Source organism: Arthrobacter sp. StoSoilB13, from assembly GCF_019977255.1.
In the GTDB taxonomy this organism is placed as follows: domain Bacteria; phylum Actinomycetota; class Actinomycetes; order Actinomycetales; family Micrococcaceae; genus Arthrobacter.
The window spans coordinates 801,570-915,661 of the sequence record NZ_AP024649.1; the positions used below are offsets into that span (position 1 = coordinate 801,570).

Below are 114,092 nucleotides of genomic sequence, written 5' to 3' on the forward strand. Positions count from 1 at the left end.
GGATCCCTCGAAGTTGCCGGTCAAGGGCTGTACGGGGCCCCAACATGGAGTGCTGTTTGCGGAGTCGCAGAGGGACTTGGATCCGGTGGCGACCCACCGGTGGAAGCCCAGAGTCGGGCTTGTGCCGCCCTGCGAGAGGTCGTACTTGATCAGGACGTCACCAGCGGTCCGGACCGGAGTCACACCATTGGCCGAAACAGCGGTGCTCTTGTTGAACTCGAAGTCCATGTTGGTGGTGCCCGTAGGCTCCTGGACCCGTTCCCATGCCAAGTAGGCGTAGTCCTTGCCGTTGGACTCGGTCTTCAAATAGGCGTAGAAGCGGAGCAGATCGCTCTTGTTATTCGGGATGGAGCCGGTGACCACAGCCGGGACTTCTGTGTCCTCCTTGGTGCCCTGGCCGAACGAATTATCGTTCTGGCCCGTCGCCAGGTCGATTCCGCAACCTGAGATAGGAGCAACGCAACTGATGGGGGCCGTGGCCCAATCCTGTGTTTCGTCGTTGAGGACCAGGTTTCCGTCAGCCGCGTCAAAGGGGCTTCCGGTGAGGTTGGCTTGGGCAGCTGTTGCTGAGAGGACCAAAGCCAGACAGGCTGCGGCTGCGCCAATCGAGGTGAGTTTCTTGTTTCTCATTAGGGTGCCTGATTTCTAGTGAAACCGTACGGCCCGGACGGGGTTATCCGGCGCCGCGACATTCCCCCGGGTTTTGGGCAGCCCGTTTGCTTAAGCTGCCTTCTGGGATGAGTTACCGCCCCGAGACCGTGGAGCGATGGCGCTGCCGGGCATGCGTCGCCGGCTGCGAAGATGCGTGATGCATGCGGGTGGTAGTGATGGTTCAGGACGAATCGCCCTTTGTGGGCGTTCACGTTTTCGGCCCCAAACGCCGAAAATTTCGTCCCGGCTGAGCTTCGGGGCGCGCGTTACTGCAGTCCCCCATCCTTCCCAGCCATTTGATACTAGGCCCGGTGAGGGGCAAAGGCAACGACTTTTCGTGCCGCCTGTCAGGCTCGTGGTCGTTCCACAACGATCGACGCCGGTGCCGAGCCGCCCACCGAATCCGGGTTGGCGACGTACAGGACACCCTCGCTAATGCGGGCCTCAACCCCTGCCCCGTTAAGCCTTTGCATCAGTGGTTCCAGATCGCCGTCGTATTCAAAAGCGAGATCGCCGGACTCTGCCGCCGGACCGTGGATCACGCGCAGGATCCCGCCGTTTTTGGCGGTGAACGTCGCCGATTCGTCATCCGACGTCCGCGGGCGGCCGCCGATGTTGCGGAGCTCCTGCGCGGAGTCGTCGACGCCGGGACTCACCCAGGTGGCTACCACGGCAAGGGCCGGGTCGGCTTTGTCCGACGTCGCCCAGGTGCCATCCCCGGCGCGCGGGGCGGGGTCCGCCAGGAACGAGAAGCCATCCCGGGCAGTGATCTGCACGGTCTGCCCATGCGAGGCCTCGGTGACTTCTGCGATGGTCCCGTCCTCCTGTGTGCGCCGGGCGAACTCTTCCAGCACTCCAACCTCGACGCCAAAGATCGTGACGCCGTCCTGCGGTGTGCCGCTCATCGCCTGCGTGTGTTCCACGCGGTGCAGCGCCAGCCGACCCGAGCCGGCATCGAACTCCAACCAGTCGCCATCCTTGACCGTGTTGACCATGCCCAGTGCTTCCAGCAGTTCAGTCCACTGATGCGGGCGGGAGGTGAAGTGGATGGGGCGGGCTCGCAACATGGGTCCTCCTGGGCTGGCTTCACTGGCACTCCGGGTTCTGCTGGCACTCCGGCTTCTGGCCTCCAGCCTATGCCGCCCGGTTTGCCGCAGAATGAATCCATGCCCATTGAGCTCGAAGAATTGATCGTCAAGGACGCGGCCACATGGCGGGCGTGGCTTGAAGAACACGCTGCCGACAGTCCTGGCGTGTGGCTGGTCCTTCACAAGAAGGGTGGGAACGTCACGGAGTTGGACTACGACGCCGCGTTGGACGAGGCGCTGTGTTTCGGCTGGATCGACGGCCAATCGAAAAGCCGCGACGCCGAAAGCTACTTCCAGCGCATGACACCCCGGGGCCGCCGGAGCATCTGGTCAGCGCGCAACGTCGGGCACATTACGCGCTTGGACCAGGAAGGAAGGATGACAGCAGCCGGGTGGGCCGCCGTCGACGCCGCCAAAGCCGATGGGCGCTGGGAAGCTGCGTATGCCGGACCCGCCGATTCTGTGGTTCCTGATGATCTCGCAGCTGCCATCGCTGCTGTTCCGGAGGCGCAGGCCATGTTCGACGTCCTGACGTCCCAGAACCGTTTCGCCCTCATCCACCGGACCAACCTTGTCAAAAGGGCAGACACGCGGGAGAGGAAAATCGCCGGTTTTGTGGAGATGCTTGCCCGGCACGAGGCCCCGTACCCGCAGAAGAAGCGCCCCGCTTCCGAGCCCAGGTAGTCAGGCTTCGGGCGCGAACGCCACGCCTTCGCCCACGACGCGAAGGCTGAGCTCCGTGCCGGGCTTGGTGATGGACGCGTTCCAGTGCCGGATGGTGATGATCTCGCCGCCGCCGGGGTAGCGGTGGCCATTTCCGGATAGGACGCCGTCCGCCGCGGTGTAAGCGGCGAGCCTTATTCGGACGGTCGTTTCGGGACCGAAGTAGTCCGTATCCACAACGACGCCCCGGATCGGGGCCGTCGGGTGCGATGCGTATTTGCTCCGGGCGGAGCATGAGCTGCACTTTGCCCTGTGCCGGTGGCCGGCGGACAGGAATCCCGCCCAGGGAACACGTGGCCAGGGACCCTTCCATCCACGCGTCCAGGATCACGGCGTCGCCGAGGAATTCGGCCGTGGCGCGGTCTGCTGGGCGGGTGTAGACCACAAAGGGGTTGCCAATTTGTGCCAGCTTGCCTCCACGCATGATGGCTACCTGGTCGGCAAAGGAAAGGGCTTCGGCTTGGTCGTGGGTTACGAGGATGGTTGTAACGCCGGCCGCGTTGAGCACGTTGGCCACTGCCCGCCGGGTGGCTACCCGGAGTCCGGCGTCGAGTGCGGAGAACGGCTCGTCCAACAACATGAGCTCGGGTTCGCGGGCCAGGGCACGCGCCAGGGCGACGCGCTGTTGCTGCCCGCCGGACAACTGGTGCGGCCGCCGCTTTGCCATGGACGCATCCAGCGACACCATTTCGAGCAGCTCCTGGACGCGGGACGCTACAGCCCGCCGTCCGCCGTCGAGCTTTCCCGAATCCAGTCCAAAAGCGACGTTCTGTCCCACGGTCAAATGCGGGAAAAGAGCCCCATCCTGGGCGACGTATCCCACCTGCCGTTTGTGCGCGGGGAACCACACGCCATCGCCCGCAACCGTTGAGCCGTTCAGCGAAATAGTGCCGGTGTCTGGGTGCTCGAAACCTGCAATCAGGCGAAGCAGCGTAGTTTTGCCGGAGCCGGAAGGGCCAACGATGGCGGTCGTTCCGCCCTTGGCAACGGAAAGGTTGACGCCCTTCAACACAGCCTGGGAACCGAAATTCTTTGTGACCTCAGCGATGTCCAAGTGCGTGTTGGTGGTGGGCACAATGGATGGCGCCACGCGCGGTGACGGGAGCCTGGGGGGAGATTGTTCGGTCACTGTCCGGCAACTTTCTTGGACTGTTGGAAAAGAAGGTAGGTCATCGGGGCGGAAAGCACGATCATCAACAGCGCATAGGGCGCAGCGCCTGCGTAGTCGATCTCGCTGCTCTTGCTCCAGAACTCCGTTGCCAGGGTGCGGGTTCCATTGGGCGAGAGAAGGAGGGTGGCCGTGAGTTCGTTGACGATGGCCAGGAAGACCAGTGCAGCACCACCTGCCGCAGCCGGGGCCGTGAGCCGCAAGGTCACCCTGAAAAAGGACACCAGCGGAGCTTTGCCAAGGGATTGAGCGGCTTCATCGAGCTCTTTGGGTGCCTGGGCCAGCCCGGAGCGGATGTTGACCAGCGCCCGGGGAAGGAAGAGCAGGACATAGGCGGCCACCAGCACTCCGGCACTTTGGTAGATGCCGGGAACTGCGCGGATGCTGACGGTGACGAACGCGAGGCCCACAACGATTCCGGGCAGGGAGCTGGTCACGTAGTTGGACAGTTCAAGCATCTTGCTGAACCAGCTTGGATGCCGCACTGCCAGGTAGGCCATGGGAAAAGCCACGATCGTGGTAACTGCGGCACCGGCAGCCCCGTACAGGAGGGTCTGCAGCAACGCGGGCAGGAATTCGTCGGCCGCCCAAACCTCGGCGCCTCCGGCAGAAAGCCAGCGCAGGACGAACCAGACAGGAAGCCCAAACGCCAGCCCTGTCAGGGCCAGCAAAGCGAGCTGCGCCGGAGCTTGGTATCCGCCCAGGGGCGCCCGCGTTGCTTTCGCTTGGGCGCCTGAACCAATCCGCGCGTAGCGGGCTGTGCCACGGCTCTTGACCTCGGCAAGGAGAAGAAGGAGGCAGAGGAAGACCAGGACACTGGCCAGCATGTTTCCGGCGGCACCGTTGAACGTCGACTGGAACTGGACCATGATCGCCGTCGTGAAGGTATCAAAGCGGATCATCGCGAAAGCGCCATACTCCGCAAGGAGGTGCAACGCCACCAGCAACCCACCGCCGGTCATTGCGATACGAAGCTGCGGGAGCACTACCCGGAAGAACACGGCCCAGGACCCCAGGCCAAGCGACGCGGCGGATTGTTCGATCGCCGGATCCAACCGCCCCAGCGTCGCGGCTGCGGGAATGTAGACCAAAGGGAAATAGGACAGGGTGGCTATCAGCACGCCGGACCAGATGCCCTGCAGGGAAGGTACGGCCGATACCCATGCGTAGCTGTTCACGAAGGCGGGAATGGCGAGCGGAGCAGCCAGTGCCACGGCCCACCAGCGGCTTCCCCGTAGCTTGGTGCGCTCAACCAGCCAAGCGCCGCCCACCCCAAGAATGAGGCACAACGGCACGGTCAGGACCGTCAACATGATGGTGTTCAACAGCAGTTCGCCAACCCGTGGGCGAACAATGAGTTCGACGGCGGTGTCCCAGCCTGTCGCTGCCGTCATGAAGATGACGTAACCCAGCGGCATCAGGGAAAACAGTGCAATCAACACTGCCAGCAACGACACCGTGGAAACGCCGAATGGCGGGCGAGGGCGCTTGCCCTTGCCCGCCGTCGTCGTGCTCCCTGCCGACTGGGGAATGTCGGGAGCCGATAGATCAGTGGTCACAGAATTACAGGAGTCCTGCCTTGGTCATCAGATCGGTGACCTTGGTGGAGTTCAGCTTGGCCGGGTCAACGGTGGGCGCCTGCAGGTCCTTGATCGGGACAAGCTTGTCATTGGCATCCACCTGCGAGGCGATGGCGTACTCGAACGAGGTACCGGTCTTGAGGACTTCCTGGCCCTTCTTGCCCGTGATGAACTTCAGGAAGGCCTGGGCATCTGCTGCCTTTTTGGACGACTTCAGGACACCGCCGCCGGAGACCGAGAGGAACGCGCCCGGATCCTGGTTCTTGAAGAAGTACGGCGTGACGTTCTTGGAGTTCTCGCCGGTCTTGGCCTGGTCGCCATAGTAGTAATAGTGGTAGATCAGTGCGGCGTCCACTTCACCGGCGTTCACGGCCTTCATGGCCGTGCTGTTGCCCTTGTAGGCCTTGAAGTTTTCCTTCATGCCCTTGAGCCATTCTTCCGTGGCGGCTTCACCCTTGAGCTCAAGCAGTGCTGCGACGATCGCCTGGAAGTCAGCACCCGACGGTGAAGCGGCCCACTTGCCCTTCCACTCAGGGTTCGCCAAGTCCAGCATGGACTTGGGCAGCTTGTCTTCGCTGATCTTGTTCTTGTCGTAGACCAGGACGGTGGAGCGGGCGGCGATGCCGGTCCACTTGCCCGTGGAAGGCCGGAATTCGGCGGGAACCTGGTCCAACGTGGCCTTGTCGACGTCGGCAAAGAGTCCGGCGTTCTCCACCTGCGCCATTGCGGGGGAGTTCTCCGTCAGGAAGACGTCTGCCGGAGAAGCAGCACCCTCCTGGACGATCTGGTTGGACAGCTCGGTATCCGAGCCCTGCCGCATGGTGACCTTGATGCCTGTTTCCTTGGTGAAGGCATCCACCCATTCCTTGGTCAGGCTCTCATGCTGCGCGTTGTACACCGTGATGCCTTCGCCGGAAGCAGCAGCATCTGACGACGGCGAACCGGAGGCGGCGGGGGTGCCGGCGTTGGAACCGCAGGCGGTGAGGCCAAGGGCGGCGGAGGCGAGCAGGGCGATTCCCGCCAGCGCGTTTTTCGAGAGCTTCATGAGGGCTTCTTTCTGCGAACAAAGACACGGAGTGCCAAGTTTTGGGGCTTGGTCCGTACGAGCGGGAAGGTTTGGGGGAGCCCGCTGAGAAAAGCGTAGGTTAGGCAAACCTATGCTTCCAAAGCCGAGAGGGGTTATGTGATAAGGATCACAACAATTACGGAACTATTGCGTGCCGTAATTACCGCGCTACGGTTCCAGCGTGGCCGCAGCCTCAAGCGCCATCCACGCCTGCAGTTGGGTGGAAAGCTCGACGGCGGTCCCCGCCGGATACGTTTCACTCGCCGGGCGCAAGGGGCTGGGGGAGAAGGTGAGGTCCGGACTTTTGGGATCATCGCCGGACTCCCGGCGGCCATCCCAGAAGGCCCCGGCTGTGCTGAGAACGAGGACCCCGGCTGTTTCGCGGGTTGCTTCCGGCAGGCGCTGATCCCTGGCCGCGAGAGCCAGGTACCGGATCAGGATGCCGGTAAAGAGGCCCCCATCCCCGGTTCCATCGCCGTGGATTACCTGCGTCCCGGGAACGGTGAGCTCCCTCGCAACGGCTTCCACCAAGTGGGCGGCGCGGTCCAGGTTCTCCTGTCCGCCCAGTTCCAGAAGTGCCCCAAGGATTGGGCCTTGGTTGTAGGTGTAGACTGCGTCCTCAAGGACGATCTCCCCATTCCGTATGCGAAGTCCATCCAAATACAGGGCGCGTTGCGGGTGCAGGAGCTTGCTGTTCAGCCAGTTCACCAGGGCTTGAGCCCGCTCGCGGCGATCTGTTCTTGCGAAGTAGAGTGCCACGGGCGCCGTTGCGGGCGTGTTCTTGAAATCCCGCTTGGTACTCCAGAACGTTCCGCCGCCCAGGTCGTCCGTGGAAGCCGAATCGAATTGCAGCGTTAGCTTCCTGCGGACGTACGCATTTCGGCGGCGTCCTGGCTTCCGCGTCTCCTCGGCCAGTTGTTCCAATCGAAGGGTGGATAGTGCCAGCCAGGCCATGTCGTCGTAGTAATTGTTGACGAACCTGAAGAAGTTCCGGAGCCGGATGGTGGTGACCAGCCGGGAAGCGAGTCGTCCCGCGCTCGGGCGGGAGTCGCCGTCGAACCTTGTTTTGGTGGCCAGTTCGCGGCGTCCGGTGTCCACCAGGCAATCCACGTAGTGCGCCTGCCACCAGTAATGCCACGGGTTGAAAACGCTGCGGAAGCGCCGCGGGGGGATGCTGACGGCGCCGATGTGCGTACCCGGAAGGAAGAGCAGCCGTCGGCCGAAAGCGTGGGTCACGGACCGTGCGGCCTCGTCTGCGCGAATCGCCCACACTGCTGCCTCCGCTGTGGGTGGTTGCTGGCCGGTGGGGTTGCTTTCGGTGGGCATGGGAACAGCCTATCCGGGGCCCAGGGTGCGCTCGATCACAATTCCAGTTAACATGCATTAACGGATTTGAGTCTGCATCAAGGAGGATGGATGGACATCAAGGGCACGGTCGCGCTGGTCACCGGCGGGGCGTCAGGCTTGGGCGCGGCAACCGCCAAACGCTTGTTCGACGGCGGAGCGTCGGTGGTGCTGGTGGACTTGCCAAACTCTGCCGGGGAAGATTATGCGGCGGAGTTGAACGCCATTGGCTCGGCGGTTGGCCCGAATGCGGTAGGTTCCGCCAGCGGCGATGCGGGTCCGCGGGCCGTCTTCGCCCCCGCCGACGTAACCAACGAAGCCCAGGTCCAGGCCGCCGTCGACGCCGCTGCTTCACTGGGAACCCTGCGAATAGTCGTTAACTGCGCCGGCATCGCGACGCCGGGCAAGGTCCTGGGCCGCGAGGGTGTTCTGCCGCTCGAGACATTTAACAAAGTCATCCAGATCAACCTCGTCGGAACCTTCAACGTCATCCGTTTGGCAGCTGCGGCCATGGTGGAAAGCGAGCCGGTTTCCACTGAATTGGGCGGCCCCGAACGCGGAGTCATTATCAACACGGCGTCCGTCGCCGCTTTCGAAGGGCAGATCGGCCAGCCTGCCTATGCCGCGTCCAAAGGTGCGGTTGCGGCGATGACATTGCCCTTGGCGCGCGAGTTCGCCCGCTCGCTGATCCGGGTTGCCACTATTGCCCCCGGCATCTTCGAGACCCCAATGATGGCCGGATTGCCGCAGGCTGCCCAGGAGTCACTCGGCCAGCAGGTACCTCACCCTGCACGGCTTGGCCGCGCGGCCGAATACGCCAATCTAGCCGCACACATCGTCGAGAATGCGATGCTGAACGGCGAGACGATCCGGCTGGACGGCGCCATCCGCATGGGTCTGAAATGATGGGCGACTACAGCGGTGGGCCGACTACTGCGGCTTTGGTGGGTCAGGTACCAGCATCTGTGGCGGACCTGCCTACGGCTGACTTCTTCGACTTTGAATCTCTCCTAAGCGTCCAGGAACAGCGGAAACTCAACGAGCTCCGTTCCTTCCTTGCCTCCGAGATCGCCCCCTACGCAGGGCAGTGGTGGGACAAGGCCGAGTTCCCCGAACAGATCCTGCCCAAGCTCGCGGCCCTTCGCCTCAGTGCTCCGGCCCAGCGCGGTTACACACATTTGTTCGCCGGGCTGGTCATAGCCGAGATGACGCGCGTGGACACCTCCATCGCGACGTTCTTCATGGTCCACCACGATCTCTTCGTTGAGTCGCTCTACGACTTTGGCAGCGACGCCCAACAGGACAAATACCTCGACGACGCCTCGAACCTCCGCACTACAGGCGCCTTCGCGCTCACCGAACCAGAGCATGGGTCCGACGTCGCGGGCGGCATGCAGACCACAGCCCGGCGTGTGGAAAGAGCGGCGTCGGACGGCGGCGATTACTGGGTGATCAACGGCGCCAAGCGCTGGATCGGCAATGGGACGTTCTGCGACTACATGCTGGTGTGGGCCAAGGACGAAAGCGACGGCGCCGTTCGGGCATTCATCGTGGACGCCTCCTTGCCAGGCATCACCCGGAGCCGGATCGAGAACAAGATCGCGCTCCGAACTGTGCAGAACGCCGACATTCTCTTCGACGACGTCCACGTCGCGGAATCAGACCGTTTCGCCGGAATCAGCAGTTTCTCGGATACGAACCACCTCTTGCGCGGTTCACGGATCATGGTTGCCTGGCAGGCGGTCGGCCAGCAGTTGGCAGCCTTCGATGTCGCGCGGCAATATGCGGTGGAACGGCTGCAGTTCGGTAAACCCCTTGCCAGGTTCCAGCTGATCCAGCAGCACCTGGTGGATATGCTGGGCAACGCCGTGGCGAGCATGGGGATGATGGTGCGGATCGCCCAACTACAGGAGGGTATTTCCCGGGACGCGCAGGGTGTCCGGCACGGCGGTGCCGACATGGCCCAGGTGGCTCTGGCAAAGGCATACTGCAGTGCACGGATGCGTGAAAGCGTTGCCTTGGGCCGCTCCATCCTGGGCGGAAACGGCATCGTCACCGACTACAAAATCGCGAAGATCTTTGCCGACGCCGAGGCCATCTTCACCTATGAGGGCTCATACGAGATCAACTCGTTGATCGTGGGCCGTGCCGTAACGGGCGTCTCCGCCATCGTGTAGCCTCTTTCGCTGTCCGGGCGCCCCGCGCTTTACTCCTGAGGGATCTTTTCGCCAGCCTCAACGCGGACATCGATGGAATTTCCGCGGACCGGCATGGGGCAGGTGCCGTAAGGGGTAAAAGCGCTGGGGTAGTTGATGGCGCGGTTGAAATCGATCACCACGGATCCATCCGGGCGTGGGCGGGGGATGAAAACCTTCCGCCATTCATCCGTGGTGTCGCCGTTGGTCTCATCGTGGAACGTCACGTTCAAGGCACCGAGTTTCTCTTCCTCGGCGTGGAGGCGAACTTCATGAGCAACGCCGGGAACCCGGAACACCACTTCCCCGACCGAGCGATGGACGCCATCCACCAAGGGGTTGGCCGTTCCGATGGGTACATCCACCGGCTGGTCATAGGGTTCGAACCGGCCCTGAATCACCCAGTCCGGGCTGTAGTCGTAGGTGGGAACCCCAGCGAAGTCCGTAAAAACGGGCGAGCCCGCGTCCCTGGTCCGGATGGCGTACTTGTCCGCCCGCATCGCAAGCTCCACCACCACCTGCTTCCCGTCCTCGCCGCCGTACTGCACCCACATGAGGGACTCTTCATCCTGCAGGGTCGCCGTCACTGTGCCATCGACGCTTTCCCCGCTCTCAACGAGGGTCAGGCCATCCCCTCTGGTGGCCGTGAGGGTTGCAGTCGTGCCGTCCGTTGACCACAGCCCAGGAGCAAACTCGACTTCCGAGGGCTCCGGCTCGAGCCACTGAAACGAGGTCAGCGTCAGCCAGCCGTGATCGGAGGCCAGTGCTGCATTCCGAGACGCTCGGAACCGCTCCCAACGGGCAAGCTGGGCGTCTGTTGCAGTGGTGGGCGAGTTCATGGTTCTCCTCGGCAGATGTGAGCCACGGTTGGCGGCTTTGCAATCTCCTCAACTATGCGCCGCCGGTGTGCATTCCCGGAAGCGGGCATTCCCGGAGGGCACCGATGGGCCGTGCACCCAATGCACGGCCCATCGGTCGGTTGGTCAGTGCTGTCGACTTGCCGAACGCCGGGCGCCCAGGAAAGCGAGCAGCGATCCCAAGGCCAACAGCGCGGCGGCTGCGAAGATGAACGCCGTGCTTTGAGCGCCAGTCGAAGCAAGGGGTTCTGGCGCCGTAACTTCTGCGGGCTGAGTGGGCTCGTCGGTCGCTACAGGCACCGCGGTGCTTGTGCTTGGCCTGGGTGTTGCCGTGGCGCTGGGTGTGGCGCTGGGTGTGGGTGTTGCTGTGCTGGGTGTGGATGCAGGTGTTGTTGTGCTGGGGCTCGGCGTGGGTGTTGCGGTGGCGCTGGGTGTGGGTGTTGCTGTGCTGGTGGTCGGCGTCGGCGTGGGTGCTGCTGTGCTGGTGGTCGGGCTCGGTGACGGGGTTGCCGTCGGCGTGGGTGTTGCGGTGGCGCTGGGTGTGGGTGTTGCTGTGCTGGTGGTCGGCGTCGGCGTGGGTGCTGCTGTGCTGGTGGTCGGGCTCGGTGACGGGGTTGCCGTCGGCGTGGGTGTTGCGGTGGCGCTGGGTGTGGGTGTTGCTGTGCTGGTGGTCGGCGTCGGCGTCGGCGTGGGCGTTCCGGTGCTGGGGCTCGGCGTCGGTGTGGGTGTTGCCGTGGGGCTTGCCGTTCCGTCGCCTGTTCCGTCAGCGTGGGTCCGCCGCGTTTCGGCGCCGACAGGGGTTTCTTCACCAGCAATGGTTACGGTTCCGCTGTTGGTGTACACGTTGAGCTTCCTGTCCGTCACTTTGGTGACGACGAACAGCTCCACCCGTTCACCCTTTGGCAGGCCCGTCCATCGCACCGTTGCTTCGTGGGGAGTGCACTCAACAGTTGCGGGGTATCGTTCGTTGTCCATTGGCTCGGTGATGTTTCCGGAGCTGCTGACAACTCTGCCGACGCGCGGAGTGATGTGGTCGCAATCGATTTCCATGCCAGCGGCGGGCGTGTCCGTCACAACGACGTCGTTTGATTCTGAAGGCATTGGAGGCATGTAAAAGATGGATTCAAGTTCAGTTTGCGGAGCGTCGGCCCCACCACATCGACTTGCCCGCCGAAGTAGGGGGAGCGGGATCGCAGTCCTTGGTGCATGGACCGTCGACACGGACAGGCACGCGTACCACTGTTGATCCCACGGCGAAGTTCAGTTCGGTCGTTTCGCCGGTGCCCGGCTGCACAGCATATTGCGTGCTGAAATTACACGTCCCACCCACATTGTTGGGATGTTCCGCCACGAAGTCGGTCAACGTGAAGACCACTTGTCCGGCATCGTTGGCTGCCGCCTTGGCGACTGTTTCGCCGTCGGCGTTGTCAAGATCAAATGACGCGGCACCAAACCAGCGAAGTTCTGGTGGCAGCTGCAGGTTGAAGGTATCGCCCGGTTGCGAGTTGTCAGGGACGGACCACTGACAGGTCAGGTTTACTTGGTCCCATTGGCTCGTAACTACTGAATCCGTGCTGATGGTGACCGCTGCACCCGGGATCACGGCAGCATTGGCTGGCCCTGCCGACCAGGCGAGCCCGAAGGCTGTCATTACGACGGCCAGTAGTGCGGCCACCAGAGAGGCGGACTTTAGATGGAGCTGATTCTTCATGTGTTGGATAGTCCTTCGAATGCGGAAGCGTGTCTCGTCGCATGTGAGTGGCGGCTCGACGCTGTTCGTGACGGCACCAACAGGCTTCACTCACATTGCTTCGGGAAGGTAATCCTGGGGCGCTGGTTCTGAAGGGGAATTTGCCAACGGGAAGAACTGCATGCGCGCGGGGCGGAGGGCTCCTTCACCCAGGCTTTCCATGGCAGTCCTGCACTCCATGAGTTGCCCAAGGTTGCCTGCTGAGAGGGGCAACAGCACGTGGACAGCAGAGTTCTTATACATGGCCGTAGCGCCTGTCCCGTGCAGCTGCCGTTGAACAGTTTCTCCGAGCCGCGCCAGAAGCGTCCAGCAATGGCCGCGGCTCTCAAGAGGTTGGGGCAGTGACAGGACCGCTAGAGCGTAAGGGTGGGAACATGCCACCCCAAAAGTGGAGAGTTCGTGGATACGTCGCTGGAAATGGGCTTGCGTGGCCAGCCCCGTCTGAACGTCCGTGCACGAAATCGGCGGTGCCGATTCGGCGGCCTCTGCCCATCCTTCAGCCAAGGATTGGAGAGCCTCGATGTCCATGTTCCGGTCTGCTGCAAGGAAGAGGGCGCGGAAATCCGTCATGGTTTCACTGATACCAACGCCGTTCCGGGCTCGCGCCGCGCCCAAGGATCTTGCTGTAGGAGGTGGAACACTGGCCCGTGTAGCCAGCGACGTCACCACCGAGCGGACCTCGGGCAGGAACCAGTCTGCGGGGAACCGCCAACCATGCTGATAACTGGTGGTCTGCCATCTGCGCATCAACAGGTGTCGGGAAAATGTACATTCAGCGAATGATTTTGTCCGGAACGATGTCATATCCGACTAGTGCATCCGAGTTGGGATTCATGACGAAAACGGGCAGGAGGTTCTCTTTAATAAACGTTCTGTACAAATTCGCGTCATGACTTGCAAGGGATGCCCACTCCGTCTATATGGGCACGATTTTTCATGTTGTGGGGGTGCCTTAAATGGCATCCGGGACAGGTACCGACAACGCTTCCAGCGCAGGAGTTGAGAGCGATGGTCATCTTATCGGGTTGGTGCGCGGCGGTGACATGTCCGCATTCGATGAACTGTATGAACGCCATGTGTCTGTCGCGTCCACAGTGGCCCGGCGAAACGTGGACAATCCAAGTGATGCCGAGGATGTTGTGGCCGAGGCTTTCCAAGCCGTATTGCAGAGCCTCGTTGCGGGACGGGGGCCGGACAACTTCTTCAGGGCCTATCTGCTGTCCACTGTCACCCGCCTGTCACATCATCGGAACCGGAAGGCCGGGCGGTCGCTGCCCAGTAGCGACGACGCCATTCTTGACCGTACGATGCCGGAACCCGATGCCGTAGTCAAAGCCTTCGAATCCCATACGGTTGCAAAGGCATTTCGCGCCCTTCCAGAGCGGTGGCAGGCGGTGCTTTGGTATCTGGACGTGGAAAGAATGAAGCCAGCGGCGGTGGCACCACTCCTGGGTCTGTCCGCGAATGCCGTGTCAGCACTGGCGCTCCGGGCACGGGAAGGCCTGAGGCGGCAATACCTGCAAGCCCACGTGGCGGAAGCACTGGACAGTGACTGCGCTGGATTCGCATCGAAACTCGGTACATTCATTCGAGGAGGACTGTCAAGGATTGCTGAACGCAAGATGCGTCAACACCTTAATGGTTGCTCGAAATGCACCCTTGCCCTCTCGGAACTAAAGGACGTTCAGGGAACCATGAGGGCTGTGCTTATCCCGCTCGTGACCGGCATACCTCTCGCCACCTTGGCAGCTAAGGGTGCCGGACTGGGTGTCTTGGGAGGGCTGGTCCCCATCAAGGCGGCGATAGTGGTGCCGGCTATTGGGCAACCAGCGGTAATGGCCATGGTTGCGGTGGCAGGATTGGGCCTGGCTCTAGGCGCGGTGGGAATCGTTGGTCGCTTGACGCCGGATGTCCCCATGGAGCAGTTGGCCGTTGAAACGAGTTCCTCCCGTCAGGAATCTTTCATCGGGACCCCGGCTCCGGTACCCACGTCGAATCCAAGCCCGGCGTTGCCCGGTTCGCCAGGTGCCGTTGAGCCGTCACCGTCGAACGTCGCGTCTGAACCGTCCGCCGCCGCGCCCGAACCCTTGGCCGTTGGCCCGGTCCCTTCCGGCTCGGAGTCCCAGCCGTCGCCGCAACACCTTGAACCCTCGCCGGCCCCCCACCCCACCAGCTGCAAGAGCCCTGCCCGCGTCACTTGGGGCGGTGACAGCGTCGGTGCGGATACCCAAGGACCGTGGTTCCGGCATGACGGCCATGGAGGTGGATTTTGGTATCGGCGGCTCACAGTCCCTGGGACCGGCCAAAGCCGTGTTCTCAGTAGAAATGGATGCACGGATCCAGGAGAGTTCACTGCTTGCTCCGGAAGGGTGGTCCTGCTCCATGGAGGGGCGGACAGCCGTCACCTGCATTACAGCTTCGGCACGGCGGAGCGATCTCCATTTTCAGGTTTCCGCCGAATCCAAGCGTAAAAAGGGCGCCGGTGTCCTGACATATTCCTTGAGTGGGAGTGGCCTCGCAGCGGGCGAATTTGTGCACAAATACTGACAGTAAATCACTGCCGGATGCAGCGTCACGAACCTATTCCGCCGGCCACTAACTGAGAGGCAATGCCCCGAGAGGGCAGCCGCTCTTTTGTCTGTGCAATTTAGGGGAAATATGAAAGCAACGTTGTTGGCCGTTGCAGGCTTGCTGGGCACGTTGGCGGCGGTTTGGGCTTTGGCCCCGATCGGTCAAAACTGGTTCGTCCGCAGGTTCAGCTCGCCGCATGGCCTCCGATGGGCCATGGCAAGTTTGGGCGCCCTGTTGCTGCTGTCACTGGTGGGATGCGCAATGGAGCCGGCGCACCGCCCGTGGCTTGAGATCATAGTCCTTCTCGCAGGAGCCGGGTTGATTGTGGGCTTTCTTGTCGCGCCCGCCTTCAGGATTCATCATGGTGTGGCCTCGCAGCCCCGAAGGGTGCTGGCCATAGGAGCCCACCCTGACGATCTGGAATTGGCTTGCGGTGCCACCCTCGCCAAATTGGCCGATGCCGGCCATGAAGTCCGAACCATGGTGATGAGCTCGGGGGGAAAGGGTGGAGACAGTGCCATCCGTTTGACCGAAGCCGCGTCAGGCTCGGATTTCATGGGCGCCTCCAAAGTCCATGTCCACGACTTTACGGACACCAGCCTCGCCGAACACGGGGATGAAATGGTCCAGGCGATTGAGGTCGTGATGGGCGATTTTCGCCCCGACGTTGTGATTACCCATTCCCGTAACGATTACCACCAGGACCATCAGGCCGTACACAGTGCGACTATGCGGGCGGCCCGCCAGCACTCCTCCATCCTGTGCTTCGAGAGTCCTTCATCCACACGTCAGTTCGATCCCAGCGTCTTCGTGGATATCGCGGGGTATGTGGACGTAAAGATTCACGCCGTTGCCATGCACCGGAACCAAAAGGGCAAGCCTTACATGAGTGCAGAAAGAGTACGGAGCCTCGCAGCGTTCAGGGGCTCGCAAGTAAAGACGACATACGCAGAGGGTTTCGAACCTGTTCGGCTGCTTGGCTCTGCCGTAGGGGAGTTCTGATGGTTCGGGTACTCGTAACAGGCGTCGGAGGACCAGCTGGCTCCTCCTTGGCGCGCCAGCTAAGAGAACTGGGACATTGGGTCCTGGGCGTTGATATGCAAGCAGTGAACGGTTCCGCGGCTCACATGGTCTCCTTGGTATCGCCCTCCAGCTCTCCCGACTATCTCTGGGAACTGCGGGGACTCGCGGGCGTCCATGCCATCGATCTTGTGGTGCCCACCGTCAGCGATGAACTCGTCCTGGTTTCCGAAGCCAGGCAAGGCTTCGCTCCTAATGTCGAGGTCCTTATTGCGGACCCCGCACCCGTTCGAACCGCGAATGACAAATTCCTCACCATGGGATGCCTTGCAAATGCAGGCGTCGCTGTCCCGGATTTCGGGCTGCCCGGCGATTTCGCCTCTGTCAATCAGGCGATGGCGCGGCTAGGGGGATCCCTGGTGGTCAAGCCTCGGATTTCGCGCGGCGGACGCGGGGTGCAGGTACTGGAAAAGGCTGCCGACGGCGGCCGGAACGCCGCCCACGTCTGGTCCTCCTTGGACGATTCCTGGATTGTGCAACGATTCGCGCCTGGAACGGAGTACGCGCCCGTGGTCCTCCACCACAGGCCTGAGCCGGGTCAGGACGATCTTGTGGTGGTGCTGGAGAAGACAGAACTCAAAGAGGGACGCGTGGGCAACGCCGTGTCCGTCAGGAGGATCGAGGGAGCCGGGAGTGCCGACGTTGCTCAATTGGCTGATTCAGCCGTGACCGCGCTCGGGTTGACAGGGCCCATCGACGTGGACGTGCGCCGCCTGCAGGACGGAAGCCCGGTGGTACTGGAGATCAACGCGAGGTTCGGTGCAAACAGTGCGTTCGCCCCCGAACTCCTGGAGAACGTCCTGGGCCGATATGTTGCCGGTCGATTGACCGGAAGGCGTGCGTGACACCTCTTGATGCTGCCCTGGCGTTTGTCCAGGTTGGAGGCGTGCTGATTCTCAGTTTCGGTGTGGTCAAAATCGTCTACGTTCCATTGGCCTTGTATTTCAACCGGCTTTACCGTTCCAACTCCGCCAGGCATCGCTATTCCGTCATCACTGACCGGCCCTTGGTCTCTGTGATCGTGCCCGGCTATAACGAGGCCGTGGTGATCACCAGTTGCGTCGAGTCGATACTTGCCAGCCGCTATTTACGCCTGGAAGTGATTCTGGTGGACGACGGTTCCACTGATTCCACCGCCAGCATCATGGCAGGGCTTGCAGATCAATATGATCGGGTCCGGTTTCTCTCCCAAACGAACGCAGGGAAGGGGGCTGCGCTCAACTATGGCATCGCCAAGGCCAAGGGAGACATCCTGATGTTTGTCGACGCCGACGGGATTTTTGCCCCCGACACCCTGATGCGCATGCTCGAGGGTTTTGATCACACCAAGGTAGGAGCGGTATGCGGCGACGACCGGCCGGTTAACCTGAATCGCGTTCAAACGATGATGCTTGCCGTCCTAAGCCACGTCGGGACAGGCCTGGTCCGCAGGGCCTTGTCCTTGCTGCATTGCCTGCCGATCGTCTCCGGGAACATAGGTGCCTTCCGCCGTGACGTAGTCCAGCTGGTAGGCGGTTTTCACGAGGACACGCTCGGTGAGGATCTTGAGCTCACTTGGCGTGTCTACAAGGCCGGCTACCGGGTGAGGTTCCAGCCCTCAGCCCTGGTCTATGCCGAGTCGCCGTCAACGATGGGCGGATTGTGGCGGCAGCGCGTGCGGTGGTCGCGGGGCTTGCTTCAGACGCTCCGGATGCATATCGGTATGCTGGGCCGGCGGCGTTACGGGCTGTTTGGCATGTTTCTTTTGTTCAACGCCATCACCATGGTGGTGATCCCTGTGCTGCAACTTGCCATCTTGGCTGTGCTGCCGTTCCTGTACCTCGCTGGTTCTGGTCCGGTACCCGGTGAAGTCCTCGCCATTCTTGGCTGGTTGGGACTGTTTGTGTCCCTGGCGCTAATTGTCTTCTCCATTGGCCTCAACCGTTCATGGAAGGACCTTCGTTTTCTATGGACGCTGCCCCTGTGGCCCCTGTATTCGGTATTCGTTGGCCTGGCTTTAGCCAGCGCAATCATCAAGGAGATCCGCGGCAGCCCTGCCGTCTGGAACAAGTTGCAACGGACGGGCGTCATTTCCATAACTGCCACAGAATCCGGCCCCCGCTACGAGGCAGGGGTATGAAGGCTTTCGGATCCAGGATGCTGTTTGCCAGGCTAAGTGCTGCCCTGGTGGGCTCCGTTCTCCTTGGCGTTGCATTGACGGGTGTCGCCGCGTGTGGAGCAGAAACGGAGGTTCGTCCGATGGACCGCATGGTGAATCTTGGGTTTGAGGACGTCGTCAACGAGGACCGTTTACCCCTTGTGGACCTGGCGGAACGATTGGAAGCCGTGGACGCCACCGCCGTATCGATCTCCGTGGGACGCACAGATTGGACGGCCTTTCCCTGGTCCGGCCAAGCCGGCTCGGCCTCTTATGAGGTTTCCCGCACTGGACGGGACTTCGTGGGGGAGGCGATCTCAGCATTGGCGAAAAGTGGGAAGGAACGGGATGTGATCCTCACGATCGATGTCCTGTTGGACCGTGCGCTGAGTGAGGACCCCTCCCTGGCCGGTCGGAATATCGCTGGTGAGCCATCCAAAGCCTTCGCCAGTGTGTCGTCCCTGCGGCACGGCAAGGCCGGCGCCCGCTTGGCTTCCTTGTCTGCCGCCGTCGCGAAGAAGTACCGGCCCACAGCGGTGAATCTCACGGAATTGATGTTCGATGATTTCACCTTTGGCAGTGATGACTTCGATGACTTCAAAGCCACCACCGGAGAAGATGACTGGCCCAGAAACCATGAAGGCGGGATCGACCAGTCGGATGCCCGGATCAGCACTTGGCGGAGCGAAGCCATGGCTGACATCGTGCGCAGGGTGGCAGCCGCCGTCGAACCCTATGGCGTCCGGCTGGAGATGGACGTGCGCTCGCCGCGGGAATCACCGTCGGCGGACCGCTCCGACAGCGGCCACGATTACGACCTCTTGCTAAAGCAGCTCGACCGGCTCCACGTTTGGGAGTACGTAGGACTTAATGCCGAGCGCTCGCCGCGGACGAAGGACCTCGCAGAAGCCCTGACCCGCCGCGCGGGCTCCCGCATGTCATTGTCTATCGGGCTCTGGTCCGATGACGGCACGATCTCCCCGGAAAGGTTCGAAACGGCTTTGCGTGAGGCTTCCCGGGGCGGGGCCACCTCGGTGTCCGTGACACCCGTAAGCCTCATGACCGACGCGCATTGGGAGGTCTTGCGGAAGGCTTGGGTCCGGTAATTACGGGCTGTCCGGCGCTCATCCCGGGGCGTACCCTGAGCGCATGGGCATGGAATCCGTGATGACGGCAGTAGTAAGCCCTGCACTGATTGTCGGGTCGGTTTGGGCTGGCACACGGCTGGTGCAGAAGGGTGTTTCCGCGAAGGGGGCAACGGGCACACTCGGGAGTGTCCTATCCATGATCGAGCCGGCCACTGGTGCGCCGACCAAAATGGAGGCCGCGGCAGCCCGCGAGGAAATGCGGCAGCGAAGGCACGAGAAATTGGTAGCCGGTCCGGGCACCGCAGAGGTCGGGCTATTCGCCGGGAAGGTGGTCCTGCCGCCGTCGGCCGACATGATAGGCAGGCAGCAATCCGGTGAGGCCAAAATCTGAGACGTATTCCCGAGGTCGAGTCTGGTGCGGGTAAGATCCCGTAGGAAACATTAGTAACCCGGCTCACAGTATCCAGCGCAGTGTACGAGCCAAAACCAGCCGAAGGTAAGTATTTATGGTTCACACTGCCCATCAAGACACCGATCTCGCTGCAGAACTGCGGGCTGATGTACGCCGGGTTTCCACCCTGTTGGGTGAGTCCCTGGTGCGACAACACGGCCCGGAATTGCTGCAGCTCGTGGAGCAGGTCCGCTTGCTGACCAAGGAATCCAAAGAGGCCGCGCGGGGCGGGGCGGACGCGACCGGTCCATGGAGCGCGCACGACGTCGTAGCCCAGGTCCGCGAGTTGCTCGCGTCCTTGCCTCTGGACCAGGCGACGGATCTGGTTCGCGCCTTCGCGTTCTATTTCCACCTCAGCAATGCGGCAGAGCAGGTCCACCGCGTCCGCGGGCTAAGGACCCGACAGGAGAAGGACGGCTGGCTTGCGAAGGCCGTTACGGAAATTGCCGGCCAGGCTGGGCCTCAGGTCCTTCAGGACGTTGTTAATGAGCTTGACGTGCGGCCCATTTTCACGGCACACCCCACGGAGGCTTCGCGACGCTCAGTGCTGGACAAGGTCCGCAAACTCTCCGACGTCCTGGCCCAGCCCACGGAAGAGGGAACCACTGCCCGACGCCGCCAGGATCGCCAGCTCTCGGAAATCATCGACCAAATGTGGCAGACCGATGAGCTTCGCCAGGTCCGGCCAACGCCTGTGGATGAAGCCCGTAACGCGATCTACTACCTGAACAGCATCCTCACCGATGCCATGCCGGAGATGCTGACAGACCTTTCCGAACTCCTTGCCGAGCACGGGGTGGTCCTGCCCGCCGCAAGCGCGCCGCTGCGTTTCGGTTCATGGATCGGTGGCGACCGCGATGGAAACCCCAACGTTACCGCGGCTGTTACGCGCGAGATCCTGCAGTTGCAGAACCAGAATGCGGTCCGGATCAGTATTGCGCTGATCGACGAGCTGATCTCGGTGCTGTCCAACTCCACCGCCCTGTTCGGGGGCCGACCAGGAGTTGCTGGATTCGATCGAGGTGGACCTCAAGAACCTCCCCGGTCTGGATAAGCGCATCCTGGAGCTCAATGCCCAGGAGCCTTATCGACTCAAGCTCACGTGTATCAAGGCCAAGCTCATCAATACGGGCCGCCGCGTTTCCGCCTCGACTTATCATGAGCCCGGCCGGGACTACGCCACTACGAGTGAGCTGTTGGCCGAGTTCGGCCTGCTTGAGGCGTCGCTCCGGAACCACGCTGCGGGCCTTGTTGCCGATGGCGCCTTGGCACGTGTTCGCCGTGCGATCGCAGCCTTCGGCCTTCACCTGGCAACCTTGGACATCCGCGAACATGCCGATTACCACCACGATGCAGTCGGACAGCTCGTGGACCGTCTTGGTACCGAGAAGCCGTACGCCTCTCTGACCCGCGAGGAACGTTTCGAATTCCTCGGTGCCGAGCTGGCCTCACGCCGTCCGCTCTCCGGCCACCCGATCAAACTCGAAGGCACTGCGGACGGCACCTACGACGTCTTCCGGAGCATCCGCCAGGCCCTGCACACGTACGGTCCGGACGTCGTGGAAACATACATTATTTCCATGACCCGGGGCGCCGATGACGTCCTGGCGGCAGCTGTGCTGGCACGCGAGGCTGGTTTGATTGACCTCTTCGGGGCAAAGCCGCACGCCAAGATCGGCTTTGCTCCGCTGCTGGAAACCGTCGAGGAGCTCCGCGCGTCCGCTGAGATTGTGGATCAGTTGCTCTCCGATCCGTCCTACCGTGAACTGGTCCGGCTCCGCGGCGACGTCCAGGAAATCATGCTCGGATACTCCGATTCCAACAAGGAATCCGGTGTCATGACCAGCCAGTGGGAGATCCACAAGACCCAGCGGAAGCTGCGCGATGTGGCTGCCAAGCACGGTGTGAGGGTCCGCTTGTTCCACGGCCGTGGTGGTTCCGTAGGCCGTGGTGGTGGTCCGACGTACGACGCCATCATGGCCCAGCCCAACGGTGTCCTCGAGGGCGAAATTAAGTTCACGGAGCAGGGCGAGGTCATCTCGGACAAGTACTCACTTCCCGAGCTTGCCCGCGAGAACCTTGAGCTATCCCTGGCAGCAGTCATGCAGGGTTCTGCCTTGCACCGGACTCCGCGTACCTCCGAAGACGAGCGCGTGCGCTACGCGAACGTCATGGAAACAATTTCCGATGCTGCCTTTGCACGCTACCGGGCATTGATCGACGACGCCGATCTTCCGGCCTATTTCCTGGCCTCCACACCTGTGGAGCAGTTGGGTTCCTTGAACATCGGATCACGCCCTTCCAAGCGGCCCGATTCCGGAGCAGGCCTGGGTGGCCTCCGTGCGATCCCGTGGGTGTTCGGTTGGACGCAGTCCCGTCAGATCGTTCCCGGCTGGTTTGGCGTGGGCTCCGGCCTGAAGGCGGCACGGGAAGCCGGTGACGCTGATCAGCTGATGGAAATGATGGACCGCTGGCACTTCTTCCGTTCGGTGATTTCCAACGTCGAAATGACCTTGGCCAAGACCGACATGGAAATCGCGGGACACTACGTTTCCTCGTTGGTCCCGGAGGAATTGCACCGCCTGTTCCACATGATCCGGGACGAGTACGAGCTCACCGTGGCCGAAATCGAACGCCTCACTGGAGAGATTGAACTTCTGGACGCCCAGCCCACGCTGAAGCGGTCCCTGGAAATCCGTGACCAGTATCTGGATCCCATCAGTTACCTCCAAGTGGAGCTGCTGCGACGCGTCCGCGAGGAATCGGTGTCCGGCGCGGAAATTGATGAACGTCTCCAGCGCGCCATGCTGATCACCGTCAACGGAGTGGCAGCCGGCCTGCGTAACACCGGCTAGACGTTCTCTCACATCCTGCCGGTTTTTCAGGATCGCTCTCTCACATCCTGCCGGTTTTTCCGGATCGCTCTCTCCCCCTTCGAAATGTCGATGGGGCGGGGGAGCGTTCCGGCTTAAAGCACCTGTGCCTGAGCGTTAGGGTTGTTGGATGCCGTCGTTCCAGACCAAGTTGAAGATCACTGGCCTTAAGCCTGGCAACCCTCCCGAATCAGTCATGGCAGCGGCCATCGAAGCTTTGGAAACCCGCCATCATGTCGAATCGAACCAGCTCGATATCGTGGGAGGAGTCCCGCAGCTCAGCCTCCGCTTCATGGTTGACGCCCGCGATTACACGGGTGAGAACGACGAAGCCCTAACCTCGGCTGCCATGATGCGCGACGCCGTCGAACGGGTTGCGTTGACCGGGAGCCTTTACGTGCTGCGTCGTAGCCGCGGACGCTGGGCGCCGATTTAGGCTGGCGTCACTCGGGCTGTGGCAGGTCGCCGTCGAACGGTTCATCCACTGGGGAACGGCTCCCGCGCCGCCGCGTCACGATCAACCCGACCACCACACCGATGACCAAGCCGACGCCCACCCCAATCAGTGAGCTGGCCCAGAACGGCAGTTTGGTTGCAGAGCCTGTGAAATAGCCCAGGCCCACCTGCCAGACCGCCCACAGCACTGCGCCCAACCCCGCGCAGAGACTGAAGCCGCGGGCCGAGACGTTGGCGATTCCAGCTGCGGACGAGGTTGCGAGCCTGCCGCCAGGGACGAACCGGGCGCCAATAATGGCGCCGTAGGTGGAGGATCGGCCTGCCTTGGCGATAGCCTCGTGGATTCCACGGTGGACTTTCCGGCCCCATCCCCAGCGATCAAGTACATGGCTCACCCGCCGCTTGAACAGCACGTAGACTGCCATGTCTCCGAGCCAGGACGCGAAGGCTGCGAGTAGGAGGATGAGCCAGAAATTGGCGTGGCCGTCGGCCGCCAGCGCACCGCCGGTGATGACCACCATTTCGGACGGGATCGGTGGGAAGATGGCGTCGCCCAGCACGATGGGAACGATCCACAAGTAAATTGCGGATCCCCACGTCTCGGGGGCGATGAAGTCCATTGGCACAAGGTACCGCACTTGCCGCCATGGCCGCTCGGCGGGAGACTGGCGCAATGCAGATCGAAATCATGCACGGGGACATCACCACGCGCGATGTAGATGCGATCGTCAACGCCGCCAACTCTTCACTGCTCGGTGGAGGGGGAGTGGACGGTGCGATACATCGGGCCGCCGGGCCGGAACTGCTGGAGGCCTGCCGCGAGGTCCGTCGCACCAAAGTGCCGGACGGTCTGGCTGTTGGCGCCGCCGTCGTGACTCCCGGATTCAGGCTCCCGGCGCGCTGGGTGATTCATACCGTGGGTCCCAACCGGCGTGCCGGCCAAACCGATCCTGCTCTGCTCGCCTCTTGCTTCCGGGAAAGCCTGAATGCGGCCGTGGAGTTGGGTGCACGGTCTATCGCTTTTCCCGCGATCAGCGCTGGAATCTTTGGTTGGGATGCCCGGGAGGTCGCGGAAGTAGCGTTCGACGCCGTGAGTTCGTTTTCATCTGCGTCTGCAGTTGATGCCGGGACGGCCAGCGGCCTTGAGTTGGTGGAGTTCGTCCTGTTTTCGGAGGATACGACGGCGGTCTTCCGGTCCGTGTTCAGCTAGTTGGGCGCGCGTCGAGTAATCAGGTGGGCGCGCATGCGGTGCAGTTGGGGCATGAGGCCGTAGATGACGATCGGGACAGCGATGGTGGCCAGGATGAAGGTGCGCAACACAGGAGCCAGGGTTCCAAGCCATTCGCCGAGCACCGCATTGATCGCTACGAGGGTCGGGAATACAGCGAGCCAGATCATTAGCGCAAGTTGGTGCTTGTTTGGCGGCGGGACCTTTACGGGTGTGGTGGGGGCTGCAGGCTTTGTCATTGGTGCTCCTTAATTCTGTTGAGGAGGTTTGCCGGGTCAAAGACCCAGGTTGAAGGTTCGGACGGCGTTTCGGATGTCCTCATCTACGAGGTCGGCGTTGATGGCTATGGCCGAGGCGGAGCCTTCACCGGCAGCGGTAATGACCTGGGCTCGGGGGTTTGCAACATTGCCGGCGACCCATACGCCGGGAATGGTTGTTTGTCCGTGAACGTCCGTGACAGGCCAGCCGTTCTCGTCGATTTCGCAGCCGAGGCGAACGGAAAGCTCGTTGTTTGGGGCAAAGCTGGGCGGCACGAACAGTGCCTTGCGGGGGACAACGCGGCCGTCATCCATTTGGATTCCGGAGAGCTGGCCGTTCTCGACCAGGACGCGCTCCACTTTGCCTTCGACGATGCCGATGGATCTGGCGACCAGTTGGGAGCGCTGATCGACCGAAAGAGTGTCAGCGGGCGTGAACAGCACTACGTCTTCACTCCATTGGCGGATGATCTGTGCGTAGCGGACTGTGTCCTGAGAGCCACCCAGGACGCCCAACGCTTGGTCACGTACCTCGTAGCCGTGGCAGTACGGGCAGTGCAAAACGTCGCGGGCCCATCGCTCCCGAAGTCCCGGTATGTCCGGCAGCTCATCAGTGAGGCCCCGTTGCGATCAGCAGGCGTCGGGCGGTAATCCGTTGGCCGTGTGCCAGCAGGACCGAGAACGCGGACTTTCCGCATTGCACGATCTCGCTCACCATGGCGTTCAGGATCTCGCCCCCATATCCCTTGACCTCGTTCCGTCCTGCTGCCAGAAACTCTCCAGGGGGCATGCCGTCACGGGACAGGAACCCTTGCATGTGGGCAGCGGGAGCGTTGCGCGGCTCCCCGGAGTCCACCACGAGAACGTTCCGGCGTGCCCGTGACAACACCAGTGCCGCGGACAGGCCGGCAGATCCGCCGCCGATAATGATTACGTCATAGTCGCTCATGTCTTCAAGGCTCCTCGGACTTCCCTAGTTCGACAACAAACGTTGCTGTTTTCGGGAATCTGACGTTGGATGGGGCCATGGATGACACAGCAACAGTGATCGCATCGGCGCTTGATCAGGTCGGCCCCAGACTCAAACGATTGCGTAACCAGCGCAATGTGACCCTGACCAGCCTCGCTGCTACGACCGGCATTTCGAAAAGCACATTGTCCCGGCTGGAGACGGGGCAGCGACGCCCCAGCTTGGAACTGCTCCTTCCGCTGGCGCACGCCTACCATGTGCCCCTGGATGATCTGGTCGGCGCTCCGGACGTTGGAGACCCCCGGATACGCCTCAAACCACGGCAGGCAAACGGGCGGACAGTAGTTCCGCTGACGAGGCACCCCGGGGGAGTCCAAGCCTGGAAGATCGTCATCCCCAACTCGAAGATCGAGCCGGAACTCAAGACCCATGAGGGATACGAGTGGCTCTATGTTCTCTCCGGCCGTATGCGGCTCGTTCTGGGTGACCATGACTTAACACTTGGGGCCCGGTGAGGTGGCTGAGTTCGACACCCGGGTGCCGCACTGGTTCGGCAGTACGGGCGACCAGTCTGCGGAAGTGCTGAGCCTCTTCGGGCAGCAGGGGGAACGGATGCATGTCCGTGCCAAGTCCAGCCGGGAGCAAGGGCGCTAGCCCAGGCGCAGATCAGATTGGGATGGTGCCCGGAGGCGGGGGGACTCAGTCGAGTGCTTCGCTGAGCTCCAGCCGGCTACGGTATTCCACGGGCTTGTTGGTGATCGGATCCACGAAGGTGATGCCGCGGGCCAACAACTGAAGTGGCTTGCTGTAATCGTCCGGGGCTTTGTCCAGCAGGTCCGGGTAGAAGGCGTCGTTGACAATGCCCAGACCCAGCGAGGCCATATGCACGCGGAGCTGGTGCGTCTTACCGGTGTGCGGCTCCAGTCGGTACAGCGCGCGCTGGTGAGTACCGGCGTCGAACGTTCTTGTCTGTTCGATGCGCGTTTCCGCGTTCGGCAGGCCATCGATAACTTCGGCGAGCAGATAGCTGCGGGACTTGGTCATGCGGTTGCGGACCACTGTGGGGAACTCGACGGCGGGATAGCCTGCGGCGGGCGTCGCGGCGGACACGCACTCGTATTCCTTTTGGACTTGTCGCTTCTCGAAGAGGACTTGGTATTTTCCGCGCGTCTCCGGGTTGGTGGAGAGCAGCAGGATGCCGGCGGTCATCCGGTCGAGGCGGTGCATGGGGATGAGGTCCGGAAGATTCAGGAGGTTCCGGAGCCGGACCAGCGCGGATTCCTGTATGTACGTTCCGCCTGGAGTGGTGGGGAGGAAGTGTGGCTTGTCCACCACGAGGATGTGCTCGTCCTGGTGGAGGATGTTGATTTCCACGGGCAGCCGCGTTTCGGGCGGGAGCGTGCGGTAGTACCAAATGAAGGTGTGGTCTTCGAGTTTTGTCCCGCGGTCCAGGGGTACGCCGCCCTCGCCCACGATTTCGCCGGCATCGAACCGGTCCTCGATGCCCTGCGGATCAATGTGTCCCCAGCGATGCATCATGTAGTCCATCGCGGTGTCCCACGGCCCGTCATCCGGGAGGCGCAGGCGGGTCGCGTTTACGCCGTCGCGCACGGGAAGGGGGGATTGCATCACCGGACAATTCTACTGTGGCCCGACATCGCAGTCGCAAACCGACGATAAAAAAGTTCTTGACAATAAAATTTGTCGGTAGGCATACTGGAAGCATGTTGGACATCGAAGTAATTGAGGACGCGGCCGCGGCAGAGGCGTCGTTGGATCCGATCCGCACGCGCATTCTGCAGGAGCTCGCCGAGCCTGGGTCGGCCACTCAACTGGCCGCCAAGGTAGGGCTACCCCGGCAAAAGGTCAACTATCACCTCAAAGCCCTCGAGCGGCATGGCTTGGTGGAGCTTGTGGAAGAGCGCCGGAAAGGCAACGTCACCGAGCGCGTCCTCCAGGCGACGGCGGCCTCGTACCTGATCTCGCCCGTCGCGTTGGCTTCGGTAGCCCCGGATCCGCAGCGTTTCGCCGACAGGTTCTCCGCCTTCTGGCTCCTGGCGCTCGCCTCCCGCACTGTCCAGGAAATGGGCAAGCTCATTTCGGGTGCGGCCGCGGCCAAGAAGAAGCTCGCGAGCTTCGCGATCGACGGCGAAATTACTTTCCGATCAGCTGCGGACCGCGCCGCTTTCGCTGAGGAACTCGGCGTAGCGGTCACGCGCCTCGTCGATAAGTACCACGACGGCGGTGCTACCGCAGTGGCGGGCGGCGCACGAAAGCACCGGCTCGTCGTCGTACTTCATCCCACCCTCAAGACCTCGTCAACGGAAAAATCAGCAGAAAAGGAACAAGGCAATGACTGACCACCGGAAATTCGAGATCGTGGCGGACACCGAACTGCCGGGCACTCCTGAGCGGGTGTGGCAGGCGGTCACCAAGGACACGGCGGCCTGGATGTTTCCCACGGACCAGTGGCCCGATGTGAAGACCGTAGAGGAATTCCCCAACCATCTTGTGTCGCGGATGGAGGGTCCCAACGGTTGGTTCAACCAATTGGAGCATGTCCTGGAGCCGGTGGAGGGTGGCCGGGCAAAGCTCCACTATGTCCACAGCGGCATCTTTGACGACAACTGGGACGAACAGTACGACGGCGCCAGCAAGCACACGGAGTTCTACCTCCACACCCTGGGCCAGTATCTGCAGTACTTCGATGGGCAGCCCGTGGTCTTCACGGATATCCAGGCGCCTACTTCGTCGCAGACTCCCGACGGATTTGTGCAACTGAAAAAGGCCTTGGGCGTGGACGGCGTGGAAGCCGGTACGCCATTTGAGGTGGACGTCGACGGCGTAGGCCGGCTGAGTGGCGAGGTGGACTTCTCCAACGAGAACTTCCTGGGCTTGCGCACCGCAGATACGCTCTTCCGATTCTTCGGTAGGAACGCTTTTGGTGCACCGGTAGGAATGACCGTGCATGAATTCGGTGGCTCGGGGGACTCCGAACTGACGGCGAAGGCGTGGGGTGCGTTTCTGGAGAAGGTTTACGCGTAGGGGTTTCCCGCCCAACTGACTGGCAGTAGTTGTTGTTCCCAGCGCTGGGAACAACAACTACTGCCAGTCACTTTGCGTTTACGGGGCCCACGCGCGGGCGACACCGTCCAATGCTGCCTCGTAGATTCCCGCCCAATCCGTGCCATGGTTGTCCACTTGCGCCAGCTCCAGGCTGACCAAGCCGTGAACTTGCCCCCAAATCGACATGGCCACGGTAGCGGGGTCGTCTTGTCGGAGCCCTCCCGCTTGCTGCGCCTTGGTGACCGCCTCCACCAGGGGAAGCATGGAGGCTGAGGCGACCTCCGGCGTCGGGCTGCAATCAACATAGGCCGCCAGTGCGCCGCCGAACATCAGCCGGTAAAGGGCTGGATGCTGCAAGGCCCACTCGCGGTATGCGCTGCCCAGGCCGCGGAGTCCGTCTTTTGCCGCAGCCTGCTGGGACTCCCCAAAGGAGCGAAAACCGTCGTCGACGGCGGCCGTCAGGAGTTGCGCTTTCCCACCGAAGAGCGAGTAGATCGCAGAGGTGGACGTGTCTGCGGCTGTGGCAACATCGCGGAGAGTGACACGCGCGGGGCCTTCACGGTCCACAAGTTCGGCGGTCACTTCAAGGAGCCGTTGCTGGACGTGCTGATCGTGAACTATGGGTCTTGCCATACGTCCAAGTGTTTCATAACATTGTTTCATAACAACGTTATGAAACCGGGAATCCCGAATTCCCCACCAAAGGAGTGACATGGCACAGGAGATCTTTCCCGGCCGTTTTACGGCGGACATCGGGCGCGAAACAGTGACCGTCTTCCTGATCGGGATGCGCGCCAACCGGTGGTGGAAGATGGGCAAGGTGGGGCGGGTGGCATCAGCCATGCCTACGATGATGCGACATCTGGCCGCCAATCCCGAGGCAGGGTTGCTCGGCAGCGAGCAGTGGTTTGGGCGCACCACCATCCTGCTCAGTTATTGGGAAAGTCCTGAGCATCTGAGGCGCTTTGCCGCGGACCGCGATTCGCCACACCTGGGGCCATGGCGGAAGTTCATGAAGGAAATTGCCGGCAGTGGCGACATCGGGGTCTGGCACGAGACGTACCAGGTACCGGCGTCGGGCATTGAAGTGGTGTACAACGGGATGCCGCTTTTTGGCCTGGCCAAGGCAACTTCCCATGTTCCCGTCGGCCCGGGCAGCAACACGGCGAAGCAGCGCATGGGCTCAGCTGCCCGGACCTCAACGGCGGGCGCCTAGGCGATTGCGACGGCGGCCGGCCGCTCGGTCTTCAGGGTCCGGCGGAGTTGGGGCGAGGCGTCGAGCTTCTGCTGGGCGGCATGCAGTCCACTGACGGCGAATTCGAGTTGCGCGGGCGGCAGGGTGTAGGGGACGCGCAGGTAATGCTCGAAAGCTCCGCCGACTCCGAAGCGTGGTCCGGCCGCCAACCGTAGCCCGAAATCCGGCGCCAGCACAGTGAGGGCGGTGCTGCAGGCGCTGGGCAGGCGGCACCAAACCGTGAGCCCGCCGCGGGGCCGTTCCACTTCCCATTCCGGCAGGTGTTCTGCAAGCAAGGCCAGCAGCGATTCCCGATTGTGCCGCAACTGGTCCAGGCGGGCGTCGAGCGGTTCCGCGAAGGACCTGACCAATCGTGTGGCGGCCAACTGCTCAACCACTGGTCCGCCCAGGTCCATGGTGGTCCGCGTCGCCACGAACCGGGTGATCATCTCCTCCTCCGCCCGGATCCAGCCCGTTCTGAGTCCCGCCCAATGGGATTTGCTGAGCGAACCGATCGAAACCACGCTGGGATTGAAGGCGGACATCGGCGAGGTCCGGACGCCGTCGAGGTTCAACCCCCGCAACGTCTCGTCCACCACCAGAACCGTTCCGGCGGCAGCGGCCGCCCGGGCCAAGCGGCGGCGCTGCAGGTCCGACATGATGCGCCCGGTCGGGTTGTGGAAATCGGGCACAAGGTAGGCCATTGCGGGGCGCTGATGGTTCATTGTGGAGACCATCGCATCAACGTCCCAAGCAGGTGAGGCGTGGGGCGGTAACGCCACGGGCAGCACTTTGCAGCCGGCTGCCCGGATGGCGTCCAAGGCATTGGGATACGTGGGGTGTTCCACCAGAACCCTGTCCTGCTTTCCCACCAGCGTATGGAGAACGATGTTGAGGGCGTGCTGTGCGCCGGACGTCACCAGGATCTGATCCGGGGTGGTGGGCACTCCTTCCGAGGAGTATTTCCCAGCGATCGCCTGACGCAACGCCTGAACTCCAAGGGCGTCGTACCCGAAGCCGGGGAGCAACGCAGGCAGTTCGGTGAGGGCGTCAGCGAATGCCCGGTGGACAACTTCGCCGGCGGCCGGAAGTGATGCGTAGGCCAGGTCCAGGAGTCCCTCGGGCGCGGCAAGGCCCGGAATGCTCACAGGTGCGGCGCGGTGAGGGATGCTCGTCCTGCCACGGCTGCCTTGGCCCGAGGTGAGAAAACCTTGCTCGCGCAGGCTCGCATAGGCCGCGGTGACAGTGGTGCGGCTTAGGCCGAGGGTCTGCGCCAGCGCCCGCTCGCTGGGGAGCGCGACGTCAAGCGGGATGCGCCCATCCATGACCAGCAAGCGCACGACGTCGGCCAGCTCCCGGTAGGCGGGCAGGGCGCCGTTGTTCCAAGAGCCCAGGAGACGGACGAGTGCGGTGGGATTCAGTGAGCCGGGCATAGGACCAGTATTCCAAACTGGCTATGGAATGCAAGGCCAGTTTTCCACGACCATGGTTACATGATGACCCGAAGAATCACACAACTCCTGATCGGCCTCGCGATGTACGGCATCTCCTTGGCCATGTTTATCCGCGCCGGGCTTGGCCTGGATCCCTGGGACGTCTTCCACCAGGGCCTATCGGAAAAGACTGGCTTCAGCATTGGTGTTGTGGTGATCGCCGTCAGCTTCCTCGTCCTCCTCCTCTGGATCCCGCTGCGGCAAATGCCCGGGATCGGAACGCTGGCGAACGCGGTGCTGGTGGGTGTCTTCGCCGATCTGGGTTTGTGGCTCATCCCGGAGTTCTCACATCTGGGCGGGCAAATTGCCATGCTGGCCGGCGCCGTGATCCTCAACGGAATCGCCTCGGCTTGCTACATCGGAGCACGCCTCGGCCCGGGAGCCCGCGATGGCCTGATGACGGGTCTGGTTCGCCGAACAGGGTGGTCCGTCCGCCTGGTCCGGACGGGAATTGAAGTAGTAGTCCTCGCCGTTGGCTTCCTGCTGGGTGGCTCCGTTGGTGTGGGTACGGTGGTTTACGCGCTGGCAATCGGCCCGATCGTGCAGATTCTCCTGCCGAAGTTCATGGTGCCGGAGCCAGCTAAGACCTTGGAACCGGCCAAGGTCCCGGAAACGGCAAACATCCCGGAAACGGCCAACGCGACCACCCACGCGGAAGCCGTGGAGGCCGCGCCGGCGGCGCCAGCTGCCTGACGAAAGGCCAGCAGCTTGGTCGTTTGGAATCCGTCAGTCCTTGATGGCTCCAAGCGAGAGACCCGATTGCCAATAGCGCTGGAGGCTGAGGAAGGCCGCGATAAGTGGAACGATCATCAGTAGTGAGCCGGTAATAACCAAATTCTGGATGAGCTCGCCATTCCCCGCCGTGGAGCCCAGCTTGTTCCACTGGTTGATTCCGATCGTCAGCGGGTACCAGGCTGGGTCCTTAAGCATGATGAGCGGCAGGAAGTAGTTGTTCCAGATTGAGACGAACGAGAAAAGCAGCACGGTGACAGTTGCGGGCGCAAGCAGGGGAAAAGCGATCTGCAGGAAGATGCGCAGTTCCCCGGCGCCGTCGATCCGCGCTGCCTCGATCAATCCGTTGGGCACGGCCTGATCGGAAAATACCCACATAAGATACAGGCCAAAGGGGTTGATGAAGGAAGGGATCAGGACGGCCCACGGCGTGTTGGTTATTCCGAGCTGGGCAAAGAGCAGGAATTGCGGAATGGCAAGTGCTATGCCGGGAACAGAAATGGAACCGAGCACGATGAGAAGGAATACGCGTCTGCCCACGAAGTCGTGCTTCGCGAGCGCATAGCCTCCCAAGGCGGCAAGGAACGTCGACACCAGTGCGCCGGCTACAACGTAAAGAATGGTATTCAGCAGCCAACGCGAAAAGATGCCGTCCTGGAAGGTGAACACCTGGACGATGTTGTCCCACAAGGCGAACCGTTCGCCGAAGCCCAGCCCGAATGATGAAACGAAATCTCCCTGCGACTTGGTGGCATTTATCACGAGCCAAGCCATGGGAATGAGACAGTAAAGCGCGAACAGCCCGGTCACAAGGGTCAGGGACGTGCTCTTCCTCGGGTTGGCCAGCGTGTACAAAGTCTTCTGGCGCCGCACGGGAGCTTGGGGCGTAGGTGTCGCCCGGTCGGTCACTGGTGCAATGGGGCTACTTGTTGAGGACATTTTTCATTCCCTTGATTTGAACCACGTACGCGATGGCAATGGTGAAGATTGCCATGACCAGGGCAAGTGCCGCGGCGTATCCCTGCTGTGAGCCGGTGAAAGCGAGGCTGTACGCGTACATGTTCGGTGTGTAGTAGGAGGTTATGCCGCTGTTGGACACGAGCGTTGCGAGAATATTTGGTTCGTTGAACAGCTGGAAGGTGCCAATAATCGAAAAAATGATCGTCACGATTAGTGAACTCCGCAGCGCCGGCAGCTTGATGTGCCGGATGATCTGGAACTCGTTTGCTCCATCGATTGCCGCGGCCTCGTAGAGCTCGCGGGGGACTGCCCGGAGAGCAGCATAGAAGATCAGCATGTTGTAGCCGGTGAATCCCCACGTCACCATGACACCAATTGAAACCATCGTCGTTTCGGGAGCGAATGGATTGAAGGATGTGCCTGCAGCCTTGTTGAGGCTTCCTATAAGTCCATACCGGATGCCGAGCATAAAGCCCCACATAAGAGTTGAGACGATGGCGGGGATGGCATAGGGCAGGAACACTACGATGCGGAAGAACCGCGAACCGTGAAGCCGCAGGGAATCGATGGCAAGCGCCAGGGCGATGGCACTGAACAGCATGATGGGGACTTGGATGGCGGTAAAAAGAACGACTCGAATTACGCCGTCATAGAACTGGCTGTCCTGAAAAAGCTTTACGTAATTGTCGAACCAAATGAAGACTCTTCCTCCGATCAGCTTGTTCTGGAACAGGCTGATGTAGGCGGAATAACAGATCGGGACGATGAAGACGAAGAGGAACAGCACACTGAAGGGCGCAATGAAGAGCAGGCCCACCTTGCGGCGTTTAGGCTGTCTGAGGGATTGGCGAACGGGTACGTTGTCTGAAACCTTTATGCGGTTCGTGAGCGTTTGCCTGCTCATGGAGGAGTCCTTCTTTCATGTTTCATCTGCAGTAACGGCCGGTGGGTGCCGCGTGAAGGCTCACGCGGCACCGCACGCCGCTAACGGACAGAGAATCCTTGTTCGTTGCCGTACTCGATGCTGCGCTTCTTCCAGGTCTCCAGGACCTCCGCAAGAGTGCCTTGACGGCTGTCGTACAAGGGGGCGGCAACGTCCTCGTAGCTTGAGCGCGCCCATCCGAAGAACGGCGGATACTGCCAGCCGGTGGCCACGTTCTTGGATGCGTCTGCGAGGACCTGGTTGTATTTCTGGTCTCCGAAGAAGGGGTTTGTCTTGCTCAGGAAAGCCTCACTGTTGAGGTTTGAGAGGTTGGGAACGAACGCTCCTGCGTCGATGCGCGGCTGGAGTCCGTCACCGTGGGTGAAGTACTCGAGGAATGCGTAGGCCGCTTCCTTGTTTTGCGCTGCCGCTGGAATGGCCATGGCGCTTCCGCCGTTTTCCCCGCCGGATTTTTCGCCGGCCTCCCACTGGGGGAGTGGGGCGACCCGGAAGTTTCCAGCTGCGTCGGGTGCGCGCTCAGGGAGGGTGGAGGTGAACCAGCCGCCGATGAGCTGCGTTGCAAGGGTGCCCTCGTTCAGTCCCCGGTTCCAGTCATCGGACCAGTTGGTTACCTTTGTGTTGACGAGGTCTTCATCGAGGAGCTTCTGCCAGAAGGCCACGGCGCGGCTGCTGCCCGCGTCATTGAAGTCAATGGTCACCTCCGTCCCGTTCACTTTGAATGGGTGGCCGCCACCCTCCCACATCAGGGACATCAGCAGGAAGATGTCGGCAGAGTCATTGGTGATGTAGTGGTCCCCGCCGAGTGCCCGGACCTTCTTGGCGGCCTGATAGAACTCGTCCCAGGTTGTGGGAGGTGCAGGGACGCCTGCTTGTGCGAGGACTGATTGGTTGTAGAACATCGCAGCCGGGCCATAGTCAGACGGAAGAGCGTAGGGCTTGCCGTCGATGGTCACGTTGCCCCAGGCGGCATCGACATAGTCAGAAGCGAGGTCCTGGGCGCCATACGGCGATAGATCAGTGAGCTTGCCGGGGATAGCGAAGAGGGGGAGCGAAAAGTACTCGAACATTGCAATGTCCGGCACCCCTGATCCGGCCTGAATAGCGTTGTCCAATGCTGTGTACTCATCGGTGGATGAACCGGCATTGACCACATTGACAGTGATGTTCGGATGGAGCTTTTCGAACCCTGTCACGGCTTCCTTGACAGTACCGTCCCAGCTCCAGACGGTGAGGGTGATGGCTTTGTCGGTAGGAACTCCGCTCTTGGCCGAAGCGTTTCCTCCGTCCGAGCAGCCGCTTAAGGCTACGACAGAGGCAATTATCGCCGCTGCCGCAAGAATCTTCTTTGGCATTTACATACTCCTTCGTATCGATGATTTTTGCCCGGGGAGCTCCGCCATGGGCCGGGGTGAACGTGTTGGGTACAACGTTGTACCTTAGATGCAAAAGCATCCATGGCACGTGTAGTTCGTGTGGTGTTCCACAGGCTCGGAGCTGTTCAGGGCTCAGTGCTCATGTGTCTTGCGGGTCGCGCAGAGGAGGTGAGCGTCTGTAGGTACAACGTTGAACCTCATGGTAGGTGGATGCTGCGAGAGCGTCAAGGAAAATCCGGAAGATTGCGTGAAGCTATGATCTAGGCATTGCCCTCGCAGGAGATGCTGCAGGGTAGGAAGGGCACTGAATGAACGCGAATCCGACTATTCATGATGTGGCCCGGGCAGCCGGAGTTTCGATCAAGACAGTATCGAATGTCCTCAACGACAACCCAAAGGTCGGCCCGGCCACCAGACTTAGGGTGCGGCAAATTGTGGATGAGATGGGCTATCGGCCCAATCTTTCGGCACGTGGTCTGCGTTCGGGAAAGACCGGAGTTATCGGCCTCGCGGTTCCCTCCCTTCGTGAGACCTATTTCGCCGAGTTGGCGGATTCTGTCATTCGTGCTGCTGCCAAGCGACGGCTGCGTGTCCTCATAGAGCAAACCAACGGGGATCGTGAGCTGGAGATTTCGATCCTCTCCGGCGGACAGATGCGTTTCACCGACGGATTGCTTTTTAGTCCCGCGGCAATCGGACAGCAGGACGTGGATGTCCTCACCACGGGCGATCCACTCGTCCTCCTCGGCGAACGTATTTTCGGAGGGCCGACCGACCACGTAACAATGCACAATACGTCGTCCGCCCGGGCTGCGGTGGAACACTTATTGGACATCGGGCGAACCAGAATCGCGCTCATCGGGGCTCCAGAGGCCATAGCCGATGACGCGAGTTCGGCGAGTCTGCGCGAGCGGGGCTACCGTCAAGCTTTGGAATCTGCAGGCATCCAGTATGACCCCCAACTCGTAGTGAGAGGTGGGACCTGGGTCCGGGAAACGGGCGTGGCCGCCATACGGCGTCTGATTGCCGACGGCACCGGATTCGACGCGATATTCGCCCTCAACGACACCCTTGCGCTCGGTGCCCTCCGCGCTCTTGCCCAGGCCGGCCTCCACGTACCCGACGATGTTGCCCTGATCGGATTCGATAACCTCGATGAGGGCAGGTTCTCCCTGCCCTCGCTCAGCAGCGTTGACCCTGGCAGGCTTGAGATCGCAGAGACGGCAGTGGATCTCTTGGTGAACCGAATCCAGGAAAGGGACGGGAAATCACCCCCCAAGACGGTCAAGGCAGACTTCAAAATCGTCAAACGGGAATCAACAGGATTTAGGGGCGACGACAACCTCGTGGGCGGTGGGTAGCAACACGCCTACGGAAGTGGTTGGCATCTGGGACAGAAGTAGATGTCCCGCTCTTCAGTTCCATCCGGCGCTGCGAGGACGTCGCGACGAACAGGTGTTCCGCAGCGCCTGCATGGCTGCCGGGCCCTGCCGTAAACCCAGTAGCCGGGCCTCATCGCCCGCGGCCCCAAGGTGGTCCGCAGGCCTGGACCCAGGTTCTCGCCCAGGAGCCGCTTCGCATCGTTGACTGTCTTGGCGAGGTCCGGCACTGAGCCCACAGGCAACGCGGGGTGGATTCCGGAAAGGAAGCATGCTTCGCAGCGATAGATGTTGCCGATCCCGGCCAGCTTCCGCTGATCGAGCAGGGCGTAGCCGATGGGGACGTCGGGTTCAGCCTGGAGCCGGCGGAGGGCTTCTTCTTCGTCCCAGTCAGGGCCGAGCAGATCAGGCCCCAGATGTCCGACGATCCGATCTTCCTCGCTGGTTGGGACCACCTCGAGAATGCCCAATGAGAACCCGACTGCGTCAACGGAAGCCGTTCGCAGCACGCAACGCGCAGTGTGGCCTGGCTTCGTCCAGCGGCCTCCCGGTGGGTAGACCATCCAACTGCCTTCCATCTTGAGATGGGAATGGATGGTCAGCTCACGCGGTTTCCTGCTCGCTCCGAGTTCCTCGTCCTCCGGTCCGGCCAAGCGCATGAGTAGGTGTTTGCCCCGGGGGACCACCTCGGTCAGTGTCCAACCCGCTAGGTTCAGGGTGGCGAAACGCGGTACCCGGAAGTCTGAAGCTGTTATGACCTGCCCGGCCAAGGCCGCGTTGAGGCGTGAAGCTGCACGCCAAATGGAATCTCCCTCAGGCACGGATCCGCAGCCCCTTCGGGGTTGAGTAGGCTCCGGCAGCCGCAAGGGCAGCAGCAATCGGCGTGTCCAGGAGGTCGTGACCGTTGACCTTTTCCATGAAAAGCTTGTCCACTGCTCCGCGTCGCACCACGTCCACCAAAGCTTGGGCAGCCACCGCAAGGACGGCGTCGTCGTGGCTGAAGGTGAGAAGAGTCTTACCGCCGCGCTCAACATAAAGGACCAACGCGCCGTCGACCATCACCACCAGCGCGCCGGCCCTTCCGTCCGGGGCGGTGTCCGGAACCGGCGTCGACGGACAGCGCCGGCCACGGCAAGGCGGCACCGTAAGGGTTGGCCGGGTCCGTGGCTGCAAGTGCCAGTGCCGTGGGTTCTGCCTTGGTGATGCGCGCATCTTCGGTGAAGGAACGGAGCCTGTCCACCGTCGCTGGGACGGCGAATTGGGCCGCTCCCAGGTGCTCGATGAAGTAGCCGCGGCGGCAACGCCCGGCTTCCTCGAGACGGGCCAGAACTTTGTACATGAGGCCGAAACCGCCGATGATGTTCTCGGCCATGACCGAGCCCCGGGTGACGACGCCATAGCGGTCCAGCAGAAGCTCGGCGGTACCGCGAGCGTGGATGGTCGGGTCGAGTTCGGGGGAGGGGAGCGCGGACCAGCGTCCTACGGCCGATGGCGGGGCGGGAGCGGTGCCGGAGACGGAACCATAGCGCCCACCCGTAAGCCCGGGGGAGCCCAGTAGGCCCGTACCGTGGGAGCGCCCCAACCTGCTCATTCTCGGGGCACGGGCGCGAGGTGCCTTGGCCACCTGCCGGTGTGCTGTGCGCCCACCGGCGATCATGGCCCGCACGGGAGCAAAGGTGTCGCCCGTGACGCGGCCGGCCCACACCAGATCCCAGAGCGCCGAGACCACGGCATCATCGCTCAGCACAGAGTCCATTCCGCCTGCCACCTCGGTGAGTTGGCGGAAGAAGTAACCGCCACCTGCACCCAGGTAGTCAAGGAGCCGCTGTTGGGCGTCGCCGGGCTCGAAATCCGGGGCGGGATTGAGCGTCAGCTCGGCGGAGTCAGCCACATGGAGACTGATCCAACCGTCGTTACCCGGCAAGGCGCCAGCCCCGGACCACAACAACTCACCGGCCGCCATGAGCTCGTCCAACATGGCTGGTTTGTAGTCCGCCACGCGGCTCGCGAGCACCAATGGCTCCCATGCGGAAGCGGGAATGGGAACGCCTGAGAGTTGATCAACTGCCGTAATGATGCCATCGAGTCCGCGCAATGCCTGGCTTCGGGACTTCCCAGGTGCGGTCACGTTCTGCCATGCCGGCAGGAACCGCCCATAGGCGGCAGTGTCAACGGGCTCAACCTCTGCGCGCAAGGCGGCCAGAGAACGACGCCGGAGCTTCCGCAGGACCTCGGCATCACACCATTCGCTGGACGGCGGTGCCTCGGCGGACATGAGCTCGGAGTCCAGAGGCTCTAGTGGGGTGCTCTCCGTCGCCACGGCATGTGGCCGGAACTCGCCCTCCACGACACGGCCATCGGCAGCGAGCCGCTTCAGTGCGGTATTGACGACGGCGACGCCAAGTCCCAGCCTGGATGCGGCCTCGGCTGCTGTGAATGGTCCGTGCGTGCGCGCATACCGTGAGACGAGGTCGCCCAGGGGATCGTGGACGGGCTCAATGAAGGCGAGCGGCACGCCCATGGGCAGGGGGACACCAATGGCGTCGCGCAGCCGGGCGGCATCTTCCACTGCCGCGAAACGCTCGACGCCGCCGATCGTTACTTTTAGCGCCCGGTTGGCTTTCTGGAGTGCGGCAAGGTGTGAGCCGGCGTCCGGCCCTTCCTCAAGGCGCTCCGCCACTTCCTCAACACTGAGCGGACCAAGCAACCGGAGGAGGTCAGCAACGCCTTCCATTCCCCGCACGCGACGGTCCGGCACCAGCCGCTGCAGCTCGCGTTCCGTGGCATCAATGACCGCGGCGTCAAGAAGCTCGCGCAGTTCCACCCTGCCCAACAGCTCATTGAGCAGCGTGGAATCCAATGCGAGGGCTGCCGCCCGACGCTCCGCCAAGGGGGAGTCGCCCTCGTAAAGGAACTGTGCCACATAGCCAAACAGCAGGGACTTCGCGAAGGGTGATGGTTGCTGGGTGGTGGTCTCCACAATGCGCAGTTCGCGGCGTTCGACCGATGCCGCGATGTCCTTCAGGGCGGGCAGATCGTAAACATCCTGCAAGCATTCGCGGACGGTTTCGAGCACGATAGGGAAGGACGGGTACTTTCGGGCGACGTCCAGCAATTGGGCCGAGCGTTGACGCTGCTGCCAAAGGGGTTGGCGCTTGGCCGGGTTTTGACGGGGGAGCAGCAGGGCGCGGGCGGCGCACTCACGGAACCGCGAGGCGAACAACGCACTCCCGCCAACCTCGGCGGTGACGATCTGTTCGAGTTCCTCGGGATCGAACAGGAACAGTTCAGCACCGGGTGGCTCGTCCTCCATCATGGGCACGCGAAGAACGATGCCGTCATCGGCGGCCATGGCTGAACCATCCAAGCCGTACCGCTGCTGAAGGCGTTGTCCAACGGCCAAAGCCCACGGCGCGTGAACAGGCATTCCGAACGGGCTGTGGAGAACAACACGCCAGTCCCCGAGTTCGTCATGGAAACGTTCCACAACCAATGTTCGATCGCTGGGAACGATGTTTGTGGCCTGCTTCTGTTCTTCCAGATACTGCAGCAGATTGCCGGCCGCGAAGGCATCGAGCCCACTTGCCTGGCAGCGCTCCATGGCTGGTGCGGGGTCGGCCGCGGAAAGCTCGCGGATGAAGGCTCCCAAAGCGCGGCCGAGATCCACCGGACGGCCCAGCGAACCGCCCTTCCAGAAGGGGAGCTTTCCAGGCTGGCCGAAAGCAGGGGAAACCAATACGCGGTCGTGGGTGATGTCTTCGATTTTCCAGCTGGTGGCTCCGAGGGCAAAGATATCGCCTACCCGCGACTCGTAAACCATTTCTTCGTCGAGTTCGCCAACGCGGCGCCCACCTTTCGCGGCACGGGCGGAGGCGCTGGGGCCTTCACCATCGGCGTTGGCCGGGGATGAGGATCCTTCAACTTCCGTGCCGATGATGTACACGCCGAAAAGGCCTCTGTCAGGAATGGTGCCGCCCGAGGTGACCGCAAGTCGCTGTGCCCCCGGCCTGCCCTCAATGGTGCCTGCATGCCGGTCCCAGATAATGCGTGGCCGAAGTTCTGCAAATTCGTCGGACGGATACCGTCCGGCCAGGAGATCCAGCGTGGCCTCGAACGCGGACCGGGGCAGGCTGGCAAACGGCGCCGATCGGCGCACGGTGCTGAACCATTCCTCGACGTCGATGCTGCCCAGGGCCGTGGCGGCGACGGTTTGCTGGGCCAGGATGTCCAAGGGATTGGTGGGGATGCTGAGGCGCTCGATTTGGCCACTCAGCATCCGTTCCACTGTGACGGTGGTGTGAAGGAGGTCAGCCCGGTGCTTGGGGAACAACACGCCCTCGGAGATCTCGCCCACTTGGTGGCCGGCACGCCCTACTCGCTGTAGGCCGCTGGCTACCGAGGGCGGTGACTCGACCTGGATGACAAGGTCCACGGCTCCCATATCGATGCCAAGTTCCAGTGACGATGTGGCAACGACGCAGCGCAGCCTGCCCGACTTCAGGTCATCCTCGATCATTGCCCTCTGGTCCTTGGAAACCGAGCCGTGGTGGGCGCGTGCCAAGACAGGATCTGCTCCGCTGGTGCTGCCGGCCTGGGCCATCATATGCGCCGGCGTCGCAGTGGACACGGGAGCGGCCCCCGCGGACTGGGTGGCCGGCCCGGTGCCCCAGCTTCCCGAATCCTCAGCCTTGCCGGCAGCACCCCACTCACCGCCGGCCGCGGCCAACATTTGCCGCTCGGCATGGATCTCGTTCAATCTGGCGGTCAGCCGTTCGGCCAGGCGGCGTGAGTTGGCGAAGACGATGGTGGACTGCTTGGAAAGGACAAGATCGACAATCTGTTCCTCAACATGGGGCCAGATGGATGCCTGCGGCTGAAGCCCGGAAGCAGGGCCGGAGTCAAATGCGCCCGCGGCCCCTTGCAGGTCCGACATGTCCTCCACAGGCACAGTGACTGTGAGGTTCCAGTTCTTCTTGGACGGCGGAGCCACAATTTCCACAGGTGCCTGGCCGGCCAGGAACTGGGCCACGAGCTCACGCGGCTGCACCGTAGCAGAGAGGCCGATCCGCTGGGCAGGCTTCGGTAGAAGGGCATCCAGCCTTTCCAAGGACACCGCAAGATGGGCGCCCCGCTTGGTTCCAGCTACAGCATGCACTTCGTCGATGATGATGGTGTCTACTTCGCTCAACGTTTCCCGGGCACGGGACGTCAGCATCAAGAAAAGGGACTCCGGCGTAGTGATCAGGATGTCCGGCGGGTTCGATAACAGGGAGCGCCGATCTGCCGCCGTCGTATCTCCGGAGCGGACTCCGACTGTCACAAGAGGTGCCGGCAGTCCCAATCGTTTGGCGGTTTGCGTTATCCCGATGAGCGGTGAGCGAAGGTTCCGTTCCACGTCCACGCCCAGTGCTTTGAGTGGCGAAATGTAAAGGACGCGGGTCTTTGTTTTAGGACGTTTGGCGCGCCCCTTCCCGTCGGGGACGGATTCCAACCCCGGCAACGTGTCCGACGGCGTGGAATGCAACCTGTCCAAGGCCCAAAGGAAGGCGGCAAGAGTCTTGCCGGAACCAGTGGGGGCCACCACCAGGGCATGCGAGCCCGAAGAGATAGCGTTCCAGGCGCCATCCTGAGCGGGGGTGGGCGCGGAAAAAGCGCCAAGGAACCATTCCCTGGTTGCCTGGCTGAAACGGCCGATGGCGCCCGTGGACGCCTGCTGCTCCTGCATTCCTCCATCATGCCCCACGGCTCAGACAGAATAAGCCCGAGCCGTGGGTTGATGGTTAGACGGCCTGGAAGGCAGTGATGGTCAGTAGTTTGATGCCGGTGTTGCTGCAGGCATCGTGCTGCTCGGCAACGAACAGTGACGCGGTGTCATTTGGCGGGTAGATGCGGTAACCGGCAGCAGGCACCTTGGTGCAGTCGCCGTAGTTTCCAGCCTGGGTGTAGCGCAGTTCAGCCCACGCCGATTTGCCCGGGGCAAGCTCAATCTTGGTGACCGGCGTGGTGGTTTCGCGGGTAGCAGGCTCGCCGATAGGGGCACCGTTGGCGTCGGCCGTCAAAGAAACGCCTGCGAAACCCTCAAGGGTACAAGGCGTGGTTCCGGAGTTCGTCAGGATCAGTTTTTCGTAGATGCTTCCGGCAGCGCCGCCGCCAGTGGAATCAGTGGCGGCAGTCAGGGAATCGGCCTTGCATTGACCTTCGGCGGCGGGTGCTTCGGAGCTGACCGTTCCCGACGGTGAAGGCGAGTTGCTCGCGCTGGGGGAAGCCGACGTCGGAGATGCCGAAGATGAGGTGGGCGGGGCACTGCTGCTTCCTGCGGGGCTTGGGCTTGGCCCGCAAGCAGCAAGGAGCAGCAGCGAGGCTGCCGCCGTCGTTGTCACAAGTCCGGTTTTGATGCGCTGAGTCCACATGCGCACCAGCCTTGCGCCGGGTGTGACGCGAGTCAATTGAGCCACGGCACGGAAAGAGGATTGGCGTCCGGATCGTGATCTTTCCGGACGCCAATCCGCTAAAGGTTCGCCCTGTTACTTTGCGTCGACCTTGGCCGCTGCTGTCTTCGCTGACCGGCCGCGGAAGAACGCGGCGCCGCCCAGGCCCAAACCAGCGATACCGGCAACAAGGCCCGCCCAGCTGCGTGCCTGTGATCCGTCGTCGGTCACCGATGACGCCTGCTCCGTTGACACCGTGCCTGCTGCGTGGTGGTCACCTTCGGCTTCGGCCGGTGTGATGGTTACGGCCGGGGCCGGGGCCTTGAGCTCGTGCTCGTCCTGTCCCTCCTTCGGGATCTCCGACCAGTCAGTCTGGCCCTGCTCGCAGGTCTGCAGAGTGGGGAAATAGAGCGTCTTGCCAGCGGCGTCGGGCAGCTTGACCGAGAGAACCAAAGCATCACGAAGATGCGGGTCCAGCGGAGCCTTGGCTGTGTACACGATCTGGCTGGTCCGCTTCGTGATGGTGGTGCCATTGTCCAGCTTCTTCGGCTCCGCCAACGTCTCCGTAACTTTCTCGACGGTCCAGTTTGGGTTGACTGTGGGCTGGGCATCGGTCAGTTCCTCGGGCAACGAGATAGCGACTTTTGTTGTGCCGAACGTGTCGCAGCCGTGGGGGATACCGAACGTCAACAGGGCGTACGAGTTTGCGGCAGTCTTGTTCGGATCCGCCGATACGTGTGCGGATGCTCCGGCCAGGCCGGCCATCATCAAGGCAGCGGTTCCGCCGGCGGCAGCGGTCGCGGACAGGGTACGGCGGAGGGTGGACTTCTTCATGGGATTGCCTTTCAAGGGCGCCGGAGTTGGCGCCGGGTACGGGTTTATGGCCCGTCACCAAAGGCGTCTGCTTGGTGCGTTGCGCTGGTGCCGGGCGGAATCAGGGAAGAACGACGGCGGCGGGCGGGGCCGCGGCGGCTGTCTTGCCTCAGGTTCCGCCAGGGGCGGGGCAGGAAAACGTCAGGTGCGCCGACGGCGATAGGGGAGGCGCCGGCGTCGGGCCTGAACAGCAGCGTGGGCAGCGCAACCAATGGACGCAGCCACGCCGCCAGCTGCCACAGTGCGTCCTCGCCCTTGGCCAGGATCACGGCAGAGCCGATCGTGGCCAGGATGTGGCCAGCCAACATCACGGCGCCCAGAGTTGAGTCCAGCTCATGGAGGTGGGGCGCCGCTGTGTAGAGCAAAGGATTCAGGGACTCGGCCGCGGCGTGGTGCGCATTTCCTTGGGCTGTTGCCGTCACTGGACTCAAAGCTGTGAAGGCTTCGTGGAGTACGAACTGGCTGGTTCCAAGCAAGGCTGTCATGGAGGCGACGTTGAGTTTGAAGCGCGTGGCCAGCGTCGCGGCCAATGCCGTCAAGGCGACAAGTGCCAACAGGACCGGGACAACGGGAAGTTCGCCGCCGCCGATCACATGGGCTCCGGCAGCAAGAAACACGATAACGAGCGAGATCGCGCCGGACCGCAAGGCATGGAAGGGTGCCCGGGGCTGCGATAAGCGCACGGAGTCCTCCCTAAATTGCCTGCCTGGATGCTGCTGTTGTCAGCGTCCTGATTCTATCGGGAGTTCGGAGTTGGACTGGCCTCGGATGGGTGCCTATGTGGATACTTTGACGCTTTGTGGCGATGCCGGCGCCTTAGGTGCGGACAAAGGTTGGTCGGGGTGGCTCCGGGATACGGCTGAGGTCCGCACCAGGACGACGACGGCGGAGCTCAAGTTTCAGGCTTTCCTCGCCACGCGCCATGGCCCAGTGGTGGTTGGCCGAGAATGCAGGCTTCAGGAGCCAGCTCAGCCTGCGCAGGAGTGGCTTGGCGGCGCTGACCCGCCAGTCGTAGGTGATGACGACTTCAGGGCCGTCGGTTTCGAAAGTCCAGCGGCCAGTGCCGTTGAGGTCTCCCTCGGCTTTGAGTGCAAAGCCGTGCAGGGTAACGGGTTCGGTAACTGTGAGCCGCCAACGCAAGGTGTAAGGAAGCCAGCCCTTGGTGTGGAGGTCGAAGGATTTACCGGTGCCATCCGGGTTGCCCTCGTTTACCGGGGTGACTTGGAGATAGACGGCAGGCCACCACTGCTTGAGGGTACCGGCGTTGCCGAGGACATCCACCACTTCCTCACGTGTTCCGGGCACACGCCACACGGTGACGAACTCGTAGTCGGTGCTTTTGCTCGTCTTATTGGTCAACCCGGCCATTGCTGCCTCCGCAGTGGGTGTGGCTCCGAGGGTGTCTTGTGGCATCCGTGATTAATGTACTGCTGACACGGCGGCTGTTCCTACGAAAAGTCGCTGCTGGGCGGACCTGTATGGGTAGGACTCGGCAGGAAATAGCTGGACTGAAGTTCAGGTCAGGGCAAGCACCAACATCAATAAGATACTTAGTATCAAGCAAATTAGGTCTTGACCTTTAAGCACTAAGAAGATAAAAATGACGAAGTGCCAATAATCTTCACCACGTTCGGCACCTCGCCAGCCCCGCACTTGGGCCACGTTTGACGGCGAATTTGCATCTGTTGTTGGTAATTGAGAAGTCGCATGAGGGAGCCTCCAATGACGGAGGGCCTATCTCTCGCCGTGGTTTGTCCAGCCGCCGATAACCGGTGATGCCCCAGCTTCGAAACTGGATTCGAAGCCCTCCCTACCTTAAGGATGTCCAATGGACACGACGAGCGAATTCAAGAAACAGGAAGAGGCAAAGCCGAAATGGTGGGTTCTGTTTCTTACATGCGCGGCTGTAGTGCTCGATGGCTATGACACGGTCGCGCTGGGTGTGTCCATACCTACGATTGCCAAGGACTGGGGGGTTCAGCCCTCGTTCTTCACTCCTGCCCTCTCGCTGACCAGCGCCGGAGTGGCTCTGGGATATCTCGCTGTGGGACGCCTCGTGGCCAGGCTGGGCACCCGGAACGTCATCCTTTCTGCAGTTGTGGTCTTCACTGTTGGTTCGCTGCTGACAGCGTGGTCGACTTCGATTGTGGAACTCACGATTCTGCGGTTCATAACGGGTCTGGGATTGGGTGCCGTTCTTCCAGCCGCTGTATCGCATGCAACCGCAGTCAATCCCGCACGCTTGCGTCAATCCATTGCAGTGGTCGTGATGACGGGCATCTCCTTCGGGGCACTCATTGCGGGTCTCACCGGCAGTGGCATTGTGGGCGCATTTGGGTGGGAATGGGTGTTCATTTTGGGTGCTATCGCCTCTGGCGTTCTCCTGCCATTCCTGTGGTTCGGGTTGTCAGGCAGCCAAGCGTCAGACCCGCTCCACGAAGCGCCCGAGGCCAAGCACCATGCGTCGGTTGCCCGCCTGTTCGATGCCTCTGTTCGAAGCAGGACGCTGCTCCTGTGGGCCTTTTCCTTCCTCATATTCGCCGTGTTCTACGTGTTCTCGTCGTGGTTGCCGACCCTGCTCACCAGTTACGGCTTCAGTGCCGGGCTAGCACCCTTGGGGTCAGCAGCTCTGGGCATCGGAAGCATCGTGGGTGCTGGCGTGCTGATTGTCGGATCGCGTCGATTCCGCATGACGTCCGTGCTGGCTGGAACCTCGGCCGTCGCCATTACGTTCCTTGTTGTTTCTGCGTTTCTCGGCCCCGACAAAACTCTGCTGCTGCTGGTCTTCGGTGGAGTCGGCCTGGGACTCCAGGCCGGAATGATCGGCGCTACGGCGCTGGCGGTCACACTGTATCCGCAAGCAACCGTGACGGCCGGCGTCGGATGGGCTGCTTCGCTGGGCCGACTCGGATCCGTGGTTGGGCCGATCTTCGGCGGGGTCCTCATTGGATTCGGCGTGGATACCAGCTTCATTGTTCTTTCAGTCTGCGTGCCTGTGATCATTGCTCTTGCCTTGGTGTTGGTTGTAGGGCGTATCACCGCATCAAGAGCCTCTACTCCGACACCAGCACACCAGGAGAAATCGTCCCTGGCTTCGCCCCGTACGTAGAGCACGCTGTCCCTTATGGCTAGCCGCCGTCTATCCGCCTGCAGACAGAGCCGATGACACGGATCTGCATCATGTTTGGGGGAGTGCGGCCACGTAATTAGTAGTCGGTGCTTTTGCTGGTTCGTTGTGCTGAATCCTACCGGGAGGTTGGCCTCGCCGCCTTAGCTTTCCGGGAGCGCCCCGATCTCGCTCGTGGTGACTATCAGGGCGACTCGCGGTGGCGGGTTAAGAATGCCGATGCCGTTGTTGCCGACACTAGGCTTGACGATTGTGTACATAGGTCATTTCGCCGCAGCTGCGGTCATTCTCGCAGTGGCGCCTGAAACGCCCGCCTTACCCATCGCCGTGGCAGTCGCGTGGCCAGACATTGTTTGGCCTGGATTGGTTTTCGCTGGCAAAGAGTCGGTCAAAGTGGACCGCAACAATCCGCTGCAATCCTGCGTCAAATTCACCTCCTACCCGTACTCGCATTCGCTGGTCCTCGGTGGTGCGCTCAGTATTGTGCCCGCAGCGCTGGCCGGGCTGATCTACCAGAGTGTTCTTGTAGGTGTTCTTTTTTGGGTCGGCGTCCTGTCTCACTGGCTTCTGGATGCGGTGGTCCACCTCCGGGACCTTCCAGTACTTGGCTGGGGACGGAATGATCGCCGCGTCGGCTTTGGCCTGTGGGCCCGGCCCCGACTGGCGTTCGTGCTGGAGTATGTGTTCTTTGCCGCGAGCGTCCTTTTGGTGGCGCCACCCTCGATGTTTGTAGGGCTGCTTGGCGGAGGGTTGCTGCTTCATTTGTTCAATATCAACTCGTTCTTCGGCTTTACCAAGAAGAACCCAGTGGGCACGCCCAAACGCTTCGCTTTGCTGGCACTGGTTGGCTACGTCATCGCGATCATCTGGTTCACGATGTCATGGCAGTAGCAGTTGCCTCGCGCGGGAAAGAGTTCCGTTCAAGCTGATGTGGGACTGCATCGAGGATTAGTCTTCTGGAATGGAATCCTGGCACTGTAACCGGCTAAGCGTGAGCCAGGCCGAACTTGTAGAAAGCTGGTTGCCAGGTGTTCGTCTCCTCAAGGATCTCTCCTGGAATCTCGTAGATACCGCAGTCCTTGAAGTAGCGAACAGGCACCATAAGTACATAGTCAAAGCTGCTGGGTCTTTGAATCACCACATAGGACGTGAGATAGAAGCCCACGAGACCTCGGTGAATGTGTGGGCCCGGCAGACCCGCGCGCCTAAGCTGCTTCAATCGGATCGTTCCATGAACATCTTGATGACCGAATATCTGGAGGGTTCCCTCGTGGAGGGAACCGAAGCTGAATATGAGGCTGAAACCTATCTGCAAGCCGGGTGCCTGCTGCGTGCGTTTCACGGGCAAGCGTCGCGGACTGACCCGGACTACGAGTCGGCAGCCACTTCCAAAGCGTTGTCGTGGCTGAGGACGCCCCACCGCATCGAAAGAGCTTTCGCTGAGAAAGTCCAGGCCATTCTCGGCGCATATCAGCCGAACCCTGTGGTGCTCGTCCCGACTCACGGTGACTGGCAACCACGCAACTGGCTGATGGACGGCACCGAGCTTAGGATCATCGACTTTGGCCGCTACGGATTCAGGCCAGCTGCAACTGACTTCTGTCGTCTGGCTGTGCAGCAGTGGCGGTCTCATCCTCATTTGGAGGCTGCCTTTTTTGAGGGGTACGGATCAGATCCCAGAGATCGTGAGCAGTGGGATGTTGCGCTCCTGCGCGAGGCTGTGGCTACCTCTGCATGGGCATACCAAGTTGGGGACGAAGGGTTTGAGCGACAGGGCCACAGGATGCTGAGTGACGCGCTGGCCAACTTTTAGATGTCCTCACTGCCTCGCTGCACCCGGCCAAAAAGGTCCCTCCTCCCTCATAAACAAAGGAAAGCAGGGCCTTTCTACGCGGCGGTGACGGTGGGATTTGAACCCATATGGACAGCCACGACACCGGGCCGAACACGGCCGGAATCCCCGGGGACTTAGCGGTGATCGGGTACATCCGCTCACATCTTCAAACACCCGTTCGCAGAGATTCCGTTACTGCTGCGTTACCGCTACGCCTGTTTTGCCCTGGTCAGAGTTTGTTCCTTTCCATGCGCGACGCCGGCGTGGAATCGCAACAGTGAATATTGCGGCGGCTATTGCAGGCCGAGTACCCTCGCGGCAAGAGCGTGTCGCTGGGGTGCGCTAGGAATTGGGGGGGGGGCTACCGTGCGCCGTCTGGTCATGATCCTTTCTGCTGTAGTTGCCATGACGCTTACCCAGCCCGCGGTGGCTGCTCCTGCCCGCGCAGATGACTCCTGGCACAACTTCATTCAGCTGTGGTGGGACTGGGGTGTAGTTTATTCCGATCTGGTCACCATCACTGACGAGGGCCACGTAATCGTGTATGAGGGTAAGCCCGGTTGGGAAGGGCAGGGTCTGGGCCCCGGAAACACTGTCGTTTTGGACGCGGACGCCTTGGTTACGCCGGGGGACTGGGATGGAAACGCCCAAGCCGACTGGATGTTCCGCAGCAGCGACGGCGGCTTGTACTTACGCACCGGCATTGGCGGGGGCCGACGCGGAACAAGTCGGTTGGGGCTGGGACGTGATGACAGCAATGGTTTCACCTGGAGATTGGAACGGTGACGGCGCCTCCGACGTTCTGGCCCGCGACGACGCGGGTGCGCTCTGGATGTATAGGGGCGACGGCTCTGGTGGATGGCTGCCCGGGCGCACCCAAGTCGGGTCGGGGTGGAACATCATGGCTTCCATCTTCAGTGGACGTGACTTCAATGCGGACGGGAAGCCGGACGTTCTCGCTGTGGATACGGGTGGTGCGATGTGGCTGTATCCGGGAAACGGGGCTGGCGGGTGGATGAGCCGCGTACAGGTTGGGTGGGGCTGGCAGAAGATGGATCTGATTGCCGCCCCCGGGGATTTTGACTATGACGGACATGCCGACGTCATCGCCCGCGATATCGCGGGTTCCATGTGGCTCTATCCTGGCAACGGGGCAGGCAGCTTTACGTGGACACGGCGGCTCCTGAACATCCCAACACCGGCACTCTTCGGCTGAACTGCGCGCCAGCCCGGTGGCGAGGGTTCTTCGCCCACTCGAACGAGCAGCTATCCTCCTGAGACGCCGGTCTTCATGCACGCCCCATGAGTCCATCATTGAGGCCATGCTGCCGGCTGAGGGGCGTAACGGGGCACCATCGGGACACTTGGACGCACCAGGTCGGTCATCCAAACGGCATGCCTCTGTCTAAATTTAGCTCGAAGCGCTGAAAAGCGTCGGGGGCGTCGTGGCTAGTACCAATACCGGCGCCCAGCCAAGATGGGGCGATTGAGCGCGCCGAGAATAAGCAGTATGAGGCCGATGGCCAGCACAATCCAGCCGATGGTGACGAGGATGCCGATATTGAGTAGCCAGCCGACGATCAGCAGAACAAGTCCCAGGATGATCATTTCTTTCCTTTCGCGTTGTCGAACAAACTAGTCATAAACTAAGCGCCCTTACTAAATCAAGATTACCCGCACCGGAAGGAAATGGGGATGCTGCTAAACCTGGCCGTGCCAACGAATCGCCATGACGTGCCGGGCAATGTGAACGGGGCAAGGGCCAGAACCAATGCACGCTGTGTCCATAGATGCAGAAAGGCCCCGCATCCCTCATAAACAAAGGGAAGCAGGGCCTTTCTACGTGGCGGTGACGGTGGGATTTGAACCCACGTTGGCTTTTACACCAAACAACATTTCGAGTGTTGCACCTTCGGCCGCTCGGACACGTCACCAACTGAAATAGGGTACCGGAGTTGGGGCCCGTTCCCCAAAACGAGCCCGAAGCGAGCCCTGGGACACGCGCCCGGGAAACGCCGGGAAGTGAACTCAACTTCCGCACGCACCGCCCCAGCGATAGATTCATAAGCATCATGACTATCTCGCGCGAACAAGAACACGAGGCCCAGGCATACTGGGTCACTGAGTCGGGACACGGTGAGTTGCGCCCGGAAGCCATACCAACTCCGGGTCCCAAAGAAGCCCTCGTCAGGACCCTGTACTCGGGCGTCAGCCGCGGCACGGAGCGCGTGGTGCATGAAGGGCGCGTTCCGGAGCGCGTTGCTGATCTGATGCACGCCCCTCATCAGGAGGGCGACTTCCCAGGGCCGGTCAAGTACGGCTACCTGTCCGTCGGCGTCGTAGAACAAGGCCCGGACAACTGGACCGGCAAAACCGTCTTCAGCCTGCACCCGCACCAGGATTTCTACGTGGTCCCCACGAGCCAGCTCACAGCCATCCCGGAAGGGGTGCCTGCCCGCCGTGCCGTGCTTACGGGCATCGTGGAAGTGGCCATCAATGCCCTTTGGGAAGCCGGGCCGAGGCTGGGAGACCGTGTCGCCGTCGTCGGGGGTGGCCTGGTGGGCGGTGTCCTGGCGACCATCCTCCGGAAGTATCCGCTGGGCCGCCTGCAACTCGTGGATGCAGATGCGGACAAGAGAAATCTCGCCGAAAAACTCAACATTGACTTCGCGCTCCCGGACGAGGCAGAGAACGATTGCGACATCGTTTTCCACTGTTCCGCATCCAACGAGGGTCTCAAACTGAGCCTTCAACTTGCCGGCGATGATTCCGACGTGATCGAGCTGTCGTGGTTCGCTGACAAGGAAGTCACCCTGCCGTTGGGCGAGGATTTTCACGCGCGCAGGCTCACCATCCGCTCCAGCCAGGTTGGGGCAGTGGCGCTGCCCAGGAGGCACAGGAGAACCAACGCCCAGCGCCTCCAACTCGCGGCGGCAACCCTGAAAGATCCGCTGTTCGATGCATTCCTCAGCAGCGAGTGTCAATTTCAGAATCTGCCCATCACCCTCGTTAAGTTGTTTGAACAGCCCGGCGGCTTTTGCCACGTGGTCGCCTATCCAAAGCCGGAGGAATAAGACATGTTCAGCCTGACCGTCCGACGCCACTTCATGATTGCCCACAGCCTTCCCCGCGAAGCGTTCGGCCCAGCGCAGGGCCTCCACGGTGCTACGTTCGTCGCCGAGGTGACCTTCCGCCGCCCCGATCTCAACGAGGACGCGATCGTCCTGGATATCGGTGCTGCAGGCGGCATTCTCGAGGAAATTCTTGACGACCTGAACTACAAGAACCTCGACGAACACCCCGCGTTCAAGGGCAAGTTGTCCACCACGGAGGCGTTGGCCAAGCACATCGCCGACGCAGTTGCCGCGCGCATCACGGACACCCCGGATGGACCAGCCCTCAACGGTATCGACGTCCTCCTTCGCGAGAATCCGGATGCGTGGGCAGGATATTCACTGGAGCTCCCGGCTAAGTAATGCACATCCGCTTCCTGGTGCCGGGAAACGTCCGGCACGGCTCCGGCGGGAACAAGTACAACGCCAAGCTCGCCGAGCAATTGACAGCCCTGGGCGTCGGGATAGAGACAGTCATCGTCGACGGCGATTGGCCGGTTGGGAGCGCGGCGGACCGGCAGCGGTTTGCCGGAATGCTCGACGGCGGCACCACAGTGATTGCCGATGGCTTGGTCGCCAGTGGGGCACCGGACGAAGTGGCGGGCGCGGTGAGCGCCGGAACCAAGGTGTGGATCCTGTCCCACATGGCGCTCGCAGACTACCCGGACCTTGAGTCCAGGGCCATGACCGCGGCCACGGGAGTGATATGCCCGAGCGCCCATGCTGCTGCCGCACTGGAAAAAACCCATGGCCTCAAAAACGTGGTGGTTGCCCATCCCGGAGTTGCAGCGGCTGAAACAGCAAAGGGCTCGGAACCGCCGCACATCATTGCCCTCGCTGCGTTGCTACCCAACAAGAGCCAAAGAGAACTGGTGGAAGCACTCGCCACGCTAAAGGACCTCCCCTGGACGGCCGCCCTGATCGGCACAGACCAGCCTGACCCGGCGTACGCGGCAGAGGTCAGGGCCGCCGTCGAACGTTACAAACTCCAAAACCGCATCATGATGACTGGGGAGTTAACCGGCAAACCGTTGGAGAACCAATGGAGCACAGCCGATCTCAGCATCCTCATCTCGAAGTCCGAGTCGTTCGGGCTGGTAGTGACGGAGTCCCTGGCCCATGGCGTTCCGGTTGTTGTCCGGCAGGGGACCGGTGCTGTGGAAGCTCTCGGGAACACGGGAGCGGGGATGGCGCTTGACCTCACACAGCCCAACAACCTTGCCAGCACCCTCCGGAGATGGCTCAGCGACCAAGAGCTCCAACAGCGCTGGCGCACGGCAGCACTCCGGGCGCGGTCCGACCTTCCCGGGTGGGACACCACAGCAGCAACCGTTCTGAAAGCCCTCGGCAGCGGCGAGGGTGCAGAATAGGGCCATGACGCCCAAGGTCCAGACCATACCTGCCGCAACAACCCTCACCCCGGAGCGTCTCCGGGCCTGGGGCCTGGCACAAACAAGGACTCGACGGGTCACTCGCAGGAAAGACATCCGAGGAAGTCCTGGACCACGCCGGCTGGGCACGCTCCGTGGGCGGCGCCAATCCGTATCTGACGCTGTTTGCGCGGGCCGGGATCTGCCGCGAACAGGTGGACCGCGACGTCAAAGAACTGCGGATCCACGAACTGCCCACTGCCCGCGCCTGCACCTACGTCCTGGGCCAGGCCGACTTTGCCTGGGGCCTGCAGGTAGGCCGGGACGCCGCCATCGCCCCGTTCAAAGTGCTGGCCAGGATGGGTGTCGAACGCGGCGAGATCACGTTGTTGGAAGACGAGATTGAGGATGCCCTCAAAGAATCCAGTGATCCCCTGGACCCCAGACAGCTGAAGGACCAACTGGGCGATTCCGTCCGAAGCCTCGGGGAGGAAGGCAAGAAGAAGGGCGCCGCCACCACACTGCCCACGGCCCTGGGCCTGCTCCAAGCCGACGGCCGCATCCGCCGGGTCCCCATCAACGGCCGCCTCGACCAGCAGCGCTACGCCTACACCAGCTGGGGCCTGCCGCCCAGCAAACTCGACGACGACGCCGCCCGCCGCCTCCTGCTCGAACGGTACTTGCGCTGGACTGGCGGAGCGACCCTGAAGCAGAGCCAGTGGTTCACCGCGTTCACCGTAGCCCAGACCAAAGCGGCGCTCGCCGGCGTCGGGGCAGTAGAAGTGCCCACGGCAAACGGTGACGTGCTGTGGATGCTGCCGGACGACGTCGAACGCTTGGCCGACTTCCAAGAGCCCGGAGACGAACAGATCCAGTTGCTTGCAGGCACGGATTCACTGGTCCTCCACAGGCGGAATTCGGCTGACATGTTCGCTGAGGAAGACAAAGGAAAGAAGGTCCTGGACACCACCCTTGCGCTTCAGGCCGACCTCCCGGATCACCCGGTTCTGGACCGGGGAAGGATCATCGGCCTGTGGCAGTACGATCCCGGCAAGGAACGCATCGCGGCCTGGACCTTCGCCAAGCCCACTGCCGTAGTCAGTAAGCGGATCGCCGAAATTGAAGCATGGATCCGCGAGGAACTTGGCGACTTCAGATCGTTCAGCCTGGACTCACCAGCGTCCCGCCAGTTGCGGATCGACGCACTCAACGAGGCCGCTGGCCTGTAACGCGCTCAGCCCGAAGAGGCATTCAGCCCGAACCATACGGCCGGGTGATTGCTTCGAGGAAGTGCCCGTCCGGGTCGCAGAAGTAGATCCCGCGGCCGCCGTCGTTGTGGTTGATCTGTTGCGCACGGGACCGTGCAGGGTCTGCCCAATAGGGAATGTGTTCGGCGGTGATCCGCAGAAAGATCGAATCGAACTCCTGCTCGCTGACCAGGAAGGCATAGTGCTGCGGCGCGATGGTTCCCGGGGCTTCGAGGAAGTCCAGTGTGACGCCGTTCTCCAGGGAAACAGTGACAAAGGACCACATAGGCTGTGGGGTGGGAAGCCCAAGGATGCGGGCCAGAAACGCAGCGGACGCCTGCTTGTCCTTGGCGTAGACGATGGTGTGGTTGAAAGCGATTGTCATGATTGGCTCCTCAGCATAGAGCTCAAGCGGGCGATCGGTGCTCCGCCGCCGGTACGCGGTGCGTAGCGAAGAAGTCCCGAAGGAGCGTGGCGCATTCTTCCTCACGCACGCCTGCGTAGACCTCCACCCAATGGTTGAGCCGGCGCTCGCGGAGGATATCGAACACGGAACCTGCGGCCCCGGCTTTCTCATCCCACGCGCCAAACACGACGCGGGGAATCCGTGCCAGGACAATTGCCCCGGCGCACATTGCACACGGTTCGAGGGTTACCACCAAGGTGCAGTCCTCCAGGCGCCATCCATCGCCCCCTTCGCCCAATTCGAGGGCGTGGCGTTGCAGGGCAGCCGCGGCTTCACGGATGGCGACGATCTCTGCGTGGGCGGTTGGGTCCCCGTGCGCTTCCCGTTCGTTGCGTCCGGAACCCAGCACACCGCCGTCGGGTCCTAAGACAACCGCGCCGATCGGCACGTCGTCCGTCTCCAGCGCCAGCCGGGCTTCGTCCAAGGCAAGGCCCATCCAAGCCATGTGTTCTGCGTGATACGGCTCGTTGGCGCTCATATCTCAATGATAGTTTTGGACGATGCGCACACTCGTCGTGGACCACCCGCTGGTCGCTCACAAGCTCACCGTTCTGCGGGATAAGAACACCCCTTCCCCGGTCTTCCGGCAGCTCACTGAAGAACTCGTCACCCTTCTGGCCTATGAGGCCACCCGGGAGGTCAAGACACAGCCAGTCGAAATCGAGACCCCTGTCACGAAGACCATTGGCACGGCGTTCACCAAGCCGACTCCACTGGTGGTTCCCATCCTGCGCGCAGGCCTGGGCATGCTGGAAGGCATGACCAAGCTGGTTCCCACCGCCGAGGTCGGCTTCCTGGGTATGGCCCGCGACGAAGAAACGCTGGACATCATCACCTACGCTGAGCGCCTCCCCGAGAACCTCACCGGACGTCAGATCTTTGTGCTGGACCCCATGCTTGCCACCGGTGGCACCCTGCGCGAGGCCATTAAGTTCCTTTTCAAGCGCGGCGCCTCGGACGTCACTTGCATCTGCCTGTTGGCAGCCCCTGAGGGCTTGGCCAAGCTGGAAGAGGAACTCAAGGATGCCAACGTGAAGGTAGTCCTCGCTTCGATCGACGAGAAGCTCAACGATAAGTCGTACATCGTTCCGGGCTTGGGCGACGCCGGCGACCGCCTCTACGGCGTGGCTGGCTGATCCGCACGCCCCCCCGAAGAATCATGTCAAGATGCCCGTCTGGGTTGATTCGTGGAATCATTTGGTTTTGCCCGGAGGGTTGGTTGGGGTTTGGCTGCGCGTTTGGCGGTGGTCAGGGTCAGGAGGTCGGCGCTGAGGGCCTGGATCTGGCGCTGGATGGCGGCCGGATTCAAGGGCTTGTTTTCACGACGCAGCCTTGTTTTCACGTCCCGTGAGACAGTGCCGGTATCGGCCAGGACACGTTGGTAGGGCGTCGCGGGCGCGTCGTAGGTTTTGGTGATCTTCGCCCCGGTCCGGACCTTCGCGAGGAGTTTCTGTTGCGGTCCGAAATGGTTCGTCAGCAGCCGCTGCAGCGCCCAGATCAGGTTCAAGAGTTCCAGTTCGGCGGCGGTGTCGTAGCGGTGGTAGCCGACGGTCTGGCGGACGATGTGCCAGTTCTTCTGTTCCACGTGCGCCCCGTCGTTCTTGTTCCCGGAGCGGGATCGGGTGAACGTTAGGCTCTCCTGTTCGCACCAGGCCAGCAGCTCCCAGTTGATGAACTCCGTGCCGTTATCGGAATCGATGCCAAGGATGGGGAACGGGAACGCGGCGGTCGCGTCTTTGATGGGCCGCAAAGCCTTCCGGGCATGGTCCCGGTGCCAGCCCGTCGTCGCGCACAACTCGTTCAGAACCTGTTTCTTCGCCGCCCGGTCCGAGCGGGCATAACGGGTGGCAATCGCCTTGGTGACAGCCCTGCGTTCACTCATCGAAAGCTCCATGGCTCACACTGCCGAAGCGGCGGACACCAGCCCCGGCGGACACGCCGCTACGCGGGCATTCTCAAATGATTCCTCGAATACCGCTACGCGGGCATCTTTGATGAGTCAACGCGGCCCCTACCGCTTTCCGGCGTGCCCGGTTAGCCTGTGGCGCATGGACTGGAAACTTGAACTGGTGTTTGTCCCTGTGTCCGACGTGGATCGCGCGAAGGACTTCTACGTCAACAAAGTTGGTTTCAACGCCGATTTCGATGAGCGTCCCATGGACGGCATCCGCTTTGTGCAGTTGACTCCGCCGGGTTCGGCTTGTTCCATCGCCATCGGCGAAGGGCTCAGCGATGCCCCTCCGGGAACAGCGCCATCCCTGCAAATGGTGGTGAGCGATATCAACAAAGCGCACGAGCACCTCAAGGCCAATGGCGTCGAAGTCAGCGATATCGATGTCCAGGACTGGGGACACTTCGTCCACTTTGCGGACCCGGACGGCAATAAGTGGGCTGTGCAGTACATTCCGCACCGGCCCAACGGCTAGGTCACAGTTCGACGCCACCCCTGCATGGTGCGGCAGGATGGAGCCATGAGCCATCCTGCCGAACCAACCTCGCCTTCCGCACAAGCCGAACGATCGCCAACCCTGACCGTCCGTGCTGTCCTGTTCGACATGGACGGAACACTGGTTGACTCCACAGCGATCGTCGAGCAGGTGTGGCTGGAATTCGCGGAACGATACGGCCTGGATTACAACGAGATCCTGCGGACGTCCCACGGCGTGCAAGCAGGCGATACTGTGCGCCGGTATGCTCCAGCAGGAGCCGATCTTGAAGCCTTGACTGCCGAGCTCGGCCAGATGGAACGAACGCGGACCGACGGCGTGATTGCCCTCCCTGGCGCCGAAGCGCTGCTCGCTGCCTTGCCGGACGACGCCATTGCGCTCGTCACATCCGCGGACCGCATCCTTGCCGATATCCGGATGAAGGCCGCTGGCCTTTCCATGCCAACTACTGCGGTCACCGCCGAAGGCGTTACGCGCGGCAAGCCGCACCCGGAGGGGTACCTCAAAGCCGCAGCATTGCTGGGCGCGGAACCAGCCGACGTCGTGGTTTTTGAGGACGCCCCGGCAGGTATCGCAGCCGCCCGGGCCGCCGGGATGCGAACCGTGGTGGTCGGCGACGCCGGTGGCGAGCTTGAGCCGGGCATGTGGCGTATCCCCGACTACTCCGCAGTCACCGTCACTGCCGTGAAGGACGACGACGGCGGTCACCTCATCAGCTTCACGCTTTAGTCTGTTCGCCTCCGCTGTTCCAACCAGTGAAGCGGGAGTAGGCTGTGCGCATGTCTGCGTTGCCGGAGGCGTACGGTGCTGCACTGGAGCGGGCCATGGCGCACGCTACGGATTGGCTTGCATCGGTGCCCGGCCGTTCTGTCCGGCCCACGTCCGACGCCGACCAAGTCGCTTCGAGCCTTCTTTCGAGACTTCCCGATGAAGCAACGGACGCGGCTGACGTAGTAGATGAGCTCGCCGCATTGGCTGAGCCCGGGTTGATGGCAATCCAGTCCGGACGCTTCTACGGCTGGGTCATGGGCGGGACGTTGCCCGCTGCCATGGCTGCAGATTGGCTTGTCTCGGCATGGGACCAAAATGCCGGGCTCAGGTTTGCGACCCCGGCCGCCGCCGCGATCGAGGAATCCGCAGCGGCGTGGCTCCTGGAGTTATTGGATCTTCCGCGAGGGTCCGACGTCGGATTCACCACTGGCGCTACCACCGCCAACTTCGCCGGGCTGGCTGCCGGGCGTCAATACCTGATGGACGAGGCAGGGTGGGACCTCGCGGACCTGGGCCTGACCGGGGCGCCCCGGATCACCACGTTTGCAGGCCGCGAACGGCACGCCGCCGTGGACCTCGCCCTGCGGTACCTGGGGCTGGGAGCCTGCGTTCCCGTGGACACTGACGATCAAGGCAGGATCCTGCCGGAGGCACTCGCGGATGCCATGGATGAACAACCCGGCCCTTCCCTCGTGTGCCTGCAGGCAGGCAATCTGCATTCCGGAGCGTTCGATCCGATGTCCGAAGCCATTGCTGTAGCCCATGACCGCGAGGCCTGGGTGCATGTGGATGGCGCATTTGGATTGTGGGCTGCGGTCAGCCCACAACTGCGCGGGCGGCTGGCCGGAGTAGAGGCAGCCGATTCGTGGGCCACCGATGCCCACAAAACATTGAACGTCCCGTACGACTGTGGCTTGGCCATCGTCTCCCGGCCGGAAGCGCTGAGACGCGCCTTCAGCGTCCACACGAGCTACCTCATTGCAACGGAGACCGGACTGGGCGATCCGTTCGACAAAGTTCCGGAACTGTCCCGTAGGGCCCGGGGCATCCCGGTATGGGCTGCCCTCCGTCAGTTGGGCCGGTCCGGAGTCATTGCCATGGTGGACAGGCTTGCAGCAAACGCCCGCGCGTTGGCGGAAGGCCTCGCTGGTATCCCGGGCGTGGAAATTCTCAACGATGTCGTTTTCACGCAAGTATCGGTCGTCTTCGGAAGTGATGACCGCACACGCCGCGTTACTCAGCGGCTCATGGCCGAAGGCATTGTGTGGATGTCCGGTTCCTCGTGGCGCGGACGCGATATCCTGCGAATTTCGGTGAGTAACTGGTCCACGGACGCAGGTGACGTAGCTGCCTCCATCGCAGCCGTTCGAGGTGCGGCAGAGGCCGAACCGGAAGCATAGAGGCGTCCTGTTACAAGGCCGAGCGCGCCTTCTCCAGGTATGCCATCAACCCGCCCAGCTGCTCAGCGGTCCACGGCAGTCCCGCGCTGATGGCCTGGCTGTTTTCCTGCCAGGTTGCACGTGCTGCGGCTTTGGTGTCCTCACTGGAGTGGAACATGGAACCTATGCCGTCCCATGAGCGCACCCATTCCTGGACTGAGGGGTCCGTGACGGGCCTGTCGGCTTGGACGTGCGCCAGTCCTTCTTCCACAAGGGCAGCCCACTGCTTCTTGGCAGCTTCGACTTTTTCTGCGCCGAGTTCTTCCCGCTTGTCCGCGAGTTGCTGGCGTTGTTCGGCTGTGAAGTTGTTTTCGAGCACGGTAATCATCTCCAACGTTGACATGAATTGTTCAGGGGTGGGCATGGCGTGTCCGTCCATGCGTGACAACAGCTCGCCCAAACGGTTTTGGAGCGCTTGGAGTTGCCGGGCGTGCTCCTGCACATGGACCAGCTGCTGTTGGAGGAGGCCCCGAAGGGACTCCAGATCATCCTCGGGCGCTTGCAGCGCCTTGCCGATGGCCGCGAGCGGAAGCCCCAGCATCTGAAGCGATCTGATCCGGTATAGCCGGCGTAGGTCGCCCTCCGAATACCTGCGATGACCGGACGATGTCCTTTGGCTTGCGGACAGCAGCCCGATCTCGTCGTAGTGGTGGAGCGTCCGCACGCTGACACCACATGCTGTGGCCAGCTCACCGATGCTCCACGGCCCGGATCCTGTTGTTCCCGTCATGGGCACAACGCTAAGTCCTGACGCAACGTCAGGTGCAAGTGGGTGTGAAACCCGGAAGGCACATTTAACGCGAAAACCGCCCCGCCTCCCGCCCGGGCGCATCAGTACTGCTGCGAACGGCGGAAAGCGGGGCGGCAATCGGGCCCTGCATGGTTTGAGCCCGCTGGGGTGGGCTCAAGCCTGCTTATTGAGTCGGCTTAGTACCAGTTGTTGGCCAAGTGGAAGGCAAGGGCCGCCGAGGGGGAGCCGTAGCGTTCCTTGATGTAGTTCAGGCCCCACTTGATCTGGGTCTGGTAGTTGGTCAGCCAGTCATCGCCTGCGGTTGCCATCTTCGAAGCGGGCAATGACTGCACGATTCCGTAGGCACCACTGGAGGTGTTGGTCGCGGTGGTCCGCCAGTTGGATTCCTTCTCCCACAGTGTGTTCAGGGCAGTCATTTCACCCGGACCCCAGCCGTAGTTGGCGAGGATGCTGGCGGCGTATGCCTTGGCAGCGGCGGGATCGTCCACGGCCTTGGGAGTGGCGGCTGCGGCTGCGGCTGCAGCAGCGGCGGCATCGGCAGCCTGCTTGGCGGCTGCATCAGCGGCAGCCTTTTCGGCGGCGGCCTGTGCGGCAGCTGCCTGGTCGGCGGCGGCTTTCTCGGCCGCAGCCTTTTCGGCGGCGGCTTGTGCCGCAGCTGCCTGGTCTGCAGCGGCCCTGTCTGCAGCGCCCTTCTTGGCAGCAGCATCCAAGGACGCTGAGATTTCAGCTGTTTTGTTGCTGGCCTGGGCGGTAGCCTGCGTCTCGGACGCCCGGCTCGTTTCGGGGAGATTGAATGCGGCGTTTGCGGCCTGGCCAAGCGATGCGACGCCCAATGCTGCGGCAACGACTCCTGCAACAACGGACATTCGTTGCCCGGTCTTGCCGCGGCGTGCAGCGTTCTTCAGAACGGTTTGCGACTTCGTCAGGGGAGCGTTGTGATCGTCACGGTGACGCGCGGAAGGGCGCGTCTGATCGTTGAATTCAGACATGTGTGATTACCTCTCAGCGCCTGCGGAGTTAGCTGTCGGGTTCGGATGAGGTCATCCGGCCGCGCGCGTAGCTGCGGCTTCACCCCAAGGGCAAGGAAAGTACTGTGCCCGGAGACTCTGGGTCCCCCGTCTCTGCCTCGAATGAGAACGGAACTCCGGGAAGTGGCAGAGCTCGGCGCATCCCGGGTGTGGGCCAGTTAGGGGCGACCCACCCTTTCGAAGGTACAGGAGGTTTCGGCTTAAGTCACATTTGGGTAACAGAGATCACGTTCACGGCGAGTCATGTTGCCTGATTCGTTATATGCGTTCGTTCAAAGCTGCGGGGAGTCGGAGAGTGAACTCCGTGCGTCCCGGCTGGGACGTTACTTCCACACTGCCGCCATGCGCCTGGACGATGGATTCGACGATTGACAAGCCCAATCCGGAGGTCCCTTCCGACCCCGATCTCGCCGCGTCAGCCCGGGCAAAACGCGAGAAGATTCGCCCCTGGAAAGCAGTCGGAATACCAGGCCCGTTGTCCGTGACGGTGACCACCGCGCTACCGTCGGCGGAAAGCATGACGCCTGCGACCACCGTGGTACCTGGATCGGTGTGCTTGCGGGCGTTGGACAGCAGATTGGCCAGCACCTGATGCAGCTGGGTTGCGTCCCCGCGCACCGTAATGGGCTCGTCAGGGAGTTGTAGCTTCCAGATGTGGTCCGGTGCCATCACCTTTTCGTCGCTGACTGTCTCGATCACCAGCTGCGTCAGGTCCACATCCGTGACCTTCAACGGCTGGCCTTCATCCAGGCGCGCCAACAACAACAGGTCCTCCACAAGCGTGGTCATCCGTTCCGACTGGCTCTGGACCCGCGCCAGCGACTTCCTGCCGTCCTCCGTGAAGTTCTCCGTCATACGAAGCAGCTCGGTGTATCCACGGATGGCGGTCAGCGGTGTCCGAAGTTCGTGGGAGGCATCGGCAACGAACTGCCGGACCTTGGTTTCGCTCTCCTGACGGGCTTCCAGGGCCCTGGAAACGTTGTTGAGCATTTGGTTCAAAGCGTGGCCCACGCTGCCAACTTCAGTTCCAGGATGAGCGGCCGACGGCGGTACGCGCACCGCGAGTGCCACCTCACCGGCGTCGAGGGGAAGGCGCGATACTTTCGTTGCAACCTCCGAGAGTTGCTCCAGTGGCCGCATGGTCCGGCGGATGATGACGGTGCCGGCGAGGCCGATCAGCACCAGGCCGCCAAGTGAAACAAACACCATGGTCCATACCAGCGAGGCCTCGGCATTTTGCTTGTCAGCCAACGGCAGGCCTGTCGCAATCACATCGCCGTAGTTGGTCTCAACTGCCACCAGCCGATAGTCGCCGTTGGACAATGAACGGTCTACGGGCCGGTTGTCGCGGGGGAGCGATAGCAGGATCTGCTTGTCTTCTGCCGAGAGTGCGACGCGGCGACCGTTTGCGTTGAGGAAGCCCGAGTTGATGACCGTGGAACCATCGATCCTCGCGTTAAGTGTCCCGGCGCCTTGGCCACGGGCCTCCAGCGGATCCGGCCGACCGCTGGAGGGAAAGTTCGACGGCGGCCCTGCCGAAGTCATTCGCGCGGCCTGATGCCTGCTCCAACTGCTTGTCGAGCTGTTTGTTGAAGTACATGTCCATGGAGGCGTAACTAACCACTCCAACTGCACCGCAAATCGCCACCAGCAATGCCATCGCCACCAGGACCAACCGCGTGCGCAGATGCCAGGTGGAGGGATTGAGCCAGTTCCGCTGGGTCTTGCGGGCTACTCCGGAAGAGGTGGACAAGATTCAGTCCGCAGGCTTGATGACGTAGCCAGCGCCACGGATGGTGTGGATCATTGGCGGGTGGTTGGCTTCGATTTTCTTGCGCAGGTAGGAAATGTACAGTTCCACGATGTTGGCCTGCCCGCCGAAGTCATAGTCCCAGACGCGGTCAAGGATCTGTGACTTGCTGACCACCCGCTTGGGGTTCTCCATGAGATAACGAAGAAGCTCAAACTGCGTTGCCGTGAGCTGGATGTCCTCGCCGGCGCGCGAAACCTCCCGTGTGTCCACGTTGAGGGTGAGATCACCCACTACCAGTTCCGCGGTATCCATGGCCGCAACGCCCGAGCGTTGTACGAGACGGTGCAGGCGCAGGAGAACCTCCTCCATGCTGAAGGGCTTGGTGACGTAGTCGTCCCCGCCGGCGGCCAGGCCAACGATGCGGTCCTGGACAGCGTCCTTGGCCGTGAGGAACAGTGCGGGCACTTCCGGCGCGAAGGCGCGGATCCGGTTGAGGACCTCGACGCCGTCGAATCCTGGAAGCATCACGTCCAGCACCAGCACGTCGGGGCGGAAGTCCTTGGCAAGCTTCACAGCTTCCGGTCCATCGGCTGCCACCGCTACGGACCAGCCTGCCATGCGAAGGCCCATGCTCATGAGCTCAGCGAGACTCGGTTCGTCGTCCACCACCAAGGCTCGGATGGGGGAGCCGTCCGGGTGGGAAAGCTGGGGAAGGTTGTTCGTCATGGAGTGCGGGGATGCCATGTGACAACTCTCCATTCTGCTGGTTTGTCGAAGCTTTGCCGGTCCTGTGAGGATGCTGTGAGGTCAACACTAGCCACGTGGGAGTTCAATGGCAGGCGTTGCGGGAGTGCTGCAGTGAATACTCGCCTTCTACGGCTTGTAGCAGATTTTGAGGGAAAAATTCGAGCTTGGAGCAGGTTGCGATTGGACAGCAAGTGTTTCAGATCTTGAGATTCCGTCCTTTTGCCCCTCATGGGAATCAGGGAGGTCATCATGCACTATCTGCCGAAGAAAATTCACGATAAGCCGAATATTTCTCATCGAGACCGAATGAAATGACGTTCATTTTCGGTGGGGGAAGAATTGTGATCTGCGGCACAATAGACCCTCTTGTCTCAAAATGTGGACGGTTTCACGCTTTGTTACTTGCGTGTTGCCATTGTTACGTTGCACACTTCCAATGTGAACAAGAACTCAACAGCACCTGCAGCCGCAGCAATCTGGTCCAGCACACCCGCTGGCGACGAGACCCGCTGTTGTCGAATGCAAGCCTAACTTTCCACCCCGAAGAAGTTTCAGGCATTCGCCCCCTAGCCCAGCGTTGGGCGCCCTTCCCCAAACTCATTGCGGGGACAACCAGCATTCGAAGCCGCGATGACGGCTATTCACTTTTGAGGTAATCACTCCATGTCAGTTGCATCCGGTTACGTCCACATCTCCGTCCGAAACGCCAACAAGGCCGCTTCCAACGCAGGCCTCCGCCCCGGCTTCGGCAACCGCCCCGGCTACGCCCCCGCCACCCAAGGCAACGGCCAGCAGGCTCCCGGCTACGTGCCCCAGGGCTACAACCCCAACTCCTACGGCCAGTTGCGGGCAGTTCCCACCAATGAGCCAGCACCCATGACGGCGCCTACTCCCGTCATTGCGCAGTCTGACCGCCTCCGTCCCGTTGCCAACGACAACGTGGCCCGCGGCTTCGTGCTCTACATGGGCATTGACGAAGAAACTGCAGCAGCGGCTGGCACCTCCATTGCCAAGCTCGCCCAGGAAATCCGGGCCTACGCCCAGTCCCTGGTCACCGGCGCTGAGAGCTACGCTGCAGTCGCCGTCGCACCCGCCGGGGCACCCGGCTCCGCGCTCGACGTCGTACGTTCCACCTTCGGTGACCCCACGGTCGCCGCCCGCCAGCGCACCGAGGCTTCACGCCCGGCACCGCAGCAGGAAGCCCGCCCCTCCGGCGTGTTGATCGACCTCGCCCGCCGCGAAGTCCACCTCGACGGTGAGTCGCTGAACCTGACGTTCAAGGAATTTGAGCTCCTCAACTACCTCGTCGAAAACGGCACCCGCACGGTTGGCCGCGACGAACTGCTTGAGGGGCCTGTGGCGCAACGCCGAAGAAGTGCCCAACGAGCGCACCATCGACGTCCACATCCGCCGCCTCCGCTCCAAGCTGGGCCGCCTCGCCAACACCGTACGCACCGTGCGTGGCCAGGGCTACCGCTTCTACGAGCACCCTGAGGTCATCGTCTGGGCCGCTCCGGAATACTCGATCTAGCTATTGCTTCCGCGAAAGCGCCTGTCCTGTAAAGGGCGGGCGCTTTCGCTTTCGCGGGACGATCCCTCGGCGCCTGCTCGTACCTCACGCAACAACGGCGCTTTCGGGATGCCCCGCTGCGCTGCAGCGCCCCCGCTGCGCTGCAGCGCCCTCTCTTCGGTGGGACGCTTTCGAGCTTTCGGGGCCAGTGAGCATGTGCCTTCGCGGCGCTAAGGTTGTGGAATGAGTGACCATCACATCAGGCGCCTTGTGATCATGCGCCACGCCAAGGCGGATTGGCCCATGGGGGTCCAGGACCATGAACGTCCCCTCGAGGAACGCGGACACCGTGAAGCTCCGCTGGCTGGGCGATGGTTGCTCAAGCATGGGGTAGTTCCAGACTTCATTCTGTGCTCGTCTGCGCTGAGGACCCGCCAAACCTGCACGTGGGTGTGCGATGAGTTGGGGGACAAAGCCCCGACGCCCAAGCTCGAGGACGGCTTGTATGCCGCCTCGGCAAACCGGATGTTGACCGTGATCAACCATGTTCCGGACACTGTCACCACCTTGATGGTGATCTCGCACATGCCCGGCGTGCAGGACCTGGCCATGCACCTTGCTTCGCGCGACTCGGAGCATGATGCCTACATGGATGTCGCCACACGGTTCCCAACCAGTGCTTTGACCGTGATGGAGACTGAGAAGCCATGGGCGGAGCTGGATGGGCAGGACGCCCGTCTGACGCACTTCAAGGTGCCGCGGCGCTGACTTTCCCGCCAGGCTGTGTGATCCCCCGGCGTCCTTAGGCCGCCAGATCCGCCACCTTTTGGGCGTCACTTATGTGGGCTTCCGAAAGTGAGCGGGCAGACGCTACGTCTCCGTCCGCAATTGCCCGGGCAATTTCTACGTGTTGTTCGGCGGCCTTGTGCGCCCAGTCATCCTTGCCGAGATTCGCTGCTGTGGAAACCGCAAGCCTGGCTATGGCCCGGCGATGCGCATCGGCCAGGAATTCGTTACCACTGGCTTCGACGATCAGGTCGTGGAACTGCCTGTTGATTCGCGTTGACTCCCGTACGTCACCGCTTTCAATGGCTTTCGCGAACCCCGTTGCTGCGTCGTTCAGCCGCGCGAACCAGGCAGGAGCGATCTGTCCATCGCGGGGCCCGCGCGGCTGTCAGTTCGGCTGCGAATCCTTCAAGATTGCGTCGCAGATCAAACAGGCGGCGTTTGGCGTCGTGGTCCAAACCTGCAACTACTACGCCGCGGGCTGCGGGCGTGAGCAGGCCTTCGGCAAGCATGCGGCTCAGCGCTTCCCTTACGGGTGTGCGGCTGACTCCCAATTCCTCTGCTATCGATGCCTCCGGAAGGCGGTCCCCGGCGGTGTAGGTGCCGTCGAGAAATCTGGCCCACAAGACGTCGTAGGTTGAGCGTGCTGATCCTGTTCCTGCCGCGTCTGAACTCATGACCTAAGTATACAAGGCATGCGAAAGCAGCTATTGCATTCATTGCATGCAATGCGTACGCTGAGTGTGGGAGGTGGTCATGGACATTGGGTCTGTAGCCCTTATGGCTTTGGCCGGCACAGCTGCCGGCGCAATAAACGCGGTTGCAGGTGGCGGGTCGCTGGTGACCTTTCCAACCCTTCTCGCGCTGGGCTACCCGCCCGTCGCGGCCAACGTCATCAACACGGTGGCAGCCTTCCCGGGTTATGTGGGTGGCGTTTGGGGCTATCGCAGGGAACTCAAAGGACAGGCCCGCAGGGTCGCGATCCTGGGAACCACCACCGTGGTTGGTGCCACAGTGGGATCAGCGCTCCTGCTGGTGGGACCGGAATCAACATTTGTTGCTGTGGTTCCGTGGCTGGTGCTTGCATCGACCCTGCTGCTGGCAGCGCAGCCCGTCTTGACCAAATGGGCAGTCGCACGCGTGGGTGGGGTTCAGAATTCAAGCGTGAGAGCTGAACGACTGCATGCCAGCAGTCTCGGTCAGTTGGGCGTGGCTACCTATGGTGGCTACTTCAACGCCGGGCTGGGCATCATGATGCTCGGTGTTTTGGGCATTACCCTCGATGAGCGGCTTCCCCGGCTCAACGCACTCAAGAGTGTGCTGTCCGCCGTCGCGAGCGCTGTCTCCCTTGTCTTCTTCGGTATCTTCGCGACTGTCGCATGGCCCGCGGCATTTGTGATGGCCGCTGCTGGACTGCTCGGAGGATGGATCGGTGCCGTTCTGGGCCGACGCATTCCGGATGTCCTGCTGCGGCGTTGCGTAGTCATTTTTGGCCTTGTCATTTTCGTCGTTCTTTGGATGGATCATGCTTCCTCAACGCACTAGCTTGCTACTGCAAAATGCCTTTATTTTGTCCCTCGACCCGGACGTCCCCGATGGGATCACGGACATCCTGATCAGGGATGGCATTATCGAAAAACTCGGGCAGGGCCTCGCCCTCCCCAATGGAGTGGAACAGATAGACGGCACCGGAAACCTGGTGATGCCTGGTTTCGTAGACACACACTGGCATCTGTGGAATTCACTTCTGCGGGGAACGGTGGGGGATGGGCCCGGACGGGACTACTTCTCAGTCAAGCGTGGCCTCGCCCCCCACCTTAATGACGATGACTTCTACTGGTCCGCCAGGTTCGCCCTGGCAGAAGCAGTACAGAACGGAATCACCACCGTCCATAACTGGGACCACAACGTCCGCGGTGCGGGCGATATAGATGCGAACATCCAAGCGCATTTGGATTCGGGGTTGAGGGGCCGATTCTCCTACGGGCCAAGGGATTCCTCGGGTGCCGACGAAGTGATGGATTTCGACGGTCTGGACGATGCCATCAACAGATGGACTTCCGACCGCCTTGACGGGCGGATCCATTTCGGGGTGGCGTTGCGGGGACCCTATCGCACATCCACGGAGCTTGCTGCGCGGGAATGGAGCTGTGCCAGGGAACGCAACGTTCCCATCACCATGCATTGCGACCGCTGCATGCGGGAACCTGGTTGCCAGTCGTGTGGTCTGACCAGACTGGACCGTGAGGGATTGCTCGGACCGGACGTCCAGGTGGTTCACGCCGTGCACGCGAGCGCGGAGGACATTGAAGCCATTGCCCGGACAGGAACCAGGATTTCGGTGAGCCCACTTTCGGAAATGCGCACCATGGGCTTTCCGGTGGTCACGGAGTTCCTTGAAGCGGACGTTCTGACATCACTTTCTGTGGACACACTCGCCATGCCGGCAAACGCAGACGTACTTTCCAGCTTGCGGGCGTTGCTCTCCGTTGAGCACGCACGCACGAGACGGGCAACACTGACTCCTCGAATTGCCCTCGAGATGGCTACCATCCGTGCCGCCAAGGATCTTGGCATCGATGGCATCACAGGATCCATCAGACAGGGCAAACGGGCCGATCTGATCGTCTTCGACAGGTCGAGTACCTCGCTTCTTCCAACTGGTGATCCTGCCGAAAGCCTCGTCTATCACGGAACTTCCGCGGCAATCCGCACCGTCATCAGCGATGGACGCGTTCTTCTTCGTGATGGCGAACTGGTACAACAGACGGCCCGCCAAGCCATCGATACGGCCACAGAGCGGCGCGACGCCCTGGTCCAGCGCGCAACGGCAGCCGGAACCTGGGACCAATGGATCAGCAACAATCAGGAAGGCAATCAACGATGATAAGCCAAAACAACTCAACGGCCGTGCCCAAGGAACGGCCTCCGGCGTCAGCGGAGCGTGTCCAACGGCTCGGCATCTCCGGAGCCATGCTCATGTTCCTGCTTATCCTCCTGGCCTACTCAGTCAATGCAATGGACCGCATGGTTTTCCCGGTCCTGCTGACAGAGGTCAGGACAGAATACGGGTTTGGGCTTCCCGAGGCCGGGCTTCAATCCACACTCTTCGCCTTGGGAATGGGACTTACGGGTATCCCGGCCGGTATGGCCTTGCGCCGCGTAAACCGGAAACACGTCCTGATCATGGGTACAGTCCTCTTCTCCATCGCCACGGTACTCACGGTGTTGAGCGCCGGTTTCTGGGACATGCTGCTGTGGCGGGTCCTCAGCGGTGTAGGTGAAGCCTTGCAGTTGGTGGCCATCCTTACTGTGGCAACGCATGCCTTTCCCAGGCACCGTGGCATCGCGATCGGTTCAGTAAACGTCGCCTTCGCCACAGGCGCGCTGGTGGGCCCAAACCTCGGAGTCTTCCTCCATCAGGAGTTTGATTCCTGGCGTGCTCCGATGATTGCCTTCGGAGCCATCGGGATCGTAGCTGGGCTTCTGGTTGCGGTGTTCGTCCGCTCGTCATTCACGGAACGGCGCTCCGTCCAGGAGGCAACCCATTACGTAGGTGGGGCAACCAGCTTTTTCAGCCGTAATCCCCTGATCCTGGCGGTGATCACAGTGCTGTTCGGTCTCATAGATTTTGGCTACATAGGAATGTATGCCAGTTTCCTGATCGAGCACCTGCATTTCAAACAGGCTGATGCAGCTCTTGCCGTCGGGTTATCCGGACTTGCCGCTTTCGCCTCTCCCCTGGGGGGTTGGCTTGTTGATCGCCTGACTCCCAAAATTGCCATCACATCGTTGAGCGTCGCGCAGGCCGTTTGTGGTGCTGCATTGTTCGCAGGACCCGCAACCGTTGCGTGGCAGGCCGTATGGTCGTTCCTCTTTGGGTTGGTGGCCAGCTCCGGGCTCTACGTTGGGCTCGTCGCTTCCCTGGTCAAAAGCATGAATGAATCCCACTCATCCCGCGCTTCAGGACTCTTCACAACGTGCATCTACACGGCAGCGGGCTTCGCCGGGTTGGCCTTCAGCCTTCTTGTCGGAAACACCGACTGGAGCACCGCCGGCCTGGTCCAGATCACAGGGCCTGTCCGTGGCCTCCGGTCTGCTGGCTTTGGCCCTGCGAACGGCCGACTTCAGTCGGCTGGCCCCTTCGGCCACTATTCCGGACCCCGTAACCACCACTCAGGAGTAACTAATGCAAACACTTTGGAAAACAACCCAACCCGTTGTTCCCGTATCCGGTTCCGACCACGGATTCCCCGTCCGCCGCATCTACTGTGTGGGGAGGAACTATGTGGACCACATTCGCGAGATGCGTGAAGGCGACGAACGCGACGATCCGTTCTTCTTCCAGAAGCCAACTGATTGCGTCGAATTGGACGGCGCGGCCATCGCCTACCCGCAATCAACCGATGACTTCCAGTTCGAGGGTGAACTGGTAGTGGCAGTGGGCAAGCGGCTTCGCAACAGCCAGCCAGAGGATACTTCCGATGCTGTGTTTGGCTACGCTGCTGGAATCGACCTGACCCGCAGGGACCTGCAAAGAAATTCAGTGTCCCAGGCGCGTCCTTGGGAGCCAGGTAAATCGTTTGACAGCTCGGCTCCTTGCGGCCCGATCCTTCCAGCGGCATCGGTGCAGGACCTGGAAACCGCAACCTTGGTTCTCACTGTCAATGGAAAGGAGCGTCAGCGAACGAGCCTGGGCCTGATGATCTGGTCCGTTCCGGAAATCCTTTCCCGGCTTAGCTCCCTGTACACCCTGGAACCGGGTGACTTGATTTACACGGGTACCCCAGCGGGCGTTTCGGCCATTGTTCCCGGCGACCAGGTCTCCGTGGAGATTACGGGCCTTCCACAACTGAGCATCGCAGTGACCGAGCAGGAGGAATCATGAAACCGAGCGAACGGATCGACTATGAGGCGATTGTTGATCGTCCAGTGCGACTTCTGCCGGACGGCAAGAAGGTAGCGGTCTGGGTGATAGTCAACATTGAGGAGTGGAATGACGATGAGGCGATGCCGCGCACTGTCCTGAGTCCTCCGGCCGGCGGCGTCCCCACGCCGGACGTGCCCAACTGGTGCTGGCATGAATATGGAAACAGGGTTGGTTTCTGGAGGCTCTTGAAGGCGCTCGATGAGTTCGGCATCCCGGTGGCATTGGCCGTCAACGGCAAGGCCGTAGCGTCTTACCCGGCGATAACTGCGGCTGCAAAGGAACGCGGCTGGGAGTTCATTGGCCACGGCTATGGCCAGAAAAACATGCAGAAAGTGCCGGACGAGCGCGAAGATATCCGGCTGACCACCGACGCCATCCGCCAAGCCACCGGCAAGGCCCCGCGTGGCTGGCTGGGTCCTGGCCTGACGGAAACCTGGGAGACGCCGGACATCCTGGTGGAGGAGGGCTATGAGTACGTCTGTGACTGGGTATTGGATGACCAGCCTGTTGAACTCCGTACGCGGACAAGGCCCATCACCAGCATCCCTTACACGCAGGAGTGCAATGACGTGGCAATGATGCTCATCCAGCACCATCCCGCCCGTGAATATCTCCAGCGTGCCAAGGACCAGTTTGACCAGCTTGCCGAGGACTCGGCGGAATCGGCCAGGGTTATGGCGCTGGTCATCCACCCCTACATCATGGCCGCGCCGCACCGCCTGACCTACTTCAAGCAGGCGCTGGCGCATATCCGGGCCGATGCCAGGTCTGTGTTCATGACGGGGGAGCAGATTCTGGATTGGCACCAGCAAACGGCCGGTTACCCTGTTTCGGATGCCCTTCAGGCATCTTCCGCTCGATGAGCGGCGCGGGAGCGGAAGACACCGACCGCTCCCGCGCTCTGCCTAAGAAGGCAAGCCATGGCGGGGTCTTACCCCGGCAACGGCAGCTCGTGTTCTGCTGCCACTTCGCGCAGCAGCCGGACGGCATGCCGGATATTGGGGCTGGCGGTCATGGTCTTTCGATACACGATTCCCACGGCTCGCTGCTGGATGGGGTTGACGACCGGCACTGCAACGACGCCGGGTGGCAGGGGTGGCCTGCCCAGCCGAGGCACCAGTGCTACGGCCACGGCCTGCTCCACCATCGCAATATGGGTGGAGAAATCGGGATCGTAGACACGGATATCGGGGACCCGCCCAAGCCCGGCGAAGATCTGGAGGAGGGCTTCGTTGCAGATGGCGCCGGCCGGCGTACTGACCCAGGTTTCGTCCAGCAGGTCTTCACGCTCGACGACGGTCCGTCCGGCAAGTTCGTGGCTGCTGTTAACGAGGACGTCGGCCTGGTCCAGGCAGAGGTCCTCGTGCACCAGGTTCTCGGGAATGACCAGCGGCACGGAATTCCAGTTGTGCACTACCGCAAGCTCAGCCTCGCCTGAAGCAACCCGGTGCACGGCTTCACGCGGGTCCTCCGCCAGTACGCTGACTTCAAGTTCGGAATCCCTACCGATACGTCCGAGCATGGGCCCCACCAAGCCACGGCAGGCCGTTGAGAACGCCACCAGCCGCAGCAGCCCGGAAGGCTTCGCGGGATCGGCGAGGAGTGTTGCCTGGAGTTCCTCGAGTTCGCCCATGATCCGCCGTCCATAGCCGGCGAGGGCAAGGCCGCGTTCCGTAAGGAGTACACCGCGGCCATTGCGTTCCAGGACGGCCACTCCGGTTTGCTTCTCCAGCTTCTTTATCTGCTGGGAAACCGCCGAAGGACTGTAGCCCATCACGTCCGAGGCGGCCACGACAGATCCGTGCTGTTCCACAGCTACCAGGGCGCGCAGAGCTGAAATGTCGATCATGAAGTAAACCTACTTGATTTCATACAGAATTCAACGCTGGTGCTTAAACCAGTCAAGGTGCCAAAGTGATTTTTGTGAACCTTCGCCACTCCGCCCTCGCCGTCCTCGTCGCTGTCCTTTGGGGCGTGAACTTTGTCGCGATAGACCTTGGCCTCCACGCCAACGGCCGCGATGTCCCGCCGTTGCTTTTCGTCGCCTTCCGATTCCTGCTGGTCGTTTTTCCGTTCATTCTGTTCATCCGCAAACCAGACGTGAACTGGAAGGCGATCATCGGCGTCGGGCTTTTCATGAGTGCCGGTCAGTTTGGACTGCTGTACCTGGGCATGGCTCTGGGGATGCCGGCCGGCCTGGCCTCCCTCGTCTTGCAGGCGCAGGTGCTGTTCACAGTGCTGATCGCGGCCCGGTTTCTTGGCGAGAGGCCCAGCCGCAGGCAGATGCTGGGCGTTGTGCTCGGCCTCGCGGGTCTGGGCGTGGTCGCGGTGGGGCGCAGCGCCGTGGCTCCTATCCTGCCTCTCATGATTGTGCTGGCGGCGGCGTTGTCCTGGGCGATCGGAAACGTGGTTGCGCGGCACTCGAAAGCGGCGTCGGGCCTTGGGTTGGTGGTCTGGTCCGGGGCCGTAGTGCCGCTCCCTTTGGCGGGATTGTCACTTGTAGTGGACGGCCCCAGCACAGTGTGGGCGACCATCACGGACCTCCAAATGCCCACCATCCTGAGCGCCATCTACACGGCGGTTTTCGCCTCGCTTATCGGGTACGGCATCTGGAACCGGCTGTTGACGCTCTACCCGAGTTCCGACGTCGTGCCGTTCACGCTGCTGGTTCCAGTGGTCGGCATGACGGCTGCCTGGCTGGTCCTGGACGAAATCCCAACGGCGCCCGAGATTATGGGAGGGCTGATCCTGCTCGTCGGAGTCGCGACCGCCGTGCTCGGCGCCTCACGAAAACGTCCGGAAACTCCCGTTGTGAGGCCTGCTCTGCGCGTCTAATCGCCCGCGAAGCACGCAGAGCGGGCGTCGCAACGCAGGGGGCTAGCGCTTGGAGGCGGGCTTGCGCTGTGTGGAAACGCCCGACGGCGGACGCTTGGCTGCCGTCGAAGGCGTGCGGGGTGTTGCGGGACGCTTCGCCGGAGAGGCTTTTGCGGCGCTCGAAGGACGTGCCGTCGACGTAGTTGGCCGTTTTGCAGGTGCGGCTGGACGTGAGCTGGCAGCTCGTTTGGTTGGCGTTATGGCCCGCTTAGGCACTGGGACGGGTTGCCCGGCCCTGCTGAAACCAAACGATGGCCAGACCGCCCCGAGGAACAGCACAGCCAGCGTCCCCACCCCAGCCACTGCGGCCAGGTAGAAGTAGATGTCTGAATCCTCGGTGCTTACAGCACTCCCCATGGCGTTGGCGTCCTGGTTGAACGCGAGGCCCCACATGCGCAGGAATGCAATGCTGAAGCCGATGAACAGGCTGGTCCCGGCAGCGCCAAGGAGAACCACGAAGTATCGCCGCCGGTTGAAGACCTGCACTATCGATGCCAAATAGCAGGTCAGCACAGCTCCCAGGAACAAGTACAGAACCAGTTCTTCGAGGACCACGGCTGCGAGCACCAAGAGCCCGAGGGACACAAAAGCGGCTACCACCGCAAGCTTTCCGCTGTTCCCCATGTGACGCATGAGTTTAATCATCGCCGACCAGCGGGCCACGCCACGCCGTCGTAGATTGCAGTTGGATACCGTTCCCGGGGAAGACCTACTTCACGACGTACCCGTGCATGATGGTCATGACCGCGGCGACACTCTGTTCCCGGGTGCGCTCGGGGTTGTAGGTTTGCCGGTCGAGTCCCACCACGAAGATGGCCCCGAAAATGGCCGCCTCCAGGCTGCCGCGGACGATTGACTCGTCCACCTTGTATCCGGCGGCCACACGTTCCACCGCCGAGCCGATCACGGCGAGGAGTTCTGCCCGGAGTTCGGCGAACACGGCACTCCACTCGCCTGGCGTCCGCCAGTTTTCGCTTACCCACAGACGCGCGAAAGACGGGTACTCGTCCATGAACTCCATGGCCTGGCCGACCATGTTCTTCATGGCTTCGAGGGGATCGCTGGCTTGGCCTTCGATTGCCTGGAGACGGACCAACATGATGTCCACGCCGTGCCGCAGCAGCTGCGCGATCAGGTCCGATTTGCTGCCGAAATTGTAGTAGACCGTCCCCTTGGACACGCCGGCCGCGGCCGCGATCTCATCCACGGTGACGCCCGCAGCGCCACGTTCGCCAATCAGCTCCATGGACGCTTCGAAGAGGCGCTGCCGGGTGGCGTTGGTGCGTCCCGGGCGGAGCTTCTTTTCCGCGGTTCCTGCGTCGGGCCCCGGCTCTGAAGGGGCTGCCGGCTGGGTGCTGGTCATACTGCGATCTCCGGCTTCAGCGTCTTGAGGGTCCACATCTTGTGTTTGCGGACAGCGAGCGTGGAAAGTGCCGCTCCCAGCAAAGTGTATCCAAGCAGGCCCAGGACCGTCGGCCAGATCATGCTGAGTTCGCCGCCGTAGATCAGATGCCGCATCCCGGTGACGACGTAGCCCATGGGCAGGACTTCGTGCACCACGTGAAGTGGCATGGGAGTGGTCTGCCAAGGGAACGTACCGCCCGAGGACACGAGCTGCAGGACCAGCAGGATCAGCACCACGAACTTGCCCGGGGTTCCCATGAGCGCCACGATGCCTTGGATGATCGCGCTGAACGCCATCACGGCGGCCAGCATGAACAACCACATGCCTACTGGGTGGGCGGCGTTCAAGCCGAGGCCCAAATTCACCACGAGGGTCAGGATCGTGGCCTGCAGGACCGAGACAACGAAGAACGGAAGCCAGCCTCCGACGGCGATTTTCCATGCCGGGGCGTTCGACGCCAGCGCCCGCTGGGTGATAGGACGCATGGCCTGTACCAGCATGAACACACCGATCCAGAGCGCCAGCGTCAGGAAGAAGGGTGCCAGTCCGGCGCCATAAGAACCTGCCTTGGCCTGCGATACGTTGTCCACCGCGACGGGATCTGCGATCACTTTGGACACACTGCTCTTCTGTTCATCGTTCGGGTTCGGGATTTCCCCGGCACCCTTGGCAAGCTCTGTGGCCAGGGTATGTGAGCCATCGGAAGCCTTCACTGCGCCAGTGGCAAGCTGTCCGGCACCGTCGTTGAGTTGGTGGGCGCCGTCGTCGAGCTTTATGGCACCGTCCAGTGCGCTCTGCTGGCCGGCGGCCAGCGCGGACGCCCCGGTTTTCAGCTGCCCGGCTCCGGCCGCTGCCTGCGAAATCGCGTCCGTGAGAGCAGGCGTTGCGGCGGCGAGCTTCGATGCCCCTGCGCTCACCGCAGCTGAACCATCGGAGAGCTGCTGGATCTTGGCGGCGTCGCCCGCGATCTTGGCCTTTGCGTCCGTGACGGGGCTAGATGCGGCGGCCGCGTCGAAGTCCGCCAGGACCTTGTCTGCCTGCTCCTGCGTCAGCACGCCGGCGGTGACCAGACGGGTGTTGGATTCCACAACACGGTTGCGGAGGCCCTTGTCCGCGGCATCCAGCTGCCCGACGACGTCCTGGACCTTCGCATTCAGCTCGGCGTTCCCTGCGGCTACTTGCGCCGCACCGTCGGCAAGCTTTTGCGAATCCGGCGGGAGGGTAGCCGTTTTGTTCTTCAGCTCCGTGAGGCCCGAGCTCAGCTGGCCCGCGCCGTCATTGAGTTGCACAGCGCCGTCGCGGAGCTGCGTTTGACCAGCGACCAGCTGATCGGCCCCGGTGACCAACTGGGTTGTGCCGTCGTGCAGGGTTGCTGCGCCGTCACTGAGCTGACCCACTCCCGTGGCGAGTTCGGACGCTCCGTCCGCAGCTCTCACGATGGAGGCATGGATGGTACCGAAGCCGGTGAGGAGCTGGTTGGCTGTTTCCTCGCCGACCTCCTTGGCGACCGTTGAATGAACTGCTGTGGTGAGTTTGTCCACGATGGTGCTCAGCAGGTAGTTGTTGGCGTCGTTCGTGGTGACATGGAGCATCGCCTGGTTGGCGGCGTCGAAGCTGCCGGGGGAGACCAGGTTTGCGGAGAAGTCCTTGGGGATCCGCAGAGCGAAGGCGTATTCGCCGGTCCGAACACCAGCCTCTGCGGCCCTCGGCGCTGGAAACCTGCTTCCAGTTGAAGACGTGGCCGTCTATCAGGCTGTCAGCAACCTTCTTGCCAGCCTGCAGCTCGGTGCCATCCTTGGACGTTGCCCCCGTGTCCTCAACCACCAAGGCGGCGTCGATCTGGTTCAGATTGCCGTACGGATCCCAATTGGCGTAGAGATACACCGCGCCGTAGAGCAGCGGCACCATGGTCAGGGCCAGGATGGTCAGCTTGGGCAGGAGCCCGCCGGTCATGCGCTTGAGTTCGGAGCGGGCAAGCCGCAGAACAGTCACTTTGCAGTCCTTTGAAGGTCTTTGAATTCGGGTTCGGATGCTTCGTCTTGAATCTCGCGGGCCGGGATTGGGCTCGTTGTCGCTTGCGCGTTCGTCGCCTGTGCCGGCTCGGACACTTCAAGGGTTCCCGGTTCCTGCGGGTGGGCCACTGAGTTGCCAATTACGGCAGCAGGGCCAGCCCAGTTGTCCGGGAGGGCGCTGACGACGGCGACGACGGCAAGGGGCCGCCCGGCGTCGGACGCCAAAGCCTCAAGCCGGGGCAACCACGCCGAGGGATCGGCACTGTGGCGATCGGGCGAATCGACCACCAGGAGGTCGGTAGCTGGATCTGCCAAGGCGAGGGCAGTCAGGAGCTCGAGCCGGCGGCCGGCGGGAAGCTGTTCGATCCACAAGCCGGCAATGTCTTCAAAACTGTTGATCTTCAGCCACGGTTTGCTGAGCAGCGCGCCACGGTAACGGCGGGGGATGAGGGAGAGGTCCTCTGTGACGAGGTCGCGAACGCTTAGATGCTGTTCAGGCTCATTGACGCCGGGCGAATCCACCAAGGCGCTCGCCAGCCGGATCTTCTTGGTCTTGCTGTTGTTGTCCCAACTGAGGACGCCGTTGCTGGGTTTCATGCGGCCACTGAGTGCCAAGGCCAAGGCGGTCCGCTGATCCTGGCCTTCGCCGGCGACGAGCAAGAGTTCGCCACGACGGGCCTGGAGTGACGTTGCCGGAAGGAGGTCATCCCGGCGGCCGTTGATCTGGAGTTGCTGTACGGACAGCACAATGAGCCTTTCGCAGAAATGGTGTCTGCTGAAAGTCTAACTGAACTGACCAGTCAGTTCAAATAAGCGCTAGAGGCCGTACTTCTCCAAAAGCCGCAACCACACCTCGCTGAGGGTGGGGTACGACGGCACAGCGTGCCACAACCTGTCCAAGGGGACTTCGCCTACGATCGCGATGGTGGCCGAGTGGAGCAGTTCAGCTACCCCCGGCCCGACGAACGTAGCGCCAAGGATGACTTTCCGGTCCTCGTCCACCACGATCTGCGCCCACCCTTTGTAATCGGCGGAATAGAGCTGGGATCCGGAGACATTGATGGGCAACTCCACTCCCGTGACGTGCTTGCCCTGGAGCAGGGCCCTGCTCAAGGCTGGGACCCACCGAGGCCACTTCCGGATCTGTGAAGACGACGCTTGGAATGGCGTGCTCGTCGGCCGTATGTGCCCACGCGCTCCAGGGACGGGGCGTGCCCTGGAGCTTGCCATTTGCCCGGGCAACGATGGCATCGCCGGTAGCCCGGGCTTCGTACTTGCCCTGGTGCGTAAGCAACACATTGCCCGCGGCATCGCCTGCGGCGTACAGCCACAGTCCACTGGTGCCATCGCTTGCCGGGCCCTCCACCAGCCCACTGGCATCCGTGGTGAGCCGGAGCGGTTTTCCGTTCTGCGGTTCAACGCCCACATTTTCCAAGCCCAAATTGGCCAATGCCGGATGCCGGCCGGATGCGACCAGGACTTTGTCAGCCGTGACGGTCCCGCCGTTGAACGTGACCGTGACCGAGCCGTCGTCGTTCTTTTCTACTTTGTCCACATCCGTGTGGAGGTGGACTGTTACGCCATCGGCGCGCAGCCCTGCCAGGACCAGGTCAGCTGCCTCTTCTGGATAGCTGCTCAGAAGGCGACCACGAGCAATAAGTGTCACCACGGAACCAAGGCGGGCAAAAGCCTGGGCCAATTCGACGCCGGCCACTCCACCTCCGAGCACCGCAAACCGCTGTGGGATGACTTTTGCCGCAGTGGCACCGCGGGTTGTCCAGAAGGGTACGTCCGTGAGGCCCTCGATATCCGGGATGGTAGGTGTTGAGCCTGTGGCCACAACTACGGCATGGTGCGCTTTGAGCGCGTAGCTGTTGCCGTCGAGCCCGTCCACCTGGACCTCGCGTGGTCCTGTGATGCGCCCGCGCCCACGGATCAGCTCGATGCCGGCACTATCCAGCCATTCGACCTGACTCCCGTCCTGCCAGTTGTTCGTGAACCAGTCCCGGTGCTTCAGGGCCGACTTTGCGTCAATAACTCCGGTGACCGCTTCCGACGCTCCGGGAATTCCCTGTGCCGCGTGGAGCACGCTGCCTGGCCGGAGGAGCGCTTTGGAAGGAATGCAGGCCCAATAGGAGCATTCGCCGCCAACCAGTTCGCTTTCCACAACCACTGCCGTCAGTCCGCCACGAGCCACGCGGTCCGCGACATTTTCCCCGACGGCGCCCGCGCCGATCACAATTACGTCGAATTCACGGGAGTTTTCGGCAGCCATGGGAGAAGCCTACAACCGCTTCCTCCGGGTTGTGAGGCCCGTTTTGCGCGCTTAGCGTGGGTTTTGGGGCGCAGAGCAGGCCCAGCAACGCGGGGGCTGAGCCCTTATGCGTGCATCGCGCCCTTGAACCAGCCCGTAATCGTGGCCGGGTGCGTGATCGCGGTGCCCACAACCACTGCGAACGCGCCGGCATTGAGGGCCTGACGTGCGTGGGCGGGGGTGTGGATGCGACCTTCGGCGATGAGCGGCTTGCCCAGTTCGGCAGAGGCGATCTGCTCCAGCAACTCCAGGTCCGGGCCGTCGGTCTTGGGGCGCTCGCCGGTGTAACCAGCCAACGTTGTGCCGATTAGGTCCGCGCCGGCTTCAACGGCTGCAACAGCATCGTCGAAGGAACCGCAGTCCGCCATGACCAGCGCGTGGGACTCGGCGTGGATGCCGGCAACGGTCGCAGCCAGCGACAAACCGTCCGGGCGAGCCCGGCGTGTGCCATCAATCGCGACAACATGTGCACCGGCACCAGCCACGGCAAGCGCGTGCCGGAGAGTGGGGGTGATGAAGACCCCATCATGCCCGTCCTTCCAGAGGCCAATAATGGGAACTTCGACGGCGGCACGCGCGAACTGTACGTCGGCTAACCCTTGGACGCGGATCGCCGCAGCACCGCCGATGACAGCCGAGGCCGCCACCTGGGCCGTGGTGCGGGGATCGCGCATGGGTTCATCGGGATACGCCTGACAGGAGACGATCAGCTGGGAACGGAGGGCTTCGATGCCTTCGGGGGTCAGGATCATGTTGTCTCTCTTCTAAAGGACGAGTTTCGCGGCACCAACGATGGCCGCGGTGTTGCCCAGGGTTGCCCGCAGCACGGGGACCTCGGCCAACGGTGCCAGCAATTCCTGGCGCAAAGCCGTCTCCATGGGCTTCCACCAAAGATCGCCGGCGTCGGCCAGTCCACCAGAAATCACCACGGTTCCAGGGTCAAGAATGTTGATGAGTCCGCCCACCGCTTGGCCTGCGGCGGCCGCGCCGAGACCAACGGCACGCAAGGCGACTGCTCGGCTGGAGGTGGCGGCAGCACCGCCGTCGTGAGTTCCCGAAGCGGCCAGCGCAAACACGCCCCGCGTGTCCGCTGCCTCACGCGAGGAACCACCAAAGCGCAGGTACGACTCGTAGATGGCGGGCCCCGAAGCCACGGCCTCGACGTGTCCTGATCCACCACACACGCAGGACAACGGAATGTCGTCAAATACAGCCAGCGGCGACGCGAAGTGACCCACATGCCCGCCAACAAAGCGGTGTCCGAGAACAGGTTCGCCGTTCAGCACAAAGCTCCCGCCGACGCCGGTTCCGAACGCCACCATGAGCGAACTTGAGGAGCCGGCGGCCGCGCCAAGCCAGGCCTCACCGAGGGCGTGGGCGTGGACGTCGTTGACGGCCCGGACCGCCGAAAGAGGCAGGGAAAGCCGGGTGGACAGCCCCGAAACAAGCTCAGTCCCGGCCCAGCCATGAATCGCATCCGTGGCTGACACAACGGCCCCGGAAGAAGAATCAATAACCCCGGCGGAGCCGATGCCGACGCCGGAAACCGTAACTCCGGCGTCGGCAGCCCGCTCCACCAAGCCCGCGATCAGCGCCGCAGTGGCGTCGAGGATCGCTTCGCCACCGTCCCTGTTCAACGTCGGAATGGTCTCCGACATGAGCACTTCACCAAGCTCGGAAACAACCCCGGCGGCAGTTTTGGTGCCGCCGAGGTCAACACCGACCACGTGGGTCATGGAAGGGGTCATGAAAATTTAGACCAGCCCGTTCCGTTCCAGAATTTCACGGATCAGCGCCGTCTCTTCGGAGTTCAGTGACAGCATGGGCTCGCTCATGGTGTTGGACTCAATAACTCCCATGACCTGCAGCGCGGTCTTGAAAGCACCGAGACCTGCAGCGCCGCCGGAGACGCGACCGTTAGGGGTGTAGACGATCTCGAAGACGTCGGCCAGACGGTCCTGCTCCCTTGCTGCGAGAGCCCAGTCGCCCGTCTGGGCAGCGTCGAACAGGCGGCGGTATCCGGCAGGATCAACGTTGCCCAGGCCCGGAACCACGCCCTGCGCACCGCCCAGGAGGGCGCCGTCCACCACAACTTCGTGGCCAGTGAAAATATCGAAGTTGGGAATGTCTTTGGCTGCGAGCAGCAGTTGGCGGAACGAAACGTCGTCGCCGGAGGAGTCCTTAACGCCGGCAATGACGCCGTCGCGGCCTAGGCGGACCAGGAGGTCCGTGGGCAGCTTGAAGTGCGTGCGGACCGGGACGTCGTAAGCGAAGATCGGCTTCTCGATGGCGGCGTGGATGCTGCGGAAATGCGTCTCGGTTTCCGCCGCATTGCCGATGGCGTAGTACATGGACGTGACAACGATCGCGTCGGCACCTAGATCCACCACTTTCCGCGCTTCCTCGATCACCCGGTTGGTGGTCTGCTCGTTGGCGCCGACGATTAGTGGGACCGCTCCGGCGTTGGCGTCGGCGATGGTGGAGACCACCAGCTCACGCTCGGCGTTGGTGAGGTAGGGAACTTCTCCGGAGGATCCCAGGACGAAAAGTCCGGACACCCCGCCGTCGATCAGGTGCTTGGTGACGTTCTTCAGCGACGCGGTGTCGATGCTGCCGTCGGCGTGGCGGGGGGTGATGACCGGGGGGATGACGCCCTGGAATTGAGTGGACACAGAATTCTCCGTTGTTTGTAACTTGTGAAAGGAAAAGCTAGATGTGGAGCAGGCTCGGCGCGGCGCCCAGCAGCTTCTTGGTGTAGTCGTTGCTGGGGTTGTCGAAGACCTGGGTGGCTGTGCCTTGTTCGACGATCTTGCCGAAGTACATGACGCAGATACGGTCCGAGACGTAGCGGACGGTCTGGATGTCATGCGAGATGAACACCATGCCGAGGTTCAGCTGCGTCTTCAGGTCCGAGAGCAGGTTCAGGACCTGCGCGCGGACCGAAACGTCCAGGGCCGACGTCGGCTCGTCAGCCACAATGATGTCCGGATCCAACGCCAATGCACGGGCGATTGCCACACGCTGGCGCTGACCACCGGAAACCTGCGACGGCGTCACCTCGGCTGCCGAGTGCGGCAGGCCAACCAGCGCCAACAGTTCCTTGACCTTGGCAGCACGGCTGGCAGCGTTCCCGATGCCGTGGATCTGCAGGGGGTCGGTGAGGATGTCCTGGATGGTCATGCGCGGGTTGAGCGCCGTAGCCGGGTCCTGGAAGACGACCGAGACGGAGCGTCCAAACCGCTTTCGCATGGCGGCGTTCCGCTTGATTGCTGGCTTTCCGTGGAACAAGACCTGCCCCGACGTCGGCGGTTGAAGTCCCACAAGTACGGACGCGAGGGTGGACTTGCCACAGCCGGACTCGCCAACGATGCCCACGGTTTCGCCGCGGCTGATGGTGAAGTCCACTCCGTCGACGGCTTTGACGATGTTGGGCCGGAAAAGTCCGCCGGTCCTTGCATGGTGGTAGACCTTGACGTCTTTGAGCTCGATGACCGGCTTGGAGCCTGAATCGCTCATTTTGCGTCCTCCTTCAGATGGCTCGCCCAGTAGTGGTCGGCGTCGTCACCGTTGGCGGTTGGAACGGTGGTGAGGACGAGCTTCTGGTTGGGGTCGGCGTCGGCCCTGAGTGAGCGGGCCGCGAAGCGGTCTCCCGCAGCAAAATCGCGCGGTGAAGGGACTGTGCCGGGGATCTGGTGCAGCCGGACGGCGTCGGCCTCGATGGAGAGGACGGCACCCAGCAAGCCGCGGGTGTACTCATGCTTGGGGTTCTGCAGGAGCTCGGAAGCCCGTGCGGATTCCACCACCTGGCCGGCGTACATGACGGTGATACGGTGGGCCAAGGAGGCCACCAACGCGAGGTCGTGACTGACGAATACCATGGCGAAACCAAGTTGCTCACGGAGTTCGTTGAGCAGATCCACCACCTGCTTTTGCACGGTGACATCCAAGGCCGTGGTGGGCTCATCGGCAACAACGATCTTCGGTGAGCGGGACAGGGCCATGGCGATCAGCACGCGCTGGCGTTGGCCGCCGGAGAGCTCATGGGGGTAGCTGGCAAGCGTCCTGGCGGGGTCCAGTTTCACCATTTCCAGCAGTTCAGCAGGTGTCTTTCGGCCACCACGTTTGGTGAGCTGCTCCAGCTGGTCCTTGATCTTCATCGATGGGTTCAGCGAGCTCAACGCGTCCTGGTAGACCATGGCAATCTGCTCGCCGCGCAGGCCCTCATAGGCCTTGGGGTTGCTGTGCTGCGTCTTCGCCTCGAGGAGTTCCTTGCCATCAAACAGGATGGAACCGGTGACTTGTGCTGTCTTGGGCAGGAGGCCCATCACAGCGAGTGACGTGATCGACTTGCCACAACCGGACTCGCCCACCAGGCCCATGGTTTCGCCTTCGCGGACCGTGAAGGAGACGTTGTCCACGATTGCGGTCTCGCCGAAACGGCCCGGGAAGCGGATGGACAGGTTTTTCACTTCAAGGACATTGCGGGCTCCGGGGGAGACCTGCGGGAGGCGGTCCGTGCGCTTGGCTTCGATGGCTGCCAGCAGTTCCAGTTCGCGGTCCAGGAGGAGGTGCGGGTTGGCGGCGGCCAACTTCACATCGGTGAGGACGGTGGAGCTGCCCCCATCAGAAGTGACGGTGTCGCCGAAAGCCGGCCGAACGCCGTCGAGCTCGTGTGCCTCCACCACAGACGGCTGGGCAACGGAGGTGGCGACCTCGGAATCAACAGCGATAGCCGCGGCCGCGCCGTCGTCGTCCTTCACTGCCGGCGCGCGGCGCAGCTTCGGGTTCACCATGGCGTCGGTGAGGCCCTCGGCGAGGATGTTCAGGGACAGGACGGTCAGCAGAATTGTCAGGCCAGCAAACGTGGTGGCCCACCAGCCACCGGACAGGACCAGATTGCGGCCGTAGGAAATCACGTTGCCCCACGAGGGCGCGGGGTCCTGAACGCCGGCGCCCAGGAAGGAGAGCGAGGCTTCCAGGATGATGGCGTCTGCCACCATCACTGTGGCGAACACCAGTACGGGAGCGGCGGTGTTGCGGACGATGTGCTTGACCAGGATGTAGAACCGGCCAGCACCGATCACGCGTTCGGCACGAACGTAGTCTTCGCCATATTGCGCAAGCACGTTGGCACGGACCACGCGGGCCAGTTGAGGCGTGTAGATGATGGCGATTGCGATGATGATGGTCGGGACCGAGTTGCCGAACGCGGCCAGCAAAACTGCGGCCAGTGCGATGCCCGGGAACGCCATGAGGATGTCCATGAGCCGCATGATGATCTCGTTGACCGACTTGCTGGACGTCGCGGCGAAGGATCCGAGCAGTGCACCGGCGAGGATCGCCAGGCCAACCGCGCCAAGGCCGATCAGCAGCGACGACTGTGCCCCGAACAGGAGGCGCGAGAAGATGTCGCGGCCCAGGCGGTCGGTGCCGAACAAGTGCTCGGCGCCGGGCGGGGTTGCCGGAATGAACGTCTCAAGGGGATCGTGCGGAGCGATGACCGGCGCGAGGACGGCCGCGAGCACAATCATGACAAGGAAGAGCAGGGCGATGCGGGAGCCCCATGGCAGGGCCTTGAAGCGGATGCCCGGGGCACTTAGCCGTTCTGCGAGCTTGCTGCGCATGAGCTATACCGTCCTGATTCGGGGGTTGATGAGCAGGTAGAGAAGGTCCACCACGATGTTCACCAGAACAAAAGTGACCGAGATGGTGAGCACCACGCCCTGGACCAGGTTGACGTCCAGGTTGGTGATGCCGTTGAGGATCAGCTGGCCCATGCCGGGCAGGGCGAAGATCATTTCAATCACGACGGCGCCACCCAACAGGTAGCCCACGCGGAGTCCCAGCACGGTCACCGGGGTGACGAGGGCATTGCGGAGAACATTCTTGGAAACCACTTCGCGGTAGGGGACGCCGTTGCCGATGGCTGTGCGGACGTAGTCGCGGTCAAGCTCTTCCACCATGGAGGTCCGGACCACTCGGATCAACGACGCTGAGACGGGGATGCCGAGCGCAAGTGCCGGAAGGGCCATCGAGTTGAGCCAACCGCCAAAGCCGGATTCCGGCGTTGCAATTCCGCCTGAGGGGAACATCGGGTTGCTGCCCAGGGCGAACCACTGGATGAGCAGGATGCCAAGCCAGAATGACGGCGTGGCGATCGCGGCGATCGAGAAGACGCGGACCAATTGGTCCTGCCACTTGTCGCGGTAGAGGGCGCCGAGGATGCCGAATGCCAGAGAAAGAACAATCGCGATAATGACGCCCAGGAAGGTCAGCTGGAGCGTCAAAGGGAACGCAGAGCCGATCATGGAAGCCACCGACTTTGCCGGCGGGGTTGTGACGCCGAGGTCAAACTGCAGCAGCTTCCCAAGGAAACGGAAGTATTGCAGGACCAAGGGATCGTTCAGGCCATTTTCCTGGCGGTACTGCTGCTTGGCTTCTTCGCTGGCGCCGTCACCGAGGGCGGAACTGGCTTGGTCGCCGGGGGCGGCCTGCAGGACGAGGAAGACGAGCAACGTAATGCCCAGGATCATCAATGGCAATGCTGCAAGCCTGCGACCAAGCAGACGCAATATCGTGACCAATTTGTTCTCCGGTTGGTTGGGGGTGCTGCTGGTTGTGGGGCCTGCTCTGCGTGCTATTTGGGGGATTTAGGCCGCAAAGCAGGCCTCGCAACTCAGGTTTCTAGGCGGTACGTCCGACGTCGATGAAGGACAATCCGGTGGTGGGCAGAGGCTGGAAGCCCTTGAGTTTTTTCTCGTCCCAGGCGCTGGGGAGCTGGCGGTGGAGGACCGGGTAGAGGGGGACCTCGTCCGAGACCATGTCCACGATTTCGGCCACGATCTTCTTGGCGTTGTCGCCCGAGGCTTGCGACCCCTTGTTCATGAGTTCCTGCAACTTGGTGCGTTCCGGAGTGGTCCAGAAGGCGCGCTTCTCCATCCACGTGGCGCCGGAGTAGAACCAGCTCAGCAGCAGGTCCGCGTCGTTGCCGAACACGGACGGGTCGCCAGGAGCCGCAACGACGGTGTAGTCACCCTTGCCCACGCGGTCGCTGTAAAGGGCACCGGACTGCAGGCTCTTCACGGTGACCTTGACGCCGGGGATCTTGTTCCAGGACTCCAGAATCAGGGGTGCAACGTCCTTCACCCACGCGGTGTCCGTGGTGAGGAGTTCGAATTCGAGGCTGCCAACGCCCGCCTGCTTGAGTAGGTCTTCGGCCTTTTTAGTGTCAAAACCATAGACGTTCCTGGCCTTGACATAGTCCGGGTGGCCCTCTTGGAAGTAGGAGCTGGCCGCCTTGGCGTTGCCGAACAGGGCCTTCTTGATGATGGCTTCCTTGTCCATGCCATAGTGCAGTGCCTGGCGTACCAGTTTGTTGTCGAAAGGGGCCTTTGCGCAGTTGAACATGAGGAACAGCAGGCCGAAGGACTGGACGGATTCCACCTTGACCTTGGACTTCAAGCCGTCGACGTCCAGGTACGGAACGTCCTCGATGGCCTGGACGCGTCCGGATTGGACAGCAGTAACACGGGCGGCTGCGTCCGAAAGAAGGAGCCAGGTCATGCCCTTGGCCAACGCTGGCTTGGGGCCGTTGTAGTCTGCGAACGCTTCGAAGACGATCTTGTCGTCCTTGACGGCGGAGACCAGTTTGTACGGACCGGAGCCGATTGGCTTGGCGTCGAAGGCCTTCAGATCGCTGGCGAGTGCCTTGGGAACAATCTTGACCACCGAGATGCGGGGTCCGAAGCCCGGGAAGGCGTACTTGAGGGTGAATTCCACTGTCTTGGCATCCAAGGGCTTGACGTCCTGGATGAAGGGGATGAACTGGGAAAACAGGGACTTGTTCGCCGGATCCATGACACGTGTAAAGGAGAAAGCGACGTCCTCGGTGGTGACGAGGGAGCCGTCATGGAACTTGGCACCATCGCGGATGGTCACCTGGTACGTGGTGTCGTTGATCTTCTTCGGATCCGATGCGGCCAGTGCGTTGTAGGGCTGGCGGGTTGCCGGGTGCAGCTCAATGAGGCCCTTCGAAGATGTGGAGGTTGGCCGCCATCGGTGTGGCTCCCGAAGAGCTCAGCGGGTCAAAGCCTGTGGAGAGGGCGTAGGAGATGCCTGCCTCGATCATGAGGTCCTTGTTCACGGCTGCGGTGTTTGAAGCGTTCCCCGTGCTGGTGCTGGCAGCGCCGCCGCACGCAGAGAGTGTTGCCGTGAAGGCGGCTGCTGCACCAACTGCGCCGCTTAGCTTCAGGAAGTTCCGGCGGCTGGCGTCGTTGACCAGCGGCAGGCTGTTGATGGTCTTGCTCATAAGGGTGCCTCACCATTCGACTGTCGTGGGTTATCGGATGTAGGACGTCCGATGCTCGTATTGAAACTGTAAGGGTGGTCACAAGGGGACGTCAAGTGAGAAATGGATCACGGTGAGGCTGCACGGGAAGCCGGGAACCGTCCGGTTCCTCGCCGCCAGGGCGCCTGAATGCGGAATTCTCAAGGAATTCCGAAGACATACCTATCAAGGAGGTGGGACATCCGATATTGTATGTTGCGAGTCACTCATTCTGCGGTGAGCATCAAGCTCGCCTCAATATTAACACCGCACTACTTCTGCGTCCGAGGTTCACAAGCCTCTGAGGTGAAGAGTGCATCGGCAAGGAGAGCGCCATGACAACTTCCGGTGTCGTTCCGCAAGCGCGGTTCAGTGCACAGGCCCGGCTGCGTGCATTGCAGTCGGACATTATGGAACTCATCCTTGAGCGCGAGCTCGAGGCGGGTGACCCGTTGCCCACGGAGAGTGAGCTTTCAGTCGCCCTGGGCGTAGGGCGCAATACGTTGCGTGAGTCCCTGAAAGTGCTGCAGGCCCCTGGGGGTGATCGAGATCCGCCATGGCTTCGGGATGTTCGTGGCGCCCAGCAACTTCGATGCCTTGGCTGATGGCCTGACATTCCGGGGCCGGCTTTCCCTCCGGCACCAGGGACTCGAAGCCTTGCAGCTGGTGGACGTGCGGCAGGCGTTGGAGTCCGGGCTGATCGGCTCCTCCATCGATGTGATGACCAAGGAGCAGCTGGCGTCCATCGAGGAATCGGTGAAGCAAATGGAAGAACTCGCCGCCGCCGGTGAGAACTTCGTGGCGGCCGACGCCGAGTTCCACCGCCGACTATTCGAACCTCTAAACAACGAGCTGCTGATCAACCTCATGGGGGTCTTCTGGAAGGTGTACCGGAAGATCCACGTAGAGATCGGCGCAGGTAACGAGGACCTGGCCAAGACGGCCGCCATCCATCGGAATATCTATGCCGCCGTTGCAGCGGGAGACAAGGTGCTCTCGGCCGAGCTGCTCAACCGTCACTTCGACGGCATCCGGCGCCGGATCAGCGAGGCTGTGGGGGAGTAAGCGTCCCCACATACGGCAAGGGCCGCCGTCGTACTTTTCGGAAAGTACGACGGCGGCCCTTTGCGTTTCCTGCGTGGCTCACCTTCCCTGCCGCGTAACCCAACTGGGTCGCATTAGAGCGCGTTTTGAACGGTCTAAACGCGCTTAACTGCTACGTAGTTGGGCCACGGCGGGCAAAACAAAAGACCCGCACCGGCGAACCGGTGCGGGTCTCTATCTGTGCGCCCAAAGGGATTCGAACCCCTGACCTTCTGTTCCGTAGACAGACGCTCTATCCAGCTGAGCTATGGGCGCATTTCGCGTGATTCTCGGCGGTCTGTTTCTCTGACCCCCTCGAACCTCAATAAACTTTACAGAAGTTCATGTGAAGTTCCAAATCGAAAAGCTGTAATCTACGCAACTAGACCGGTCTATGTGACCTTCCTCACTTAAAACGCCGTCCTCTGAAACTGAAACCCTGAATTCTAGGGGTTTTTCGTTTCGACTCCACTGGACATCTGACGTCTGACAACGGATTGGTCTGGTCCGCGACCCCTATCGTTTAGGACACACCACTGAACCCGAGGAAGGGAACCGCAATGGGCGATCTGGCGCGACTGCCGCTGCTTGAGAAGGCACCTACTACGCATGCACGCCTGCTGGCCTGGGTTGAGGAAGTAGCCGAGCTGACTCAGCCGGACCGCATCCACTGGGTTGACGGCAGCGAAGCAGAAAACAAGAAGCTGACCGACGAACTGGTTGAGGCCGGCACCCTGAAGAGGCTGAACCCGGAAACGTTCCCGAATTCCTTCGCGGCGTTCTCCGACCCCGCCGACGTTGCCCGTGTGGAAGAGCAGACCTTCATCTGCTCCGAGAACGAGCGCGACGCAGGGTTCACGAACAACTGGATGGCTCCGGCCGAAATGAAGCAGAAGCTGCGCGGACTGTTCGCCGGCTCCATGCGCGGCCGCACCATGTACGTCATTCCTTTTGTCATGGGCCACCTGGATGCAGAGGACCCGAAGTTCGGCGTTGAGATCACTGACTCCGCCTACGTTGTAGCTTCCATGCGGATCATGGCCCGCATCGGCTCGGACGTTCTGGACCGCATCACGCAGACCGATGCATTCTTTGTGCCGGCCCTCCACTCGCTGGGCGCACCCCTGGAACCCGGCCAGGCCGACGTCGCGTGGCCGTGCAACACCGACAAGTGGATCGTCCACTTCCCCGAAGAGCGCTCCATCTGGTCCTTCGGTTCCGGCTACGGCGGAAACGCGCTGCTGGGCAAGAAGTGCTACGCACTGCGCATCGCCTCGGTGATGGCACGCGACGAGGGCTGGCTTGCCGAGCACATGCTCATCCTCAAGCTGACCTCTCCCGAGCAGAAGACCTACTACGTCTCCGCTGCCTTCCCGTCGGCTTGCGGCAAGACCAACCTCGCTTTGCTTGACCCCACCATCAAGGGCTGGAAGGTCGAGACCCTCGGCGACGACATCACCTGGATGCGCTTCGGCAAGGAAGGCGAGCTCCGCGCCGTCAACCCCGAAGCGGGCCTGTTCGGCGTCGCCCCGGGCACCGGTTGGGGCACCAACCCCAACGCCATGCGTGCCATCGCCAAGGGCAACAGCATCTTCACCAATGTTGCGCTGACCGATGACGGCGGCGTTTGGTGGGAAGGTATGACGGAGGAAACTCCGGCGCACCTGACCGACTGGCGCGGCGAGTCCTGGACTCCGGACTCCGACGCCCCGGCTGCACACCCGAACTCCCGTTTCTGCACGCCGATCGACCAGATCGACATGCTCGCCGAAGAGTACTTCAGCCCGGACGGCGTGGAGTTGTCCGCGATCCTGTTCGGCGGACGCCGTAAGACCACCATCCCGCTGGTCACCGAGGCCCGCGACTGGTCCAACGGTATCTTCATGGGTGCCACGCTTTCCTCGGAAACCACGGCCGCTGCAGCTGGCGCCGTAGGTGTTGTCCGCCGCGATCCCATGGCAATGCTGCCCTTCATTGGCTACGACGCAGGCGACTACCTGAACCACTGGGTGAACCTGTCGGCGAAGGCCAATCCGGAGCGACTGCCGAAGATCTTCCTGGTCAACTGGTTCCGTCGCACGGCCGATGGTGGCTTCGCCTGGCCTGGTTTCGGTGACAACGCCCGCGTCCTGAAGTGGGCCATTGAACGGCTCGAAGGCAAGGCGGACGCTGTGGAAACGCCGATCGGTTTCGTTCCGACCGGCGACTCCATCGACCTTGAAGGCCTGAACATGACGCCGGCCGAGGTCGAGGCGGCCGTCCGCGTTGACGCCGGCGAATGGGAAACGGAACTTGCATCCATCGAGGAATGGTTCGCCAACTTTGGCGAGTCTCTCCCCGCGGCGCTGCAGTCCGAGCTGGACGGCCTCAAGAGCCGTCTGGGCTAGACCTCTTAAGGACAACGGCGTTCCTAAGACGACGGCGGCCCGTCACCTTTTTCATCAAAGGTGACGGGCCGCCGTCGTGCTTTCGGCGTCTTAGAGGGGTTTGCCGCCCCGCCTTAGTTCGCGAGCCAAACGTCTGGGCCGAAAACTTCGTAGTGGATCCGGGTGGCCGGAATGCCGGCCTCGATCGCTTCGTCGCGAATCTTTTTCATGAAAGGCAACGGTCCGCAGAGGTACAAGGAAGCGTCCGCGGGCATGTCGATTTCCCTCAGGGACATGAAGCCTGCGTTGACGCGGTGCATTTCATTGCCGGGCTGCGGCGACTCAAGCCAGAGCTGCAGTTCGGCGTCAATGCTTGCGGCGTCTGCAGTCATTTGGCCGCTCAATGCCCAACTGTCCATGGAACGTTCGGCGTGCAGGACAAGAACCTGGCGATCAGTGCCGGCCTCGGCCAAGGAGCGCAGGATTGAGGCTGTCGGCGTGCACCCGATCCCCGCTGACGCGAGCACCACCGGTCCCCCGTCTTCTTTGAGGGTGATCTCGCCGTAAGGGTTGGAGATTTCGAGCACATCGTTAGGTTCGACGGCGGTATGCAGGGCGGTGGATACCTCGCCGCCGTCGTTTAGCTTGGTGGTGAAGGTCCGGCTGGTCCCGGCGTCGCCTGACAGTGAATACTGCCGCACTTGGCGCAAGCCGTCAGGGAGTACGACCTTGACGCTCACATACTGGCCGGGAAGGGCCGGTGTTACCGGAGTGTCGTCGGCAGGTTCCAAGGTGAATGTCATGGCGTCCTTGCCAGCCGGTACTTTGGAAACCACGCGCCAAGGCATCCACATCTTATTGTTTGACTGGGAGGCGTAGAGGTCCTTCTCAAGCTTGATCAGGGCGTCTGCCATGAGCCAGTAGACCTCCGCCCAGGGCCCTCGGCGATTTCGGGTGTAATAACGTCCGACAAGTCGGCAGCGATTGCTGCGAAGAGGTGCTCGTAGACGACTCCGTACTGCTCTTCGGCGATGCCCAATGAGGCGTGCTTGTGGGCTATCCGGGCCAGGACCTTTTCCGGGAGCGTGCCGGGGTTGTTCACGAGGTGGGTGGCGAAGGCGGCGATGCTCCCGGCGAGTGCCTGTTGCTGATCACCCGAGCGCTGGTTGGAGCGGCTGAACAGTCCATCGAGCAACTCAGGGTGCGCTGCAAAGAGGCGCTTGTAGAAGTCGGCGGTGATGTCACCAATACGCGAGCCAACCAGGGGAAGCGTGGCTTCAATAATCGGGCGGGATTTTTCCGAGAGCATGATTCTCCTGCGGGTAGGGGTCCGGTGGGTTATTCGAACCGTCACAATACAAGCATTTCGAATGCCTGTATTTACACCTCAATTTCTACTCCTTGTAGAAAAGAAGTGCAAATCGGATCGCGATCCGGTCCGGACGCCGTCAGGGCAGGGTTGCGGGGGACCTGAATTCGGGTCGGAGGCCTATTGTTTGGAAGACCGGATTCATCTGCCGGGCATGAGGCAGGGACGAGATGACGACGGTGTCGAGCTCACGATAGAAGGCTTCGCGGGCCCGGTTCATTGCGTGGCGGAGACCGCACTCTGTGATGAGGGGGCAATCATGGGTGGGGGACTGGCATTCGGCGGGATCCTGCCGGCTGTCCAAGTGGCGAAGGAGCTGGCCAACCGTTGCTTGGCGTCCCGCTTCGTTCAGGCGCGATCCACCCAAGCGGCCTCGTTCCACATCAATCAATCCAAGGCTGCGCAATCGGACCATGGCCTTGCTGACATGGTTATACGGAGTGCCCACGGCGTCGGCAACAGCCTGGGTAGTCAGCAACGTGCCCTCAGGGGCGGACGCCAACACCATGACGGCGCGGAGGCTCACATCTGCGAACGCGTTGATTTTCATGGGATCAGCTTACGTAGTCAGGTCTAGTCCACCCAGAGCGAGGGCTCGTGGGTGTCCGGCTCAAGGGCGCCGAATGAGAAACCGTCGGCTGTGTGGACGTAGGGGATGACTGCTGCCATGACCCCGCCATCCCGGTGCTCGGCGGTGCCGTGGATGCCATCCGAGCCATGCTCGGGCAGCGCGACATCACTTGCGATGGCCACGGCCCGATAATCGTTGCGACCCTGGCGAAGTAATTCCTGGACGTCTGTCAACATCGCTCCCGCGTCAATGTGGCCGTCCTCGTCCGGCTCGCCTGGAGAAACCATGACAATCCGCACCTCGCCTTCGTGTGAAAGCGTGATGCCGAAGGGGAGAAAGCCGCCGTTTTGCAGAATGTGCTCCTGGGCAGTCCCCAGTGCAGTCCCCAGAATCTCCCGGAGTTCACGCTCTTGGACGGTCCCGGTGGAATCGGCCTCGTCGATTGGCTGCTCGCTCATGTTTGCCTGTCCTTATGCCCTGACCAGTGCCAGGACGCGGTCGCGGATTTTTTCCATGGTGGGCAGGTCTTTGGCTTCGGCGTTCAGGCGCAGGAACGGCTCCGTGTTGGAGGGGCGCAGGTTGAACCACCAGCTGCCGTCCTTGGCGCTGAAGGTGCTGCCGTCCATGTGGTCTATTTCGACGTCATCATGCTGGAAATCGAGGCGGACCCGCTCGATGGCGCCTGCTTTGTCTTCGATCTCGGAGTTGATTTCCCCGGAGGAGACGTAGGGCTCGTACTGGCGCCCGAGTTCGGACAGCGGACCGTCCTGCTCGCCCAGGGCCGCCAGGACATGCATCGCGGCGAGCATACCGGTGTCCGCATTCCAGAAATCACGGAAATAGAAGTGTGCCGAGTGCTCCCCGCCGAATACTGCACCTTCTTCGGCCATCACGGCTTTGATGAAGGAATGGCCGACGCGGGTCCGGACTGCCCGGGCCCCCCGTCCTTGGCAACGAGTTCGGGAACGGCTTTGGACGTGAGCAGGTTGTGGATGATCACCGGGGTCTGTTCCCCGGATGCCTGGGCTCGGGCGATCTCCCTGCGTGCCACCATGCCCGTGATCGCCGATGGGGAGACGGGCTCGCCCTTTTCATCGACCACGAAGCAGCGGTCAGCGTCGCCGTCGAAGGCAAGGCCGATATCGGCGCCGTGCTTGATCACGGCGGCTTGGAGATCACGGAGGTTTTCCGGTTCCAGCGGGTTGGCCGGGTGGTTCGGGAACGAGCCGTCCAGTTCGAAGTAGAGCGGGATGATCTCGAACGGCAGGGCAGGGAGGAGCTTGTTGCCAAGCACAGCAGGGGTGGTCAGCCCGGCCATGCCGTTACCGGCGTCCACGACGATCTTCAATGGCCGGGAACCGGAGAGATCCACCAGCTGGCGCAGGTATTGGGAATAGTCCTTCAGCACGTCACGGACACCGATCTGCCCCCGCGTCGCCGCCGCGGGGATGGTGCCTTCGTTCAGGTAGCGCTCGGCGAGGGCCTGGATCTCCTTCAGGCCACTCTCGGAGGAAATCGGTTGAGCCCCTGCCTTGGCCATTTTGATGCCGTTGTATTCGGCCGGGTTATGGCTGGCAGTGAACGTGGCACCGGCTGCGTTCAAGGCACCGCAGGCGTAGTAGAGCTCGTCAGTGGAGATCAAGTCCAGCAATTGGACGTTGGCGCCCCGGGTGGCAGCACCGTTCGCGAAGGCCTGGCTGAACTCCGGCGAGGACGGGCGCATGTCTCCGCCAACAAGGACGGTTTCACCTTCAAGACCCAAAACGTCGATGAAGGCAGCACCGACTGCCTCGACGATTTCAGCCGTGATGGATTCCCCCACGATGCCCCGGACGTCATACGCCTTGAAGGATGCCGAGAGGTCGAAGTTCTTGTTCTGCTCGCTAGTCACGGGCTCAATCCTACTGTGGCAGCGCAATTGAGCATGAACGGGGGAAGCTGCTATGTGGAAAAGCCGGTCCTGGCACACCGCTTTCCACATAGCCGGGGCCACCGGTTATGGCTGTCAGGGGCTGCTGGAATACTGGGTCCATGGCCAACAACTCCCAAAATGCCGCTGTTTCCGTGGAATCCCCTACCCGCCAGAGGGCTTTGGCTTGTCTTCGTGAGCTTGTGGGGCACCCCGAGGCAGAGTTCCATGACGGCCAGTTCGAGGCCATTGAGGCATTGGTGGACGCGGGGCGCCGTGCCTTGGTGGTCCAACGCACGGGTTGGGGAAAATCCGCCGTCTACTTCGTCTCCTCCTTGTTGCTGCGTCAGCGGGGTGCCGGTCCCACGCTGATCGTGTCTCCTCTGCTCGCGCTCATGCGGGACCAAGTAGCGGCCGCCGCACGGGCGGGAGTCCGGGCTGTGGCCATCAACTCAGCCAACGCGCTTGAGTGGGACACTGTCCTGGCCCAGTTGGCAGCTGACGAGGTGGACGTTCTCCTGGTGTCGCCGGAGCGCCTCACCAATCCCTCGTTCAGGGAGAACCAGTTGCCCGAGCTGATCCGCAGGACCGGATTGCTTGTTATCGACGAAGCCCACTGCATTTCGGATTGGGGCCACGACTTCCGGCCCGATTACCGGCGCATCGCGGATCTCATTGCCCAACTGCCCGACCCGGTTCCGGTCCTCGCCACCACGGCTACCGCCAACTCCCGCGTTGTCCACGATATCGAGGAACAACTCGGCGCCGGAGTGCTGACCATCCGGGGTGCGCTGGGCCGCGAGTCGCTGCGACTCGGGGTTCTGAACTTGTCCGACTCCCGCGATCGCCTGGGGTGGCTGCTGACGCACCTGGCGGACCTCCCCGGCAGCGGAATCATTTACGCGCTGACCGTCTCAGCCGCAGAGGATACTGCCCGGCTTCTTTCCGAGGCTGGACACAATGTCTTGTCCTATACCGGCCGGACTGATCCTGCCGATCGGGAGCGGGCAGAACAACTCCTCAAGGACAACCAAGTCAAGGCGCTTGTGGCCACCTCGGCGTTGGGGATGGGATTCGACAAACCGGACCTTGGTTTCGTCATTCACCTCGGGGCGCCGTCCTCGCCGGTCGCCTATTACCAGCAGGTTGGTCGAGCAGGCCGAGGTGCAGCCAACGCCGACGTCCTGCTGCTTCCGGGCTCCGAGGACCGCGAAATATGGCAGTATTTTGCCACCGCGTCCATGCCCTCAGCTGAAAAGGCCGACGCCGTCTTGAGGGTGCTTGGTGAGGCCAACGCGGCCATGTCCACGGTGGCGCTCGAAGCACGCGTGGACCTTCGGCGCACGCCTCTGGAACTCCTCCTTAAGGTCTTGGCCGTTGACGGGGCAGTTGAACGCGTAGGCGGCGGTTGGCGTGCTACCGGACGGCCATGGACCTACGATGCAGAGCGCTACGCGCGCATCGCGGAGGCCCGGGTGGATGAGCAGGACTCCATGGTGATTTACCAGGACACTGCAGGTTGTCGCATGGAGTACATCACCTCTGTGCTCGACGACGAGACTGCCGCCCCTTGCGGCCGTTGTGACAACTGTGCTGGACGCTGGTTCCCAGTGGACATTGCAGCGGCTGCCGTTGATGCAGCAGGCCAGACGCTCCGTCGCGCCGGGATCGTGGTGGAACCGCGGCTCCAGTGGCCCAGCGGAATGGACAGGCTGGGAGTGGGAGTCAAAGGCAAGATCAAGCCGGACGAAAGCATTTCCGAAGGCCGTGTGCTGGCCAGGCTGACGGACTTGGGCTGGGGTGGCGCGCTCCGCGAGCTCTTTGCCGCCGGGGCACCCGATAGGGCAGTGGACCCCGCGATGCTGCAGGCCTGCGTTCAGGTTCTGCGCGAATGGTCAGGGGCCGACGGCGGAACCGCCTGGAGCGGGGCGGGGCGCCCGGCGGCGGTCGTCAGCATTCTCTCAAGGAGCAAACCACAACTTGTGGACTCGCTGGCGCAGGGGATCGCGGGCATAGGGCGGATGCCGTACTTGGGTCAACTGCATCCAGAGCACGGCGGGCCCACAGGATCCCGTGGAGGCAACAGCGCTTACAGGCTCGCGGGAGTATGGGACCGTCTGGCGGTCGGACCGCAATTGGCAGAGGCACTGGCAGGCATTGGTGACCAACCTGTCCTCTTGGTAGACGACCTCATCGACAGCCGCTGGACACTGACTGTTGCGGCGAGGGCGCTCAGACGGTCCGGGGTAGGTGCGGTACTGCCGCTCGCCCTGGCACAGGCGGGGTAGGGCGCAGGCGGCGATTCGCTCAACCCGGGGCAGTGCTTCAAGGCGAGGAAGTGCGCTGAAAACCGTCATGTTGTGAACGCTCCCACGGTGCCTCTATAGGATCGAGCAAATACGAGGATCGAGCAAACACGCGCGCCTGCTGCTGCGGGCCATTAGACAAGACTTGGACCGGACCATGAGCACAAAACCGAGCAACACCGACGTCGAAGCGGCCAATGAAACCAGTTGGCGGCCGCGTTTGGCACTGCTGGTGGCGGCAACGTTCTTCATGGAGTTTCTTGACGGAACGATCCTCACCACGGCCATCCCCAGCATTGCGGCCGATTTCCGGGTGGCACCGGCTGACATCAACATCACGATGACTGCCTATTTGGTGACAGTGGCCATGGGGATCCCCTTGAGCAGTTGGCTTGCCGAGCGGTTTGGCGCCCGCAGGATATTCTGTCTGGCTATTTCGGTGTTCACTATTGCTTCCCTTTTCTGCGCAGTAAGCACCGACTTGACCATGCTGACGTTGAGTCGGGTGGCGCAGGGGGCAGGCGGCGCCATGATGGTTCCCGTGGGCACCCTGGTGGTTTTGCGGGGTACGCCCAAATCCGAACTTCTCCGTGCCACCGCCTACTTGGTATGGCCAGGCCTTCTTGCCCCCGTTTTGGCTCCCATGGTGGGGGGCGCCCTCACGACTTTCCTGTCGTGGCACTGGATCTTCATCATCAACGTCCCCCTCGGCCTGGCTGCCTTCATTGCGGCACTGAGGTTGGTTCCGCGGACTCAATTTGATGCCAACCGCCGTCTTGACTGGTTTGGCCTCTTGCTGACTACCTTGGGCGTGGGTTCCCTTGTGGTGGGGCTGGAAACGCTGGGCGGACACGCATCGAATCTGCTGGCTGTTGTGGTGGTGGCTGCCGGCTTGGTTTCCCTCGCAGGTGCGGTCTGGTGGATGAGCAAAGCAAGGGTTCCGCTGTTCAACCTCAGCGTATTTGGCACCAGGACTTTCAGGGCGACATCCACGGGCGGTTTCATTTACCGGCTGACCATCAGCTCGGTTCCCTTCTTGCTGCCTCTGATGTTCCAGGATGGATTTGGGTGGGATCCCTTGAAGGGCCGGGGTCATGGTAGCCGCAGTCTTCGTGGGCAACATCGGGATCAAGCCGGCCACCACACCCCTGATAAGGCGCTTCGGGTTCAAACCGGTGCTCGTCTTTGCATCCTTCGCGTCGGCTGTGACGTTTGCCTTGTGTGCGTTCCTGAATGCCCAAACACCCGAGCCCCTCATTTTCGCGTTGTTGCTGCTCAGCGGTGCCTTCCGATCCATAGGCTTCTCGGCCTACGCGTCCGTGCAGTATGCCGACATCGTCCCGGGGCAGCTGCCCTCGGCCAACGCCATCTCTGCGACCCTCGTACAGCTGGCAGCTGCGGCAGGGATCGCTGTGGGGGCCTTGTTCCTGAGGCTGTTCGAGTCCACGGATGTGCTCGGGGTTGACCAGGTAGCAGCCTACAAGGGGGCTTTCATAGCCATGGCTGTCCTCATGCTGGTCAGTACAGTGGACAGTCTGACCCTGCAGCGGCATGCCGGCGCGGAAGTCAGCCACGGGGCGAAGCGCAGCTAGACCGACGCGGGCACAGGGCTCGGGGTAAAAACCGGGTTAACGCAAAAGGTCCCGGTTCGAAAACCGGGACCAATTCGCGGAGACGGGGGGATTTGAACCCCCGGTGGAGTTGTGCCCCACACTTCATTAGCAGTGAAGCCCATTCGGCCGCTCTGGCACGTCTCCATTTGCTATTGCTAGCCCACCAAGGATACGCAGAACGTGCCGTCCAGTGCAAAACCGCCTTCGATCGGCTGCCCATTTCGATGGCTCGCTACCTGCCGGGCCGTTCGCAGGACCTTGCGTGCAATGGGCCATCGAAAGGAAACCTCAGCTGCTCCCGGCCAGCACACGCCACAGGAAGTGGTTGCTCCGGGCTTGGAGTGCGGCTGCCTGCCTGTTGTCCGAGGCGCCGGCATGCCCGCCTTCGAGTGCCTCATGGAACCAGACATTCGGGATACCCATCGCCTGCATCCGAGCTGCCATCTTTCGGGCTTGGACGGGGCCTACCCGGTCATCCGACGTCGCAGTCCAAATGAAGGTTTCGGGGTATTCGACGCCGTCGTGAAGCAGGTGATAGGGGGAGAAGGTCCGGATGAACTCCCACTGCTCAGGCAAATCCGGGTCTCCGTACTCGGCGATCCATGAATATCCGGCAGAGAGTTTGGTGTAGCGGCGCATGTCCAGCAATGGCACGCCGCAGGACACTGCACCAAACAGTTCCGGGTACTGGGTCAGCATGTTGCCTACCAGCAGCCCACCATTTGAGCCGCCCACACAGCCGAGTCGACGGCGGCTGGTCACGCCGCGGGAGATGAGGTCCTGTGCCACGGCGGCGAAGTCTTCGTAGGCACGGTGCCGCTTTTCCTGCAGCGCTGCCCGGTGCCACGAGGGCCCGTATTCGCCGCCGCCACGGATGTTCGCCACAACGTACACACCGCCACGGGTGTGCGAGCCGGGACCGTCAGCCAAGGCAGCAGCCGAAGTGCGACGCTCCAGCCAAGCCCTGCCAATGGTGCCGCTGTAGGCGGGGGTGCGGGAAACTTCGAATCCGCCATAGCCTGAGAGCTGCGTGGGATTTTGTCCGTCCAGGACCAGGTCCTTGGATGCCACCTGGAAGTAGGGGACTTTGGTCCCATCCGCCGAGACAGCGAAATGCTGCTGGACCTCATAGTCGCCGTCATTGAAGAACGACGGCGATCGCTTCACCACGGCGTGCTGGCTGGTGACCCCGGCAGCTGCTCCGGCAACAGACGAACCCGCCGGCCCTGCAGTGAGGGTGCCGCGGGTGAGGGTAGTGGGCGTAGTGAAACCGGTGGCGACCAACCAGTAGTCATTTCCGGCTCCGGTTTCGTCTTCGTCGTCCACCGCGTAGGCATTGACGTCGTGAAGCGGCGGGCACGCGTCCAGGACGGTGGCAACCCAGCTGCTGTCGGAATCGACGCGGGAAGGGTCCAGCACCCTGATTTCGGAAGAGACGTCGCGCAGGAGGTTGAGCAGCAGATAGTCCTTGGTCCAACTCCACGACTGCAGCGACGTGTGGTCATCGGGGGTAAACAGCAGCACAAATTGGCGCGATCCAGCCAGGTAGCCCTCGAGGTCAGCGGCCAGCAGGGAACCGGCCGCGTAGGTAACGCCGGAAACGTCCCAGTCCTTCTGCGGGCGGAGCATCAGCCATTCTCGGTGGGCGCTGATGTTCACGTCGGTGGGCACATCGATTTCAAGCCATGAGTCGTCGCGAAGCAGCCACGTCTTGCGGTTGTAGAAGTCGATGTAGTCTACGGCGAAGGTCCGTTCGAAGCCCGGGGTTGAGTCATGGGCCACGATGGCCAGCATGTGGTCTTCGGGGATGTCGAAGATCCGCTCTGCCTGGGCGAGGGATTGGCCGCGACGCAGCTTCACGCCGGTCCGGGCGTACGAGGAGGTGGTTGCAGGCAACCCTTCTGCCGTACTGGAGACAAGCAGTGTGTCCGCATCGAGCCAACTCACGTTGCCTTTTGCCGTGGGCAGATCGAATCCGCCGGCGGCAGGGTCAACAAAGGTGCGGGATTCGACGTCGAACTCGCGGTGACGGTTGGCGTCACCGCCGTCGGGGGACAGCGAAACCATCGCGAAGCGGTACGTGTCCCCGTCCGAAGGACGAAGGAACCCGGCCCCATGGAACACCCATTCGACGCCTTCTGCCGCGGCCAGGGCATCGATGTCCAGCAGCACGTCCCATTCGGGAGCCTCGGAAACATAACTTTCCCAGGTCGTGCGGCGCCAAAGGCCCTTGGGGTGCTCCTGGTCCTTCCAGAAGTTGTAGTAGAAATCGCCGCGTTTGTTCACCATGGCGATCCGGTCAGTCGAATCCAGGACCTCCAGGATGCCGGCTTCAACCGCTGCGTAGTCTGCGTCCTCCAGCAAGTCCTCGGTTCGCGCGTTCTGTTCCCGGACCCAGGCCAGCTGTTCTTCGCCGTGGATGTCCTCCAACCACACGTTCTCATCCGTGGGTTCGGGCGCGATGGTCGCAGCGTGGCGAGGCCCGGACTTGGTCTCCAGATCCGTGTCATTGTCAGGAAGGGGCGTCTGATCAGCTTCTGTGGTGGTCATCGCCCCATCCAAGCAACACTTTTCAACTGGAAGCAAGTCACGCAGAAGTTAGGCTTGAGCGTGGCTAAATCGCAAATCAATCGTGTTGCCCTTATTGGGGCCGGCCCCCCGGGGCACGAGTGTCCTTGAGCGGCTGCTCGCGAATTGGGCTGCAGGGGCCACCAGCCGCGCGAACCGGACCGATACCGGGCAGCGCACACTGCACATCCACGTTGTGGATCCTTTCCCGCCAGCATCCGGCCATGTGTGGCAGCCGGAGCAGTCCAGGCTGTACCTGATGAACACACAGGCGTTCTATCCGACGCTCATCCCGGAAGACCCCAAGCTTGCGCAGCCCCTCGCAGGCGGTTCGTTCGACCAGTGGCGCGCCGCCCGACGTCGTGATGGACAGGGCCTGAACGACGCCGAAAAGGCGGAGTTGGCCACCCTGGAGTCCCACGATTTTCCCAGCAGGGCGCTCTACGGACGGTACCTGCGGCAGACTTTGGCGGAGCTGCTTCAGCGAATGCCCGACGGCGTGGAGGTCACCTTCCATGAGACGACCGCCGTAGCGGCGCGCCCGGTCCCGGCAAGCTCAGGCATCGCAGGTGGGCAAGCGTTCGACGTCGAACTTGCCGACGGCACTACCCTCACCGTCGGCTCGGTGGTCCTCGCGCTGGGACACATCGAGTCACGTTTGAATCCGGAGCAGCGATCGTTCCAACGGGCAGCCGACGAGCACGGCCTCCTCTACTTCCCGCCTGCACCGCCAGCCGACGTCGACTGGCAGCGGGTGCCGGACAACGAGCCCGTCCTGGTGCGTGGGATGGGACTGAATTTCTTCGACGTCATGGGCCAGCTGACTGAGGGCCGGGGAGGCAAGTTCGTCGAAGCCGGCGTACCGGGAGCCGGAGTTCTCGAGTACCGGCCCTCGGGCAGGGAACCCAGGATTATCGCTGCATCCCGGCGCGGAACCCCGTACCGGGCCAAGGCTGGTTTGGCAGGGTATTACCCCAGCAGCATCACAATGCGTTACCTGACCGAGGCAGCAGTGGACCGGTTCAGGGCAGCCGGTATCCAGCCCGGATTCGACCACGATCTTTGGCCGCTCCTGCACCGGGACGCCTTGTGGGCCTATTACTCCACCCTGGCAAGGTCGCAGCCTGCCGCCATCCGCGATGCAGCGCAGTTCCTAGCGGACCTTGAGGACGCGTTGCAACCCCACGCGCACACCACCGCCAACTGGGAAAGCGACGTCGCCGCCTTGGTGGACAAGCACGTGCTTGCCTCCCGCCGACTGAATGTCCGCGGACTCGCTGCGCCCTTGGCAGGCCGAACGTTCGCGTCCCGCCGAGAACTGGATCTGGCGATAACGGCCTACCTGGACGACGACGCACGACGCTCCGCACTGGGCGAAGCGGATCCCGTGAAAATGGCAATCGGCGCACTGCACACCGGCAGGGCGATCCTGAAGTCCGTCGTGGCAGACGGTGGTATCACGGACGAATCGTGGGTCGCTGAACTGAGGGGATGGTTCGAATCGTTCGTCGAAGGCCTTGCCAGCGGGGCCCCGGCACTGCGTTCGGAGCAGTTGGCTGCTTTGGCGCGTGCCGGCGTCGTGGGTTTCGTTGGACCCGACCCCAAGTTCAGTGTGGACAGAAGCGCCAAGGTTTTCCGGGCAGTCTCTCCATGGGTCCACGACGGGCCAGCGGAGGCACCCACGTTGATTGAAGCGATGTCGCCGGCCAACAGGGTGGGCATCAATATTTCCCCACTCCTGGAACAACTCATGGCTGACGGCCTTGTGCGAACCAAAATCATGATGAGTGCCGAGGGCACGCCGGTGCAGACAACCGGACTGGATGTGGAACCGCACCCGTACCGGCCTGTGGCGTCCAACGGCTCTGTGACCCGGGGGATGTATGTTTTGGGCCTGCAATTGTCGGCGACCCAGTGGGGAACGGCCATTGCTGCCGAGGCGCGTCCAGCGACCGGGAAGGCTTATGCCAGTGGCCAGCGAACCCTGCGGGATGCCGACGAAATCGCCCGTAGCATTCTGGCCAGCTAGCTCCCTTTGTTTGCGGTGTGTCCAATGCTTCGCTAGTGTGTGAGCTGCATCACCGGCAAAGTGGTGCGCGCTTTTGATCTGCGGCGGGAGAGTCCTGCCGGTACATCCCGTCAGGCGCCGTAGGAGCAAACCCTCCCCAGGAATCTCTCAGGCCCATGTACCGCCGCGGCGAGGCAACTCTGGAAAGCAGTCCGGGCATCCGGGCTCACCGAAGGTGCAAGCAGGCCATCCCTGCGGAAACTCTCAGGTCCACCTACAGAGTGGGGAGGAACCCGAATCATCGTGGCACCCAGTGCCGCCTGAACAATGGAGTTCCTCTTGACGATTCAGCGCCCACCCTCCTCGGTCCCGCATCCAGCAGGCTCACCACACCTCGAACCACACCTCGAACGGCAGCTCAGCAACCGGCACATCCAGCTGATCGCGATAGGCGGTGCAATTGGCACGGGCCTGTTCATGGGCTCGGGAAAGACCATTTCTGCTGCTGGTCCATCTGTCATTTTCGTGTACATGATCATCGGCTTCATGCTCTTCTTCGTCATGCGCGCCATGGGCGAGTTGCTCCTGAGCAACCTGAACTACAAATCCTTCAGCGACTTTGCAGCGGACCTGCTGGGTCCGTGGGCAGGGTTCTTCACCGGGTGGACCTACTGGTTCTGCTGGGTCATTACCGGCATCGCCGACGTCATCGCGATCGCCGGGTACTCCAAGGAGCTCTGGCCGTCCCTTCCACTCTGGGTGCCCGGATTGATCACCATCGGCATCCTGCTGCTTCTGAACCTGGCTACGGTGAAAGCATTCGGCGAGACCGAATTCTGGTTCGCCCTCATCAAGATCGTCGCCATCGCGGCACTGATCATCGTCGGTTTGTTCATGATTTTCAGCGGATTCCAGTCCGACGCCGGGCCGGCCAGCTTCACCAACTTGTGGAGCCACGGTGGCTTCTTCCCCAACGAATTCATGGGCTTCGTCGCCGGTTTCCAGATCGCCGTCTTCGCTTTCGTCGGCATTGAATTGGTAGGCACCACGGCCGCCGAGGCAAAGGACCCGGAGAAGAACCTGCCCAAGGCCATCAACTCGATTCCGGTCCGCGTGCTGCTCTTCTATGTGGGTGCCCTCATCATCCTGATGTCCGTCACCCCGTGGACCCAGTTCGCGGCCGGCCACAGCCCATTCATTGCAATGTTCTCCCTGGCCGGCCTGGGCGCGGCGGCTACGATCGTCAACCTGGTGGTTCTCAGCTCTGCGATGTCCTCAGCCAACTCGGGTATCTACTCAACGTCCCGCATGGTTTACGGATTGGCCCAGGAAGGCGACGCACCGGCTGTGTTTGGCGCGCTCTCAAGCCGCAAAGTACCCCGCAACGCCCTGTTCCTTTCCTGCGTCCTGCTGCTGTCCGGCGTCGTCCTCATGTATGCCGGGCAGGACATCGGCAAGGCGTTCGACATGGTGACCACCGTGTCTGCGGTTTGCTTCGTCTTCGTATGGTCCATCATCCTGGCCAGCTACCTTGCATTCCGCAAGCGGCGGCCACACCTGCATGATGCTTCGGCGTTCAAAATGCCAGGCGGCGTGGTGATGGTGTGGGTGGTTTTTGCCTTCTTTGCCTTCGTGCTTTGGACCCTGACCACGCAGCCGGACACTTTTGCTGCGCTCCTGGCCACGCCGCTGTGGTTCCTGATTCTGGGGGTGGCCTGGGTCATCCTGCGTCGCCGGCCAGCGCACCTGGTTCGCTTTAGGGAGTTCCAGGCGCAGCTTGAGAAGGACGCCAAGCACGCGGAGGAACCCGAGCTCGCCAAGAAGTAGGCGAAAATCCAAAAAGGTAGCCCTTCACGAGTCATCCTCCTGAGGGGCTACCTTTCTTGGCGGGTCATGCGAAGGGGCCGCCTAGCCCCTCAGACACTTCTGGTACTCCAACCAGGCCCACGCGTAGTGCAACCAGCCCACGGCGTCGTACCACTTGGACGGTTTGGTGGGCGGAGTGCATTGCGGAGGATTCGTGCCGCTCCCGGCAACCGTCACCAGGGCCTTCACGACGGTTCCGGACTCGACGGCGGTCAGCACCAATGTGCCACTGCCTGCAGCTGCCGCCGCGGGAACCTTGAGGTTCACTGTGGCAGTGCCTGCCGTCACCGGCACGGAGTCGAGCGTTATCGCCGCGCCCTTGCTGTCCACGAAGACGGCATTGAGAGTGTTGTTGGCCGGGCTGCCGATCGAGGTGAGATTCAGCTTGGAGATAGCGAGTGCCATGGGCTCGCCCGCATTGACCTCTGCGGCGGTGGTGTTTACCACGGCAACTGACCGGCGCGCGAAGTCCGGAGACACGGGGTTGTGCTCACGGAGGTACTTGATCCAGGCATCGCGATCCACCAAACCGGTGTCTTTCGTGTTGCTGCCTTCCTTGAAGATGCGGAAGTTGTCGCCGCCGGTAGCCAGGAAGCTGAACGTACCGATCCTGTACTGCTTGGCGGGGTCGATGACTGCGCCGCCTACCCAGATGCCCGTGATGCGCTCGCCTTCCGGGCGGGCGGCGTCGTAGGTGTAGTTGACGTTCCTGGAAAGTCCAAGCTGCTGGTACGGGCGGCTGGGAACTGTTCCGTCAACGTTGGTCTGCCACTGCTGCTCAAGAAGGGTCTTGAACTGGGCGCCAGTGAGGGAGGTAGTCCACAGGTTATTCACGAACGGCAGGACCGCGTTGGCCTCAGCGTAGGTGATGGTGCCGTCCGGTGCGTAGTAGAGCTCGTTACGCAGGCCGCCAGGGTTCACGACGCCGATCTCCGCCGCACCCAGTTCAGGCGCCTGGAGCGTGTCCACCAAGGAGTCCGCTACCAGGTTTCCGAGGGTGGATTCGTTCGCGCGGTCGTCCCGCTTTGGGGCGCCGCCAGCCGGATCCGGAGTGAAGGCGGTGGTGATATCAGCTGTCACTGCGCCCACCGGCTGATTTCCGATCACTGCAGCATCGGCAAGAGCCTTGTCCACGATCGCCTTGACTGCGGCCACGCGAGGATAGGCGGCAACGAGGCTTTCCGAAGTGTCCGTGGTACGATCCACCACGGCAGCCTTATAGCTTGTGACCGAATGCGTGGTGGTATCGATGGTGAGAGTAACGCTTCCCACGTTTTCGCCGTAGTTGCCGGTTTGCACAATGGGGCGGGTTTTCCCGGTGGGCTGGCCGTTGGCGTCCAGCAAGGGCGCGTCCCAGGCGTATTCCTTGTGGGTGTGCCCGGTGAAGATGGCGGCTACGTCGGGGGTGGTCTCGTTGACGAGCTTGGCGAACGGTCCACCGGCTGCGACTTCCTGCTCCAGGGTGGCACCCTCCGGTGTGCCCGATGCAGCGCCGTCGTGGTTTTCCACGATGATCAAATCGGCCAGATCTTCTGCCTTGATCTTTGCGGCCACCCGGTTGATGGCTTCCACCGGATCACCGAACTCAAGATCCGTGATGCCGGCGGGAGTCACCAGTGACGGCACTTCCTGCGTGACGGTGCCGATGACAGCCACCCGGATGCCGTTCATCTCCAGGACCTTGTACTCCGGCAGGACCGGAGTCTTGGTGCCCGCCTGGTAAACGTTCGCGCCCAAGTAGGCAAACTTGGCGTTGGTACCATCGGCGATGACGCGGTCGCGCAGATCCTGCCACCCGCCGTCGAACTCGTGGTTGCCTACTGCCGAAGCCCGGAGTTCCAAGGCATTGAGGACGTCGATGGTCGGCTGGTCCTTGGCAACCGAGGACGCGAAGAGCGAAGCGCCGATGTTGTCTCCAGCAGAAATGAAGGCGGTTGCGCCGGGGGCGGCCTCGGCGCGGAGCTTCTCCACAGTGCCGGCGAAGAGGACAGTGTTGGAGTCGATCCGGCCGTGGAAGTCGTTGATGCCAAGGAACTGCAGGTCAACAGTGGCCGGCACAGCCGGTCCCAGGTTCATACCCACCACCACGGGGTCGTGATCGCTGGCGCGGAACTCGTCCCCGGCATAGTAGTTGGTCACATTGTTGTTATACCTGCTGTACTCCAGCGCCACGGACTCCACGGAGTTGATGTTCCAAATGTCGGTTCCCGTGACTATCCCGGCCGCTGCCGGGGAAGCAAGGATGTGGTCCAGCGAGCCCACCATGCCCCCGAAGAGGTAAGAGTGCTTGCCGGTACCAGCTTCAAGGTCCGCGTAGCCTGCGCCAGTGAGGACATTGATGGGGTCTTCCTTGGCATAGGCGTTGAAGTCGCCAATCAGGAAGACCTTGTCTGTGCCCTTGGTGGCTTGGAGGTCCCTGGAGAAGGCGAGGAGTGATTCAGCCTGCTTTGTGCGGGCAATGTTCGAGGCGCCCTGGCCCTTGTCCGTGTCATCCGGGGTTGCAGCGGAACCCTTGGACTTGAAGTGGTTCACGATAGCTATGAACTTCTTGTCCTCGTCCGCGCCGACTGGCTTGAAGACCTGCGCCAGCGGTTTGCGGGCGCTTGCAAAAGCCACGGTGTCGTTGTGGATGATTGACTCCCCGACCGGCTCGGCTACGGCCTTCTTGTAAATGAACGCGGTGCGGATCATATCCTCATCGCTGGGAGGGGGAGCGTTTGCGGGTGTCCGCACGTAGTCCCATACGCCCGGCGTCTTCACATTGAGGGCGTCCACCAGCTTGGACAAAGCGTCATCACGGTTCTTGCCGAACTGGGCGGAGTTCTCGATTTCCTCAAGGGATACGACGTCCGCACCTGCCTTGGTAATCGCAGCGACGATCTTGCCCTGCTGGCGCTGGAGGTTCTCAGCATTGGCAGCACCGCGGGCGTTGCAACCTTCCTTGACCGTGATCGGATTCTCGTCCCGGTCGGTGTAGAAAATGCAGCCGCTGAGCTGGTCGCCGGTAGTGGTGAAGTAGTTCAGCACATTGAAGGAGGCAAGCTTTAGGTTTCCGCCAACGTCAGCGGGGGCCGTCGGGACGGGTTGTCGTGAAGCTTGCAGGCTGCACAGTCTCCGCATTCACGGGAGTCAGCGCCGTGAGGGGCTGGAACTTCCACGAATTATTGCCGTAGCCCAGGATCACGTCTGTCCGGAATTGCACCGGAGAGCCCACGCGGACGGGATCGGACGTGGTCAGGTATGGCAGTTGCTGGGCCTTCGTGGTGGCGTCCTTGAGGAAGTTGGTGGACGCGCCGTCGTCGAGCTTGATGGCACGGAGGGCGTTCTCGGCCACCACGTCGGCATATTCTGCTGAACCATAGGTAGCGACCGCCGTCGGCTGCACTAACGGCGATGTCCCGGCCGCGAGGCCGATTTCGCCATACTGGTTCAGCGAATAGTTATCCGTCACGGTGTACGGGCCTTGTGGGGCGACGAGCATGCCTTCAAGAGCTTCGCGCGCGGCCTCGTTGGCGGGCATCTGGAAGGCAGTGGGCTTTACCTCCGGCGCAGCTTCGCTCAGTTTCTGCAGGCCGGCAGCCTCAACCGTGAGCTGTGTCTGGTTGGCGAACTCGCTGACGACACCCGTGAGTTCCACGTAGTCGCCGGGCTGTACCGTACCCGCCGTCGTGGGGGAGTAGATGAACAAAGCGTCCGACGCCGTCCTGGCCGCCCCTGCGGCCTCCCCGCCGCTTCCGGGGGTTTGGACGTAGTAGCCGTTGAAACCTCCCGAAGCGTAAACGGCAGTTACTTTGCCACGGGTAGTTACTGTGCTGCCGACGAGCGGACTCGTGGCGCCGGTGCCTTGGATTTCGGCGATGGTCCTGGATCCTGGGTCCGGCTCGGGTTCCGCGGGCGGCGTCCCGCCGCCGGACGCCGTGGGCGTTATGGTGGCGCTCAAGCTGAAGTCGGCGGCATTGGAGTTGGTGTCCACACCGTTGCTCCGATTGAGGCTTTTGACGTCAGTGTTGCCCGTGGGGGCGGTTGCTGCCGACGTTTCGAAAGTGTTTGATGTGCCGTAGCCGAGGAGATCCGCTATGGCGGCATTGTCCGTCACTGAGCCAGCGGCCAGGGGAGAAACCGCGTTGGCTTGCTTCGCCAGGACCAAGGTGCCGGCGGTTCCAGCGGGATTCAAGGTTCCAGTGGCCTGCACATCCGGGGCGGGCAGGGCCGGCGCCGTGGAGGTGCTGCTGTTCGTGGCTCCTTGGATCAGGTAATAGCCCTTGGCGGGGATGCTGCCCGTGAGCGGAGTGATGCCCGTGGGCGCTCCCGTGCCGGTTGCCGAGCGGTACTGTAGCGACCACCCTGCCAGGCTGACCGGAGTGTCCGAGGAGTTGTAGAGCTCTACGAACTTGTTCTTGAAAGCAGAGCCGCTGCTGCCCCCGCTGAGGTAGGCCTCGTTGATGACCACAGCCGAGGTGCCCGGCGGCGCCGACGGATCGTCGGCCGCAATTGCGGGAACGGCTGTCAGCGGAGCCGAGAGCAAACCAATCGAAAGGGCTGCTCCAGCTGCTGTTTTCCAGTGTTTTTGGTGCATCCGCTCTAACTTTCATTAGGAGCCCTGTGGGGCTCTTTGGACTACGCCCGCTGTCTTGTGAAGTGGGCGATATGCCGGAAGCTACTCCGGGTAAACCTGGGTATCGGGCATAGCAGAACACGTCGGAATGAACAGGAAGTGGACCGGTGATGGATGGAGGGCGCGCGGATCCTGCCGGCCGCCTCGGGTCAGGAGGCAGCCGGCAGGAACCGAACGTTCAGGGGTTTAGCTGGCCGACGCCATGTTCTGGATTACCTTGAAGACGGCGCCGGTAGGGTCCGACAACGTGGCCAACCGTCCAAAGGGGGTGTCTTCTGCCGCTTCCATGACGGTAGCGCCCAGAGCTGTGGCCTGTTCCACCGTGGCGTCAGTATTGTCCACTGCGAAGTACACGCTCCACATGGACGGAACCTGCTCCGGGAGGAAACCGGCAGCGTCCATGATGCCGGCCTTGGCATCGTCACCAGCGCCCAACGTGGTGTAACGGAACTCCGGCGTATCGCTCATGACGGCAGTTTCCCAACCGAAGACGCTCTGGTAGAAGCTGACCGCTGACTCGTAGTCCTTCGCGAGTAGTTCGTGCCATGCCGGGGCGCCGGATTCGGCAGCGACCTCATAACCCTTCATTTCCCCGAACTGCCAGGCCCCGATTGCAGCTCCTGAAGAGTCGCCATACATGGCCATGATGCCCTGTTCAGGAACATCCATGGGCTCCAGGAGGACTTGGCCACCATAGGCGGCAGCTGCCTCCGTGGTGGCTTTGATGTCGTCCGTGCGCAGGTACGTCGACCAGACATCCGGCATGGCCCCCATGTCTGCCTGTTTCTGCATGATGCCCGCAACCAGGCGTCCATCCTTGGAAGCTGTGATGTAGCCGCCGTACTTCTCCTGGTCGCCTGTCTCGTAAGTCCAACCAAAGAGTGCGTTGTAGAAGGACTTGGCTTTGTCCGTATCGGATGTCATCAAATCAATCCAGCACGGTGCGCCAGAGGTGATGTCAGGCGTAGGCATATGTGAGGCTCCTGTGTTCGTTCCGCGGCGGAAGCTACGGCTGTTTGTCGGCGGTTGTGAGGACAAGCAGAACACTATGCGGGGGCTATGACAGTTTCAATGATTTTCTGGGTGTCAGTTCTCAGATCCGGCTGGGAGCTTGACTTCCGGCCCGGTTTTAAGCCAAAAATGCCCCGGGCTCGTGAGCCCGGGGCATCTGCTGGCGGAAGGTAAGGGATTTGAACCCTTGGTACGGGGTTACCGCACACTGGTTTTCAAGACCAGCTCCTTAGGCCGCTCGGACAACCTTCCCTGCCTAGTAGTGTTTCATAGGGAGTTGGCTGTTCCAAAACATCACGTTCTCCAGTCCCTGCCCCGGGCCTGGATGTACAAGCAAGAAACCGGGAGTTCGTCATGAAAGCCGTCTATATTTCTGAACCAGGCGGACCCGAAGTCCTCGAAGTCCGTGACGTACCGGCTCCGGTGCCCGGCGAGGGCGAGGTACTGATCGACGTCGTGGCTGCCGGCCTCAACCGTGCCGACGTCCAGCAGCGCCGTGGCTTCTACCCACCGCCCCCAGGGGCTTCAGAGATTCCCGGGCTGGAGGTCTCCGGCCGCATTGCCGCCTTCGGGCCAGGTGTCACCAAAGCCTTCTCGGTGGGGGACAAAGTAGTGGCCCTGTTGTCCGGCGGGGGCTATGCCCAACAGGTCGCCGTGCCCGCAGAGCAAGTACTGCGACTACCTGACGGCGTAGACCTGGTCACCGCTGCGGCACTGCCCGAGGTGGCGGCAACCGTCTACTCGAACCTCATCATGACGGCCCAGCTCCAACCGGGGGAGACCGTGCTCATCCACGGCGCTACCGGCGGCATTGGCACCATGGCCATTCAGCTCGCCAAAGCCTATGGGGCCAAGGTTGCCACCACCGCCGGCTCTGATGAAAAAGTTGGCACAGCAAAGGCCTTCCTCGGTGCCGATATCGCCATCAACTACAACGAAGAAGACTTCCCTGAAAGCCTCAAGGCACAAAACGGAGGCAAAGGCGCAGACGTGATCCTCGACGTCGTGGGCGCCAAGTACCTGCAACAGAACATCGAAGCGCTCGCCGACTATGGCCGGCTGATCGTCATTGGCCTGCAGGGCGGGACCAAAGCCGAAATCAACCTGGGACAGCTGCTCAGCAAGCGTGCTGCCGTCATCGGCACTGCCCTCCGGCCACGCCCGGTGGCCGAAAAGGGCATCATCATGTCCGCCGTGCGGGAGTCCGTGTGGCCCATGCTTGCCGACGGCCGCATCAAGCCCCTGGTGGCCAAATCATTTCCGCTGGACCATGTCCGGGAGGCACATGAATACTTTGATTCCGGAGAGCATGTAGGTAAGGTCCTCCTGCTCCTCTAACAAACACGGCAGCCCCGTTTATGCAGGACGTCCCCCACCAATTCCCCAGTAGCAAGGAGCCTCATGTCCATCCGGCACAGCCTGCTTGCCCTGCTTCAGGACCAGCCCCGGTATGGCTATGAGCTGCGTGTGGAATTCGAGGACCGTACGGGTGCTGCCTGGCCGCTGAACATCGGTCAGGTGTACACCACGCTGGACCGGCTTGAGCGCGATGGCCTTGTCAGCAAAGACGGCGACGACGGCGGTGGCCACGTCGTTTACAGCATCACTGACGCCGGGGTTGCCGAAGTTGCGGCCTGGTTTGAGGGAGCCGTGGACCGCGACAACCCGCCGCGGAATGAGATTGCCATTAAGCTAGCCTTGGCCGTGACGCTGCCCGGGGTGGATGCCTCGGCCGTGATCCAGTCCCAGCGGGAGGTTTCGGTTCGCGCGCTGCACGAACATACGCAAACACGGAAGGCTGTCTCGGCCAACCAGCGGTCCTCTGATACTGCATGGCTTTTGGTGCTCGATTCCCTGATCTTTCAAGCCGAGGCGGAAGTGCGGTGGCTGGATCTTTGCGAGGCCCGCATGGTCCAGTCGCAGGGCAACAGAGGGCTGAGTTAGTACGCCCGCCGCAGAGGTACTACCGCTTACCGCAAGACCATCGGGGTTCCTGTGTCACGCCCCACTTCTGTATGTCCTCTTTGTTAGCGTGCCCTGACTGTTCAGCGCACCCGCGGCCACAACCGCAGCAGTTCTCAAGGAGGAGACACGGGCATGACCCCTGACCATACAGAACCTGGCCAAACAGAACTTGATCGCACAGAGCTTGACCGCACAGAACTCGACCGAACAGGAGAAGTGAAGGGCGTCGATCCTGCGCTGCCTGCAACGGCCGTGGATGAATCCGTCCTGGATGCCGAGGACCGCAGATGGACTCCGGCAAGGATCGGAATCTGGGTGGCGATTTCCCTGCTGGGGGCCGTGGCCTGGTTCATGCTGGCATTGGTCCGCGGCGAGACCGTCAACGCCATCTGGTTTGTTTTCGCAGCCGTGTGTACCTACCTGATCGGCTACCGCTTCTACTCCAAGGTCATTGAGCGATACCTCCTTAAGCCCAACGATCGGCGTGCCACGCCAGCCGAATACAAGGCCGACGGCAAGGACTATGTCCGCACTGACCGTAACGTCCTGTTTGGACACCACTTCGCCGCCATCGCCGG

91 protein-coding genes, 4 tRNA genes, 15 pseudogenes and 2 riboswitches (2 of these 112 cut by a window edge) are annotated in these 114,092 nt (G+C 62.1%); of the genes and pseudogenes, 49 read left to right on the forward strand and 61 right to left on the reverse strand.

All coding sequences use genetic code 11. The features are described from left to right. A protein-coding gene (locus LDP01_RS22315) for an MSCRAMM family protein (RefSeq protein ID WP_224094287.1) crosses the window boundary here: on the reverse strand, positions 1–630 show its 5' end (the start). Its footprint begins 1,050 nt before the window's first position; only the first 630 of its 1,680 coding nucleotides appear in the window; it begins with the start codon at positions 628–630; its stop codon lies off the left edge, out of view. Between the two features lie 368 nt (positions 631–998). Next, on the reverse strand, positions 999–1,718 hold the full coding sequence (locus tag LDP01_RS22320; protein WP_224094289.1) for a hypothetical protein: 720 nt from the start codon (positions 1,716–1,718) through the stop codon (positions 999–1,001). Positions 1,719–1,817: 99 nt separating this feature from the next. On the opposite strand from LDP01_RS22320, the gene LDP01_RS22325 reads away from it, so the two are divergent. Further along, the gene (locus LDP01_RS22325) at positions 1,818–2,423 is read left to right on the forward strand and encodes a YdeI/OmpD-associated family protein (protein ID WP_224094291.1); all 606 of its coding nucleotides are present in this window, start codon (positions 1,818–1,820) and stop codon (positions 2,421–2,423) included. Here LDP01_RS22325 and LDP01_RS22330 read toward each other — a convergent pair. The 4 genes and pseudogenes from LDP01_RS22330 to LDP01_RS22345 all read right to left on the reverse strand — a co-directional run bounded on the left by LDP01_RS22330 (position 2,424) and on the right by LDP01_RS22345 (position 7,602). After that, positions 2,424–3,552 (reverse strand): annotated as a pseudogene (locus LDP01_RS22330) (ABC transporter ATP-binding protein). It lies immediately after the preceding gene. A 35-nt stretch (positions 3,553–3,587) separates the two neighbouring features. Further along, the gene (locus LDP01_RS22335; RefSeq protein ID WP_224094293.1) at positions 3,588–5,189 is read right to left on the reverse strand and encodes an ABC transporter permease; all 1,602 of its coding nucleotides are present in this window, start codon (positions 5,187–5,189) and stop codon (positions 3,588–3,590) included. 4 nt (positions 5,190–5,193) lie between these two features. After that, the gene (locus tag LDP01_RS22340) at positions 5,194–6,255 is read right to left on the reverse strand and encodes an iron ABC transporter substrate-binding protein (RefSeq protein ID WP_224094295.1); all 1,062 of its coding nucleotides are present in this window, start codon (positions 6,253–6,255) and stop codon (positions 5,194–5,196) included. A 189-nt stretch (positions 6,256–6,444) separates the two neighbouring features. Next, positions 6,445–7,602 (reverse strand): glycoside hydrolase family 76 protein, encoded by a 1,158-nt coding sequence (locus LDP01_RS22345; protein ID WP_224094297.1) that lies wholly within the window; start codon positions 7,600–7,602, stop codon positions 6,445–6,447. Positions 7,603–7,692: 90 nt separating this feature from the next. Here LDP01_RS22345 and LDP01_RS22350 point away from each other — a divergent pair, with 90 nt between their 5' ends. Next, positions 7,693–8,526, forward strand: a complete 834-nt coding sequence (locus tag LDP01_RS22350) for an SDR family NAD(P)-dependent oxidoreductase (protein WP_224094298.1) — start codon at positions 7,693–7,695, stop codon at positions 8,524–8,526. Further along, positions 8,526–9,797, forward strand: a complete 1,272-nt coding sequence (locus tag LDP01_RS22355) for an acyl-CoA dehydrogenase family protein (protein WP_224095130.1) — start codon at positions 8,526–8,528, stop codon at positions 9,795–9,797. Before LDP01_RS22350 ends, LDP01_RS22355 begins: the two co-directional genes overlap by 1 nt. Before the next feature lie 29 nt (positions 9,798–9,826). Here the strand turns inward: LDP01_RS22355 and LDP01_RS22360 are convergent, their stop codons facing one another. Beyond that, entirely contained in the window at positions 9,827–10,654 is an 828-nt protein-coding gene (locus LDP01_RS22360) for a DUF1684 domain-containing protein (RefSeq protein WP_224094299.1), read from the reverse strand. Between the two features lie 292 nt (positions 10,655–10,946). On the opposite strand from LDP01_RS22360, the gene LDP01_RS22365 reads away from it, so the two are divergent. Next, positions 10,947–11,786 (forward strand): hypothetical protein, encoded by an 840-nt coding sequence (locus LDP01_RS22365; RefSeq protein WP_224094300.1) that lies wholly within the window; start codon positions 10,947–10,949, stop codon positions 11,784–11,786. 15 nt (positions 11,787–11,801) lie between these two features. On the opposite strand, the gene LDP01_RS22370 is transcribed toward LDP01_RS22365, so the two are convergent. Both LDP01_RS22370 and LDP01_RS22375 read right to left on the reverse strand, forming a co-directional pair. Next, on the reverse strand, positions 11,802–12,383 hold the full coding sequence (locus LDP01_RS22370; RefSeq protein ID WP_224094301.1) for an Ig-like domain-containing protein: 582 nt from the start codon (positions 12,381–12,383) through the stop codon (positions 11,802–11,804). 90 nt (positions 12,384–12,473) lie between these two features. Beyond that, positions 12,474–13,169, reverse strand: a complete 696-nt coding sequence (locus tag LDP01_RS22375; RefSeq protein WP_224094302.1) for a hypothetical protein — start codon at positions 13,167–13,169, stop codon at positions 12,474–12,476. 209 nt (positions 13,170–13,378) lie between these two features. Here LDP01_RS22375 and LDP01_RS22380 point away from each other — a divergent pair, with 209 nt between their 5' ends. The 8 genes and pseudogenes from LDP01_RS22380 to LDP01_RS22415 all read left to right on the forward strand — a co-directional run bounded on the left by LDP01_RS22380 (position 13,379) and on the right by LDP01_RS22415 (position 23,058). Then, positions 13,379–14,893, forward strand: a complete 1,515-nt coding sequence (locus LDP01_RS22380) for an RNA polymerase sigma factor (RefSeq protein ID WP_224094303.1) — start codon at positions 13,379–13,381, stop codon at positions 14,891–14,893. Positions 14,894–15,080: 187 nt separating this feature from the next. Next, on the forward strand, positions 15,081–15,995 hold the full coding sequence (locus tag LDP01_RS22385) for a PIG-L deacetylase family protein (protein WP_224094304.1): 915 nt from the start codon (positions 15,081–15,083) through the stop codon (positions 15,993–15,995). Further along, complete coding sequence (locus LDP01_RS22390; protein WP_224094306.1) at positions 15,995–16,918, forward strand: ATP-grasp domain-containing protein; 924 nt, start codon at positions 15,995–15,997, stop codon at positions 16,916–16,918. The genes LDP01_RS22385 and LDP01_RS22390 overlap by 1 nt, the downstream gene beginning before the upstream one ends. After that, positions 16,915–18,192, forward strand: coding sequence for a glycosyltransferase family 2 protein (locus LDP01_RS22395; RefSeq protein WP_224094308.1), 1,278 nt, complete (start codon positions 16,915–16,917; stop codon positions 18,190–18,192). The genes LDP01_RS22390 and LDP01_RS22395 overlap by 4 nt, the downstream gene beginning before the upstream one ends. After that, positions 18,189–19,316 carry a hypothetical protein gene (locus tag LDP01_RS22400; protein WP_224094310.1) on the forward strand — a complete coding sequence of 376 codons (1,128 nt, stop codon included), beginning with the start codon at positions 18,189–18,191 and terminating at the stop codon, positions 19,314–19,316. Before LDP01_RS22395 ends, LDP01_RS22400 begins: the two co-directional genes overlap by 4 nt. A gap of 43 nt (positions 19,317–19,359) precedes the next feature. Continuing rightward, the gene (locus LDP01_RS22405) at positions 19,360–19,689 is read left to right on the forward strand and encodes a hypothetical protein (RefSeq protein WP_224094312.1); all 330 of its coding nucleotides are present in this window, start codon (positions 19,360–19,362) and stop codon (positions 19,687–19,689) included. A gap of 115 nt (positions 19,690–19,804) precedes the next feature. Next, positions 19,805–22,604: pseudogene (gene ppc / locus LDP01_RS22410) on the forward strand (phosphoenolpyruvate carboxylase). A 148-nt stretch (positions 22,605–22,752) separates the two neighbouring features. Then, the gene (locus tag LDP01_RS22415) at positions 22,753–23,058 is read left to right on the forward strand and encodes a hypothetical protein (protein WP_224094314.1); all 306 of its coding nucleotides are present in this window, start codon (positions 22,753–22,755) and stop codon (positions 23,056–23,058) included. 7 nt (positions 23,059–23,065) lie between these two features. Here the strand turns inward: LDP01_RS22415 and LDP01_RS22420 are convergent, their stop codons facing one another. Continuing rightward, positions 23,066–23,698, reverse strand: a complete 633-nt coding sequence (locus LDP01_RS22420; protein ID WP_224094316.1) for a DedA family protein — start codon at positions 23,696–23,698, stop codon at positions 23,066–23,068. A gap of 53 nt (positions 23,699–23,751) precedes the next feature. Between LDP01_RS22420 and LDP01_RS22425 the strand changes: the two genes are divergently transcribed. Then, entirely contained in the window at positions 23,752–24,288 is a 537-nt protein-coding gene (locus LDP01_RS22425; RefSeq protein WP_224094318.1) for an O-acetyl-ADP-ribose deacetylase, read from the forward strand. Here the strand turns inward: LDP01_RS22425 and LDP01_RS22430 are convergent. From LDP01_RS22430 to LDP01_RS23825, 3 genes are read right to left on the reverse strand one after another with little or no spacing between them, the layout of a single operon-like run. Beyond that, entirely contained in the window at positions 24,285–24,545 is a 261-nt protein-coding gene (locus LDP01_RS22430) for a putative antibiotic biosynthesis monooxygenase (protein WP_224094319.1), read from the reverse strand. The two genes, LDP01_RS22425 and LDP01_RS22430, sit on opposite strands and share 4 nt — an antisense overlap. A gap of 36 nt (positions 24,546–24,581) precedes the next feature. Beyond that, positions 24,582–25,124, reverse strand: a complete 543-nt coding sequence (locus LDP01_RS23820; RefSeq protein WP_346658942.1) for an NAD(P)/FAD-dependent oxidoreductase — start codon at positions 25,122–25,124, stop codon at positions 24,582–24,584. 49 nt (positions 25,125–25,173) lie between these two features. Then, positions 25,174–25,512 (reverse strand): FAD-dependent oxidoreductase, encoded by a 339-nt coding sequence (locus LDP01_RS23825; protein ID WP_346658943.1) that lies wholly within the window; start codon positions 25,510–25,512, stop codon positions 25,174–25,176. Between the two features lie 77 nt (positions 25,513–25,589). Between LDP01_RS23825 and LDP01_RS22440 the strand changes: the two are divergent. Continuing rightward, positions 25,590–26,187, forward strand: a pseudogene (locus LDP01_RS22440) (helix-turn-helix domain-containing protein). Positions 26,188–26,232: 45 nt separating this feature from the next. Here the strand turns inward: LDP01_RS22440 and LDP01_RS22445 are convergent. Then, complete coding sequence (locus LDP01_RS22445) at positions 26,233–27,162, reverse strand: pseudouridine synthase (RefSeq protein WP_224095132.1); 930 nt, start codon at positions 27,160–27,162, stop codon at positions 26,233–26,235. Between the two features lie 95 nt (positions 27,163–27,257). Here LDP01_RS22445 and LDP01_RS22450 point away from each other — a divergent pair, with 95 nt between their 5' ends. Continuing rightward, on the forward strand, positions 27,258–27,893 hold the full coding sequence (locus LDP01_RS22450; protein WP_224094320.1) for an ArsR/SmtB family transcription factor: 636 nt from the start codon (positions 27,258–27,260) through the stop codon (positions 27,891–27,893). Continuing rightward, the gene (locus LDP01_RS22455; RefSeq protein ID WP_224094321.1) at positions 27,886–28,578 is read left to right on the forward strand and encodes an SRPBCC family protein; all 693 of its coding nucleotides are present in this window, start codon (positions 27,886–27,888) and stop codon (positions 28,576–28,578) included. The genes LDP01_RS22450 and LDP01_RS22455 overlap by 8 nt, the downstream gene beginning before the upstream one ends. Positions 28,579–28,656: 78 nt before the next feature. On the opposite strand, the gene LDP01_RS22460 is transcribed toward LDP01_RS22455, so the two are convergent. Further along, positions 28,657–29,232 (reverse strand): TetR/AcrR family transcriptional regulator, encoded by a 576-nt coding sequence (locus tag LDP01_RS22460; RefSeq protein WP_224094322.1) that lies wholly within the window; start codon positions 29,230–29,232, stop codon positions 28,657–28,659. Between the two features lie 79 nt (positions 29,233–29,311). Here LDP01_RS22460 and LDP01_RS22465 point away from each other — a divergent pair, with 79 nt between their 5' ends. Beyond that, complete coding sequence (locus LDP01_RS22465; protein ID WP_224094323.1) at positions 29,312–29,815, forward strand: DUF4188 domain-containing protein; 504 nt, start codon at positions 29,312–29,314, stop codon at positions 29,813–29,815. Here LDP01_RS22465 and yczR read toward each other — a convergent pair. Then, a complete protein-coding gene (gene yczR, locus LDP01_RS22470; protein WP_224094324.1) occupies positions 29,812–31,266 on the reverse strand; it encodes a MocR-like transcription factor YczR in 1,455 nt (484 codons plus the stop codon). The two genes, LDP01_RS22465 and yczR, sit on opposite strands and share 4 nt — an antisense overlap. Positions 31,267–31,326: 60 nt before the next feature. Between yczR and yczE the strand changes: the two genes are divergently transcribed. After that, positions 31,327–32,019, forward strand: a complete 693-nt coding sequence (gene yczE / locus LDP01_RS22475; RefSeq protein ID WP_224094325.1) for a membrane protein YczE — start codon at positions 31,327–31,329, stop codon at positions 32,017–32,019. Between the two features lie 33 nt (positions 32,020–32,052). On the opposite strand, the gene LDP01_RS22480 is transcribed toward yczE, so the two are convergent. The 3 genes from LDP01_RS22480 to LDP01_RS22490 all read right to left on the reverse strand — a co-directional run bounded on the left by LDP01_RS22480 (position 32,053) and on the right by LDP01_RS22490 (position 35,313). Then, a complete protein-coding gene (locus LDP01_RS22480) occupies positions 32,053–32,997 on the reverse strand; it encodes a carbohydrate ABC transporter permease (RefSeq protein ID WP_224094327.1) in 945 nt (314 codons plus the stop codon). After that, positions 32,981–33,922, reverse strand: a complete 942-nt coding sequence (locus LDP01_RS22485) for a carbohydrate ABC transporter permease (protein ID WP_224094329.1) — start codon at positions 33,920–33,922, stop codon at positions 32,981–32,983. The genes LDP01_RS22480 and LDP01_RS22485 overlap by 17 nt, the downstream gene beginning before the upstream one ends. A gap of 80 nt (positions 33,923–34,002) precedes the next feature. Continuing rightward, positions 34,003–35,313: an ABC transporter substrate-binding protein gene (locus LDP01_RS22490; RefSeq protein ID WP_224094332.1), complete on the reverse strand. Its 1,311-nt coding sequence runs from the start codon at positions 35,311–35,313 to the stop codon at positions 34,003–34,005. Between the two features lie 329 nt (positions 35,314–35,642). On the opposite strand from LDP01_RS22490, the gene LDP01_RS22495 reads away from it, so the two are divergent. Continuing rightward, the gene (locus LDP01_RS22495; protein ID WP_224094334.1) at positions 35,643–36,695 is read left to right on the forward strand and encodes a LacI family DNA-binding transcriptional regulator; all 1,053 of its coding nucleotides are present in this window, start codon (positions 35,643–35,645) and stop codon (positions 36,693–36,695) included. 8 nt (positions 36,696–36,703) lie between these two features. Here the strand turns inward: LDP01_RS22495 and LDP01_RS22500 are convergent, their stop codons facing one another. The 7 genes from LDP01_RS22500 to LDP01_RS22525 all read right to left on the reverse strand — a co-directional run bounded on the left by LDP01_RS22500 (position 36,704) and on the right by LDP01_RS22525 (position 45,382). Next, positions 36,704–37,534: a DNA-formamidopyrimidine glycosylase family protein gene (locus LDP01_RS22500; protein WP_224094336.1), complete on the reverse strand. Its 831-nt coding sequence runs from the start codon at positions 37,532–37,534 to the stop codon at positions 36,704–36,706. Next, positions 37,527–37,778 (reverse strand): hypothetical protein, encoded by a 252-nt coding sequence (locus LDP01_RS24050; protein ID WP_527249099.1) that lies wholly within the window; start codon positions 37,776–37,778, stop codon positions 37,527–37,529. Before LDP01_RS24050 ends, LDP01_RS22500 begins: the two co-directional genes overlap by 8 nt. Next, positions 37,741–42,438, reverse strand: a complete 4,698-nt coding sequence (locus LDP01_RS22505; RefSeq protein WP_527249100.1) for an ATP-dependent helicase — start codon at positions 42,436–42,438, stop codon at positions 37,741–37,743. The genes LDP01_RS24050 and LDP01_RS22505 overlap by 38 nt, the downstream gene beginning before the upstream one ends. Positions 42,439–42,493: 55 nt before the next feature. Further along, positions 42,494–43,123 carry a DUF4232 domain-containing protein gene (locus tag LDP01_RS22510; protein WP_224094339.1) on the reverse strand — a complete coding sequence of 210 codons (630 nt, stop codon included), beginning with the start codon at positions 43,121–43,123 and terminating at the stop codon, positions 42,494–42,496. A 114-nt stretch (positions 43,124–43,237) separates the two neighbouring features. Beyond that, positions 43,238–43,975: a YcnI family copper-binding membrane protein gene (locus LDP01_RS22515; RefSeq protein WP_224094342.1), complete on the reverse strand. Its 738-nt coding sequence runs from the start codon at positions 43,973–43,975 to the stop codon at positions 43,238–43,240. Positions 43,976–44,019: 44 nt separating this feature from the next. Then, positions 44,020–44,697 carry a hypothetical protein gene (locus LDP01_RS22520; protein WP_224094344.1) on the reverse strand — a complete coding sequence of 226 codons (678 nt, stop codon included), beginning with the start codon at positions 44,695–44,697 and terminating at the stop codon, positions 44,020–44,022. 133 nt (positions 44,698–44,830) lie between these two features. Continuing rightward, positions 44,831–45,382 carry an SRPBCC family protein gene (locus LDP01_RS22525; protein ID WP_527249116.1) on the reverse strand — a complete coding sequence of 184 codons (552 nt, stop codon included), beginning with the start codon at positions 45,380–45,382 and terminating at the stop codon, positions 44,831–44,833. A gap of 460 nt (positions 45,383–45,842) precedes the next feature. Between LDP01_RS22525 and LDP01_RS22530 the strand changes: the two genes are divergently transcribed. Continuing rightward, the gene (locus LDP01_RS22530) at positions 45,843–47,123 is read left to right on the forward strand and encodes an MFS transporter (RefSeq protein WP_224094346.1); all 1,281 of its coding nucleotides are present in this window, start codon (positions 45,843–45,845) and stop codon (positions 47,121–47,123) included. 270 nt (positions 47,124–47,393) lie between these two features. Further along, positions 47,394–48,032, forward strand: coding sequence for a hypothetical protein (locus tag LDP01_RS22535; RefSeq protein ID WP_224095147.1), 639 nt, complete (start codon positions 47,394–47,396; stop codon positions 48,030–48,032). A gap of 94 nt (positions 48,033–48,126) precedes the next feature. Here the strand turns inward: LDP01_RS22535 and LDP01_RS22540 are convergent, their stop codons facing one another. Beyond that, on the reverse strand, positions 48,127–48,306 hold the full coding sequence (locus LDP01_RS22540; protein WP_224095173.1) for a hypothetical protein: 180 nt from the start codon (positions 48,304–48,306) through the stop codon (positions 48,127–48,129). Between the two features lie 66 nt (positions 48,307–48,372). Between LDP01_RS22540 and LDP01_RS22545 the strand changes: the two genes are divergently transcribed. The 3 genes from LDP01_RS22545 (at position 48,373) to LDP01_RS22555 (ending at position 50,191) form a co-directional block, all read left to right on the forward strand. After that, positions 48,373–48,954 carry a phosphotransferase family protein gene (locus LDP01_RS22545; protein ID WP_263422281.1) on the forward strand — a complete coding sequence of 194 codons (582 nt, stop codon included), beginning with the start codon at positions 48,373–48,375 and terminating at the stop codon, positions 48,952–48,954. 402 nt (positions 48,955–49,356) lie between these two features. After that, complete coding sequence (locus LDP01_RS22550; RefSeq protein WP_224094349.1) at positions 49,357–49,761, forward strand: hypothetical protein; 405 nt, start codon at positions 49,357–49,359, stop codon at positions 49,759–49,761. Further along, entirely contained in the window at positions 49,733–50,191 is a 459-nt protein-coding gene (locus LDP01_RS22555) for an FG-GAP repeat domain-containing protein (RefSeq protein WP_224094351.1), read from the forward strand. The genes LDP01_RS22550 and LDP01_RS22555 overlap by 29 nt, the downstream gene beginning before the upstream one ends. A gap of 233 nt (positions 50,192–50,424) precedes the next feature. On the opposite strand, the gene LDP01_RS22560 is transcribed toward LDP01_RS22555, so the two are convergent. Both LDP01_RS22560 and LDP01_RS22565 read right to left on the reverse strand, forming a co-directional pair. Next, positions 50,425–50,583 carry a hypothetical protein gene (locus LDP01_RS22560; protein ID WP_224094353.1) on the reverse strand — a complete coding sequence of 53 codons (159 nt, stop codon included), beginning with the start codon at positions 50,581–50,583 and terminating at the stop codon, positions 50,425–50,427. A 236-nt stretch (positions 50,584–50,819) separates the two neighbouring features. Then, positions 50,820–50,909: transfer RNA gene (locus LDP01_RS22565), tRNA-Ser, on the reverse strand. A gap of 138 nt (positions 50,910–51,047) precedes the next feature. Here LDP01_RS22565 and LDP01_RS22570 point away from each other — a divergent pair. The 4 genes and pseudogenes from LDP01_RS22570 to LDP01_RS22585 all read left to right on the forward strand — a co-directional run bounded on the left by LDP01_RS22570 (position 51,048) and on the right by LDP01_RS22585 (position 54,687). Beyond that, the gene (locus LDP01_RS22570; protein ID WP_224094354.1) at positions 51,048–52,049 is read left to right on the forward strand and encodes a zinc-dependent alcohol dehydrogenase; all 1,002 of its coding nucleotides are present in this window, start codon (positions 51,048–51,050) and stop codon (positions 52,047–52,049) included. Between the two features lie 3 nt (positions 52,050–52,052). Then, positions 52,053–52,451 carry a 6-pyruvoyl trahydropterin synthase family protein gene (locus LDP01_RS22575; protein ID WP_224094356.1) on the forward strand — a complete coding sequence of 133 codons (399 nt, stop codon included), beginning with the start codon at positions 52,053–52,055 and terminating at the stop codon, positions 52,449–52,451. Further along, positions 52,451–53,458: a glycosyltransferase family 4 protein gene (locus LDP01_RS22580; protein WP_224094358.1), complete on the forward strand. Its 1,008-nt coding sequence runs from the start codon at positions 52,451–52,453 to the stop codon at positions 53,456–53,458. The genes LDP01_RS22575 and LDP01_RS22580 overlap by 1 nt, the downstream gene beginning before the upstream one ends. Positions 53,459–53,462: 4 nt before the next feature. Continuing rightward, a pseudogene (locus tag LDP01_RS22585) lies at positions 53,463–54,687 on the forward strand (DNA glycosylase AlkZ-like family protein). A gap of 22 nt (positions 54,688–54,709) precedes the next feature. Here the strand turns inward: LDP01_RS22585 and LDP01_RS22590 are convergent. After that, complete coding sequence (locus LDP01_RS22590) at positions 54,710–55,090, reverse strand: VOC family protein (protein WP_224094360.1); 381 nt, start codon at positions 55,088–55,090, stop codon at positions 54,710–54,712. A gap of 22 nt (positions 55,091–55,112) precedes the next feature. Continuing rightward, positions 55,113–55,649 carry a nucleoside deaminase gene (locus LDP01_RS22595; protein ID WP_224094362.1) on the reverse strand — a complete coding sequence of 179 codons (537 nt, stop codon included), beginning with the start codon at positions 55,647–55,649 and terminating at the stop codon, positions 55,113–55,115. A 22-nt stretch (positions 55,650–55,671) separates the two neighbouring features. On the opposite strand from LDP01_RS22595, the gene upp reads away from it, so the two are divergent. Beyond that, positions 55,672–56,307 carry a uracil phosphoribosyltransferase gene (gene upp / locus LDP01_RS22600; RefSeq protein WP_224094363.1) on the forward strand — a complete coding sequence of 212 codons (636 nt, stop codon included), beginning with the start codon at positions 55,672–55,674 and terminating at the stop codon, positions 56,305–56,307. Between the two features lie 26 nt (positions 56,308–56,333). Here upp and LDP01_RS22605 read toward each other — a convergent pair whose 3' ends face one another. Further along, the gene (locus LDP01_RS22605) at positions 56,334–57,053 is read right to left on the reverse strand and encodes a hypothetical protein (RefSeq protein WP_224094364.1); all 720 of its coding nucleotides are present in this window, start codon (positions 57,051–57,053) and stop codon (positions 56,334–56,336) included. Between the two features lie 166 nt (positions 57,054–57,219). Here LDP01_RS22605 and LDP01_RS22610 point away from each other — a divergent pair, with 166 nt between their 5' ends. Genes LDP01_RS22610 through LDP01_RS22620 form a run of 3 tightly spaced genes read left to right on the forward strand, consistent with a single transcriptional unit; the run spans position 57,220 to position 59,789 of the window. Continuing rightward, complete coding sequence (locus tag LDP01_RS22610) at positions 57,220–57,597, forward strand: VOC family protein (RefSeq protein WP_224094365.1); 378 nt, start codon at positions 57,220–57,222, stop codon at positions 57,595–57,597. Between the two features lie 45 nt (positions 57,598–57,642). Then, complete coding sequence (locus tag LDP01_RS22615; RefSeq protein ID WP_224094366.1) at positions 57,643–58,347, forward strand: HAD-IA family hydrolase; 705 nt, start codon at positions 57,643–57,645, stop codon at positions 58,345–58,347. 50 nt (positions 58,348–58,397) lie between these two features. After that, positions 58,398–59,789: a pyridoxal phosphate-dependent decarboxylase family protein gene (locus tag LDP01_RS22620; RefSeq protein ID WP_224094367.1), complete on the forward strand. Its 1,392-nt coding sequence runs from the start codon at positions 58,398–58,400 to the stop codon at positions 59,787–59,789. A gap of 10 nt (positions 59,790–59,799) precedes the next feature. Here the strand turns inward: LDP01_RS22620 and LDP01_RS22625 are convergent, their stop codons facing one another. The 4 genes and pseudogenes from LDP01_RS22625 to LDP01_RS22640 all read right to left on the reverse strand — a co-directional run bounded on the left by LDP01_RS22625 (position 59,800) and on the right by LDP01_RS22640 (position 64,104). Further along, positions 59,800–60,558 (reverse strand): MerR family transcriptional regulator, encoded by a 759-nt coding sequence (locus LDP01_RS22625; RefSeq protein WP_224094368.1) that lies wholly within the window; start codon positions 60,556–60,558, stop codon positions 59,800–59,802. 197 nt (positions 60,559–60,755) lie between these two features. Further along, positions 60,756–61,568: an aggregation-promoting factor C-terminal-like domain-containing protein gene (locus tag LDP01_RS22630; RefSeq protein WP_224094370.1), complete on the reverse strand. Its 813-nt coding sequence runs from the start codon at positions 61,566–61,568 to the stop codon at positions 60,756–60,758. Positions 61,569–61,573: 5 nt separating this feature from the next. Next, positions 61,574–61,731: riboswitch (cyclic di-AMP (ydaO/yuaA leader) on the reverse strand. Between the two features lie 134 nt (positions 61,732–61,865). Continuing rightward, positions 61,866–63,360 (reverse strand): annotated as a pseudogene (locus LDP01_RS22635) (sensor histidine kinase). A 3-nt stretch (positions 63,361–63,363) separates the two neighbouring features. Continuing rightward, positions 63,364–64,104 (reverse strand): response regulator transcription factor, encoded by a 741-nt coding sequence (locus LDP01_RS22640; RefSeq protein ID WP_224094372.1) that lies wholly within the window; start codon positions 64,102–64,104, stop codon positions 63,364–63,366. 666 nt (positions 64,105–64,770) lie between these two features. Between LDP01_RS22640 and LDP01_RS22645 the strand changes: the two are divergent. Both LDP01_RS22645 and LDP01_RS22650 read left to right on the forward strand, forming a co-directional pair. Then, a pseudogene (locus tag LDP01_RS22645) lies at positions 64,771–65,638 on the forward strand (winged helix-turn-helix domain-containing protein). 222 nt (positions 65,639–65,860) lie between these two features. Then, positions 65,861–66,385: a SixA phosphatase family protein gene (locus tag LDP01_RS22650; RefSeq protein ID WP_224094374.1), complete on the forward strand. Its 525-nt coding sequence runs from the start codon at positions 65,861–65,863 to the stop codon at positions 66,383–66,385. A 34-nt stretch (positions 66,386–66,419) separates the two neighbouring features. Here LDP01_RS22650 and LDP01_RS24055 read toward each other — a convergent pair whose 3' ends face one another. Both LDP01_RS24055 and LDP01_RS22660 read right to left on the reverse strand, forming a co-directional pair. Next, positions 66,420–66,764, reverse strand: a complete 345-nt coding sequence (locus tag LDP01_RS24055; RefSeq protein ID WP_224095152.1) for an FCD domain-containing protein — start codon at positions 66,762–66,764, stop codon at positions 66,420–66,422. Continuing rightward, positions 66,703–67,080 (reverse strand): GntR family transcriptional regulator, encoded by a 378-nt coding sequence (locus LDP01_RS22660; protein WP_224094376.1) that lies wholly within the window; start codon positions 67,078–67,080, stop codon positions 66,703–66,705. Before LDP01_RS22660 ends, LDP01_RS24055 begins: the two co-directional genes overlap by 62 nt. 79 nt (positions 67,081–67,159) lie before the next feature. On the opposite strand from LDP01_RS22660, the gene LDP01_RS22665 reads away from it, so the two are divergent. Genes LDP01_RS22665 through LDP01_RS22685 form a run of 5 tightly spaced genes read left to right on the forward strand, consistent with a single transcriptional unit; the run spans position 67,160 to position 72,196 of the window. After that, positions 67,160–67,948 (forward strand): sulfite exporter TauE/SafE family protein, encoded by a 789-nt coding sequence (locus tag LDP01_RS22665; protein ID WP_224094377.1) that lies wholly within the window; start codon positions 67,160–67,162, stop codon positions 67,946–67,948. Positions 67,949–67,973: 25 nt separating this feature from the next. Further along, complete coding sequence (locus tag LDP01_RS22670; protein WP_224094378.1) at positions 67,974–69,290, forward strand: amidohydrolase family protein; 1,317 nt, start codon at positions 67,974–67,976, stop codon at positions 69,288–69,290. Continuing rightward, on the forward strand, positions 69,287–70,717 hold the full coding sequence (locus LDP01_RS22675) for an MFS transporter (protein ID WP_224094379.1): 1,431 nt from the start codon (positions 69,287–69,289) through the stop codon (positions 70,715–70,717). Before LDP01_RS22670 ends, LDP01_RS22675 begins: the two co-directional genes overlap by 4 nt. Beyond that, complete coding sequence (locus LDP01_RS22680) at positions 70,692–71,291, forward strand: fumarylacetoacetate hydrolase family protein (RefSeq protein ID WP_263433799.1); 600 nt, start codon at positions 70,692–70,694, stop codon at positions 71,289–71,291. Before LDP01_RS22675 ends, LDP01_RS22680 begins: the two co-directional genes overlap by 26 nt. Continuing rightward, positions 71,288–72,196, forward strand: coding sequence for a polysaccharide deacetylase family protein (locus tag LDP01_RS22685; protein WP_224094381.1), 909 nt, complete (start codon positions 71,288–71,290; stop codon positions 72,194–72,196). The genes LDP01_RS22680 and LDP01_RS22685 overlap by 4 nt, the downstream gene beginning before the upstream one ends. Before the next feature lie 68 nt (positions 72,197–72,264). On the opposite strand, the gene LDP01_RS22690 is transcribed toward LDP01_RS22685, so the two are convergent. Further along, the gene (locus LDP01_RS22690; protein WP_224094382.1) at positions 72,265–73,182 is read right to left on the reverse strand and encodes a LysR family transcriptional regulator; all 918 of its coding nucleotides are present in this window, start codon (positions 73,180–73,182) and stop codon (positions 72,265–72,267) included. Between the two features lie 74 nt (positions 73,183–73,256). Between LDP01_RS22690 and LDP01_RS22695 the strand changes: the two genes are divergently transcribed. Then, a complete protein-coding gene (locus LDP01_RS22695) occupies positions 73,257–74,168 on the forward strand; it encodes an EamA family transporter (RefSeq protein WP_224095154.1) in 912 nt (303 codons plus the stop codon). A 42-nt stretch (positions 74,169–74,210) separates the two neighbouring features. Here LDP01_RS22695 and LDP01_RS22700 read toward each other — a convergent pair whose 3' ends face one another. From LDP01_RS22700 to LDP01_RS22755, 12 genes and pseudogenes are all read right to left on the reverse strand, one after another. Next, entirely contained in the window at positions 74,211–74,840 is a 630-nt protein-coding gene (locus tag LDP01_RS22700) for a hypothetical protein (protein WP_224094383.1), read from the reverse strand. A 76-nt stretch (positions 74,841–74,916) separates the two neighbouring features. Further along, complete coding sequence (locus LDP01_RS22705; RefSeq protein WP_224094384.1) at positions 74,917–75,570, reverse strand: TetR/AcrR family transcriptional regulator; 654 nt, start codon at positions 75,568–75,570, stop codon at positions 74,917–74,919. Further along, a pseudogene (locus LDP01_RS22710) lies at positions 75,567–77,604 on the reverse strand (YhgE/Pip family protein). Before LDP01_RS22710 ends, LDP01_RS22705 begins: the two are co-directional and overlap by 4 nt. Further along, positions 77,601–78,371 (reverse strand): P-loop NTPase family protein, encoded by a 771-nt coding sequence (locus LDP01_RS22715; RefSeq protein WP_224094386.1) that lies wholly within the window; start codon positions 78,369–78,371, stop codon positions 77,601–77,603. The pseudogene LDP01_RS22710 and the gene LDP01_RS22715 overlap by 4 nt, the downstream one beginning before the upstream one ends. Positions 78,372–78,440: 69 nt before the next feature. Continuing rightward, positions 78,441–79,899: pseudogene (locus tag LDP01_RS22720) on the reverse strand (dihydrolipoyl dehydrogenase family protein). Between the two features lie 104 nt (positions 79,900–80,003). After that, complete coding sequence (locus LDP01_RS22725; protein WP_224094388.1) at positions 80,004–80,690, reverse strand: N-acetylmannosamine-6-phosphate 2-epimerase; 687 nt, start codon at positions 80,688–80,690, stop codon at positions 80,004–80,006. Between the two features lie 12 nt (positions 80,691–80,702). Then, positions 80,703–81,674 (reverse strand): ROK family protein, encoded by a 972-nt coding sequence (locus LDP01_RS22730; RefSeq protein WP_224094390.1) that lies wholly within the window; start codon positions 81,672–81,674, stop codon positions 80,703–80,705. An 18-nt stretch (positions 81,675–81,692) separates the two neighbouring features. After that, entirely contained in the window at positions 81,693–82,610 is a 918-nt protein-coding gene (locus tag LDP01_RS22735; RefSeq protein ID WP_224094392.1) for a dihydrodipicolinate synthase family protein, read from the reverse strand. A gap of 37 nt (positions 82,611–82,647) precedes the next feature. Next, complete coding sequence (locus LDP01_RS22740; protein ID WP_224094394.1) at positions 82,648–83,454, reverse strand: ATP-binding cassette domain-containing protein; 807 nt, start codon at positions 83,452–83,454, stop codon at positions 82,648–82,650. After that, on the reverse strand, positions 83,451–85,562 hold the full coding sequence (locus LDP01_RS22745) for a dipeptide/oligopeptide/nickel ABC transporter permease/ATP-binding protein (protein ID WP_224094396.1): 2,112 nt from the start codon (positions 85,560–85,562) through the stop codon (positions 83,451–83,453). Before LDP01_RS22745 ends, LDP01_RS22740 begins: the two co-directional genes overlap by 4 nt. Positions 85,563–85,565: 3 nt before the next feature. Continuing rightward, positions 85,566–86,522, reverse strand: a complete 957-nt coding sequence (locus LDP01_RS22750) for an ABC transporter permease (protein ID WP_224094398.1) — start codon at positions 86,520–86,522, stop codon at positions 85,566–85,568. 100 nt (positions 86,523–86,622) lie between these two features. Further along, positions 86,623–88,262 (reverse strand): annotated as a pseudogene (locus LDP01_RS22755) (ABC transporter substrate-binding protein). 337 nt (positions 88,263–88,599) lie between these two features. On the opposite strand from LDP01_RS22755, the pseudogene LDP01_RS22760 reads away from it, so the two are divergent. Next, positions 88,600–89,329, forward strand: a pseudogene (locus LDP01_RS22760) (FadR/GntR family transcriptional regulator). A 220-nt stretch (positions 89,330–89,549) separates the two neighbouring features. On the opposite strand, the gene LDP01_RS22765 reads toward LDP01_RS22760, so the two are convergent. Further along, positions 89,550–89,623 (reverse strand) — tRNA-Arg (locus LDP01_RS22765). Between the two features lie 284 nt (positions 89,624–89,907). Between LDP01_RS22765 and LDP01_RS22770 the strand changes: the two genes are divergently transcribed. Next, positions 89,908–91,734 (forward strand): phosphoenolpyruvate carboxykinase (GTP), encoded by a 1,827-nt coding sequence (locus LDP01_RS22770; protein ID WP_224094400.1) that lies wholly within the window; start codon positions 89,908–89,910, stop codon positions 91,732–91,734. 113 nt (positions 91,735–91,847) lie between these two features. Here the strand turns inward: LDP01_RS22770 and LDP01_RS22775 are convergent. The 4 genes and pseudogenes from LDP01_RS22775 to LDP01_RS22790 form a co-directional block, all read right to left on the reverse strand. Further along, positions 91,848–93,022 (reverse strand): annotated as a pseudogene (locus tag LDP01_RS22775) (globin domain-containing protein). A 139-nt stretch (positions 93,023–93,161) separates the two neighbouring features. Then, positions 93,162–93,632, reverse strand: coding sequence for an RrF2 family transcriptional regulator (locus tag LDP01_RS22780; protein ID WP_224094402.1), 471 nt, complete (start codon positions 93,630–93,632; stop codon positions 93,162–93,164). Positions 93,633–93,655: 23 nt separating this feature from the next. Continuing rightward, entirely contained in the window at positions 93,656–94,111 is a 456-nt protein-coding gene (locus LDP01_RS22785; protein ID WP_224094405.1) for a hypothetical protein, read from the reverse strand. 12 nt (positions 94,112–94,123) lie between these two features. Continuing rightward, positions 94,124–95,544, reverse strand: a pseudogene (locus tag LDP01_RS22790) (phosphomannomutase/phosphoglucomutase). A gap of 140 nt (positions 95,545–95,684) precedes the next feature. Here LDP01_RS22790 and LDP01_RS22795 point away from each other — a divergent pair. Together LDP01_RS22795 and LDP01_RS22800 are read left to right on the forward strand one after the other, a co-directional pair. After that, positions 95,685–97,850, forward strand: coding sequence for a RecQ family ATP-dependent DNA helicase (locus tag LDP01_RS22795; protein WP_224094408.1), 2,166 nt, complete (start codon positions 95,685–95,687; stop codon positions 97,848–97,850). A 175-nt stretch (positions 97,851–98,025) separates the two neighbouring features. Continuing rightward, a pseudogene (locus tag LDP01_RS22800) lies at positions 98,026–99,460 on the forward strand (MFS transporter). Between the two features lie 77 nt (positions 99,461–99,537). On the opposite strand, the gene LDP01_RS22805 reads toward LDP01_RS22800, so the two are convergent. Further along, positions 99,538–99,625, reverse strand: a tRNA-Ser gene (locus LDP01_RS22805). 144 nt (positions 99,626–99,769) lie between these two features. Beyond that, positions 99,770–102,031: a prolyl oligopeptidase family serine peptidase gene (locus LDP01_RS22810; RefSeq protein WP_224094410.1), complete on the reverse strand. Its 2,262-nt coding sequence runs from the start codon at positions 102,029–102,031 to the stop codon at positions 99,770–99,772. A 60-nt stretch (positions 102,032–102,091) separates the two neighbouring features. On the opposite strand from LDP01_RS22810, the pseudogene LDP01_RS22815 reads away from it, so the two are divergent. Together LDP01_RS22815 and cycA are read left to right on the forward strand one after the other, a co-directional pair. Next, positions 102,092–104,078: pseudogene (locus LDP01_RS22815) on the forward strand (FAD/NAD(P)-binding protein). A 74-nt stretch (positions 104,079–104,152) separates the two neighbouring features. Beyond that, positions 104,153–104,251: riboswitch (glycine riboswitch) on the forward strand. A gap of 133 nt (positions 104,252–104,384) precedes the next feature. Further along, positions 104,385–105,884: a D-serine/D-alanine/glycine transporter gene (gene cycA, locus LDP01_RS22820; RefSeq protein ID WP_527249101.1), complete on the forward strand. Its 1,500-nt coding sequence runs from the start codon at positions 104,385–104,387 to the stop codon at positions 105,882–105,884. A gap of 81 nt (positions 105,885–105,965) precedes the next feature. Here the strand turns inward: cycA and LDP01_RS22825 are convergent. The 3 genes and pseudogenes from LDP01_RS22825 to LDP01_RS22835 all read right to left on the reverse strand — a co-directional run bounded on the left by LDP01_RS22825 (position 105,966) and on the right by LDP01_RS22835 (position 111,801). Then, positions 105,966–110,499, reverse strand: a pseudogene (locus LDP01_RS22825) (ExeM/NucH family extracellular endonuclease). A 225-nt stretch (positions 110,500–110,724) separates the two neighbouring features. Further along, positions 110,725–111,510 (reverse strand): VOC family protein, encoded by a 786-nt coding sequence (locus tag LDP01_RS22830; RefSeq protein ID WP_224094413.1) that lies wholly within the window; start codon positions 111,508–111,510, stop codon positions 110,725–110,727. A 200-nt stretch (positions 111,511–111,710) separates the two neighbouring features. Further along, positions 111,711–111,801 (reverse strand) — tRNA-Ser (locus tag LDP01_RS22835). Positions 111,802–111,903: 102 nt separating this feature from the next. On the opposite strand from LDP01_RS22835, the gene LDP01_RS22840 reads away from it, so the two are divergent. From LDP01_RS22840 to LDP01_RS22850, 3 genes are all read left to right on the forward strand, one after another. Further along, on the forward strand, positions 111,904–112,887 hold the full coding sequence (locus LDP01_RS22840) for an NAD(P)H-quinone oxidoreductase (RefSeq protein ID WP_224094414.1): 984 nt from the start codon (positions 111,904–111,906) through the stop codon (positions 112,885–112,887). A 63-nt stretch (positions 112,888–112,950) separates the two neighbouring features. Next, positions 112,951–113,493: a PadR family transcriptional regulator gene (locus LDP01_RS22845; protein WP_224094415.1), complete on the forward strand. Its 543-nt coding sequence runs from the start codon at positions 112,951–112,953 to the stop codon at positions 113,491–113,493. Positions 113,494–113,646: 153 nt separating this feature from the next. Beyond that, positions 113,647–114,092, forward strand: the beginning of a protein-coding gene (locus LDP01_RS22850; protein ID WP_224094417.1) for a carbon starvation CstA family protein. The gene runs 1,879 nt beyond the window's last position; only the first 446 of its 2,325 coding nucleotides appear in the window; the start codon lies at positions 113,647–113,649; its stop codon lies beyond the right edge, outside the window.

Excerpts from the sequence above, each read along its gene's own strand:
- LDP01_RS22320 (WP_224094289.1), bottom strand. The coding sequence starts at position 1,718 with ATGTTGCGAGCCCGCCCCATCCACTTCACCTCCCGCCCGCATCAGTGG.
- LDP01_RS22325 (WP_224094291.1), top strand. The coding sequence starts at position 1,818 with ATGCCCATTGAGCTCGAAGAATTGATCGTCAAGGACGCGGCCACATGG.
- LDP01_RS22340 (WP_224094295.1), bottom strand. The coding sequence starts at position 6,255 with ATGAAGCTCTCGAAAAACGCGCTGGCGGGAATCGCCCTGCTCGCCTCC.
- LDP01_RS22345 (WP_224094297.1), bottom strand. The coding sequence starts at position 7,602 with ATGCCCACCGAAAGCAACCCCACCGGCCAGCAACCACCCACAGCGGAG.
- LDP01_RS22350 (WP_224094298.1), top strand. The coding sequence starts at position 7,693 with ATGGACATCAAGGGCACGGTCGCGCTGGTCACCGGCGGGGCGTCAGGC.
- LDP01_RS22355 (WP_224095130.1), top strand. The coding sequence starts at position 8,526 with ATGGGCGACTACAGCGGTGGGCCGACTACTGCGGCTTTGGTGGGTCAG.
- LDP01_RS22360 (WP_224094299.1), bottom strand. The coding sequence starts at position 10,654 with ATGAACTCGCCCACCACTGCAACAGACGCCCAGCTTGCCCGTTGGGAG.
- LDP01_RS22370 (WP_224094301.1), bottom strand. The coding sequence starts at position 12,383 with ATGAAGAATCAGCTCCATCTAAAGTCCGCCTCTCTGGTGGCCGCACTA.
- LDP01_RS22375 (WP_224094302.1), bottom strand. The coding sequence starts at position 13,169 with ATGCGCAGATGGCAGACCACCAGTTATCAGCATGGTTGGCGGTTCCCC.
- LDP01_RS22380 (WP_224094303.1), top strand. The coding sequence starts at position 13,379 with ATGGCATCCGGGACAGGTACCGACAACGCTTCCAGCGCAGGAGTTGAG.
- LDP01_RS22385 (WP_224094304.1), top strand. The coding sequence starts at position 15,081 with ATGAAAGCAACGTTGTTGGCCGTTGCAGGCTTGCTGGGCACGTTGGCG.
- LDP01_RS22390 (WP_224094306.1), top strand. The coding sequence starts at position 15,995 with ATGGTTCGGGTACTCGTAACAGGCGTCGGAGGACCAGCTGGCTCCTCC.
- LDP01_RS22400 (WP_224094310.1), top strand. The coding sequence starts at position 18,189 with ATGAAGGCTTTCGGATCCAGGATGCTGTTTGCCAGGCTAAGTGCTGCC.
- LDP01_RS22405 (WP_224094312.1), top strand. The coding sequence starts at position 19,360 with ATGGGCATGGAATCCGTGATGACGGCAGTAGTAAGCCCTGCACTGATT.
- LDP01_RS22415 (WP_224094314.1), top strand. The coding sequence starts at position 22,753 with ATGCCGTCGTTCCAGACCAAGTTGAAGATCACTGGCCTTAAGCCTGGC.
- LDP01_RS22420 (WP_224094316.1), bottom strand. The coding sequence starts at position 23,698 with ATGGACTTCATCGCCCCCGAGACGTGGGGATCCGCAATTTACTTGTGG.
- LDP01_RS22425 (WP_224094318.1), top strand. The coding sequence starts at position 23,752 with ATGCAGATCGAAATCATGCACGGGGACATCACCACGCGCGATGTAGAT.
- LDP01_RS22430 (WP_224094319.1), bottom strand. The coding sequence starts at position 24,545 with ATGACAAAGCCTGCAGCCCCCACCACACCCGTAAAGGTCCCGCCGCCA.
- LDP01_RS23825 (WP_346658943.1), bottom strand. The coding sequence starts at position 25,512 with ATGAGCGACTATGACGTAATCATTATCGGCGGCGGATCTGCCGGCCTG.
- LDP01_RS22445 (WP_224095132.1), bottom strand. The coding sequence starts at position 27,162 with ATGCAATCCCCCCTTCCCGTGCGCGACGGCGTAAACGCGACCCGCCTG.
- LDP01_RS22450 (WP_224094320.1), top strand. The coding sequence starts at position 27,258 with ATGTTGGACATCGAAGTAATTGAGGACGCGGCCGCGGCAGAGGCGTCG.
- LDP01_RS22455 (WP_224094321.1), top strand. The coding sequence starts at position 27,886 with ATGACTGACCACCGGAAATTCGAGATCGTGGCGGACACCGAACTGCCG.
- LDP01_RS22460 (WP_224094322.1), bottom strand. The coding sequence starts at position 29,232 with ATGGCAAGACCCATAGTTCACGATCAGCACGTCCAGCAACGGCTCCTT.
- LDP01_RS22465 (WP_224094323.1), top strand. The coding sequence starts at position 29,312 with ATGGCACAGGAGATCTTTCCCGGCCGTTTTACGGCGGACATCGGGCGC.
- yczR (WP_224094324.1), bottom strand. The coding sequence starts at position 31,266 with ATGCCCGGCTCACTGAATCCCACCGCACTCGTCCGTCTCCTGGGCTCT.
- yczE (WP_224094325.1), top strand. The coding sequence starts at position 31,327 with ATGATGACCCGAAGAATCACACAACTCCTGATCGGCCTCGCGATGTAC.
- LDP01_RS22480 (WP_224094327.1), bottom strand. The coding sequence starts at position 32,997 with ATGTCCTCAACAAGTAGCCCCATTGCACCAGTGACCGACCGGGCGACA.
- LDP01_RS22485 (WP_224094329.1), bottom strand. The coding sequence starts at position 33,922 with ATGAGCAGGCAAACGCTCACGAACCGCATAAAGGTTTCAGACAACGTA.
- LDP01_RS22490 (WP_224094332.1), bottom strand. The coding sequence starts at position 35,313 with ATGCCAAAGAAGATTCTTGCGGCAGCGGCGATAATTGCCTCTGTCGTA.
- LDP01_RS22495 (WP_224094334.1), top strand. The coding sequence starts at position 35,643 with ATGAACGCGAATCCGACTATTCATGATGTGGCCCGGGCAGCCGGAGTT.
- LDP01_RS22505 (WP_527249100.1), bottom strand. The coding sequence starts at position 42,438 with ATGCAGGAGCAGCAGGCGTCCACGGGCGCCATCGGCCGTTTCAGCCAG.
- LDP01_RS22510 (WP_224094339.1), bottom strand. The coding sequence starts at position 43,123 with ATGTGGACTCAGCGCATCAAAACCGGACTTGTGACAACGACGGCGGCA.
- LDP01_RS22515 (WP_224094342.1), bottom strand. The coding sequence starts at position 43,975 with ATGAAGAAGTCCACCCTCCGCCGTACCCTGTCCGCGACCGCTGCCGCC.
- LDP01_RS22525 (WP_527249116.1), bottom strand. The coding sequence starts at position 45,382 with ATGGCCGGGTTGACCAATAAGACGAGCAAAAGCACCGACTACGAGTTC.
- LDP01_RS22530 (WP_224094346.1), top strand. The coding sequence starts at position 45,843 with ATGGACACGACGAGCGAATTCAAGAAACAGGAAGAGGCAAAGCCGAAA.
- LDP01_RS22545 (WP_263422281.1), top strand. The coding sequence starts at position 48,373 with ATGAACATCTTGATGACCGAATATCTGGAGGGTTCCCTCGTGGAGGGA.
- LDP01_RS22550 (WP_224094349.1), top strand. The coding sequence starts at position 49,357 with ATGATCCTTTCTGCTGTAGTTGCCATGACGCTTACCCAGCCCGCGGTG.
- LDP01_RS22555 (WP_224094351.1), top strand. The coding sequence starts at position 49,733 with ATGGTTTCACCTGGAGATTGGAACGGTGACGGCGCCTCCGACGTTCTG.
- LDP01_RS22560 (WP_224094353.1), bottom strand. The coding sequence starts at position 50,583 with ATGATCATCCTGGGACTTGTTCTGCTGATCGTCGGCTGGCTACTCAAT.
- LDP01_RS22570 (WP_224094354.1), top strand. The coding sequence starts at position 51,048 with ATGACTATCTCGCGCGAACAAGAACACGAGGCCCAGGCATACTGGGTC.
- LDP01_RS22575 (WP_224094356.1), top strand. The coding sequence starts at position 52,053 with ATGTTCAGCCTGACCGTCCGACGCCACTTCATGATTGCCCACAGCCTT.
- LDP01_RS22580 (WP_224094358.1), top strand. The coding sequence starts at position 52,451 with ATGCACATCCGCTTCCTGGTGCCGGGAAACGTCCGGCACGGCTCCGGC.
- LDP01_RS22590 (WP_224094360.1), bottom strand. The coding sequence starts at position 55,090 with ATGACAATCGCTTTCAACCACACCATCGTCTACGCCAAGGACAAGCAG.
- LDP01_RS22595 (WP_224094362.1), bottom strand. The coding sequence starts at position 55,649 with ATGAGCGCCAACGAGCCGTATCACGCAGAACACATGGCTTGGATGGGC.
- upp (WP_224094363.1), top strand. The coding sequence starts at position 55,672 with ATGCGCACACTCGTCGTGGACCACCCGCTGGTCGCTCACAAGCTCACC.
- LDP01_RS22605 (WP_224094364.1), bottom strand. The coding sequence starts at position 57,053 with ATGAGTGAACGCAGGGCTGTCACCAAGGCGATTGCCACCCGTTATGCC.
- LDP01_RS22610 (WP_224094365.1), top strand. The coding sequence starts at position 57,220 with ATGGACTGGAAACTTGAACTGGTGTTTGTCCCTGTGTCCGACGTGGAT.
- LDP01_RS22615 (WP_224094366.1), top strand. The coding sequence starts at position 57,643 with ATGAGCCATCCTGCCGAACCAACCTCGCCTTCCGCACAAGCCGAACGA.
- LDP01_RS22620 (WP_224094367.1), top strand. The coding sequence starts at position 58,398 with ATGTCTGCGTTGCCGGAGGCGTACGGTGCTGCACTGGAGCGGGCCATG.
- LDP01_RS22625 (WP_224094368.1), bottom strand. The coding sequence starts at position 60,558 with ATGACGGGAACAACAGGATCCGGGCCGTGGAGCATCGGTGAGCTGGCC.
- LDP01_RS22630 (WP_224094370.1), bottom strand. The coding sequence starts at position 61,568 with ATGTCTGAATTCAACGATCAGACGCGCCCTTCCGCGCGTCACCGTGAC.
- LDP01_RS22640 (WP_224094372.1), bottom strand. The coding sequence starts at position 64,104 with ATGGCATCCCCGCACTCCATGACGAACAACCTTCCCCAGCTTTCCCAC.
- LDP01_RS22650 (WP_224094374.1), top strand. The coding sequence starts at position 65,861 with ATGAGTGACCATCACATCAGGCGCCTTGTGATCATGCGCCACGCCAAG.
- LDP01_RS22660 (WP_224094376.1), bottom strand. The coding sequence starts at position 67,080 with ATGAGTTCAGACGCGGCAGGAACAGGATCAGCACGCTCAACCTACGAC.
- LDP01_RS22665 (WP_224094377.1), top strand. The coding sequence starts at position 67,160 with ATGGACATTGGGTCTGTAGCCCTTATGGCTTTGGCCGGCACAGCTGCC.
- LDP01_RS22675 (WP_224094379.1), top strand. The coding sequence starts at position 69,287 with ATGATAAGCCAAAACAACTCAACGGCCGTGCCCAAGGAACGGCCTCCG.
- LDP01_RS22685 (WP_224094381.1), top strand. The coding sequence starts at position 71,288 with ATGAAACCGAGCGAACGGATCGACTATGAGGCGATTGTTGATCGTCCA.
- LDP01_RS22690 (WP_224094382.1), bottom strand. The coding sequence starts at position 73,182 with ATGATCGACATTTCAGCTCTGCGCGCCCTGGTAGCTGTGGAACAGCAC.
- LDP01_RS22700 (WP_224094383.1), bottom strand. The coding sequence starts at position 74,840 with ATGCGTCACATGGGGAACAGCGGAAAGCTTGCGGTGGTAGCCGCTTTT.
- LDP01_RS22705 (WP_224094384.1), bottom strand. The coding sequence starts at position 75,570 with ATGACCAGCACCCAGCCGGCAGCCCCTTCAGAGCCGGGGCCCGACGCA.
- LDP01_RS22725 (WP_224094388.1), bottom strand. The coding sequence starts at position 80,690 with ATGATCCTGACCCCCGAAGGCATCGAAGCCCTCCGTTCCCAGCTGATC.
- LDP01_RS22730 (WP_224094390.1), bottom strand. The coding sequence starts at position 81,674 with ATGACCCACGTGGTCGGTGTTGACCTCGGCGGCACCAAAACTGCCGCC.
- LDP01_RS22740 (WP_224094394.1), bottom strand. The coding sequence starts at position 83,454 with ATGAGCGATTCAGGCTCCAAGCCGGTCATCGAGCTCAAAGACGTCAAG.
- LDP01_RS22745 (WP_224094396.1), bottom strand. The coding sequence starts at position 85,562 with ATGCGCAGCAAGCTCGCAGAACGGCTAAGTGCCCCGGGCATCCGCTTC.
- LDP01_RS22770 (WP_224094400.1), top strand. The coding sequence starts at position 89,908 with ATGGGCGATCTGGCGCGACTGCCGCTGCTTGAGAAGGCACCTACTACG.
- LDP01_RS22780 (WP_224094402.1), bottom strand. The coding sequence starts at position 93,632 with ATGAAAATCAACGCGTTCGCAGATGTGAGCCTCCGCGCCGTCATGGTG.
- LDP01_RS22785 (WP_224094405.1), bottom strand. The coding sequence starts at position 94,111 with ATGAGCGAGCAGCCAATCGACGAGGCCGATTCCACCGGGACCGTCCAA.
- LDP01_RS22795 (WP_224094408.1), top strand. The coding sequence starts at position 95,685 with ATGGCCAACAACTCCCAAAATGCCGCTGTTTCCGTGGAATCCCCTACC.
- LDP01_RS22810 (WP_224094410.1), bottom strand. The coding sequence starts at position 102,031 with ATGACCACCACAGAAGCTGATCAGACGCCCCTTCCTGACAATGACACG.
- cycA (WP_527249101.1), top strand. The coding sequence starts at position 104,385 with ATGGAGTTCCTCTTGACGATTCAGCGCCCACCCTCCTCGGTCCCGCAT.
- LDP01_RS22830 (WP_224094413.1), bottom strand. The coding sequence starts at position 111,510 with ATGCCTACGCCTGACATCACCTCTGGCGCACCGTGCTGGATTGATTTG.
- LDP01_RS22840 (WP_224094414.1), top strand. The coding sequence starts at position 111,904 with ATGAAAGCCGTCTATATTTCTGAACCAGGCGGACCCGAAGTCCTCGAA.
- LDP01_RS22845 (WP_224094415.1), top strand. The coding sequence starts at position 112,951 with ATGTCCATCCGGCACAGCCTGCTTGCCCTGCTTCAGGACCAGCCCCGG.